General features: G+C 39.4%; 87 protein-coding genes and 2 tRNA genes (1 of these 89 running past the window's edge). 48 read left to right on the top strand and 41 right to left on the bottom strand.

What is annotated here, in order from left to right:
• From ACTHN6_RS14130 to ACTHN6_RS14145, 4 genes are all read left to right on the top strand, one after another.
• On the top strand, positions 1–915 hold a 915-nt coding region (locus ACTHN6_RS14130), incomplete at its 5' end, for a toprim domain-containing protein (protein WP_440436417.1).
• A gap of 111 nt (positions 916–1,026) precedes the next feature.
• On the top strand, positions 1,027–1,407 hold the full coding sequence (locus tag ACTHN6_RS14135) for a plasmid mobilization protein (protein WP_440436418.1): 381 nt from the start codon (positions 1,027–1,029) through the stop codon (positions 1,405–1,407).
• Positions 1,404–2,363 carry a relaxase/mobilization nuclease domain-containing protein gene (locus tag ACTHN6_RS14140; protein WP_440436419.1) on the top strand — a complete coding sequence of 320 codons (960 nt, stop codon included), beginning with the start codon at positions 1,404–1,406 and terminating at the stop codon, positions 2,361–2,363. The genes ACTHN6_RS14135 and ACTHN6_RS14140 overlap by 4 nt, the downstream gene beginning before the upstream one ends.
• A gap of 31 nt (positions 2,364–2,394) precedes the next feature.
• On the top strand, positions 2,395–2,763 hold the full coding sequence (locus ACTHN6_RS14145) for a hypothetical protein (protein ID WP_440436420.1): 369 nt from the start codon (positions 2,395–2,397) through the stop codon (positions 2,761–2,763).
• 227 nt (positions 2,764–2,990) lie between these two features.
• Here the strand turns inward: ACTHN6_RS14145 and ACTHN6_RS14150 are convergent, their stop codons facing one another.
• Positions 2,991–3,884, bottom strand: a complete 894-nt coding sequence (locus tag ACTHN6_RS14150; protein ID WP_440436421.1) for an AraC family transcriptional regulator — start codon at positions 3,882–3,884, stop codon at positions 2,991–2,993.
• A gap of 395 nt (positions 3,885–4,279) precedes the next feature.
• On the opposite strand from ACTHN6_RS14150, the gene ACTHN6_RS14155 reads away from it, so the two are divergent.
• The 9 genes from ACTHN6_RS14155 to ACTHN6_RS14195 all read left to right on the top strand — a co-directional run bounded on the left by ACTHN6_RS14155 (position 4,280) and on the right by ACTHN6_RS14195 (position 25,213).
• Positions 4,280–7,420, top strand: coding sequence for a SusC/RagA family TonB-linked outer membrane protein (locus tag ACTHN6_RS14155; RefSeq protein WP_440436422.1), 3,141 nt, complete (start codon positions 4,280–4,282; stop codon positions 7,418–7,420).
• Between the two features lie 9 nt (positions 7,421–7,429).
• A complete protein-coding gene (locus tag ACTHN6_RS14160; RefSeq protein ID WP_440436423.1) occupies positions 7,430–9,211 on the top strand; it encodes a RagB/SusD family nutrient uptake outer membrane protein in 1,782 nt (593 codons plus the stop codon).
• Between the two features lie 267 nt (positions 9,212–9,478).
• Complete coding sequence (locus ACTHN6_RS14165; protein ID WP_440436424.1) at positions 9,479–12,544, top strand: glycosyl hydrolase; 3,066 nt, start codon at positions 9,479–9,481, stop codon at positions 12,542–12,544.
• A gap of 64 nt (positions 12,545–12,608) precedes the next feature.
• Positions 12,609–13,424, top strand: coding sequence for a phytanoyl-CoA dioxygenase family protein (locus ACTHN6_RS14170; protein ID WP_440436425.1), 816 nt, complete (start codon positions 12,609–12,611; stop codon positions 13,422–13,424).
• Between the two features lie 25 nt (positions 13,425–13,449).
• Positions 13,450–15,975: a trehalase family glycosidase gene (locus tag ACTHN6_RS14175; RefSeq protein WP_440436426.1), complete on the top strand. Its 2,526-nt coding sequence runs from the start codon at positions 13,450–13,452 to the stop codon at positions 15,973–15,975.
• 14 nt (positions 15,976–15,989) lie between these two features.
• On the top strand, positions 15,990–16,826 hold the full coding sequence (locus ACTHN6_RS14180) for a sugar phosphate isomerase/epimerase family protein (protein WP_440436427.1): 837 nt from the start codon (positions 15,990–15,992) through the stop codon (positions 16,824–16,826).
• Between the two features lie 2 nt (positions 16,827–16,828).
• Complete coding sequence (locus tag ACTHN6_RS14185) at positions 16,829–19,273, top strand: family 78 glycoside hydrolase catalytic domain (protein ID WP_440436428.1); 2,445 nt, start codon at positions 16,829–16,831, stop codon at positions 19,271–19,273.
• Positions 19,274–19,378: 105 nt separating this feature from the next.
• Positions 19,379–22,573: a glycosyl hydrolase gene (locus tag ACTHN6_RS14190; protein ID WP_440436429.1), complete on the top strand. Its 3,195-nt coding sequence runs from the start codon at positions 19,379–19,381 to the stop codon at positions 22,571–22,573.
• Between the two features lie 195 nt (positions 22,574–22,768).
• Positions 22,769–25,213 carry an alpha-L-rhamnosidase C-terminal domain-containing protein gene (locus ACTHN6_RS14195; protein WP_440436430.1) on the top strand — a complete coding sequence of 815 codons (2,445 nt, stop codon included), beginning with the start codon at positions 22,769–22,771 and terminating at the stop codon, positions 25,211–25,213.
• A 428-nt stretch (positions 25,214–25,641) separates the two neighbouring features.
• On the opposite strand, the gene ACTHN6_RS14200 is transcribed toward ACTHN6_RS14195, so the two are convergent.
• Positions 25,642–25,716 (bottom strand) — tRNA-Val (locus ACTHN6_RS14200).
• A 256-nt stretch (positions 25,717–25,972) separates the two neighbouring features.
• On the opposite strand from ACTHN6_RS14200, the gene ACTHN6_RS14205 reads away from it, so the two are divergent.
• The 5 genes from ACTHN6_RS14205 to ACTHN6_RS14225 all read left to right on the top strand — a co-directional run bounded on the left by ACTHN6_RS14205 (position 25,973) and on the right by ACTHN6_RS14225 (position 31,396).
• On the top strand, positions 25,973–26,488 hold the full coding sequence (locus ACTHN6_RS14205) for a KdsC family phosphatase (RefSeq protein ID WP_440436431.1): 516 nt from the start codon (positions 25,973–25,975) through the stop codon (positions 26,486–26,488).
• A 36-nt stretch (positions 26,489–26,524) separates the two neighbouring features.
• On the top strand, positions 26,525–27,460 hold the full coding sequence (locus ACTHN6_RS14210; RefSeq protein WP_440436517.1) for a geranylgeranylglycerol-phosphate geranylgeranyltransferase: 936 nt from the start codon (positions 26,525–26,527) through the stop codon (positions 27,458–27,460).
• On the top strand, positions 27,453–28,037 hold the full coding sequence (locus tag ACTHN6_RS14215) for a Maf family nucleotide pyrophosphatase (protein WP_440436432.1): 585 nt from the start codon (positions 27,453–27,455) through the stop codon (positions 28,035–28,037). Before ACTHN6_RS14210 ends, ACTHN6_RS14215 begins: the two co-directional genes overlap by 8 nt.
• Before the next feature lie 63 nt (positions 28,038–28,100).
• Positions 28,101–29,372: a DUF2851 family protein gene (locus ACTHN6_RS14220; protein WP_440436433.1), complete on the top strand. Its 1,272-nt coding sequence runs from the start codon at positions 28,101–28,103 to the stop codon at positions 29,370–29,372.
• An 86-nt stretch (positions 29,373–29,458) separates the two neighbouring features.
• Positions 29,459–31,396 carry a lectin-like domain-containing protein gene (locus ACTHN6_RS14225; RefSeq protein ID WP_440436434.1) on the top strand — a complete coding sequence of 646 codons (1,938 nt, stop codon included), beginning with the start codon at positions 29,459–29,461 and terminating at the stop codon, positions 31,394–31,396.
• A gap of 85 nt (positions 31,397–31,481) precedes the next feature.
• Here the strand turns inward: ACTHN6_RS14225 and ACTHN6_RS14230 are convergent, their stop codons facing one another.
• A complete protein-coding gene (locus ACTHN6_RS14230; RefSeq protein ID WP_440436435.1) occupies positions 31,482–31,892 on the bottom strand; it encodes an OsmC family protein in 411 nt (136 codons plus the stop codon).
• Here ACTHN6_RS14230 and ACTHN6_RS14235 point away from each other — a divergent pair.
• Complete coding sequence (locus ACTHN6_RS14235) at positions 31,886–32,755, top strand: hypothetical protein (RefSeq protein WP_440436436.1); 870 nt, start codon at positions 31,886–31,888, stop codon at positions 32,753–32,755. The two genes, ACTHN6_RS14230 and ACTHN6_RS14235, sit on opposite strands and share 7 nt — an antisense overlap.
• 126 nt (positions 32,756–32,881) lie before the next feature.
• Here the strand turns inward: ACTHN6_RS14235 and ACTHN6_RS14240 are convergent, their stop codons facing one another.
• Entirely contained in the window at positions 32,882–33,331 is a 450-nt protein-coding gene (locus ACTHN6_RS14240; RefSeq protein ID WP_440436437.1) for a hypothetical protein, read from the bottom strand.
• 169 nt (positions 33,332–33,500) lie between these two features.
• Here ACTHN6_RS14240 and ACTHN6_RS14245 point away from each other — a divergent pair, with 169 nt between their 5' ends.
• From ACTHN6_RS14245 to ACTHN6_RS14260, 4 genes are all read left to right on the top strand, one after another.
• Positions 33,501–35,246 carry a discoidin domain-containing protein gene (locus ACTHN6_RS14245; protein WP_440436438.1) on the top strand — a complete coding sequence of 582 codons (1,746 nt, stop codon included), beginning with the start codon at positions 33,501–33,503 and terminating at the stop codon, positions 35,244–35,246.
• 66 nt (positions 35,247–35,312) lie between these two features.
• Positions 35,313–35,669: a DUF4870 domain-containing protein gene (locus ACTHN6_RS14250; RefSeq protein WP_440436439.1), complete on the top strand. Its 357-nt coding sequence runs from the start codon at positions 35,313–35,315 to the stop codon at positions 35,667–35,669.
• Positions 35,670–35,847: 178 nt separating this feature from the next.
• A complete protein-coding gene (locus ACTHN6_RS14255; RefSeq protein WP_440436440.1) occupies positions 35,848–37,380 on the top strand; it encodes a trypsin-like peptidase domain-containing protein in 1,533 nt (510 codons plus the stop codon).
• A gap of 121 nt (positions 37,381–37,501) precedes the next feature.
• Positions 37,502–38,146 (top strand): SDR family oxidoreductase, encoded by a 645-nt coding sequence (locus tag ACTHN6_RS14260; RefSeq protein WP_440436441.1) that lies wholly within the window; start codon positions 37,502–37,504, stop codon positions 38,144–38,146.
• A 16-nt stretch (positions 38,147–38,162) separates the two neighbouring features.
• Here ACTHN6_RS14260 and ACTHN6_RS14265 read toward each other — a convergent pair whose 3' ends face one another.
• The 3 genes from ACTHN6_RS14265 to ACTHN6_RS14275 all read right to left on the bottom strand — a co-directional run bounded on the left by ACTHN6_RS14265 (position 38,163) and on the right by ACTHN6_RS14275 (position 46,705).
• A complete protein-coding gene (locus ACTHN6_RS14265; protein WP_440436442.1) occupies positions 38,163–41,315 on the bottom strand; it encodes a VCBS repeat-containing protein in 3,153 nt (1,050 codons plus the stop codon).
• 291 nt (positions 41,316–41,606) lie between these two features.
• A complete protein-coding gene (locus ACTHN6_RS14270) occupies positions 41,607–43,409 on the bottom strand; it encodes a RagB/SusD family nutrient uptake outer membrane protein (protein ID WP_440436443.1) in 1,803 nt (600 codons plus the stop codon).
• 89 nt (positions 43,410–43,498) lie between these two features.
• Positions 43,499–46,705: a SusC/RagA family TonB-linked outer membrane protein gene (locus ACTHN6_RS14275; RefSeq protein WP_440436444.1), complete on the bottom strand. Its 3,207-nt coding sequence runs from the start codon at positions 46,703–46,705 to the stop codon at positions 43,499–43,501.
• Positions 46,706–47,066: 361 nt separating this feature from the next.
• On the opposite strand from ACTHN6_RS14275, the gene ACTHN6_RS14280 reads away from it, so the two are divergent.
• The 6 genes from ACTHN6_RS14280 to ACTHN6_RS14305 all read left to right on the top strand — a co-directional run bounded on the left by ACTHN6_RS14280 (position 47,067) and on the right by ACTHN6_RS14305 (position 52,389).
• Positions 47,067–47,978, top strand: a complete 912-nt coding sequence (locus ACTHN6_RS14280) for an FAD:protein FMN transferase (protein ID WP_440436445.1) — start codon at positions 47,067–47,069, stop codon at positions 47,976–47,978.
• Between the two features lie 208 nt (positions 47,979–48,186).
• A complete protein-coding gene (locus tag ACTHN6_RS14285; protein ID WP_440436446.1) occupies positions 48,187–49,134 on the top strand; it encodes a formylglycine-generating enzyme family protein in 948 nt (315 codons plus the stop codon).
• A 10-nt stretch (positions 49,135–49,144) separates the two neighbouring features.
• Positions 49,145–50,476, top strand: coding sequence for a Gfo/Idh/MocA family protein (locus ACTHN6_RS14290; protein WP_440436447.1), 1,332 nt, complete (start codon positions 49,145–49,147; stop codon positions 50,474–50,476).
• A gap of 61 nt (positions 50,477–50,537) precedes the next feature.
• Positions 50,538–51,083: a GNAT family N-acetyltransferase gene (locus ACTHN6_RS14295; protein ID WP_440436448.1), complete on the top strand. Its 546-nt coding sequence runs from the start codon at positions 50,538–50,540 to the stop codon at positions 51,081–51,083.
• Positions 51,084–51,214: 131 nt separating this feature from the next.
• A complete protein-coding gene (locus ACTHN6_RS14300; protein ID WP_440436449.1) occupies positions 51,215–52,126 on the top strand; it encodes a hydroxypyruvate isomerase family protein in 912 nt (303 codons plus the stop codon).
• A 174-nt stretch (positions 52,127–52,300) separates the two neighbouring features.
• Positions 52,301–52,389: transfer RNA gene (locus tag ACTHN6_RS14305), tRNA-Ser, on the top strand.
• A 238-nt stretch (positions 52,390–52,627) separates the two neighbouring features.
• Here ACTHN6_RS14305 and ACTHN6_RS14310 read toward each other — a convergent pair.
• From ACTHN6_RS14310 to ACTHN6_RS14320, 3 genes are all read right to left on the bottom strand, one after another.
• Positions 52,628–54,316 carry an ATP-binding protein gene (locus ACTHN6_RS14310; RefSeq protein WP_440436450.1) on the bottom strand — a complete coding sequence of 563 codons (1,689 nt, stop codon included), beginning with the start codon at positions 54,314–54,316 and terminating at the stop codon, positions 52,628–52,630.
• On the bottom strand, positions 54,316–55,419 hold the full coding sequence (locus ACTHN6_RS14315) for a sensor protein KdpD (protein ID WP_440436518.1): 1,104 nt from the start codon (positions 55,417–55,419) through the stop codon (positions 54,316–54,318). The genes ACTHN6_RS14310 and ACTHN6_RS14315 overlap by 1 nt, the downstream gene beginning before the upstream one ends.
• A 306-nt stretch (positions 55,420–55,725) precedes the next feature.
• Positions 55,726–56,295, bottom strand: a complete 570-nt coding sequence (locus ACTHN6_RS14320) for a K(+)-transporting ATPase subunit C (RefSeq protein WP_440436451.1) — start codon at positions 56,293–56,295, stop codon at positions 55,726–55,728.
• Positions 56,296–56,391: 96 nt separating this feature from the next.
• On the opposite strand from ACTHN6_RS14320, the gene ACTHN6_RS14325 reads away from it, so the two are divergent.
• Complete coding sequence (locus ACTHN6_RS14325; protein WP_440436452.1) at positions 56,392–56,763, top strand: four helix bundle protein; 372 nt, start codon at positions 56,392–56,394, stop codon at positions 56,761–56,763.
• 36 nt (positions 56,764–56,799) lie between these two features.
• Here ACTHN6_RS14325 and kdpB read toward each other — a convergent pair whose 3' ends face one another.
• A complete protein-coding gene (gene kdpB / locus ACTHN6_RS14330) occupies positions 56,800–58,854 on the bottom strand; it encodes a potassium-transporting ATPase subunit KdpB (RefSeq protein WP_440436453.1) in 2,055 nt (684 codons plus the stop codon).
• 74 nt (positions 58,855–58,928) lie between these two features.
• On the opposite strand from kdpB, the gene ACTHN6_RS14335 reads away from it, so the two are divergent.
• Positions 58,929–59,288 (top strand): four helix bundle protein, encoded by a 360-nt coding sequence (locus ACTHN6_RS14335; RefSeq protein WP_440436454.1) that lies wholly within the window; start codon positions 58,929–58,931, stop codon positions 59,286–59,288.
• Between the two features lie 32 nt (positions 59,289–59,320).
• On the opposite strand, the gene kdpA is transcribed toward ACTHN6_RS14335, so the two are convergent.
• The 4 genes from kdpA to ACTHN6_RS14355 form a co-directional block, all read right to left on the bottom strand.
• Entirely contained in the window at positions 59,321–61,039 is a 1,719-nt protein-coding gene (gene kdpA / locus ACTHN6_RS14340; protein ID WP_440436455.1) for a potassium-transporting ATPase subunit KdpA, read from the bottom strand.
• A gap of 72 nt (positions 61,040–61,111) precedes the next feature.
• On the bottom strand, positions 61,112–61,195 hold the full coding sequence (gene kdpF, locus ACTHN6_RS14345; RefSeq protein ID WP_440436519.1) for a K(+)-transporting ATPase subunit F: 84 nt from the start codon (positions 61,193–61,195) through the stop codon (positions 61,112–61,114).
• Between the two features lie 613 nt (positions 61,196–61,808).
• Positions 61,809–63,134, bottom strand: a complete 1,326-nt coding sequence (locus tag ACTHN6_RS14350) for a sigma-54-dependent transcriptional regulator (protein WP_440436456.1) — start codon at positions 63,132–63,134, stop codon at positions 61,809–61,811.
• 271 nt (positions 63,135–63,405) lie between these two features.
• Positions 63,406–64,431 (bottom strand): right-handed parallel beta-helix repeat-containing protein, encoded by a 1,026-nt coding sequence (locus ACTHN6_RS14355; protein ID WP_440436457.1) that lies wholly within the window; start codon positions 64,429–64,431, stop codon positions 63,406–63,408.
• Between the two features lie 961 nt (positions 64,432–65,392).
• Here ACTHN6_RS14355 and ACTHN6_RS14360 point away from each other — a divergent pair.
• Positions 65,393–65,788, top strand: a complete 396-nt coding sequence (locus ACTHN6_RS14360) for a YidH family protein (RefSeq protein ID WP_440436458.1) — start codon at positions 65,393–65,395, stop codon at positions 65,786–65,788.
• Between the two features lie 254 nt (positions 65,789–66,042).
• Here the strand turns inward: ACTHN6_RS14360 and ACTHN6_RS14365 are convergent, their stop codons facing one another.
• The 4 genes from ACTHN6_RS14365 to ACTHN6_RS14380 all read right to left on the bottom strand — a co-directional run bounded on the left by ACTHN6_RS14365 (position 66,043) and on the right by ACTHN6_RS14380 (position 70,386).
• Positions 66,043–67,416: a di-heme oxidoreductase family protein gene (locus tag ACTHN6_RS14365; protein ID WP_440436459.1), complete on the bottom strand. Its 1,374-nt coding sequence runs from the start codon at positions 67,414–67,416 to the stop codon at positions 66,043–66,045.
• A gap of 14 nt (positions 67,417–67,430) precedes the next feature.
• Complete coding sequence (locus ACTHN6_RS14370) at positions 67,431–68,513, bottom strand: imelysin family protein (RefSeq protein WP_440436460.1); 1,083 nt, start codon at positions 68,511–68,513, stop codon at positions 67,431–67,433.
• 82 nt (positions 68,514–68,595) lie between these two features.
• Complete coding sequence (locus tag ACTHN6_RS14375) at positions 68,596–69,033, bottom strand: ubiquinol-cytochrome c reductase iron-sulfur subunit (protein WP_440436461.1); 438 nt, start codon at positions 69,031–69,033, stop codon at positions 68,596–68,598.
• A gap of 90 nt (positions 69,034–69,123) precedes the next feature.
• On the bottom strand, positions 69,124–70,386 hold the full coding sequence (locus ACTHN6_RS14380) for a hypothetical protein (protein ID WP_440436462.1): 1,263 nt from the start codon (positions 70,384–70,386) through the stop codon (positions 69,124–69,126).
• 546 nt (positions 70,387–70,932) lie between these two features.
• On the opposite strand from ACTHN6_RS14380, the gene ACTHN6_RS14385 reads away from it, so the two are divergent.
• Positions 70,933–71,310 (top strand): DUF2809 domain-containing protein, encoded by a 378-nt coding sequence (locus tag ACTHN6_RS14385; protein WP_440436463.1) that lies wholly within the window; start codon positions 70,933–70,935, stop codon positions 71,308–71,310.
• A 188-nt stretch (positions 71,311–71,498) separates the two neighbouring features.
• Here the strand turns inward: ACTHN6_RS14385 and ACTHN6_RS14390 are convergent, their stop codons facing one another.
• The 12 genes from ACTHN6_RS14390 to ACTHN6_RS14445 form a co-directional block, all read right to left on the bottom strand.
• Entirely contained in the window at positions 71,499–71,729 is a 231-nt protein-coding gene (locus ACTHN6_RS14390; RefSeq protein ID WP_440436464.1) for a hypothetical protein, read from the bottom strand.
• Positions 71,730–71,834: 105 nt separating this feature from the next.
• Positions 71,835–72,968 (bottom strand): mandelate racemase/muconate lactonizing enzyme family protein, encoded by a 1,134-nt coding sequence (locus tag ACTHN6_RS14395; RefSeq protein ID WP_440436465.1) that lies wholly within the window; start codon positions 72,966–72,968, stop codon positions 71,835–71,837.
• Between the two features lie 151 nt (positions 72,969–73,119).
• Complete coding sequence (locus ACTHN6_RS14400) at positions 73,120–74,040, bottom strand: dihydrodipicolinate synthase family protein (RefSeq protein ID WP_440436466.1); 921 nt, start codon at positions 74,038–74,040, stop codon at positions 73,120–73,122.
• 17 nt (positions 74,041–74,057) lie between these two features.
• Positions 74,058–75,185 (bottom strand): sialidase family protein, encoded by a 1,128-nt coding sequence (locus ACTHN6_RS14405; RefSeq protein WP_440436467.1) that lies wholly within the window; start codon positions 75,183–75,185, stop codon positions 74,058–74,060.
• A 36-nt stretch (positions 75,186–75,221) separates the two neighbouring features.
• Entirely contained in the window at positions 75,222–76,004 is a 783-nt protein-coding gene (locus tag ACTHN6_RS14410) for a phytanoyl-CoA dioxygenase family protein (protein ID WP_440436468.1), read from the bottom strand.
• Positions 76,005–76,033: 29 nt separating this feature from the next.
• Positions 76,034–76,975 (bottom strand): D-2-hydroxyacid dehydrogenase, encoded by a 942-nt coding sequence (locus tag ACTHN6_RS14415; RefSeq protein ID WP_440436469.1) that lies wholly within the window; start codon positions 76,973–76,975, stop codon positions 76,034–76,036.
• A 12-nt stretch (positions 76,976–76,987) separates the two neighbouring features.
• Positions 76,988–78,106 (bottom strand): galactose oxidase, encoded by a 1,119-nt coding sequence (locus ACTHN6_RS14420; RefSeq protein ID WP_440436470.1) that lies wholly within the window; start codon positions 78,104–78,106, stop codon positions 76,988–76,990.
• Positions 78,107–78,115: 9 nt separating this feature from the next.
• Complete coding sequence (locus ACTHN6_RS14425) at positions 78,116–79,042, bottom strand: dihydrodipicolinate synthase family protein (protein ID WP_440436471.1); 927 nt, start codon at positions 79,040–79,042, stop codon at positions 78,116–78,118.
• 32 nt (positions 79,043–79,074) lie between these two features.
• Entirely contained in the window at positions 79,075–80,295 is a 1,221-nt protein-coding gene (locus ACTHN6_RS14430; RefSeq protein WP_440436472.1) for a sialidase family protein, read from the bottom strand.
• Between the two features lie 53 nt (positions 80,296–80,348).
• Complete coding sequence (locus ACTHN6_RS14435) at positions 80,349–81,821, bottom strand: RagB/SusD family nutrient uptake outer membrane protein (RefSeq protein ID WP_440436473.1); 1,473 nt, start codon at positions 81,819–81,821, stop codon at positions 80,349–80,351.
• Positions 81,822–81,864: 43 nt separating this feature from the next.
• The gene (locus tag ACTHN6_RS14440; protein WP_440436474.1) at positions 81,865–85,224 is read right to left on the bottom strand and encodes a SusC/RagA family TonB-linked outer membrane protein; all 3,360 of its coding nucleotides are present in this window, start codon (positions 85,222–85,224) and stop codon (positions 81,865–81,867) included.
• Between the two features lie 202 nt (positions 85,225–85,426).
• The gene (locus ACTHN6_RS14445; protein ID WP_440436475.1) at positions 85,427–86,125 is read right to left on the bottom strand and encodes a FadR/GntR family transcriptional regulator; all 699 of its coding nucleotides are present in this window, start codon (positions 86,123–86,125) and stop codon (positions 85,427–85,429) included.
• A 218-nt stretch (positions 86,126–86,343) separates the two neighbouring features.
• On the opposite strand from ACTHN6_RS14445, the gene ACTHN6_RS14450 reads away from it, so the two are divergent.
• From ACTHN6_RS14450 to ACTHN6_RS14475, 6 genes are all read left to right on the top strand, one after another.
• Positions 86,344–87,897: a sulfatase family protein gene (locus ACTHN6_RS14450; protein ID WP_440436476.1), complete on the top strand. Its 1,554-nt coding sequence runs from the start codon at positions 86,344–86,346 to the stop codon at positions 87,895–87,897.
• Positions 87,898–87,931: 34 nt separating this feature from the next.
• Entirely contained in the window at positions 87,932–89,332 is a 1,401-nt protein-coding gene (locus ACTHN6_RS14455) for a sialate O-acetylesterase (protein ID WP_440436477.1), read from the top strand.
• A gap of 41 nt (positions 89,333–89,373) precedes the next feature.
• Positions 89,374–90,624: an MFS transporter gene (locus ACTHN6_RS14460; protein WP_440436478.1), complete on the top strand. Its 1,251-nt coding sequence runs from the start codon at positions 89,374–89,376 to the stop codon at positions 90,622–90,624.
• A gap of 337 nt (positions 90,625–90,961) precedes the next feature.
• A complete protein-coding gene (locus ACTHN6_RS14465) occupies positions 90,962–91,324 on the top strand; it encodes a BlaI/MecI/CopY family transcriptional regulator (protein WP_440436479.1) in 363 nt (120 codons plus the stop codon).
• A 459-nt stretch (positions 91,325–91,783) separates the two neighbouring features.
• On the top strand, positions 91,784–92,647 hold the full coding sequence (locus tag ACTHN6_RS14470; protein ID WP_440436520.1) for a M56 family metallopeptidase: 864 nt from the start codon (positions 91,784–91,786) through the stop codon (positions 92,645–92,647).
• 243 nt (positions 92,648–92,890) lie between these two features.
• On the top strand, positions 92,891–93,058 hold the full coding sequence (locus ACTHN6_RS14475) for a hypothetical protein (protein WP_440436480.1): 168 nt from the start codon (positions 92,891–92,893) through the stop codon (positions 93,056–93,058).
• Here the strand turns inward: ACTHN6_RS14475 and ACTHN6_RS14480 are convergent.
• The 10 genes from ACTHN6_RS14480 to ACTHN6_RS14525 form a co-directional block, all read right to left on the bottom strand.
• Positions 93,048–93,749 (bottom strand): VIT1/CCC1 transporter family protein, encoded by a 702-nt coding sequence (locus ACTHN6_RS14480; RefSeq protein WP_440436481.1) that lies wholly within the window; start codon positions 93,747–93,749, stop codon positions 93,048–93,050. The genes ACTHN6_RS14475 and ACTHN6_RS14480 overlap by 11 nt on opposite strands.
• Positions 93,750–93,880: 131 nt before the next feature.
• A complete protein-coding gene (locus tag ACTHN6_RS14485) occupies positions 93,881–94,165 on the bottom strand; it encodes a hypothetical protein (RefSeq protein ID WP_440436482.1) in 285 nt (94 codons plus the stop codon).
• Positions 94,166–94,512: 347 nt separating this feature from the next.
• Positions 94,513–95,184 (bottom strand): SGNH/GDSL hydrolase family protein, encoded by a 672-nt coding sequence (locus ACTHN6_RS14490; RefSeq protein WP_440436483.1) that lies wholly within the window; start codon positions 95,182–95,184, stop codon positions 94,513–94,515.
• A gap of 107 nt (positions 95,185–95,291) precedes the next feature.
• Positions 95,292–96,866, bottom strand: a complete 1,575-nt coding sequence (locus ACTHN6_RS14495; protein WP_440436484.1) for an FAD-dependent oxidoreductase — start codon at positions 96,864–96,866, stop codon at positions 95,292–95,294.
• A gap of 107 nt (positions 96,867–96,973) precedes the next feature.
• Positions 96,974–98,443, bottom strand: a complete 1,470-nt coding sequence (locus ACTHN6_RS14500; RefSeq protein WP_440436485.1) for a RagB/SusD family nutrient uptake outer membrane protein — start codon at positions 98,441–98,443, stop codon at positions 96,974–96,976.
• 28 nt (positions 98,444–98,471) lie between these two features.
• Positions 98,472–101,591, bottom strand: coding sequence for a SusC/RagA family TonB-linked outer membrane protein (locus ACTHN6_RS14505; RefSeq protein WP_440436486.1), 3,120 nt, complete (start codon positions 101,589–101,591; stop codon positions 98,472–98,474).
• Between the two features lie 102 nt (positions 101,592–101,693).
• Positions 101,694–102,848 (bottom strand): FecR domain-containing protein, encoded by a 1,155-nt coding sequence (locus tag ACTHN6_RS14510; RefSeq protein WP_440436487.1) that lies wholly within the window; start codon positions 102,846–102,848, stop codon positions 101,694–101,696.
• A gap of 58 nt (positions 102,849–102,906) precedes the next feature.
• Positions 102,907–103,512, bottom strand: a complete 606-nt coding sequence (locus tag ACTHN6_RS14515; RefSeq protein WP_440436488.1) for an RNA polymerase sigma-70 factor — start codon at positions 103,510–103,512, stop codon at positions 102,907–102,909.
• 366 nt (positions 103,513–103,878) lie between these two features.
• Positions 103,879–104,385 carry a MaoC family dehydratase gene (locus ACTHN6_RS14520; RefSeq protein WP_440436489.1) on the bottom strand — a complete coding sequence of 169 codons (507 nt, stop codon included), beginning with the start codon at positions 104,383–104,385 and terminating at the stop codon, positions 103,879–103,881.
• Positions 104,386–104,535: 150 nt separating this feature from the next.
• Positions 104,536–104,784, bottom strand: coding sequence for a fasciclin domain-containing protein (locus ACTHN6_RS14525; RefSeq protein ID WP_440436521.1), 249 nt, complete (start codon positions 104,782–104,784; stop codon positions 104,536–104,538).
• Positions 104,785–105,286: 502 nt separating this feature from the next.
• Between ACTHN6_RS14525 and ACTHN6_RS14530 the strand changes: the two genes are divergently transcribed.
• From ACTHN6_RS14530 to sprA, 9 genes are all read left to right on the top strand, one after another.
• Positions 105,287–105,577 carry an RNA recognition motif domain-containing protein gene (locus tag ACTHN6_RS14530; RefSeq protein ID WP_440436490.1) on the top strand — a complete coding sequence of 97 codons (291 nt, stop codon included), beginning with the start codon at positions 105,287–105,289 and terminating at the stop codon, positions 105,575–105,577.
• A gap of 75 nt (positions 105,578–105,652) precedes the next feature.
• Positions 105,653–106,402: a fatty acid desaturase gene (locus ACTHN6_RS14535; protein WP_440436491.1), complete on the top strand. Its 750-nt coding sequence runs from the start codon at positions 105,653–105,655 to the stop codon at positions 106,400–106,402.
• Between the two features lie 3 nt (positions 106,403–106,405).
• On the top strand, positions 106,406–106,816 hold the full coding sequence (locus tag ACTHN6_RS14540; RefSeq protein ID WP_440436492.1) for a hypothetical protein: 411 nt from the start codon (positions 106,406–106,408) through the stop codon (positions 106,814–106,816).
• Between the two features lie 108 nt (positions 106,817–106,924).
• Positions 106,925–107,482 (top strand): YciE/YciF ferroxidase family protein, encoded by a 558-nt coding sequence (locus tag ACTHN6_RS14545; RefSeq protein WP_440436493.1) that lies wholly within the window; start codon positions 106,925–106,927, stop codon positions 107,480–107,482.
• A 382-nt stretch (positions 107,483–107,864) separates the two neighbouring features.
• Entirely contained in the window at positions 107,865–109,346 is a 1,482-nt protein-coding gene (locus tag ACTHN6_RS14550; RefSeq protein WP_440436494.1) for an alpha-amylase, read from the top strand.
• Positions 109,347–109,719: 373 nt separating this feature from the next.
• Positions 109,720–110,706, top strand: a complete 987-nt coding sequence (locus tag ACTHN6_RS14555; protein WP_440436495.1) for a manganese catalase family protein — start codon at positions 109,720–109,722, stop codon at positions 110,704–110,706.
• A gap of 30 nt (positions 110,707–110,736) precedes the next feature.
• Positions 110,737–111,423, top strand: a complete 687-nt coding sequence (locus tag ACTHN6_RS14560) for a DsbA family oxidoreductase (RefSeq protein WP_440436496.1) — start codon at positions 110,737–110,739, stop codon at positions 111,421–111,423.
• A gap of 178 nt (positions 111,424–111,601) precedes the next feature.
• Positions 111,602–112,183, top strand: coding sequence for a Holliday junction branch migration protein RuvA (gene ruvA, locus ACTHN6_RS14565; protein ID WP_440436497.1), 582 nt, complete (start codon positions 111,602–111,604; stop codon positions 112,181–112,183).
• Between the two features lie 38 nt (positions 112,184–112,221).
• On the top strand, positions 112,222–115,343 hold the 5' end (the start) of the coding sequence (sprA, locus tag ACTHN6_RS14570) for a T9SS outer membrane translocon Sov/SprA (protein WP_440436498.1). It continues 4,147 nt past the right edge of the window; the window shows 3,122 of its 7,269 coding nt (coding positions 1–3,122); the start codon lies at positions 112,222–112,224; its stop codon lies beyond the right edge, outside the window.

Consider the following 115,343-nt stretch of genomic DNA (forward strand, 5'->3'; position numbering starts at 1 on the left):
GTTGCAGATAATAAACTCCGACTGTTGACGAATAATGTCAAAGAAAGCGAAAAACCACTTTCTTTTCAACAGCAAAAAAAGCATCCTACAGAGGTTGTAAAAAGAAAAACAGATACGCTGTTTCACCTGCATGAAAACAGTATGATAAATGAAGGGCATGCAGCAGAAAGAGCTATTAAAATAATAGCCGCAAAGCAGCCCATTACACACCCTTTACTTTGCCGCTATTTAAAAGAAAGGGGCATCAATAAAAATGTTGCCGACAGGTATTGTCATGAAGTAAGTTTTAAGTTGAATAACAAAGAAAGGGAACATATATCCATCGGCTTTAAAAACAATGCCGGTGGATATGAATTAAGAAATGGATTTTTCAAACTCAGCAGCGCTCCAAAATATGTTACTTATATCAGCAATAGTGATGCGGAAAATGAGCATAATGATAAAGAACAAAGGGCAGAAATTTTGTCAATAGATTCAGGAATTATTCCACTAAAGATTAATGATCAAAACCTTGCTTCAAACGCAAAAAATCCGGAACCAATCTTTGAACAAAATCAAACTGCAAAACACACAAAATCCATTGCTGTTTTTGAAGGCTTTTTTGACTTCTTAAGCTGGCAAACTATTCATCAAAACCAGGATCACAAACTGACAGATTTTCTTATCCTCAACTCACTTTCATTTTTTGAAAGAAGCCTTTTGCTGATGGAAAAACATGAACATATCAAATTGTATTTAGATCATGATGCAGCAGGAAGAAAATGCACAGAACAGGCTTTGAAAAGATCTGCCAGGTATGAAGACAAGAGCAGGTTATACAAAAATTACAAAGACCTGAATGACTGGTTAAAGCATTTTGGAAAGCTGGAGAAGAAGCAAACATTAAGGCAATCCAAAGGACTGGGTTTGGAGTAAGTTTTTTCAGAAGCCAGCTATGTTTCGGTTAAACCGAAACGCTGGCTTTTTCATCCCGATATGCATCGGGATTCAAAAAGTTATTGAAGCAGACATGAAAATGAAGGGCAGATGTTGCAAACAAAAAATACAAAAAGGAATAAAGGCGGAAGGCCAAAAAAAGCCGTTAAGCAAAATTATTTTATCGGAATAAAATGTACGTTAATTGAAAAAACTTACCTCAAACGAAAAGCTAAGATGGCGGGTCTGAGCCTTTCTGAATTTATCCGTGAGGCGGCATTGAAAGGACAGACTGTCAGCCAGGTAAAGCTTATTCCGAAAGAAATTTTACAGTTCACTGCTACTTTAAATCATCTCGCCGCCAACATCAATCAACTAGCAAAAAAGAGTAATCAAAATTACTTTTTGGATGAAGCCGAAAAAGCCTCGCTTCGAACGCTTCCGGAAGAAGTAAAACAGCTCGCAACATCCATTAAAGATTATATGAAATGATCGGCAAAATAATTCTGGGAAGATCCTTCAAGGGCTGCATCAATTATTGTCTGCATGATAAGCTGAAAAAAGATGCTGAAGAGCAAATAATGAAGAACCGTGCCGAAGTGTTTTTGTATAATAAATGCTTTGGTGATGCCGGTGAATTAATCAAACAGTTTAATGAACTAAGGCAGCACAATCAGAAGCTTTCTAAACCGGTCATGCATATAACGCTAAGCCTGGCGCCAGGAGAAATAAAATCAGGCAATACTTTATCAGCAATTGCAGAAGACACAGCAAGGCATTTAGGGTTTGAAGAAAACATGTTTATTGCTGTATTGCATAAAGACACAAGCAATCATCAGCACCTGCACCTTGTTGTTAACCGGGTTGGTTTTGATGGCAAAACTTTAAGCGATAGCAACAACTATAAACGCATGGCAGATTGCTGCAGAAAACTGGAGTTAAAACATAAGTTACAACAGGTTTTAAGCCCAAGAAGATTTTTATCGCAGGAATTAAGAAATATACCACGCCACGATATCAGGAAAGAGCAACTGAAACAGAACATTATTACATGTCTGCAAACGTCAAAATCTTATTGCGAGTTTGAAAACAAAATGAAAGCTTTAAAATATGATGTTATTAAAGAAAGAGGTGTTGCATTTATGGACAAACAAAAGGTTTATACTAAAGGCAGTGAAGTGGGCTATTCGCTGATGAAAATTGAGAAATATTTAGCTCTTCAATTAATACAAAGAAATAAGCCTTTACAAAGCCTTAATCGCAAACAGACAGCACAAAGCAATGCAGAGGATAAGAATCAACAAATGCATTCTCGAAGAGAAAATTTTGAACAATCTGAACGTAGGATTTTGGAGCAGTTGCTAAAACCTGAGGAACAATCAGAGCAGGTAAATCCATTGCTGGTGAAAAGAAAAAAGAAACCCCGGCAACGAACACCACATCTATGAACAAATTACTTAATGAATAAAAATGAAGTGTATGGAAAGTGAACAGATTTTATCAGCAGTAACACAATTGCTGGAAGAGCAAAAGCAACAAATTGCACAATATGAAAACATCTATGCGGCCTTAATAAGGATTGATAAACAAGTAAACGAGTTGGGAAATTCTTTAACTATTATAAAAAGCTCTTCGCCGGATCCCGGAACAGAAAAATTGCAGGAAGACATAGATCAGATTAAAAAGCAGTTATCTGAAATGCCCCGGAATATAATACAGCAGAAACGATATTTGTTTTTTCCCGAATACAATGCCAAAGAATATTACAGTGCCATTCTCAAATGGGTATTCTATATGCTTATGGCAACGTATGCATATTGGTTGTTGAAGTTCTGGTTAAAAGGATAATGATCCGCAATAGCTCACCATATAACTTGAAGTGTACGGCTGTTATTTATTGATATTTATCAGTGTTGTAAAAGCGTTGTATATTGAAAAGGCGGGATTAAATAAGATAGAATATAGCAATACATGTGATAGGGTAGGTAACTGATAAATTCTTTGCTCTTACTAAGAAGTCAGCTTACTTTTTACCCCAAATCAAAACGAGTTATTTTTTGTGAAAACATTGCTCTCTATTTTCCTTTTATCTTATTCCGGTACTCACCCGGTGGCATCCCAACCCTGCCATTAAAAAATTTTACAAAATAACTAACTGAATCAAAGTTTAACTCGAATGCAATTTCTTTCACAGAAATATTGGAAATAGTTAATAGCTCTTTTGCTTTTTGGATTTTAATTTCCAAACGATATTGCTCGGGAGAAAAACCGGTATATTTTTTAAATATTTTTCTAAACCATGAATAGCTCCAGTTAAGTGATGCTGCAATAGCTTCAGTTGTCATATTGGTAGAAATACTTTCCTGCATCAGGGTTTTAGCCTTATTAATCTGTAACACAATATCTCCGTCTGTGAATAAATTGTTCTTTTCTGAATAATAGGAAATACCCAATAATAAGCTCACGATGCCTGCCAGCGCCTGCTGGTATGCTGTTTTTTGAACATTGGCTATCTCTATTCCCTGCTTGAACAATGAAACCAGTTGTTCGTTAAATCCTATATTCAGTATTGGGTTATCTCTTGAAAAAAATTTATTGTTTATTAAGCTATCCATATTTTGGCCGTTAAACCCAACCCAGTATTCCGTCCACCCTGCCTGCTTTTTGGGTAGGTAAGTATGCCATTCATTAGGAAACAACAATAACAAAGAGCCGCCTGCAATTTCCACAGGCTTACAATGTTTTGACTGAAACACGCCGCCACCTGTGGTTAAGTACAATAGAATATATTCCTGCAAAACCCTGCCTGTTGCTGGATTAAACCAGTAAGCCGACGGATGTATCTTCGGAGGATAACTTGTATTCGGTTCTATAATCTGTGATCCTATCGTTGTTATATAAAGCCCCCACAATTCATCAATAGCGTTAACGGTTAGATACTTTATGCTCTGATTTTCTTTAATATTCATAATAGTGCCAAAAAGTTATATAACAGTATCAAAAATTCACCTCTTGCTATATTCTATTATTCTAAAATTGCAACCGGAAGTTATGTCAAAAGTAATACGAAACGCTTGTTCATTCAATAAACAAATTAATTTATCGGGCCTTGATTTAAACATGTTTCTGCGGTTTTGACTATGACAAAGCTTGTTAAAATGTAAACATTGTTTAGTTAGTATCCTGTCAAAGAAGATCGCCTGTTAATCAGGATTTATTCAAAAAAACCTGGAATCAGACCTTTAAGGTTAAGGATGGGCATTGTTATGCGCTGACCGTTTTAGCAGGTCAAAAAATACTATTTGTAAAAATTTTTATACAAGTCAAATATCTATTCACTATAAAAGCACTAAATCGATTGCTTATGTTACAAAAAACAACTAACCGCCTGTCTATGGTGAAATGCCCTGCATTTTTACTGGCACTTTTATTTTTTAGTACCGGGTTATTTGCCCAAAAGAAAATTACGGTAAAAGGAATAGTAAGCTCAGATAGTGCTGTAGCCTTATCAAATGTTTCCGTTACAGTAAAGGGTTCAACCGGAGGAACTATGACGGATGAAAAGGGCGCCTTTCAAATCAATACTGTTGAAGGTGCTACTCTAATATTTTCATCAGTTGGTTACCAGGAAAAACAAATCGTTATTAAGAATGATAATCAGGACTTGAAAATAGTTCTTAGCACATCTGACGGAGCTTTAAACGATGTTGTTGTAGTGGGCTATGGTACCCGAAAGAAAGCTACATTAACCGGCGCAATAGTAACTGCAAAAGGCGATGAAATAGCAACATCACCTGCCGGCAATGTATCAAATTCATTAGCCGGAAGATTGCCAGGTCTGGTTGTTATAACCCGTACCGGCGAGCCAGGCAATGATGGCTCAACACTTAGAATAAGAGGTGTAAATACGCTTGGTGATAACTCTCCGCTTGTAGTTGTTGATGGCATTGCTGGTCGTAATTTGGAGAGAATAGATCCGGCTACAATAGAATCGGTTACCGTGTTAAAAGATGCTTCTGCAGCAATATATGGCGCACAGGCTGCCAACGGCGTTATCCTTGTTACCACCAAACGCGGCACAACTGGTAAGCCAACGGTTCAGCTATCTTTAAACCAGGGCTGGAACACGCCAACTGTTCTGCCTGAAATGGTAGATGCACCAACTTATGCAACTATACAAAATGAAATTTCCAAGGCTTATCATCCAAACGATCCTTTACCTTATTCAGATGAAGACATTCAGAAATATAAAGATGGTTCTGATCCATGGGGTCACCCAAATACCGATTGGTTTAAAGAAGCAATTAAAAAGAATGCTCCGCAGCGCTATGGAAGCTTAACAGTTTCGGGAGGTTCAGAAACAATAAAATATTTTATTGCTTTAGGCTCAAACTACCAGGATGGTATGTATAAAGATGGAGCGGTAAATTATTATCAAACTAATTTTCAAAGCAATATTGATGCAAAGATCTCCAACGATATTCAACTGAGCTTTAATGTTACCGGCCGCCAGGAAACAAGGAACTATCCCGGCGGCGGGCCAAATGGCGGAAGCGCTGATCAGGCACAAAATATATTTTGGGCTTTAAACCGGGCTTTCCCTATCTGGCCTGCAAAATGGCCGAATGGTTTGCCCGGGCCTGCTATTGAATATGGAGCTAATCCTGTAGTGCTGGTTACCGACGCCACAGGATATACAAAACAAAAGGATTATACTTTACAGAGTAATGTAAGGCTTGTTGTAAATATACCCTGGGTTAAAGGCCTATCATTTACCGGCAATGCAGCATTTGATAAACTAATTATCAACTACAAACAATTTAGAAAACCCTGGTACCTGTACACCTGGGATAAAGTTTCTTTAGATGCTGATGGCCAACCACTTCTTTTAGCTGCTAAGAGCGGAAATACTGATCCAAGCTTGCGCCAAAGCCAGAACGATAATCAGAATGTTACACTAAACGCGCTTATCAATTACGACCGCGTTTTTAATAAGCATGATATAAAGCTGCTTGTTGGTGCAGAAAATATTGCCGGCGATTATTCAACTTTCTGGGCTTACAGAAGATATTACTCAAGCGATCTTCTCGACGAGCTGGATCTTGGTGGCAATGCGCAAAAAGATAATGGCGGTTCTTCAAGCAAAGCCCGCAGGCTGGATTATTTTGGAAGAGCGAGCTATGTTTATAATGCTACCTACATGGTGGATTTTGTATGGCGATATGACGGATCTTACATTTTCGATCCTAATGGTAAACAATTTGGTTTTTTTCCCGGCGTATCATTAGGGTATAGAATATCAAATGAGAATTTCTGGAAAAACAATATCTCTTTTATCAATGAATTTAAGATAAGAGGTTCATGGGGTCAAACAGGCAATGACAGGATTGCACCATATCAATATCTTACAACATATGGCTATAACGGAAGTTATATATTTAATCAAAGTATTTCCGAACAAACACTTGGTGCTTTACGCATTCCCAATGAAGGTGTTACCTGGGAAAAAGCCAACCAGTCAAACATCGGCTTTGATGCCACTTTGCTAAACAACAAGCTGAACATGAGCGCCGATTATTTTTATAATCTCCGCACCAATATTCTTGCATATAGAAATGCTTCGGTGCCAGCTTCTGCCGGGTTAAGTTTACCACAGGAAAACATTGGTGAGGTTGTAAATAAAGGCTTTGAAGTACAGGTTGGTTATAATAGCAGTATCGGCAGTGATTTTAAATACCAGTTGTCGGCTAATTTGGCGTATGCAAATAACCATATAAAGTTTTGGGATGAAACGCCTGGCGTACCGGACTATCAAAGATCAACCGGTAAGCAAATGAATGCGCAAATGTACTACCAGGCAATGGGAGTATTTGTTGATCAGAAAGCGGTTGATGATTATCCCCACATGGATGGAGCACGCCCCGGCGACATAAGATTTAAAGATGTAAACGGTGATGGTAAAATAGATGGTTTAGATTTGGTGAGGAGCGATAAGACTTCTATACCAACATTAACCGGCGGCTTTAGTATCCAGGCTCAATACAAAGACTGGTATGTAAGTATATTATTCCAGGGTGCCGCAGGCGCTGAAAGAGCCTATACCACTTTTTCGGGCGGCCCCGGCGTTGGCAACTTCATGTATAACCTCGTTAAAGACCGGTGGACGCCGGAACATCCAAGTTCAGAAAACCCTAGGGCATGGGAACGTGGCGGCGCATACTGGATGACAGACGGACTGCCAAACAACACTTATTTTGTTAGAAGCAGTGATTATTTAAGATTGAAGACTTTTGAACTCGGTTATTATCTTCCTTCTAAACTGCTTCATAAAATAGGCATGCAATCACTAAGAGTATATGCAAGCGGCCTCAACTTTTTAACCTTCACCAAGATGAAAGATTTTGATCCGGAATCTCCGGATACAGCTCCTGGTTCTATTTGGGTAAACAGTGAAGTTTATCCACTCAATAAAACTATCAATCTTGGATTATCAATAACATTCTAAATAATTTATATGAACCGTAGCAATATAATTATTCAAAAGTTTTTTATCGCCTATATCATAATCCTGTTATGCTCCTGTAACAAAGGTGTGCTTGATACAAAGCCATCAACACAATTCTCTGAAACAGATGTTTGGACCGATCCAAATCTTGTTCAGCTCAATATCAATAATATTTACAATCAAAACCCCTGGAGTTTTATGCTCACTTCGCTAAGTGTGGATGAAGCACGTTGCTACGATGGTGGCAACGATTACAATATGAGCAACATGCTTATGACGCCAGATAATGCCGGCTGGGGTGACTGGAATGGCAAATACCGGGCAATCAGGGACTGCAATATTTTCCTGGAAAACATTGATAAACTTCCGGACGATCCCACCTTAATAGATGGCGTGACTTTAAAAAACAGGTTGAAGGGGGAAGCAACTTTTTTCAGGGCATGGTATTATGATATGCTTATTAATTATTTTGGCGGCGTTCCGTTAATCACGCATTCATATAAACTTACAGACAGCTTTTCTATATCCAGAAACACTTATGCTGAATGCGTTGATTTCATTTCTAAAGAATGCGATACTGCGGCGGCATTATTACCGCTGCAAAATACGGGAAACAATGATGGAAGGGTAACCAAAGGCGCAGCATTGGCACTTAAATCAAGAGTGTTATTATACGCAGCAAGTGATTTGCATAACACCACAAAGTTTTCCGGCTTCTCAAACCCTGAATTACTTGTTTATACTGATGGTGAAAGAACCAAACGCTGGCAGGCTGCTAAAGACGCGGCTAAAGCTGTAATGGACCTTGGTGTTTATAGTTTGTATAAGCCAGCGCCTGCATCTCAGGAAGAAGCAACCCAGAATTATGAAGACCTTTTTACTTCAACTCAAAGTTCTGAAGACATATTTGTGCGTTACTTTAATGCAGCGCAAAATAAAGGCGCTGATTACTGGGTAGTATTTCCCAATGGATTTGGCGGTATTGAAACAAATGGAGCGCCCAGCGAATTGGTTGATGCCTATGAAATGAATGACGGAACTTCATTTTCAAGAACAAATCCCGCGCAAAATTTAGAACCGTATAAAAACAGGGATCCCCGTTTCTATGCATCGATATTATATGAAGGCGCAGTATTCAGGCCGCGACCTGCAAACCTGGTGGGTATTGACCCTGTGGGTGTTTTGCAGGTTGGCACCTGGGAGAAATGGGATGCAGCTGTGAACAAAATTTCGTACGCATATGGATTGGACAGCAGAAACAGCGCAGTGTACGGCGGTGGTTATAACAATACCGGCACTTGCATGCTAAAGTTTATTGATCGAAAAACCGATATGTATGTAAATCATGCGGCTGATTTAACCTGGCGATACATCCGCTATACTGAAATCATCCTGAATTACGCAGAAGCATGTATTGGACTGGGGCAGGACGATGAAGCCCGCATGTACATTAACATGATACGTAAAAGGGCTGGAATGCCTGATGTCACTGAATCTGGTGATGCATTGCTGAAGCGTTATCAAAATGAAAGACGGGTTGAAATGGTATATGAAAACCAGCGGTTTTTTGATGTGCGCAGGTGGATGATTGGGCCGGACGCTTATCATCCGATGCATGGGGTTGATGTAGTTTATAAACTAAATCCGGATCATACAACCAATACAATTCCAACTGTTACGCCGGTAGAAATTACAACCGGCAAATGGGATGACAAAGCTTACTTTATGCCAATAGCCAGAGATGAAATGAATAAGAATTCTCAATTGGTACAAAACCCGGGTTACAACTAATAAACTTTATGTTCTTAAATAAGGCAACGTTTAAAACAAAGTGCCTGTGTTAAAATTGTCTCATAAGCATGGTTTACAACCGGGGAGAGCTTTAGCAGCAGCTCCCCCGGGAACCATGTTCATCCTGGTATAAAAACCTGCTGCAGAAGAAATTGAATCTCCAATAAGTGTTCACTTCAAGCAAGGCGCTTAAACTATTTTATATTTTATCACAGAAAATAAACACATAACAAAGTGTACTTAAATAGAAAAATGAAATTTTTGGTTATGGCTGTCTTTTTTGTTTGTAACATAAATGCAGCAGGGCAGGCAGAATGGCAAAAAAAATATAAAGGCGAAAAAGAAATTGAAGAGATGTTTACCGAACCTCCAATGTTTTATGCACCACATGCTTTTTGGTTTTGGAATGATACAATAAAAGATGAAAATCTTACAGCGTCCATGGCAGAAGAGATGATAAAACAAAGGCTTAACCCCGGCTATGCACATCCAAGAAGCTCTATGGACAGATTAAATCCAAAATACCCTTCGCTGCCCTATGAACAATATCTTAAAAAACCTTGGTTCAATAGTTTTGGTAATGCATTAAAAAAAGCAAAAGACAATGGTTTTACGCTGGGCTATTGTGATGAATATGATTGGCCAAGCGGGCAAGCTGCAGGGCTTGTTTTAAAACAACATCCTGAGCTGGAAGCAAAATATCTCGACTTTAAAAGATTAGAAGTGAAAGCAAATTCAACTGTTGAATATGATTCGGTTGATTTTGCTGTAGCAGCAAAGTTGATCAACCAAAAAATTGATGCTTCATCTTTGCTATTAATTGGCGAAGGGAAAAACATTAAATGGACTGTTCCCGCCGGTAATTGGATTGTTTATACTTACACTAAAAAACATCATCCCGGCATTGATGGCGGAAAAGTGAATTACCTCAATCCTGAATTGATGAAAGTATTTATACCTATCGTTCATGAACAATATGCAAAGCATTTTGGTAATGATATGGGCAAAAGCATTCCGGGCGTATTTGTTGACAATGAAGGAGACTATGGCTGGCAAATGGCATGGTCTGAATATTTAGCAGGGCGTTACAAAGAAATGAAAGGCCGCGATATAAGATTATGGCTGCCGCTTCTGTCAGAAAAAGATAATGCAGGCTTATATGTAAAAGCCCGTTGCGATTGGTTTGAAGTGATTTCTGATGTATATAATACTTGCTATTTTGTACCAATTGTTGAGTGGCTTAAAAAGCACAACATGTATTATATCTCCAATCTTTGGGAAGAGTCATTATTGTTACAGGCGCAGGCTATGGGCGATTTTATGAAAATTACCAGAACTGCAACTATGCCGGGAACAGATTGCCTGCTAATGAAATCGCAGGATGTGCATGATTTTAAAGAAGTGCAAACTGTAGCCGAGTTGGAAGGCCGTCCATTCATGAGCGAGATAATGGGTGTAGCAGGCTGGGAACAAACGCCTGCCATGATAAAAATGACTGTAAATTCAATTACTTCTTACGGCGTCAATCATATAGTGCCGCATGGAATTAATGTAAATCGTAAGCTTGAAACAAATCCCTATCCTGCAGACTGGTTTACAGAAAATCCTTATTGGCCCTACCTGCATTACTGGACAGATTTTTCAAGGCGAGCATCATTCGTAACACGCCAGACAAAATTGGTTGCAGATGTTTTATTAATCAACCCGCAGGAAAGCATTTGGGCAAATGCCGATCGCATGTTTTCAGAAGAAGCCAGCATCAATGAGATTAATACTGTCTGGGATAAACAATCATTTCAGATAGACCAGGTTTATTCGGATGCCATGCGTCAAATGAATGAAAACAATATTGATTTTTTAATTGGAGACAAGCATTATTTAATGATGGGGCAATCTCAGCTAATAAACAATCATTCATGTTTTACTATAAAAGATCATCATTTCTTAGCGATGGTATTGCCACCCGTTACCATTATTTCACATGGTGCATTAGATAAAATACTGGAGTTTGCAAAACAGGATGGCGTAGTAATTATTCTCGGAGAAACTCCCAAAGGCTCACCGGAAAACGGAGCAAATGATAAGGCCGTTATTCAAAAAATAATTGAACTGAAAAAACAGCGCAACGTAGTTGACATAAGTACTGAGAAAAACAACTTGCCAAAAATGGTTGCTGTATTAAATCAAAAACTAAAGCCACAAATGCTTTTTGAAAATTCAGGAAGACTTTACACATCTCATAGAAAAATTGGAGCTGCTGATTTTTACTGGCTGGCTAATAATTCTGACAGCATCCGCAGTTTTTCTGCATGGTTTAAAGATGGCAGCGGCGCAGCAGAAATATGGAATTGTGAAACAGGTAATGTTATCCCTGTTGTTTCGGTAAAAGATAAAGAATATAACAAGGTAACACTATCGCTGCAGCCTTATGAAGCTTATTGGGTGGTGTTTAATCCGTATGAAAAAAGGCAAATTGAAACACCTTCTGACAAGAAACCCAATAAAGAAATTGTACTCAATCAACGATGGACGATAAGTTATCCAGGTGTTGATACAATATACAGAACATCTGCAAAGGCTTTCTTTTCTGACGATAAAATAATACAGGAAGAAAAAATGAAAATCGGTTTAAATGATACAGCATGGAAGTTTAATTCTTTTATAACAGCATCATTACAAAAGACAATTTGGCCGCTAAAAACAGCTGAAGCTAGCACAGAAGACACAAGCAGCTATATTTACTGGAGGGTTGTTGTGCCTGTAGGTGCTAACAGAATAATTTTTCCTGAAAATATGCTGGGCACACCTATTTGGATGGATGGAAACAAAAGTATTGTTACTGCAAATCAAATAGACTTGGTCAGTGATGTACATTTATTATCATTTGCATTCAAAACTGGTGATAAAAAAATTCCTTCTTCACCTTTAAAATTTATCATCACTAACAAAACACAACAGCCATTGCAAAATTGGTATAACTATGGCTTGGAACAGTATACGGGCTATGTTGATTATGAAACTACGATTACTAAAAATAACAAAGAAAGCCAGGTGCTGCTTGATCTTGGAAAGGTGAAATTCATGGCAGAAGTTTTTGTGAATGGCAAGTCAGTTGGTGCTCGTTTATGGCCATCTTTCACATTCAATCTAACTAAAGAATTGAAAAAAGGCGATAATAAGATAAGGATACGTGTTGGCAATCTTATGGTAAATGAAATGTGGATGAAAGATGATATGGATGAGTTGCGTACATGGGGATGGGTAGGTACTCCTGATTTCGAGAAGTATAATGCCGGGTTAACCGGCCCGGTAAAACTGTTAATTACAGAATGAACTTAATATATAAATTCAAGGCAAGTCAATTTCAATAATTACTTTTTAAATTAAATATGGACGTATGAAGTCAACACTCACACAGGAACAAATACAATCGTACCGGGAAAATGGTTTTTTGCTTGTGGAAGATTTTCTTAACCAGGAAGAGCTTGCTTTTTGGCGCAAGGCCGTAATGAATGCTGTTGAGCAACGCAATGGCCGTAAGTTCGCCTTTGGAGAGGCAAAGGTTGGAGAAGATGATGGCATCAATAAAGACAGCGATTATTATGGAAAAGTATTTGACCAGATGCTGAACCTGTGGCAAACAAATGAAGATGTAAAAAAGATTATGGCTGATGAGCGGATAGGAAAAATGGTTGCAGATTTAACCGGTTGGGAAGGTACCAGAATATGGCACGACCAGGCTTTGATTAAACGGCCCTGGGCTAACCCAACTTCATGGCATTTAGATACACCTTTCTGGTCATTTAGTGATAGAAGAGCTTTATCAATCTGGGTAGCTTTAAATGACGCAACACTGGAAAATGGTTGTCTTTATTTTATACCAGGTTCACATAAAACGACCACTTTCGAAAACCCGGGCATTGGAAAAAATATGGATGCAATTTTTGACACTTATCCAATGTTTTTGAAAAGCGAATCGGTGCCGGTGCCAATGAAAGCAGGAAGCTGTTCTTTCCATAACGGGTTAACAATTCATGGAGCCGGCGCCAATATGACCAATGGCTTTAGAAGAGCCATGACTTGTGCATACATGCCCGATGGAGCAGTGTTCAATGGCATTAAAAATATTCTCACTGATGAACAGGTTTCTAAATTAGAAATAGGCCAACTGTTGAATGATGATGCACAAAACCCGCTCATTTATAAAGCGTAAAAACACATAAATCTCTTAGTTGATTATGAAAAAATTTGTTTGGTTAGTCTTTATACTTGTGTGTCCCGGATTGATAGCGTGTACCAATAACTTATTTGCACAGTCAATTAATATAAAAAATGATAAGAGTGAAAAGAAAATAATCTTCAGTAATGAAAAATTAAAAGCAGTTTTAAATTATGATCGGGAAATAAATTTTTCATCATTTATTGTAAATGGTGAAGAAGTAATTGCGGGCGATTCCGGCATTTATTCAATGCTGCAAACGAAAGATAATTTATTTTCTACTTTAAGTTTGATAAAAGCCCCGCAGGTTGAGGTAAAGGACAACATCATTCAGATAAAGAATATTATTTATGGGAATAGTGATACGAATATTGAAGAAAGCTGGAATATCATTATCACAAAAGACAGCATCAATTTAAATATCACCAGGTATTGCCCTCAAGCCATGATTGCAGAAAAAACCGGTTTCCCTGTTTTCAATTTTAAGAGCATCAATACCTGGGATGGCGCCTACCAGGATTATGGTGGCCTTGCCTGGTTCTATCTTTTTAATAAAAAGCTCGATACCTACGGCGTGCACAGTAAATCGTCAAGGTTCTGGAAAGCCAAAACCGGGAATGGGCTTACTATTAAAGCTGAAGCAAAAGATAATTATGTGGCAACCGATTACACGCGGACTGCATCTGATAAACTGGCTTTCAGCATTGACGTTGCACCCACCAAATTTATTCCGCGGTTCGATTCAGGAACAAACAGAAGAAGGTTTATCCGTGATACTACCGCATGGGTCTGGTCGCCATTCACCATTAGGAAAGGAATAACAACTCAAAATATCATCCTCTCTTATTTCAATTTTGAAAAGGAGTTTGGCCGGGGAAAATTAGTTGGGATCAATCAGAGTCAGGTAAGTAGTGTATTAAATACCATTGCAAGAATTGGTGTAATTGATAAGCAGCATTTTGGCGGCAATAGCTGGCATACGCCTTATGGCCCTATATGTTTGCACGAACAATACATTGCACAAATGGGCCTTGCTATAAATGATCCAACATATTTGGATGGTTATCGTGATTGCCTTGATTTTTATCGCGATTATGCTATAAAACCGGATGGCCGTGTGTGGCCAAGATGGGCTTATACCAATGAAGATGCCATGCCGCAACAATTTAACGCGCAGGGTTTTTATGAAGCGCAGTGGGGCTATCTTATGGATTCAAACCCTGATTACGTAACAAACGTTTCAGAATTATATGATCAAAACGGAGATTTGGATTGGGTGAGAACGCATCAATCATCTTGTGAAAAAGCGTTGGACTGGATATTAAAAAGAGACAACAATAATAACGGCCTTATTGAAATGATGACAGACAGCACCGCGCAAAAAAGAGGCAGCGACTGGATTGATATTATTTGGGCAGCGTATGAAAATGCTTTTGTAAATGCCAAACTATATCATGCATTAATGCTATGGGCCAATATTGAAAAGCAATTGGGCAATGCTGCAAAAGAAAATTACTACAAAGCATTTGCTGAAAAATTAAAAACGAGTTTTAATAAGACAACAAATGAAGGTGGCTTTTGGGATGAAGCAAACAAATGTTATATACACTGGCGTGATAAAGATGGTTCACTGCACGGCCGCAACATGGTTGTGCCTGTAAATTTTATGGCAATCGGATATGGTATTTGCGATGAGGAAACGAGAAAGAAATTAATTCTTGATGGTATAGAAACACAAATGCAGAAAGAAAAATTATTTTTCTGGCCTTTGTGTTTGTATTCTTATGCGCCGGGTGAAGGCAATGACTGGCAGTTCCCGTTTCCCAATTATGAAAATGGCGATATCTTTTTATCCTGGGGTGCGCTGGGCGTTAAAGCTTATGCATCTTACAAACCTGAACTGGCAGTAAAATATGTAAAGAATGTTTTAAACCAATATGCAAAAGACGGCCTTGCCTTTCAGCGATATGGCCGGCAAAAACAGGATGGCCGCGGCGATGATATTTTATCAGGCAATGGTTTAACGATTGTTGGCTTATACCAGGCTGTTTACGGGGTTAACCCGTTATATAACCGTTTTTATTTAAACCCGCATTTAACGCCCGAATTAAACGGAACACAATTAAAATATAAGTATCAAAACAAACAATTGGTTATTGATTTAAGTATGAATAATTATGTTGTTTCAGATGGGCGGTTTTCCATTGCAGCAACAAAGGATTTTGGTTTTAATAGTTCAAAAGATACTTTATGTTTCTTTAAAGGTGATGATGAAAATGTTTCTTTGAAAGCGGTAGTTGCTACAAACAATCTTTCAATCAATATCAAAAACTGGAGCGCTCATACATGTGAATGGGCACAAGCAACTACAACATCCGCTTCAATCATAAAATATAATATTGCTCATCTTAATATCAATAAAAACTACTCAATCCTAATAAATAATAAGTTGCTTAAAAAAGTGAAACCAAATAATAACGGCAGCATCATGTTTGAATGCCCGGTTTCTGGTAAAACGAGCGAAATAACGATTACTAATGAATAGCGATATTATTAAGAATGGATATAAAAATTCTTTGTACACAATGGGGCTATAAACATTTGCCTGCAGATGAGTTTTTAGAAAAGGTGAAGAGCGCAGGTTATGATGGCGTTGATACCTGGATGCCTGAAAATAAAACCGAACGGAAAAATTTTATACAGTTAATTGAACAACTTGATTTAAGTATTGTAAGCCATCAGCACCAGGCAACCGGTAATAACATACAGGCATTTTGTAAAAGTTTTGAATATTATTTAAACGTTGCTTTGGAATGTGAACCATTATTAATTAACTCACATTCGGGAAGGGACTTTTTTACAATCGATGAGCAACTTGCCGTGATTGATGTGGCAGAAAATTTTTCAGCAAAAAATAACATTACCGTAGCGCATGAAACGCACCGCGGAAGAATTGGTTTTTGTCCCGGCAATGCGGCTCAGTTATTTAAACTGCGGCCATCAATGAAAATAACCGCCGATTTATCGCACTGGGTTTGTGTTACAGAAAGCTATCTTGAAAATTTCGAAAAAATAGTTGATGAAGCCATTAACCGCACCATGCATGTGCATGCAAGGGTTGGTTTTATTGAAGGCCCGCAAGTGCCAGACCCAAGATTACCGCAGTGGCAGGAAGCATTAAATCATTTTAAAAAATGGTGGCAAAATATCATTGAAAATAAAAAAGCAAACAACGAAGCTTTAATAACATTCACACCGGAGTTTGGGCCGCCGCCTTATATGTGGACAGGCCTTGCTGATAACGAACCATTAGCCAATCAATGGGATATTAATCTGCATATAAAAGAATTGATTAAAACAATTTTTGAAGAAGGTGCAGCTAATAAAGTAATATAAATATGACGAATAATGAAAGCCTGGTGAAATTATTTTGTATCGCAGCTGTGATAGCAGGAATTATACTTACGCTAAATCTTAACGCCCAAACTTCGCAATATAATTATGCCTGGGGAAAACAATCGCATATATCTGAACCCTCATCAACATTAGATGGCGTGCAACCACTTGCCAATTGGATTTGGGATTCGGGAGAAGCGAATCCGAAAAATTACTATTTGTTAGTTCGAAAAACATTCAGGTTAGATACACTGCCTCAAAAGGCAGATACCTATATTTCTGCTTCTGCTTATGCAGATGTGTATATCAATGGAAAATTACTGGAACGCTGCCCGATGAATTGCGACCCGCAATTTCAGTGTTACGACAAATTCAACATTTTAAATTACCTGAAAAAAGGAGAAAATTGTATAACGGCTATTGTGCAAAATTTTGGTGTTGGGTTGCATTCCCAGATGAATGCAAGAGGTGGATTCTTCTTTCAGGCAAAAGTTCAATATTCCAAAAAAAAGTCTGTTGATGTATTAAGTGATGCCAGTTGGAAAGTTACGCATGCCAAAGCCTGGAATACGCAGTCTGATTTTAGAGAACCAAATGCACACCTTATTGGTTTTATTGAAGATTTTGATGCCCGGCGCTGGCCTGAAGGCTGGCATAATATTTCTTTTAATGATGCATCATGGCAAAATGCAACGGTTATAGGTAAACCGCCCGTTGCACCATGGAATAATATTGTAGTAACGGAACGGCCGCAACTTCTTCGTCAAATTGTAAAACCTGTTCGCACCTGGGAAAACGATAGCTTAATAGTTTATGATTTTGGAAAAGAAATTGTTGGTTACCCGCAATTCACTATTAATGCCTCACAGGAAGGAATAGAATTTGAAACAGGAACCGGTGAACGGTTAGATAGCAATGGAATTCCTATAATCCGCGCCAGCGGTGATCACTCTAATAAATACACAACCAAATATGGAGTTCAAAGCTGGCAACCATTTACATGGATGGGCTTCCGGTATTTTTCTATTGAAAAAAAATCTGGTATAGAAATACAAAATATAAGCGCAGAATTCTCTTATTATAATTATGAGATGGATGGTTCTTTTGAATGTTCTGATACTTTATTAAATAAGTTATGGAATATTGGCAGGTATACCATGCAGCTTAATTCAATTGATACATACCAGGATCCCTGGCGTGAGCACACTCAATACATTGCCGGCGATTCCCGCTATATGCAGGTATATGGATATTATGCTTTTGGTAAAAGTTCAGGATTATTATCGGCCTACAACATTTTATCCGGAGCTGAATCGCAACGCTGGCGCAGCGATGGAGCCGTAAGAAGCCGTTACCCCACTGATTATTTTATGCAACCCGGCAGCTCCACTTACCTGGCCGATTACCAGTTGGAGTGGGTATTGATGATGCATGAGTATTTTATGTATTTCGGAAAGGATAAATTGATTGAAGGCTTATATCCAAACTTAAAAAAAGCAATGGATTATTATCAGCCCTTTATTGATAAAAAAACCGGCTTACTGGCTAACCTTCCGGGATGGATTGTGCTCGACTGGCCGGATACTTATTACATAGAAAAGAAAAATATTGTAACCGCGCTGAACTGTTTATACTATGGGGCATTAAACGCAGCAGCAGCAATTGCGGCAGATTTTAATAATGATACTTCACAGGCTGCTAAATGGAAAAAGCAGGCAGCAACGTTGAAGGAAAATATTAATAAAGTGCTTTGGTGTGAAAATGCATTGGCTTACTTGGATAGTTATGAAGGCACTAAGATTGGGCAGCAAACACAGGTTTATGCATTAACTTATGGACTGGCCGACAGCAGTAAAAAAACTTCAATAAGCAGATTAATTATGGATAGCGGTAAGGCAAGTGAAGAATCTTTTGCTTACTGGACTTTAAAATCAATATTTAATGAAGGATACGGACAGTGGGCACTTAATTACATGCGAAAAAACTGGGGTGCTCAAACCCGCCTTTCATCATTTAATGGAGCATGGCATGAAGGATGGAATTTACCATGGGGCTCAACTTCGCACGCCTGGTCTTCAGGACCAACTGCACTGCTTTCCCAAAAAGTACTTGGAGTAGAACCTGCAGGATATGGCTGGAAAACATTTTCTGTAAACCCTTTTATAGGCGATTTAATGTGGGCCAAAGGAAATGTAGCAAGCGCTGCCGGTAACATTTCAGTATTCTGGCAACGAACTGGAGATAATCATTTCATTTTAAAATTAGGCGTACCCAAAGGAACGAGCGCAAATGTTTATTTGCCTGCAACGCAAAATCAATCAATCAAAATAAATGGGAAAACCGTTGCAGATATGCGCGGTGTTAAAATATATGTGCAGGAAGGCAAACGAAGTGTGTTAACTGTTAACGAAGGTGACTATGAGTTTGAATGCAATATTAACGATTGAAAAGATGCAACTATTTGATATAGCTACAGGGAGGTATTAATCTAATAAAATCAGTTAATAAATATTGAATAAACAAGTTTAGGCTTGACCTTTTAAATAGTGAATATGTTTAGAAAGATGAACAGGATATTACTAAGTTTTTGTTTAGTATTGACTGTATCAGTTTGTAAAGTTTCAGCACAGCAAAATTCAATGGAAACGAGCGGAAGAATTTTTACTAATATTCCCGATTCAATTCAAACAAGCGTTTACTGGTATTGGTTATCTGACAATATTTCAAAAGAAGGAATTATAAAAGATTTGCACGCCATGAAGCAGGCTGGCATTAACCGTGCTTTCATCGGCAACATTGCAATGAACCCATCTGAAACGCCTTATGGCAATGTAAAGATTTTTACGCCGGAATGGTGGGATGCATTGCATACTGCCTTAAAAACAGCCGGTGATTTAAATATTGAGATCGGCATCTTTAATGGCCCGGGCTGGTCGCAATCCGGCGGGCCCTGGGTTAAGCCCGAACAAGCTATGCGCTATCTCGCCTTCTCTGACACCTTAGTGAAAGGCGGCACGCATGTTCACCTTCAACTACGTCAGCCAAAAGATACTTTCCAGGATAAGTTTGTTATTGCTTATCCGTACATAGCAAGCGATTCCATTACGCCATCAAAGCAATATTATTCGGCCAATAATAAGATAATGGTTGAACAGGATTCTGTTATTTATTTTTCATCTGCCAGTAAAACAACAGTAAGGAGTTTAATGTTGTATCCCGATGACCACGACATCTTTACAAAAGCTGTCCTTTATTATAAAAACAACGAAGGCAATTATGTATTGTTGAAGTCTTTTGAAGTAAACCGCACCAACAGCCAGTTAAATGTTGGTTTCGATCCTTATGCCGCCGTTACCCAAAGTTTTGAACAAACCAATAGCGATAGTTTTAAGCTGGTATTTACCAACACTTCAAAAAATGCGGCTTTCAAGCGTATTGTTTTGTCAGGTGTGCCGGTTGTTGAAAATTATAAAGAAAAAACACTGGCAAAAATGTGGCAAACACCGCACCCTTTGTGGGATGCTTATTTGTGGCCACAACAAGCCGCTGTAAATGATACATCGCTCATAATTCATCAAAATAAAGTAATTGATATTAGTGATAAAGTGCAACCCGGCAGAATGCTTGACTGGGATGCGCCTGCCGGTGAATGGATTATTTCCCGTGTGGGGATGACACCCACCAACGTTACCAATACACCCGCTTCGCCCGAAGGCACCGGCCTTGAAGTGGATAAGATGAGCAAAGCGCATGTGGCCGCACACTTCGATGCCTATATAGGTGAAATTTTAAAGCGCATTCCACCTGAAGATCGCAAAACCTTTAAGGTTGTGGTGCAAGACAGTTATGAAACCGGCGGTGAAAACTGGACGGATAGTTTCAGGCAGGATTTTATACAACAATATGGTTACGATCCATTGCCTTATTTGCCGGTAATGGAAGGCAAAGTGGTGGGCAGTGAAGATATAGCTGACAGGTTTTTGTGGGATGTAAGAAGATTGGTGGCTGATAAAGTTGCATATGATTATGTTGGTGGCCTGCGCGACGCAAGCCATAAACAAGGCTTAACCACATGGCTTGAAAACTACGGGCATTGGGGTTATCCCGGTGAATTTTTGCAATATGGCGGCCAGAGTGATGAAGTGGGCGGCGAATTTTGGACGGAAGGATATTTAGGCAACATAGAAAACAAAGCGGCTTCTTCATCGGCACACATTTATGGCAAAACAAAAGTTTCGGCTGAATCGTTTACTGCAGGCGGGCAAACGTATGCACGTTACCCCGCATTGCTTAAACAACGTGGCGACCGCTTTTTCTGCGATGGCATCAATAATACTTTGTTGCATGTTTATTTCCTGGAACCAAACGATACAATGCCTGGTGTTAACACAGGTTTTGGTACGGAGTTTAATCGCCACAATACATGGTTTTCTCAAATGCACCCATTCACACAATATCTTAAAAGGTGCAACATGATGTTGCAGCAGGGAAAATATGTGGCCGACGTTGCCTATTTTATTGGTGAAGACGCACCAAAGATGACCGGCGTACAAAACCCGCCATTGCCAAAAGGTTATTCGTTTGATTATATAAATGCCGAAGTAATTATGAAACGGCTTTCCGTGAAAAACGGGAGGTTTGTGTTACCTGATGGAATGAGTTATGCATTACTTGTATTGCCTGAGCTAAATAACATGCGGCCGGAATTATTGAAAAAAATTCAACAGCTGGTAAATGATGGTGGAACGATATTAGGGCCACGGCCGGAACATTCGCCAAGCCTTCAAAATTATCCTTTCGCAGATGATAGTGTGAAAATGCTGGCGCAAACTTTATGGGGCCCGGCAACGCAGGATGGCAAATGTAACAGGACGTATGGAAAGGGAAAAGTGATAGATGGATATTCAATACAACAGGTGCTTGCTGATATGCAAATACAGCCCGATATGCAAACAGGTGCAAACGATTCAGTGTTGTTTATTCATCGCCATGAAGCAGGCGCAGACATATATTTTCTATCAAACCAGTCATCAAAAAAAGTTTCGGTAAACCCTGTGTTCCGCGTTACCGGCAAGCAGCCTGAGCTATGGAACCCATTAGATGGAACACAACGTGATTTATCAAATTATACCAATGATAATGGTACCACAGAAGTGCCTTTGCAATTAGATGTTGCAGGCAGTGCATTTATTGTTTTTCGTAAACCGTCAATAACGGCCACTGCGAAAAAGACTAACTATAACGAAGCAGATACGGTTTTCTCCATGCCACTTACAAACCAATGGAAAATACAGTTTGATACAGCATTCCGGGGACCTGCAAAAGCTGTTGTTTCAAACACTTTATTTGACTGGGGCAAAAGCGCAGATTCTTCGGTAAAATATTATTCAGGAAAAGCTGTCTATATAACAAATTTTAACTGGAAAGACGGTGATGTTCAGCATGAAAAAATATTGCTTGACCTTGGCAATGTTACAGCAACAGCAGCAATTAAAGTTAACAACAAAGATGTTGGTGGTGTTTGGGTTGCGCCTTATTCTATTGATATAACCAGCGCATTAAAAAAAGGAAACAATACACTTGAAATTACGGTGGCAAATACTTGGGTAAACAGGTTGATCGGCGATCAGCGGTTGCCGGTTGAAAAACGTAAAACATGGCTTAGCTATAATCCTTACAAGCCCGATAGTGAATTGCAACCTTCGGGTTTATTAGGGCCGGTGAAAATTATTGGCATTAAATATTAGCCCTTGGGAATTACAGGCTGTTTCGGTTGATTAATTTATTTTCTGTAACCGGCTTTGGTAATGCTGTTCATCGTTCTTTGTGTCACTCCCTTCTGCTATGGTTTTTCATGGCAGCGATGGTTGCATAATAAAATTTTCACTGCTAATTCAACAGCTTTTAATTATTACCAATCATGATTAAAATAATTAAAACAGGTGCAAATTACTATTAAGCTATTTATAACACGGAGCTTTTGCCTTTGGCTTTTTCTAATCCCTTTTGTTTTAAAAGCACAGGTTAAAGAGCCATATAAAAAACTGCATGGTGGCAGCTTTTCATCACAAAAAAATCCTGCTTCTCCGGATCCGTTGGTTAATTATCAATGGCTAAATACAGATGCTGCGCAAGCGCTTCAATATTTTGTAGCGAAACCTATAACAGCGCAAACTTTTCCATCTTCAGCAGCGTCGGTTATAAACAATGAATGGCTTATTCGTTCGGATGTAGATATAATGTTTGACTTTGGTGTTGAACATGCAGCCTGGCCTGAATTTGACAGTAAAGAGTTATCAGGCGATGTTGAAATGAGTATTAGTGAATACAATGAACCAGCTATTGTAAACGAAGGAGCGCAACATCCCGCAAAAACATTAAAACCTGTGCGATATGGCAATACCTTCAGATTAGAATTAAATGATGAATTATATGAAGGTGTGCGCTTTGTGTGGCTTCATTTTAAAAATGTAAAAAAGCCTTTTCATGTAAACAATATAAGATTGATTTGCCAGGTAAAACCGGCAAACTATGCTGGCTATTTTCACACAAATGATTCAATGCTTAACCGCCTTTGGTACACAGGTGCTTATACGGTACGGTTAAATTTCATGAAAGATTATATTGGCGCTATTCTAATGGAAAGAAGTGATCGCCATTCCTGGACGGGTGATGCTTACCCCGCACAAGCTGCTTCTCTGGTTGCCTTTGGGAATTATGACCTGGTAAAGAAAAACCTGGCGTACACGGCAAAGTTAGATAATAGTATCCCGGCGTATGCATTGTATTGGGTGCTTAGTCTTGCAGATTATTTTAATTACACCGCAGACACGGCATTTTTAAAACAATATTTAAATAATGCTGAAGAAAAGCTTACCACTGCTAAACAGTATTTTGATTCGCTACCAAACCTTGCTTTTTTAGGTTGGGATGAAAGGCTTGGGGCGGGTTTTGAAAACCCAAATCTCCCTGAAGGCAGGCTTGTTTACCGATGTCTGTGTATGCAGGCATGGCAAAGTTTTGCCGCAATGGCAATAGCGGCCGGTTATACCGGAATTGCAAAAAGATATACCAGTCTTGCAAAAGAAAAAATGCAATGGCTGATTAAGAATAACAGTCAGCCTTTTGGCTTACACTCCGTTGCTAAAGCTGTTAATGCAGGCCTATTGTCTGATTCTATAGTTGCACAAGCTGCAGGAAGTTTTTTTTCAAACAGGTTACAAAGACTATCCTATTCACCCTTTAATCAATTTTTTATACTACAGGCTATGGCTAAAGCGGGTTACATGAATGAAGCCTTAACAACTGTAAAAGATTGCTGGGGCGGGCAGATTGAAAATGGCGGCACCACTTTTTTTGAAGTGTATCGCCCTTCCTGGAATAACATATTACAATCAAACGATGCACCGCCCAATAACCAATGTGGTTATACAAGCCTGGCACATCCATGGAGTGCGGGTGTTACAATGTGGCTTACTGAAAATATTCTTGGTGTTCATGCCATAGCACCGGGTTTTAAAGAATTTGAAATAAAGCCATTTCTCAATCAAAATATACATACAGTAAGTGGTTCGGTTCCAACGCCGCATGGAATAATAAGTGTTTCTTTTGATATGAATTCAGGGAAATGTACCCTCCAAGTTCCCCGTGGCACTAAAGCTTCTGTTTCAATTCCGGTAACAGGATTGAAGGTGATCAGTGTATTGATCAATGGCCAAACAGTGCAGTTAAAAGCAGGCAAAATTACCAATGAACAAAATTATATTTCGCTGCCTATGTTACAGGCCGGAAAATATACTATCAAAATAAACTTTACCGGCACGTTGATAAAACCTGAAGAAGAAAACACTATTAGCTACCCGGTACATACCTATAGCATAGACAGCTTAACAGCAGGTAATTGGAAAAACTACTATGGTAAAGACGGTTATATGTTATTAGGATTAACCGGGGCTGATAAAAAAAAATTACCATTATATATTGACAGCGTTGTCTTGAATAAAAATGTAATAGAAATATGGGATACCGTGTCTGTAAATACAAATGCATTGGAACCAGTGAGTGGGCGAAACAGGCTGGCTGCAGCTTTTGTAACTCAAAGCCCGAGAGCCTGCTATCAAACTATGACTGTTGATGTAAACGTCCATACAAATAAATATTACCGGCTCTCTCTGTATTTTTTAGATTGGGATGATAAAAGCAGAAGGTCTGCGGTTGAGATTTTTGATTTGAATACATTAGAATTATTGTCGCCGGTGATACTTATAAAAAATTATAAAGGTGGAAAATATTTGTCTGTGCAATGCACTGGTCCCGTGCGTATCCGCATTAATGATGTACGTGGCAAAAATGCAGCGATGAGCGGTTTGTTCTTCGATTCTTTTTAAGCGGGAAATATTTCTATTATCTATTGCGTGATTGACAGAAAGGACTTGATTGTAGAATGGGCAATATGTTAGACAAATTATTTCTGCCTGGATTACCAGGTTAACGAGAACTAACTCGGTAAATCCTTTTTTAATTAAAGCTTTACTTTTTATATACTTAACTTTATTTGAATTAGTTCTTTTACATTTCAACCAACATCAATTTTACAGGTGTTTGCAAACCGTTTGCAAATTTGTTTGCAAATGAGTCAAAAATAGAGGCATGAGAAACAAACATAACGAAATTAAATGTAAGGCTTTACTTCCAAAGCAGTACTCGAAAGAGCAAAAAATTAATGATAATTAATTGAATTTTAGTTAATTATTCAGGCTGTTTCAATAACACCAAATAAAAAAGGCCCACATAATTTGTGAACCTTTTTCTTAAGTGGGAGTTGACGGGATCGAACCGCCGACCCTCTGCTTGTAAGGCAGATGCTCTAAACCAGCTGAGCTAAACTCCCTTTATTTCCCCTAAAGGGCTGCAAAGATAGGGGCTGTTTTTTTCCACCCAAATTTTTTAATAAAAAAATCCCGTCGGGGAACCGACGGGATTTGTTATGAGCAAGCAACCGATTGACTTTTAAAACGTCAAAAGCAGACGCAAAATATAAAGATTTTACAATCCGAACAAATGTTAGTTTGACTTTTTTTTATTTTTCTTTCACCCGCTTTCTTTTATAAAAGTTTACCGGCATAGTTTTGAACAAATTTTTTTAAATGCTAAGCATCTTTAAAAGTATTAATGCATTTGTATTTGATGTTGACGGCGTTTTAACCGACGGCACTTTATTAGTTTTGGAAAATGGCCTTATGGCAAGAAGAATGCATGTGAAAGATGGTTATGCGCTGCAACTCGCCGTGAAGAAAAATTATAACATATTTATAATTTCAGGCGGAAAATCGCCGCAGGTAAATAACAGGCTTTCAAACCTTGGCATATCAGATGTGTATATGAATGTAGAAAACAAACTGGAAAAATTAAAAGAGCTGGAAGCTGCTTTCAACCTAAAAAAAGAAGAAATCCTGTACATGGGCGATGATATTCCGGATATAGATGTAATGCAATACTGTGGCCTTGCCTGCTGTCCTGCCGATGCAGTGGCCGAAGTGAAAACTATCTCAAAATATGTTTCTTCATTTAAAGGCGGCGAAGGTTGTGTGCGCGATGTGATTGAAAAAGTAATGAAACTGCAGGGTAAATGGCGGCCCGACACGCATATACAGTCTGCTTAAATACTTTTAATTTATTTTGCAGCCAAAGTATTCATCCTGAAAAAAGTAATAGCATTTTTTCGCCTGGTAAGATGGCCTAATTTAATCTTCATAGCCATTACACAATTACTGTTTATGTATTGTGTAATGCAGCCCTTGCTGGCTGCTGCCGGCCGCAGGCCAAGCCTTAACCCGTTGCATTTCTTTTTATTAATATTATCGTCTGTTTTAATAGCTGCTGCCGGTTATATTATCAATGATTATTTTGATTTAAATATTGACAGCATTAATAAACCCGAAAGGCTCATTATTCAAAAAATAATCAAGCGCCGTTCAGCCATTGCCTGGCACCTGGCTTTAAGTTTTGTTGGTGTTGCTATTGGTTTTTACCTCGACTTCAGCACACATGTAACCCTGCTCGGCCTTTCTAACCTGGTATGTGTTTTACTATTGTTCGTTTATTCCATCTCGCTTAAAAAGAAACTGCTTTCCGGCAATATCATTATCTCTGTTTTAACTGCATGGACGGTGCTCGTGGTAACCTGGTGCGAAGCCCGTTTTTTCTTTTTTAATCCCGGCGATACAAACCTTCATAAAATAATACGCGTTACTTTTTTATATACCGGTTTTGCTTTTATTATATCGCTTATACGCGAAGCTGTTAAAGACATGGAAGATGTGGAAGGCGACAGGCGTTACGGTTGTAAAACCATGCCTATAGTTTGGGGCTTTAATGCCTCTAAAATTTACCTGGCCGTGTGGTTTATGGTGCTGGTACTGGCATTAATTGTGGTAATGATTTATATGCTGCAATTGCGCTGGTGGTTTGCCATTGCTTATTCTTTTATACTTATTATACTGCCGCTGATAAACATATTTCAAAAATTATTTAAAGCATCCACGGCGCAGGATTTTCATAAGCTCAGCACCATGGTTAAGCTTGTAATGTTTACCGGCATTCTTTCCATGATATTCTTTAAAATTTATGCCTGATAATAAACTGAAAATTATTCTCGCTTCGCAATCGCCCCGCAGAAAACAATTGCTTGAATGGGCTGAAATAAATTTTGATGTTATAACGAGCGATGCAGATGAAAGTTTTTCAACCAATATGCCTGTCGAAGAAATTCCTGTTTTTATTGCACGTAATAAGGCCAAAGCCGTTCAGCAAAAATCAAACAACGACGCTATAATACTGGCAGCCGATACCATAGTGGTTTTAGGCAACAAGGTGATTAACAAACCGGCCAGCCGCGATGAAGCTATTAAAATGCTGCAATCACTTTCCGGCAATGAGCATCGCGTAATTACAGGTGTTGTATTATTAAGTGGAGATAAAGAATTAAGTTTTGCAGATGTTACGCATGTTCTGTTCCACGAACTTACAGAAGAACAGATAATATTTTACGTTGATAAATACAAGCCTTACGATAAAGCCGGCGCCTATGCTATACAGGAATGGATTGGTGTTACCGGTATAAAATCTATCAATGGCGATTTTTATAATGTGATGGGCCTGCCCGTAAGCCGTGTATTGCAGCAGCTGAAACATTTTACAACCGCTTTATAATACATAAATCGTTTTTGCTTTTGCCCAATGATTATGTAACTTGTTCATGCAATTGTAAACCCCATGAACGAAAGATTGCTGCAATTCATCTGGCAATTCAGGTATTTTAACCAATCCGCCCTGCAAACTTCAGACGGAAAGAATTTGCAAATAATACACCCTGGCAATCTGAACCGGAATGCAGGCCCTGATTTTTCGGAAGCTAAAATAAAAATTGATACTACACTCTGGGTTGGCAATATAGAACTGCATGTTTGTGCATCGCATTGGCATCAGCATAATCATTCATCAGACAAAAATTACAGTAACATCATTCTGCATGTTGTATGGTTGAATGACGAAGTAATTTTTGATGCCCGCAATCAGCCGCTTGCCACATTAGAACTTCAATCACTTGTTCCCAAAATTACGCTTCAACGTTTTGAATATTTGATGCACAGCTCCGATGAAATTGCCTGTGCATTTTCTTTACCCGCTTTAAGTGAAATAGCCTGGCTTGGATGGAAGGAAAGATTAATAACCGAAAGGCTGCAACAAAAATCAAATACAGTAAAACAATGGCTGAACGAGAATAATAATAATTGGGAAGAAGTTTTCTGGATAAGTTTATGCCGCAGCTTTGGCATGAAAGTGAATGCTGATGTGTTTGAACAAATCGCTAAATCTTTACCGGTAATTTTATTGGCAAAACACAAAAATCAAATTCACCAGTTGGAAGCATTACTGCTCGGGCAGGCGGGTTTGCTAAATGGCGATTTTGAAGATGCATATCCGGCCTTGCTGCAAAAGGAATACGGTTTTCTTGCAAAGAAATACAAGCTGCAGCCAGTAAATAAAATGCCCGCATTCCTGCGAATGCGGCCTTCAAATTTTCCAACATTAAGGTTAGCGCAACTGGCAATGCTCATCCATCAATCCAGCCATTTATTTTCCAAAATAAAATCAGCTAAAAAACTTGGTGAGATTTTTCAGTGGTTTGATGTTACGGCAAACGATTTCTGGCACTATCATTATACTTTAAAAGATGAAGCTGTTTATATTAAAAGATCTGTTGGCAGAGCTTTTATTCATCATATCATTATCAACACTATTGTACCCGTAATGTTTGCTTATGCTATCAACAAAAATGATAATGTTTGGAAAGAAAAATCACTTAACTGGATAATGGAATTAGAGCCTGAACAAAATTCGATCACAAGGCAATGGAAAAGTTACGGCGTTACCAATCAAAATGCTTTGCACAGCCAGGCCTTGCTTCATTTAAAAAATACTTATTGTATAAAAAAGAAATGCCTTGATTGCGCTGTTGGTGTTAAATTGCTGCGCGGGGAATAGTATTCATCTTCCGCATCACCATTTAAAAGTTAAATGCGATTAAAGCAATATCGTCTTGCAAATAAATTGCAGCGCGGTACACGGCTATGATGAAGAAAAAAATCCCGCTTGCTTTTTTATTACTTATTTTAAGGCTGGCAGCTATTGCTCAAAATCCGTATGTGCTCAATGGTTCTGCAAAACAGGATAATTGTCATTGTTATACTTTAACCACAGAAACACCAACACAATCCGGCTCAATATGGAATAAAAATAAAATTGACCTCACCCAACCATTTGATTATTTCTTTAATGTTTACCTGGGTTGCATAGATGCAAATGGCGCCGATGGCATTGCGTTTGTTTTACAGCCTGTAAGCACAAGCCTTGGTTCCAGGGGTGAAGGACTTGGTTTCCAAAATATCACACCTTCTATTGGCGTTACAATTGATACCTGGCAGAACGCTAATCAAAGCGATCCATCTTACGATCATATTGCCATACAGGCAAACGGAGATGTTGATCACACTACATCAAACAACCTCGCCGGCCCTGTACAGGCCCTTGCCGGCAATGCTAATATTGAAGATTGCCAGTGGCATGTGCTTGAAATAAACTGGAAACCATCTGTTGATTCTATGTTTATTAAAATGGATGGTGTTTTGCGTTTAGCATTGGAAAAAGATTTGGTTGCAACTATTTTTAATAACGACCCGATGGTTTACTGGGGCTTTACTTCTGCAACAGGCGGTTCGGTTAACCTGCAAAGGATGTGCACTTCGCTTGATGCAAAATTTAATCTTACTTCTTATACCAATACCTGCGTAGGCACACCGCTTACTTTTGCTGATAGTTCAGTATCGTTTGGCAACATTGCGGGCTGGCGTTGGAATTTTGGAGATGGCACAACCTCTACTTCTCAAAGCCCTCCATCGCATACTTATGCAAACCCCGGCAAATACACGGTTACTTTAAATATTACGGGCGGAGATGGTTGCACATCAGACACTACCAAACAGGAAATAACGGTAGGCAGTTATCCCGTTGCAGGTTTTAATACAGCGCCTTCACCAATATGTGATAACAATAATGTTATATTCACCGATGCAACCAGCCTGGATGTTGGCACTAAAAGTTACTGGTATTGGAATTTTGGAAACGGCGCTACTTCATCTTTACCAGATCCTTTACCGGTTAATTATGCAGCCGGCCAATATACCGTGCAGTTGTATGTGAAAACGAAAGAAGGCTGCGCTTCTGATACGGCAACAAAAACTTTTACAGTATTAAAAGCGCCGGAAATAGATTTTGAAAAAGAAGACGCTTGTAAAAATACACCTGTGAATTTTACATCCGAAAACTTAACACCATCTACTCCTATCAATAGCTGGTACTGGGATTTTAATGATAACAATTTTTCATCGGCGCCATCTGTACAACATAAGTTTGCCGATACCGGTACTTATAATGTATCGCTTATAGCGCAGGCTGCTAACGGATGCATTACAGATACGATCACAAAACCTGTGATCATTTACGGAACGGATGCTTATGCAGGAAGGGATTCAACTATTTTACAGGGTTATCCTTATCAATTGCAGGCAAGTGGCGGCATTAATTATAGCTGGTCGCCGCCAACAGGACTTGACAATCCAAACATAGCCAACCCCATTGCTATGCTGGATAATGATATTACGTATATTCTTACGGCTTCAACAGATGTGGGCTGCGCCACAACAGACACTTTGCGCCTGCGTGTGGTTAAAGGCCCGGAAATTTATGTGCCCACAGCTTTTACACCAAATGGGGATGGAAGAAATGATCTTTTTAATATAATACCGGCAGGCATAACTGAAATCATGTTTTTCAAAATTCTAAACCGCTGGGGCCAGGTTATCTATTCATCAAAAAATACATCCCGCGGATGGGATGGAACACGGAACGGAACACCTCAACCTTCCGGCACCTATGTGTGGATGGTTGAAGGCAAGACAAGCACCGGATCAGTTTTAAAAAAACAAGGAACGCTCGTTTTAATACGTTAGATATTTTTCAGAAGTGATTCAAATAATATCGCACAGAGAATACCGGGCTAACAGAGATACTTCTCTATACAAAAACTTTGGTAGTTTAATTCTTCCATCCAAAGTTTACATTCATTTCAATATCTGGATGAATGCTTTTAGCAACGGGGCAGGTGAGCGCCGCACGTTCCAGAATTGTTTTTTCTTTATCATCTAATGTAAGTGATGCAGGAAAATCAAAATGTACATCAATGCCGCCCACACGCCTTGGTTCGGACTTCATATTTTTTTGAATGCTTACTTCCGTTCCTTCCAGTGAAATATTCATATCCCTTGCCTTAATACCCATGATGGTAAGCATGCAGCTACCCAGAGAAGTAGCAAGTAAATCGGTGGGTGAAAATCTTTCGCCTTTACCCTGGTTATCGGTTGGCGCATCTGTTTCAATTATAGTATTACTTTGCAGGTGTTTTGCTTCTGTTCTTAACGAGCCTTTATAAATTATTTCAGATGTCATTACACAATATTTATTATAAATTTACGATTATCAATTTACACATGTACCGCAAGATAATTTTGTTTTTACTCTGCTTTATTGTTACAGGACAAATTTTTGCGCAGCAGCAAGAAAAAAAAGCAGAAAGCGAAAAAGATATTAAAAGACAGGAACGCAGGCAGCACATTGCAGACCTTATTAAACGCGAAGAAGAAGGTGCATTAATTTATAATAAGCAATCTCTTTTTGGCTTTAAATTAAATACGGATGGATGGACTGCCATATACGAACACGGCAAATACAAAACCATTAATACAACCAATACCTGGTTTGTTGAAATAGGTGAACGCAAAAGCCACAAGGAAGAAAGAATAACACCTTCCGATCCCTATACCGGTTACCCGGTTGGCAATTCTTTTATTTATGGTAAGCGCAATGTTTTTTATAATGTAAATATTGGTATTGGGCAGCAAAGGCTTATTGGCGGCAAAGGCACCAAAAATGGCGTGGCCGTTTCTGCTATTTATGGCGGTGGTTTTTCTGCAGGGTTATTAAAACCTTACTACGTAACTGTGTATGATCCCAATACCGGTGAAACACAGGATGTAAAATACCAGGGGCCTTCCGATACAGTATTTCTCAACTATCCTATTTCCGGTGCAGGGTTAACCAAGGGCTTTGGTGAAATGAAATTTGTGCCAGGCCTTGTGGCACATGCAGGCCTGCGTTTTGATTATGGCCGGTATAATGAATTATTATCTGCGCTTGAAATTGGTGTAAGTGCAGAATTCTATACCAAAGACATGCCTATTATGGTTGATGCCGAGCCAAAGAAATTTTTCTACAATGCCTATATAGCCATTGAATTCGGATTCCGAAAATAATTATGTAGCCTTAAGTAATCGTGAATTGTCAGTAGTGAGTTGTGAGTGATAAAGCAAGAGCCCTGTATTTACTGACAACTCATCAATCACTATATCAACTTCAATTACAGTTAATACAACGGCAGCTTATTTCTTTATCTTCTTCCTGTACACAAACTCAATCAGGGTTGAAATTTTTCCAAACGGTGTATCGTCTGGCGAAAAAATGGTAGAAAGCACCTGCGCAGCTATTGAAGTGGCGCTTTCCCAAAACTTGCCATGCAGGCCCGAAAAATACGTTTGCAGGTTTTTGACAGTAGTAAGCAAATCAGGCGTTTCAATATCCTGCGAAAGCTTAAATCCATCACTTACTTTATTTAAGCCTTCAGCTAATTTCTCCTTTGATATATTAGGAAATTTTTTCTGAATAAGCTCAAATAATTCTTCCGGAGTTGCTTCTAAATTCTGACTTATTACATTTATTATACCTGAGCCATCAAGCAAAGCATCCTGTACAGTAGGTTCTAATTTTTTCCATGCTTTTTCTGCAGCATTAAACAGGTCGGTAAAAATGTGAAGGAAATCAAAGAATGCCATAGTAGGTGTTTTAATTGTTAGCAATAAGATGGTATTTGGACGGTGAATCCTTATTAAAAGTAAACATAAAAAAGTTTATTTTGATATTTTAAATTCACCGGCTTGAGCAGATGGGTTGTGCCCTGAAGAATTTGGCCGCTGCGGTTATACTATTAATAAATTGTTTGTTATGCTGAACAGAATATTTGTTTTACTGGTTCTTACTTTGCTCACCTCTTCATTGCAGGCACAGCAAAAAACGTATTGCAACCCTATCAATATAGATTATGGTTTTACGCCTATTCCAAATTTCTCGGAACAGGGAAGACATAGGGCAACCGCCGATCCGGTTATTGTTTTATATAAGGACAAATATTTTTTATTCTCTACCAATCAATGGGGTTATTGGTGGAGCAGTGATATGCTGAACTGGAAATTCATCCCGCGCAAATTTTTAAAACCCGATACCAATGTATATGATGAATTATGCGCTCCGGCTGTTGCCGTATTGCACGACACCATGATCGTCATCGGCTCTACCTATACACAGGCTTTTACGTTATGGATGAGCACTAACCCAACGGTTGACGACTGGAAGCCACTCGTTGATTCATTCAAAGTGGGCGCATGGGACCCGGCATTTTTAGCAGATGATGATGGCAGGCTGTATATCTATTTCGGTTCAAGCAATACTTATCCAACCTATGGACAGGAAATTAACAGGAAAACATTTCAACCCATTGGCGAACGCAAAGCTTTATTGCATTTGAATGATAGTATTCATGGCTGGGAACGTTTTGGTGAATATCATGACAACACTTTCCTCAAGCCATTTATTGAAGGTTCGTGGATGACAAAATACCATAATAAATATTATTTGCAATATGGCGCGCCGGGTACAGAATTCAGCGGTTATGGAGATGGGGTATACGTGGGTAATAAGCCGCTTGGACCTTTCACTTACCAATCGCATAATCCTTTTTCATTTAAGCCGGGTGGCTTTGCAACAGGTGCAGGCCATGGCGCAACCTACCAGGATGCGTATGGCAACTGGTGGCATGTAAGCACGATGATTGTGAACGTAAAAAACAATTTTGAACGCCGCATTGGTATATGGCCTGCCGGTTTTGATAAGGATGATGTAATGTACTGTAATACCGCTTTTGGCGATTATCCAACTTATTTGCCATCACATAAAGATGAAGATCATATTAAAGGAAATTTTACCGGCTGGATGCTGTTGAACTATAATAAACCGGTAACTGTTTCATCCACCTTTGGAAATTATGAAGCCAACAATGCAGTGGATGAAAATATTAAAACCTATTGGTGCGCTACAACAGCCGGTAAAGGCGAATGGATTCAGTCTGACCTGGGAAACATTGACACTGTAAAAGCTATCCAGATAAATTATGCCGACCAGGATGCAGATATACTCGGCAAAAGCACAACCATCTATCATCAATATAAATTATATGCATCATTAGATGGAAAAACATGGAATGTTTTGATTGATAAAAGCAACAACAAAACCGATGTGCCGCATGAATATATTGAACTTCCTGTACCGGCATTAGCCCGTTATATCAAGCTTGAAAACATTCATACAGCCGATGGCAAATTTGCCATCAGCGGGCTGCGTGTATTTGGAAACGGCAGCGGCGCAAAACCTGATACGGTTAAACATTTTATAGTGTTGCGCGGCGACAGCGAACGAAGGAATAGCTGGCTTAAATGGCAGTTAAGCAATGATGCTTACTCATATAATATTTACACAGGTATTGCGCCGGATAAATTATATACCAGCATTATGGTGTATAATACAAATGAATATTATTTTTCTGCCATGGAAAGGGATAAACCTTATTATTTTCAGATAGAAGCGGTTAATGAAAACGGGGTGAGTGCAAGAACGCAGGTAATTAAAGTGGAATGATGTTGCCATACATAACAATTTAAATTTCGTTTAAAGGCAATTTATTTATCTTTAAGAAAACCTTTTATGCAAGAAGATTTATTAGGCACTGATGAATTACCTGTAATTCCGCCAACCAGCGATGAAAAGACGATGGCGTTACTGGCGCATATCTTAACGTTTGTTTTTCCTATACTTGGGCCGTTGATAATATACCTTATCAAAAAAAATGAATCGTCATTCGTTGCCTATCATGCAAAAGAATCGCTCAATTTCCAGATAACATTATTTATCATCTGCTTCATACTCTTCATTACAGTAATCGGAATATTATTACTATGGATCGTTGGCTTAATCGGCGCAGTGCTGGTTATTGTGGCTACCATTCGTGCCAGTGAGGGCAAATTGTACAGATATCCTTTTTGTATAAGGCTCATAAAGTAAGATAACCGGATGTTGCGGCTATAAGCGACAAAAAATCATACTACGACAACCTTCGTCAAATCTTTGTTAAATGGATTTCCGTTGTGAGCTGACTTTTAAACAGGTTTGTTATTTTGCTATCAGAAAGGCATATTTATTGAGAGCTTTTACAATGCATTAATTTAAAACTTTACTGAAAATGAAATTAAAGAACGTTTTCCTGGTAATTGCAATCAGCATTGCTACTTCCTTATTAAGCATCTGGGGTTATGGCAAATGGATAAGCAGCAACGCTGTTACAATACAGAACGATGGAAAAATACCTGTAAACTATGCAGGCTTTTTTGATAAAAATACACCTACGGGCATTCCCGATTTTACGGATGCAGCCACTTCTGCCACCCCTGCAGTAGTTCATATAAAAACCAAGATTAAAGGCAAAACCGTTTCTTCAAGAAGCAGGAGCCCCTTTGGCGATATGTTTGGCGATGACGATCCGTTCTTCCAGTTTTTTGGCGGGCCAAGATCTTATTCCATACCCGATCAGCAGGCAAGCGGCAGTGGTGTTATTATGACGAAAGATGGTTATATTATTACCAACAACCACGTGGTAAACGGGGCCAGCGAAATTAACGTAACCCTCAGTAACCGCAAGTCTTACAAGGCAACTATAATAGGTACCGACCCCAATACAGACCTTGCTGTAATTAAAGTTGACGCTGACAATTTGCCCTTTATGTTAATGGGCAACAGCGATGATGTGAAACTTGGTCAATGGGTAATGGCAGTTGGCTACCCGCTTAACCTTGATGTAACCGTTACAGCGGGCATCATAAGTGCAAAAGCAAGAAGCATCGGTATTAATAAGAGCGATCGTGCTATTGAATCTTTTATACAAACAGACGCTGCTGTAAACCCAGGTAACAGCGGCGGCGCTTTGATTAATACAACCGGTGAATTAATAGGTATTAACTCTGCCATTGCCTCCCCTACCGGTTCGTATGCAGGTTATTCTTATGCAATACCTGTAAACATTGTAAAAAAGGCAGTGAACGACCTTATTAAATATGGCGCAGTTCAAAGGGCTTATATTGGTATAAATTATATACCCGACAATGCCTCAGATGAACAGAAAAAAGCAATGGGCGTTAAAGAAGGTTCCGGCATTTATATTACCGGCGTGGCTACAGACGGCGCAGCTAAATCTGCAGGCGTTCAAAAAGGTGATTTTATTACAAAGCTGAACAATGTTAATGTAAATTCAGGGTCTGAACTGCAGGAACAAATAGCCCGCTACAAACCCGGCGACAAAATTAACCTCACCTATACAAGAGGTGGAAAAGAGAATACTGTTTCACTTACTTTAAAAAATAAATCGGGTAACTACGAAGTTGTAAAAAATAATGCATCTTCAGCTTTTGATGCCCTTGGCGGCACACTGGTAAACGTGGATAAAGAAACAGCCAAAAAGAATGATATTTCCGGCGGTGTCCAGGTGCAGAAGTTAGGCAGTGGTTTATTAAAGAACACGCGCATACAGGAAGGATTTATTATTACAAGCGTTGATGGCCAGGACGTGAATTCTGTTGATGATCTTAAAAGCATATTAAGCAATTCCAGCGGAACCGTAAGACTTGAAGGTATTTATCCCGGTTATGACGGAACTTATGGTTATCCATTAACGCTTGGTGGTTCTGATAATGGCAATAATGATAATGAAAGCAATCCTTAATTGCATAAGTTTATATCGAATAAAAAGCCGCTTAACAGCGGTTTTTTTATTGTTATTAATGGATAAAAAATATCTTAGGGGCTGGGCAGTTTGTTGCTAAAGATTAATCTGCTTATTTTATATGGATTTGAATTTAAAAGATAAAACCATTATTGTTTCAGGAATAGCTGGAAGATTGGATGAACATTTAATAAATATGCTGGCGGCGGAAGGAGCAGTTCCCGTAATTATTGATGATGAAGCTGGTGATTTAACAATAAATGAAATCCCTATTTCAACCGGTGGTAAATACCTGCAGATTGCCACAACACTTTCCAATCCTGAAACCAGCAAGGCTGCTATTGAAAAGATACTTGAATATACCGGAGGCATTTATGGATTGGTAAATTACGCATGTAATGATGATGCCGCTGCTTCTGAAGTAGACAGGTATGAACAATTTATGGCTTCGCTTCATAACAATTTTATATCTCCTTTCCTGCTTGTGCAGCATGCATTGCCCGCGTTAAAAATTTCGAGAGGCGCTATTGTAAATATCATTTCAAATGCTGCAAAAAACAAAGATGGGAATTACGTTCATGTAGCAGTTAACGACGGCATAAAGGCATTAACGCGTGAATGGGCTGTGGAACTATTAAAATACAATATTCGCGTGAATGCTGTGCTGGCCGGCGATAGACAAAATGAAGAAGCTGACAATACAGTAGCTTTTTTATTATCTGAAAAATCAAGCCATACAACGGGGCAGATTATCAATTGCAGTTAACTATTCAAAACTTTTGTTATGGCATGCTGTAAGCTTTCACCGCACTTCCATTAATGCCAAATATCAAAGTATTATTGATAATGACAGCACTGCGCACATCACCCCGAATATCAAAGCCAGAAACATATTGCGGCACATACTCAAAATTTCCTTTACCATCATTGTGAAGCAATGCACCATAATTGGCGTCGAATTTTCCAAACCGCAGCCTTGCATGATTTATATTGCCGCAAAGCAAAATATCTTCATTACCGTCTTTATCATAATCAAAGGCTGTAATAGTAAATACCGGCGAATACTGCGCCTGCAAAGGCAGTTCTTTTTCCTTGAATTTTCCATCAGCACTGCCTTCAAATAATACGGTTTTTAAATAATTCAGTTTTAAATGACCGGCATTCCTGAGTTCACTTTTTGTAAAAAGATCACCGATGGTTGCATCGGCGTAGCTTTTATAATCGGCGAATTTTTTTTGCATATCAGGAACCTGGGCTATCAACTCATTTCTCGACATATAAGGATAACTTTTCCCTTGTACATAAAAGGAAAGTATCGGGTCGATGGTGCCATTGCCGTCAAAATCTTTATAATAAAGTTCAGCCGGTTCATCATCGCTTGCTTTGAGCTGGCTGTTTAAACCCTGGTTGGCGATAATAATATCCTGTTTGCCATCTTTATTAAAATCACCTACCAACAATTTATTCCATAAACCGCTGTACTCCTTATCAAAATAATCTGTTGTTTTATTTACAAGCTTCCCGTTATCATTTATCAATACAGTTACGGGCATCCATTCCCCAACAACAATAAGATCATTTTTTTTATCATTATTGAGATCTGTCCATGCAGCATCTGTTATCATCCCGGCTTTTTGAAGTGCAGGTGCAAGCGTAGCCGTCTCATCTTTAAAATGCCCCTTGCCGTCATTTATCAGCAGGTAACTTTGTGGTGTTTCAGGATAATTACCGGGAATAACCCTTCCGCCTGCAAAAATATCAGGATGACCATCGCCATTCATGTCGGCTACACGTACACAACTTTTACTAACACGCATTTCTGGCAGGGCGCCATCGGCTTTTATAAAATTGCCTTTTCCATCATTCATATACAACCTGTCCAGCAACAAAATATCATCTGAAGTAAAATTATTATAACCGCCACTTGCCACATACAAATCATTAAAACCATCACGGTTGGCATCAAAAAAAACAGCATCCGCGTCAGTGCTTTGTTTATCTGCATCAAAAGCAGGCGGCGGCGTTTTATTGAAGATTCCGTTTTTTTGCTGAAGGAATATTGCGCCTGGCAGCCCGTTTCCGCCACCAACATAAACATCTTCAAGGCCATCATTATTTATATCAGCTTTTGCCATACAGGGGCCGGCAAAAGAAAGCGGGTTAGTAAGCAGGGGCTGGCGTTTAAAATCATTAATATCAGGGGTTGCATCGGTATAATTAATGGGAGATTTTATTTCAGTAAATAAAGCTTTCGCGGGTGTTTCAGGATGATAGATATCTTTTGCATCTTTTTCATTTACTATTAGTGTTTGATTGGATTTGACACTTGCCAGCACCTGTTGCTTACCGCTTTGCCACACTATGCGCAATGAATCAACAATATTATCTTCTCCCAAACCAAAGTGCAAAAGCGTTGAAACGCTTGACTGGTATCCACGTGATGGTTGTTGCTCTATATATTGCTTTTTGCCTTTGCACCAGGCTGTAAGCTTTGCACCAATACCCGCAGTATTTTTACTCTCCCCGTTGAGTTTTACAGTGAGATAATGATTGTTTGAATGATTGCTTCCGGTATTATTGTAAATAAAGGCAGGCAGGTTTATATTATTTACAATAAGATCAAGGTCGCCATCATTATCAAGATCAGCATACGCCGCACCGGTGCTGTTAGATGGCATGTTTATGCCCCATGCTTTGCTAACATTTGAAAAAATCAGCCCGTTATTTTTAAAGAGATAATTCTCAATGTTGGATGCAGGCATTTTTTCGATCATGTTCAAAAGATCTTCCCTGTTTAATCTTGTATTGGACTGCTCCACCTGGTTGAGATAGGTGATAAAATCAAGGTCTGTATAATCACGCAGATAACCGTTTGTAACAAACAAATCTTTCCATCCGTCGTTATCAAAGTCTGCAAACAGCGGCGTCCAGCTCCAGTCGGTATTAGATATGCCTGCAATTTGTCCTGCTTCACTAAAAGTATTGTTGCCATTATTTACCTGCAACATATTGCGCATATACTGGTAATAAAAACCGGATTGCAAAAGCACTTCAAACTTTTCATAGTTATCCGGCATGAACAAAGTTTTTTGCCGGTGATTTTCCTCCGGCAGCATATCAAGCGTGATAATATCGGGCAGGCAATCATTATTAACATCTGCAACATCATTACCCATAGAGAAATTAGAAATATGCCCCATGAAGTTTTGAATTTCGTTGCTGAATGTTCCGTTTTTATTGTTGATATATAAGAAATCGGGAACGCCATAATCGTTGGAAATATACATGTCGGGCCATCCATCGCTGTTAATATCAGCAATGCCGGCGCCCAGGCCATAACTTAATGCGCTGCTGTTAAGTTTCGCTGCAAGCGTGGCATCCTTAAAATGATTATTATCATTTTTATACAGTTTCAATCCTATGGCATCATTTGGCTGGCTAAACAACAAAGCTGTTTGTTGAGGGTCTAATACAGGCAGGTTTTTAGGATTATGATGCAACAATAACATATCCAGATCACCGTCGCGATCATAATCAAAAAAGAAGGCCTGCGTACTAAAGCCAGTATCAGCCAGGCCATACTTGGCGGCTTGCTCTTTAAATGATGGAATTCCGGATGCATCGTTACCCTGGTTTATAAAAAGCTCGTCTTGCCTTTTTTCTGCCCGCAATTTTCCTGAATGACATACATATATATCAAGTCTTCCATCACCATTTATGTCAGCCATGCACACTCCTGTTTTCCATGGCCCGGGCCTGCCTGCAACAGCAGCAGTTGCCGTAATATCCTGGAATTGCATGTTGCCTTTATTTAAATACAACCTGTTATCAACCACATTGCCTGAAAAATAAATATCATCCAAACCATCATTATTTACATCACCAACCGCTACGCCACCACCATTGTAATAATATTCATACATGAGCACGTTCATGTTCAGTGTTTCCTGAATTTCATTGCTAAAGCTGACGTTAGTTTTCCCGGATGGAAGTAAGGTGAACAACATGTTTCCATTGTCTATGCTGCCTCCATCTGAGGCATGATTTTTCTTGGGTGTACATCCAGCAATAAAAGCTACAAAAAATAATACAGGGAAAAGCAGCGGAAATGGTTTTATTAAATATTGCATGCAATAACTTAGAATGGAAAAGATAGTAAACTAAAAAATCTATACCGGCATTATGCCGGTATAGATTCAAAACTAAAAATGTTATTCGATAAGGAATTATTCGTAACCGGGATTCTGGACAAGTTGTGAGTTTTTGTTTACCTCATCTCTGCTAAAGGGCCTAAAGTACATTTTCTCAAGCCATTGCCGGTTTTCGTGAGCAACATCAGTAACCGGTGAATAGGTATAATCATAAACAGTTTCATCATGATGATAAGGAGATGCCATACTTTTACCCGGCTTAAACTTGCCAACCACATTAATGAATGTTAGTTTTCTACCGAGTGTTTGTGGTGCAATCATCCACCTGCGGGCATCGTGATACCGTTGTTCTTCGTATGCCATTTCTATCCTTCTTTCTTGCCGGTATTTATCTCGCAAAGCCGCTTGGGAAGTTTCAGTAATGGCTGGCATGCCCGCTCTAAACCTGATTCTGTTAAGCCACATGATAGCGTCTGACAAATCATTTAATTCAATTGAAGCTTCTATATAATTAAAAACCGCTTCAGTATATCTCAGGAATGGCCAGGGTATATTTTGCCTTCCGTTATTATCCACAATCGCTGGATCAGGATCTATAAACTTGCGTACATAATACCCTGTTCGTGAGCCGTTCCAGTCTTCAATAGAACTGCTCCTGGTATCCAGGCCTTTAAATATAATCTGGTTTCCATTGGAAATAAGATCATACTGACCGGTTTGTACCTGGCTGGCAGGGTCTACATCGCCGGAAATCAAATTGCGGGGTTTCCAGTTGGCACCATCATATAAAATAGAAGCATAAAAACGGGGGTCTCTGTTTTTGTATGGAGCAGCTTTTAAGGCAGGATCAGACCATGTGAAATCAGACCCGTCATCCATTTCGTAATCATCAACTAATAATCCTATAGGCGTATTCCCAGCCCAACAGTGATATCCATTGGGGCCATTATACAGGCCTTGCTGTCTGCCGCCCTCATCTTTATCTGCCGTAAAATATCGTCCAAATATTATTTCTTCTCCAGCGGTGGCATCGGCAACATTGCTTTTGCCTCCCATGGATAAGGCTATGTAGTTTTGGGTGCCTTCCTCTGCGGATACCGGTGCTGCAAGATTGAGCTTGTAGCCAATACCCATATCTACCACTGCTTTAGCAGCGGCTTGTGCAGCCTGCCAGCGTGCCGTTCTGTCGCCAGATGTATATCCTAAAAATTCAGGGTTTGGATAGGAGGCTAAAAGATCTGATTTTGCTTTTGCAGTTGGCATATCATGCAAATCGCTGGCAGCATAAAGTAATACACGGGATTTTAAGGCCAGGGCTGCCAAAGAAGAGGCGCGGCCTTCCTGCGCTGAAAATCCATCAAGCAACATAGCAGCACTATCACAATCACTTACAATTTGGTTCACACATTCTTCAAATGTATTTCTGCCAATATTAAAATCATCAGTGAGCATATATGACTTTAATATTAATGGCACACTTCCATAATAACGAACCAGCTGGTGATAATAATAAGCTCTTAAAAAGTGCGCTTCTCCATTTAATTTCCTTTTTAAAGTGGTATCGGAGAATGAGCCATCAGCGTTCATGTTTTCTAATGCAAAATTACATGACCTTATGCCGATGTACATATCGTCCCAATCATAAGTGGTACCGTTATTCATACCTAAGTTAGAAGGGCTTAAGCTACCTTCATTTATGGTATTAATACCACGGCCTGTATGGGTAAATACAGCTTCATCGGATAGAGAGGCAAGCATTTCTTCACTAAAACCGCCCATAGCCAATTTGGAATAGCAACCTAATACAAATGCTTCAGCAAGGGCTCCATCCTGCCAGGTAAGATCACTATTGATCCTATCAAGAGGATCTACGTTCATAAAATCTTTTTTACAGGAAGCTATTATTGTCGATATTAAAATAAGAAACAGAGGTATTTTATATAGTGATTTTTTCATTATAATTGATTTTAAAAGGTTACTCTAATTCCACCGCTTATGATTCTTGATTGAGGATAATACTGTCCGTTCTGAGTAGTAGCTTCCGGATCCCAGATTTTTATCTTATCAAAGGTGACAAGATTTAATCCACTTGCATATATTCTAAAATTGCTAATACCGTATCTTTTAAGCATGTTATCAGACAAGGAATAACCAATTTCAACATTCTTAATTCTCAAATAATCATTTGGACGCAGAAAATAATCATTGTTCCAGGCAGAACCACCGCTGTAGTATCTGTTTTGCCTGTTGGTTAACCGGGGATTTTTACTGCTGGGATCAGGAATTGTCCAACGATGATCATACGACCATTCCAGGAAATTTCCTATATCACCAGATTCTGTTCTTCCAATATACTGTAGTGCACCAATCGTTCCCTGAAACAGTATAGTACAATCAAAATTTTTGTACTGGAGATTTATATTAAACCCTCCTGTGAACATGGGAATATTTGTTTTTTGCTGCCGAACCTGGTCATCTGCGTTAATTTTCCCGTCACCATTATAATCTTTTATTTTTAAATCACCAGGCAACAGGTTACCCGTTATAGCACTGTAATCAATAGTGTTTTTATCAATTTCATCCTGGCTTGCAAACACACCATCATTCAGGTAGATAAGAAAAGAGTTATATGGATTTCCGGTGGAATGCTGGTAAACGGGAGCGCCGGGTGTTTCATTCCACTCAAGTATTTTATTTTTCGCATAGCTGCCGTTTACGCTAACAGAATAGTTGAAATCGTTTATACGGTCACTATAGGTAATTTTAAATTCACCACCCCTATTCACCATTTTTCCGAAATTAACCGGAGGCAACTTATCTGTGATACCTGAACTTTGCGGGATTGATCCGCCTAAATAGGTAAGTATTCGGGACCGTTTATTATAAAAGAAATCGAATTCAAAACTCAACCTGTTTTGAAGCATAGATGCGTCGAGGCCAATATCATAATTGTTGGCTAACTCCCATGTAAAATCTTTATTGGGTACAACATTTTCCATTAATGATTTCACAACCTGTTGATCAACTATGTATGTACCATAAGACATAGTTGACAGATATTGGTATTCAGCCAAGGCCGTCCCGCCCGGATAGTATGGTTCAGCGCCCATTTGTCCCCAAGAAGCCCTCAATTTAAGGTTGGAGAAGAAATTCACATCTTGAAAGAATTTTTCTTTGGTAATTACCCATCCGGCAGACAGCCCGGGAAAGAAACCAAAGCGGCTTTGTTCAGGAAAAAGATAAGAACCATCTTCCCGCCATAAAAATTCTGCTATGTATTTTTCTTGATAGTTATAACCAACGCGCCCAAAATAGCTTAAGCGTGCTCTTTTATATAACCCGGTATTTCCTATGGTTTGGGCAATGTTGCCACCGGCAAAAAGTTGATCGATAGTGGGGGAGATAAAATACCTTCTAAAAGCATTAAACCCTTCGCCGTTTACAGTTTCTCTCTGAACACCCGCCAGCGCAGTAAGGGCGTGGCCTTCGCCGAAGGTATGAGCATATTCTATTGTGCCTACCAGGTTAACAGAAAGTTCCTGTGATGCGTCCTGTGATAATCTTGGATCGGTAAATGTGGAACGAACTGAACCGGTTAAATAAGGTGTTTTACCATCATCTTCATAGGTTGAACCATCCCAGTAATAAAGCGTCCAGGGTTTTTGCCACGACTTATCCGTTCTGGAAAGTTTATCAACGGCAGCTGTACCGGTAACTTTCAACCCTTCCACGCCGGGAATCTGTATTTCTACTTTTCCATTGGTTTGAAAATAATCGCGATAATCATGTATATAGCCTGTAGCATCTGTTGCAATCACAACGGGGTTCTGTCCATTCTCAATATCCGGCCCGGGTCGTCCATCAGGCCAAACGGCAATTTCTGTTGGCTTGCCACGCATAGTCATCCTAAATATATCTCCGGCACCGCCACCATTTGGAAAAGACCGTCTTTCTTCACGGCCTAAAATACCAATAGTTGTAGTAATAAATTTATTTATACGGGCATCTACATTCAATCTTATATCATATTGTTTATAGCCTGTGGCAGAGTTTTTATAATAACCATCCTGGTCTGTATACCCGAGTGAAGCCAGGTATTTGATATTTTCACTACCGCCGCTTATCTGAACATTCGTTTTGGTTTGAGGCGCCCAGGTTTTTAATAAGGCTTTGTACCAATCCGTATTGGGATAATGCAGCGGATCAGATCCATTTTTAAATTTTTCAATTTCTTCGGTTGTATATACAGCAGCAATTTCTGCACCGCTGTTAGTGGTATAAACACCGGTGGTCTGGAATGCATCATATGCAGCCTGCCATTCTGCAGCAGGAACATTATCATATATAGTAAGTTCATTGCGAATAGTAGCATATTCCGGTGCGGTAGCCGTTTCTGGTGTACGGGTAGGTTGGCCTAGCCCATAATTAAAATCAACTGACACAGTAGGTTTACCTGATTTTCCCCTTTTGGTGGTTATCAAAATAACACCGTTAGCTGCCCTGGAACCATAAATAGCTGCAGCTGCGTCTTTTAAAACAGAAACACTTTCTATATCCTGCGGATTAATTCTATCCAAACCACCTGCCCTGCCAGGTATCCCGTCAATTACAATCAACGCGTCACTATTACCATAAGAATTTACACCCCTCACACGAATGGCGGAACCGTCATATCCAGGCTCACCACTTGCCTGCACAGTTGTAATGCCGGGTAAACGGCCGGCAAGCGTATTTGATAAGTTAGCTGTAGGAGATTTTGAAAGTTCATTTCCCTTTACTTCTACCACAGCGCCTGTAACGGTCGCCTTTTTTTGTGTACCATAACCTACCACCACTACATCACTTAACGAGCCAGCCTCAGCAGTTTTTAAGCTAACATTAATGGTAGATTGATTGCCAACCTTAACTTCATAAGTTTCGTAACCTAATGCTGAAAAAGTTAATACGGCATTACTATCGGGTACGCGTATGGAATAATTTCCGTTTTCATCCGATGTAACACCAGTGGAGGTACCTTTTACCAATATAGAAATATTAGGTACCGGCTCAGCTTTTTCGTTCACAACCTTACCGCTTACAGATAAGTCTTGTGCATGCAATTTTGTTGTGATCAAAATTAAAAAACAGGAAAAAACCAGAGCCGCTCTTGTTTTTCGAAGAATTAAATGTTTCATGTGGCGTGTTGACTTTTTTGTTGGTTTTATATAGCAATACAGTATCATTGGATAGCAGGTCAGCTACCAGAAAAGCGTTAATTTTTTTTCTTACTTGTTTTTGAAAAGCGGTTTTAAACTTTTCGGATTAAGATTCTTATGCTCATGCGCTCCTGCAATAGGCCAATCATTCAGAATTTCGGGTCAAATATAAAAGATGTGTTAAAAGAAACAAAAAAAATTAAATGTTATTTTCACTTTTATTTTATAAAATGGTATTTGCGGCCTAATTATGCTTAGAAGTTATTGTATTATAATCATATATGTTTTTTTTTCTGTTCGGCTTAATGCTCAGCAAAAATTTATATTTGAGCAGCCCAAAATGGGTTCCCCTTTCACTATTACAATTTTTACAAACGATTCTGTAAAAGCTGCCGCAGTTGTTGCAAAGGCATTTCTGCTTGCTGATACATTAAATAACATATTAAGCGATTATATTGACAGCAGTGAAATAAACTGCTTAAGCAACACTGCCGGAAAAAATAATTACGTGCCGGTATCTCAGCCATTATTCCATATAATTCAACAGGCACAGGAAGCAGCGGGGTTAAGCAAAGGCGCTTATGATATTACTATCGGCCCTGTAGTTAAACTCTGGCGGCAGGCAAGAAAGTCCAAAACATTTCCAAACAAGGATTCTTTACAATCAGCTTTGCAAAAAGTGGGTTACAGGTATATTCATTTAGATACTGCAAAGCATGCTGTTTACCTGGAGAAAAAAGGTATGCTGTTAGATGTTGGCGGATTGGGGAAAGGATTTGTGGCCCAGGCAGCCCTGGATTTGATTACACAAAATGGTTTTACCAGCGCTATGGTAAATGCAGGCGGTAACATTGTAATGACTCAGGCGCCTGCTGATCAGAAAGGCTGGTTTATTGGCATTAACCAGCCGGAAGAAAAGAATGATATTTTGCCGCAAATGCTGGCATTGCAAAACATGGCCGTTTCCACATCGGGCGATATTTACCAATACGTAGAACTCAACGGAAAAAAGTATTCGCATATAGTAGATCCCAAAACAGGCATTGGCGTAACACATCAAAGAAATGTAACGGTGATTGCGCCGGATGGCACAACGGCTGACTGGCTTTCTACAGCGTGCAGTGTTTTATCAGTTAAACAAAGCATGCGCTTGATTAAAAAATGTAAAGGCGCCGCCATATTAATTACAGAAAATAAAAACGGGAAAATAAAAAAGAAAAGTTCCGTTCTTTTTAAAACTTATTATTTTTGAAACAATAGTCGGTCTGACGTTTCTTATTAGCTAAAAATTTCTGTAAAAAAATAGAACTGTTTGGGTTATTTGATTAAGATTGATCCTGAATAACGGTCAGACGCTTCAGGAAACCGCTTAAATATTTTTTTACGATTTGAAAGCGTCAGACCGATAGTTAACGATGATATTTTTTTATTAACTCAACCAACTTATTAAAGTCCCATAGATGATTGCTGATTGCTTAATTTTTTTTCTTGGCCTGGCATTACAGCCCGTTAATGATACCTCTTTTGTGCCTTACGAACAAACCATTCCCGGAACCAATGTTTCATTTAAAATGATGCCGGTTACAGGTGGCAGTTTTGTTATGGGAAGTAAAGCCGGTGAAAAAGGCCGCAATACAGATGAAGGCCCCGCAACAAAAGTTACGGTGGATCCTTTCTGGATGGAAGAGCATGAAGTAACCTACGATGAATATATTTTATTTGCCGATGAGCAGGCAGATAAAGCGCCAAAGCCCGATGGCATTACCCGTCCCAGCCCGCCTTATATTGATTTCACTTTGGGCATGGGCAAAGCAGGCGGCTTTCCTGCCAACAGTATGAGCCAGTATGCCGCACTGATGTATTGCAAATGGCTGTATAAAAAAACAGGTGTTTTTTATCGCCTGCCCACCGAAGCCGAATGGGAATATGCGGCACGTGCGGGAAGTGAAACAGCTTATTTTTTTGGGAATGATGACAAGCAGTTAGGCGATTATGCGTGGTATGCCGGTAACAGCGAAAACAAATACCATAAAGTAATGGGCAAAAAGCCCAATGCTTTCGGTTTATATGATATGCTGGGCAATGTAGCCGAGTGGACAATGGATCAGTATAAAGAAAACTATTTTGAAGCAATAAAGTCTGATGTTGATAACCCCTGGCTAAAACCAACGAGCAAACATCCAATCACTTTAAAGGGAGGAACATTTAAGTATGCTGCAGATAAACTTCGCCCGGCAGCCCGTTTAAAATCGGATTTAAAATGGAATGCCCGCGACCCTCAAATTCCGCGCAGCAAGTGGTGGAATGCCGATGCGCCGTTCATCGGGTTTCGTATTGTGCGGCCCGTTAAACAACCTTCTGCAGATGAGGTTAACCAATTCTTTACGCAACTTCTTTCATTAAAATAAATATTAAACAATGACTAACGATGTAAACCAAAAACAAACCGGCAGGAGGGAATTTCTGAAAACCACTTCTCTTGTAGCCGGCGGGTTAATGGCAGCTCCGCTCATATCAGGCGCCAATTATTTTTCAGGCGCTGATGATGTTATAAAAATTGCATTAATTGGTTGCGGCGGCCGAGGCACAGGCGCTGCCACACAAGCCCTGAGCACCAAACAAAATGTGCGGCTGGTAGCTATGGCCGATGCTTTTAAAGACAGGCTTGACAACAGTTATAATAATATTATTGAAGCACTGGAAGAAAAGAAAGACCGTGTGCAGGTAAAAGAAGAAAATAAGTTCATAGGTTTTGATGCCTATAAACATGCCATTGCTTTGGCCGATGTGGTAATTCTTGCAACACCGCCGGGCTTCAGGCCCATTCATTTTGAAGAAGCCATAAACCAAAACAAACATGTGTTTATGGAGAAACCAGTGGCAACCGACCCGGCAGGCATACAAAGGGTATTGGCAGCAGCAGAAAAAGCCAAAGCGCAGAAAAGAAATGTTGTCGTGGGCCTGCAACGCCGTTACCAAACTTCTTACCGCGAATTAATGAAGCGGGTGCAGGATGGGGCTATTGGCGATATAACATCTGCGCAGGCATGGTGGAATAACGATGGCGTTTGGGTGCATCCGCGCCAGGCCGGCTGGACCGAAATGGAATACCAGATGCGCAACTGGTATTATTTTGTGTGGCTTTGCGGCGATCATATTGCCGAACAGCATATTCATAATTTGGATGTAATAAACTGGGCCAAAAATGCTTATCCCGTTCGGGCGCAGGGCATGGGTGGCCGGGAAGTAAGGGTTGGAAAAGATTACGGCGAAATATTCGACCATCATTTTGTAGAATTTCATTATGCAGATGGCACTATATTAAACAGCCAGTGCCGCCATCAGAAAGGCACTATGAGCAAAGTGGATGAACTACTTATCGGCACAAAGGGAAAAGTATTTTGCGATGCCGCTAATATCTCAGACAACAAAGGCAAATTGATTTACCAGTTTGATAAAATGAAGGAAAACCAGCCTTACCAGAATGAACACGATGAATTGTTTGCGGCCATTGCCAAAGGCGATTATAAATTCTGGGATGCAGAACGTGGCGCAAAAAGCACGATGACTTCTATCCTCGGCCGTATGGCCACTTATTCCGGCCAGGTAGTTGAATGGGACCAGGCTATAAATTCAGGTATAAATATTATGCCTTCCACATTCTCTTTTGACACAGTGCCACCCGTTAAACCGGATGCAAATGGCATGTATGCCGCAGCCATACCGGGCGTAACAAGATATTTTGCATAAAATTCATGAGGCTGGCTCAGTATTTTTAAACTGCGCCAGTCTTTTAATGAGATAATCAGCCATGATTTATTTGCTTGATGGACAGGAAACTTCAAGGCTTGCCTTCAGGTTAATAAGTTTGGATGATTATGATGAATGGTTATCATTTTTTAAAGACCCGGAAACATCAAAGTATTGGAAGGCTGAAAAAGAAGATGCCGGAACCGAATGCCGGAAATGGTATAACAGGCAATTTGAACGGTATGCAAATAATGAAGGCGGCATGAATGCATTGGTTGAAAAAGCAACCAATAAACTTGCAGGCCACTGCGGTTTGCTGAAACAAAAAGTGGATGATATTGATGAACTTGAGATTGCGTATTCACTGCTCCCGGCGTTCTGGCATAAGGGTTATGCAACAGAAGCTGCATTACACTGCAGAAATTATGCTTTCAGAAATAATCTTTCACCTTCATTAATTTCAATTATCAGCCTTACCAATAAGCCGTCGGAGAATGTGGCGGTAAAAGTGGGGATGCGCATTGATAAAACAACATTGTATAAAAACAACGAAGTAAACATTTTCAGGATCTGGAAAGAAAAACCGGCCGGTATCATATCAGGCTAACTCCTCCCCTGCTGAAAAAAGTTTTGGAGCACAAGGGAGTGACACAAGGGACGATGCCATAACTTCATTAGCCGGCAACACAAATTATTTCAAAAAACAGCTTGCTGTTTTCATATTAAATCAATCAACAAATGCAACGCAGACATTTTATGCAGCAATCGGCACTTGCGGGAGCTGCCTTAATAACATCATCGGCAGTGAAAGCGCAATCAAAAACCGTGGCCGCCGATGCACCATTTCATTTAAATTATGGCATACATGATGGCATGTTTAAAAACAGCGCCGGCAACGATTTTATTGACCAGATAAAGTATGCCTACGACCTGGGCTTCAGATCTATTGAAGACAATGGCCTTACCAGCCGCCCGGAAAGCATGCAACAGAAAATTGGCGATACACTTGCCAAACTGGGAATGAAGATGGGTGTATTTGTGGTGGACAAAGGTGGCAATGGCGCCAATACATTGGCATCGGGCAAGCAGGAATACGTTGATATCTTTTTGAAAGGATGCCGCCAGGCGGTTGACGCCGCCAAACGCGTAAATGCCACCTGGGTTACCGTGGTGCCTGGTGATTTTGACAGGCATAAATCGGTTGACATGCAAACCGCTAACGTAATAGAGGCTTTGCGCAAAGGTGCAGAAATACTGGAACCTGCCGGCTTAATCATGGTGCTGGAATCGTTAAGTGATACGCCTGATTTGTTTTTGCGCGATATTGAACAAACCTATATGATTTGCAAGGCGGTGAACAGTCCTTCCTGCAAAATATTATACGATATGTATCACATTCAGCGTAACCGCGGCGACATTATTCGCCAGATAGATGATTGCTGGAGTGAGATTGCTTATTTCCAGATTGGTGATAATCCCGGCCGCAAAGAGCCCGGTACCGGCGAAATGAATTACAAAAATATTTTTAAGCATATTTATGATAAAGGCTATAAAGGGGTGATGGGCATGGAGCATGGCATTTCCAAACCAGGCAAAGAGGGTGAAGCGGCGCTGGTGAAGGCGTACAGAGATGCAGATGATTTTACATAGAGAGATGATTGGTTGATTAGTTGAAAGGCAGGAATTAGGAATTGGGGAATAAACCCGTGAATATGTGGACGAATAAAGCAAGTTGAAAGGTTGGTTAGTTAGAAGTTTTAAAAGCTTGTGAATTGAATTTGGTTATTTGTGTTTAACACTTATTTTTGCCGTCCTTTTAAAGGAGGTGAGGTGGATGAGTGGCTGAAATCAGTAGTTTGCTAAACTGCCGTACGGGTAACTCTGTACCGAGGGTTCGAATCCCTCCCTCACCGCTGGAAACAGAAGTCCAAACGAATCAAAAGCCTGTAAATCAATTGATTTACAGGCTTTTTTATTTTTCCTACTTTGTCAGAAAGCTCCAAAAAAAGGGACTAAAAAGGGACTCCTGACAAAATTTGAAAAACGGGGTACCTTTTTCTTTGTAAACGGATGATAATCAGTATCCGCTGGCAGTTTTGCCGGCGGCAAGCATAAAGCTTAAAAGGGTATATTCAGAAAAGTAACGGTAAATCACGCCTGTAGGCAGAAGCTAAAGGTTGATCCTTTACCCAACTCACTTTCCAGCCAAATTTTTCCCGCTTGTGCTTCGATAAACTCTTTGGAAATGGCAAGTCCTAACCCGGTTCCTCTTTCATCACTGCCAGGTACTTTAAAATAGCGATCGAATAATTTAGGCTGAAATTCCTGTGCAATACCTTTACCATAATCTTTCACCGAAAAAACAATACTATCCGCTCTTTTATAAACAGCTATTTCTATTGAACTGTTTTCTGATGAGTATTTAATTGCGTTAGTTAGAAAATTATTAAGTACCCATATTGTTTTATCCTCATCAACTTTTATTAAAGGCAGGTTGTCTTCGACATAATCCCGAATGCTGATGTTCTTTTCTTTTGCATGGGTTTCAACAGCTTTTATTGCGCTTTCAATAATCTTTTTTGGATGAACTTCTTTTAAGCTTAATTGAATTCTTCCCGCTTCAACCTGCCCCATATTTAACAATTCGCTCAGAATTTTTAGCATACGCAGGTTATCCTCTTTGAGATTTTTAATCAGCTCTTTTTGTTCGTTTGATAACCTTCCCGTGCGCTCATCTCCCAGCAATTTCAAACTAAAATCCGATGCCGCTAAAGGTGTTTTTAATTCATGGGAAACAGTGGCGATGAAGTTGGTTTTTGCTTCATCAAGTTCTTTAAACGAGGTGATATTTTTTGCAACAATCACTTTGCTTTGCATTTCATTTTGCGCTACATCGATAACTTCTTTTATAAAATAGTTTTCCCGGTTTTGAATAACTATTTTAAACGGTGCTGATGAATTGTTTTCCATCAAGAATTTAAAAAGATCATTTCTTTCAGCCACATCAGTTGCTTTTTTACCGACAATATCTTCATTACGCATATTAAGTAACTGCAAAGCCTGCTCATTCGCAAATAAGACCACACTATTTTTATCTAACCCTATGCTCGCATCTCTTAAACTGTTAATTACGCTTTCTGCGCGGCTTTTTTCAAACATCAGTTTATTCAGGTTGCTGTTCTCAAAATATTGTAACCGCGCCGCCATTTCATTAAAGGCATCTGCCAGTTTTCCAAACTCATCTTTATTATCAAGGTGAATGCGGTGCGCATAATTTTTATTGGAAATTTCTTTAATTGATTCCGTAAACCGAAGAATAGGTTTTGTAACTATGGATGGAAAATTGAGCAGGAAAGAAAATGCAATTAAAAATACCAAACCACTTAATAAAGAAATAATCGTAAAAGCTTTATCAGCAGATTTTTGCGCCGTGTTGTTTTTATATTGAATGGCCTGCATATTTAGCTGTAATATTTGCTGCAGCTGCATTTCAGCTATATTAAGTTGCTGTTTTACAGTGTCGCCGTTTTTTATTTTATTAAAGGTAGCGCGTAATGAATCGGTTACTTTTTTTTCACCGGGTTCGGTTACATTGTTTTCCTGTTTTTCCAGGTTCAGCTCAAAACTATCTCTGGATTGTGTAAGGCCAGCCTCAATGCTGTTAAGGGCTTTTTGCATATTATGGCAATACGAAAGACTTTCATAATTATCCTGCAATACACGCTTGGCATCATTTTTTAACCGCCCGAGGTAATAAATGCTAAAGACGCCTGTTAACAGCAGTAGCAGGAACAAAAAAGCAGTTCCGTACCATATCTTCTTTTTAACTGTAATTGCCATCAGGATAAAATAACAATGTCAATATTATTTTTTGAAAGTGTTTTAAGCAACTGATTAAATATACCTGTTCTTAATATTACCTGCAGCAGATTTAAATGCGGTTTGCCCAGGCAGATGGTGGTAATATTATTTTCTATCGCAGTTTCAATAATGGTTGCAGCAATATTATTCTCTTTTTTTTGAATGATTTCGGCGCCGAGCTCTGTAGCATTTTTAAAGTTATTGATTAAATGCCTTTGCGCTGCCAGTTGTATTTTATCTGCAGATTCTTTTGATGTTTGCACATATAAAACAAACCATTTACTGTTGTAATAGGAGGCCAGCCTGGCAGTTTTACGAATAATGCGTTGCGCAATTTTATGATTGGAAGAAATGCAGGCTAAAAAACGTTCGTGCCGGAAAGGTGTTTGTTTAGCCGTTATTTGATAATCTACCTTGCGTTCAACCTGGCCGGCCACTTCCTTTAAGGCCAGTTCCCTTAACTGTAATATTTTTTCGGGTTGAAAAAAGTTGGTTAACGCCTGTTGAATTTTTGTATGATCATAAATTTTACCTTCTTTTAAACGGGCTATTAATTCATCTGCAGGCAAATCTATATTCACCACTTCATCTGCAAGCTGTAATATTTTATCGGGCACACGTTCCTGTACATCAACACCTGTTATTTGCTTTACTTCGTTATTGATGCTTTCAATATGCTGGATATTGATGGCAGTAATCACATTAATGCCGGCATCAATAATATCCAGCACATCCTGCCAGCGTTTTTCATTTTTACTGCCGGGAATATTGGAGTGCGCAAGCTCGTCAACGATCACAACATCGGGATGCAATAACAAAATTGCATTTACATCCAGTTCGTCTAATCTTTTTCCTTTATAAAAAACTTCTCTACGTGGAATAACAGATAAACCTTCAAGCAAATCCTGCGTTTCTTTTCTTCCATGCGTTTCAACCAAACCAATTTTTACATTTACGTTGTTGCGTTGCAATGCATGAGCCTCCTGCAAAATGCGATAGGTTTTACCAACACCAGCACTCATGCCAATGTAAATTTTCAGGTTGCCTTTTTTAGTATGTGATGCAATGTTTTCGATGATGATCTTTTTTTAATTGTCTAAACCGGGATTTATCTGATTTTAGGATTCACCTGATTAATTATACTATTCAACTTGTTTCAATCTTTTATCAAATTCAAGAGATGTCTCGTTACCTCGACATGACGTTCAGAGAGTTTCAATTAATATAAACATTTCGAATATCAATGTCATTTCTACGACAGGAGAATGCGAAGCTTCATTGAGACAATTAAAAATCAAAATGACCGAAATAAATCTCCGAATTCATGTTGTATTAAATACTAAAGTCTCTGCATTAAGTTAAATCCTGCAGATTTCAAATCAAATAAATCATGGTTCAGATAATTTATCCAACGCAATATTTAATTTCAACACATTCACTTTTAATGGGCCAAACAAACCAAGCAACGGGCCATCTGTATGTTCGTCAACCAAAGTGTTGAGTTTACTTTCATCAATATGTCTTATTGATGCGATGCGCTTAATTTGAATTTTTGCGGCAGCAGGCGATAAGTCAGGATCCTGGCCGCTGCCGGAGGCTGTAACTAATTCTGCCGGAATATCTTTTTTGTTTACGCCCGGATTGTGTACTAAGAAGGTATCGATTCTATCCTGCACAGTTTTTAAATAATCAGGATTTGAAGGACCTTTATTTGAACCGCCTGATCCTGCTGCATTATAATCAACTGCAGAGGGACGTGTATTGAAATATTTATCAGCTGTAAATTTTTGCCCGACAGCTGCATAACCTACTACTTTACCATTTACTTTAACGGTTTCACCATCGCCGCCGCCAGGTGTAAGCCTGCCAATGCCGGAAACCAATAAAGGATATAGCACCGAGCATAATACCAGTAATACAACTGTGAGTTTTATTGAAGGAAGAATATATTGTTTCATAATTGTGAGATGTTAGATGTAAGAAGTAAAATGTTTTTTGAGAGATGTGAGAAGTAAGATGTTAAATGAAATTCTATCTTTAGTAAAATATTTTTCATGCCTGATAAACCACATAAAAAACTTGATGCATGGAAACTTAGTTTTGAATTTGTGAAAGAAATATATTTTGTTACCGAGGTATTTCCTTCATCTGAAAAATTTGGATTGACTTCACAACTGCGAAGAGCTTCTGTTTCTATTCCAACAAATATTGCAGAAGGCGCAGGAAGAAAATCTAAGAAAGAATTTATAAATTTTCTTAGCATAGCATTAGGTTCAATTAGTGAAGTTGACACACTATTGTTGTTATCTAGAGATTTAAAACTTATACAACCAGAATTAACAGATGAATTATTAATAAAACTTGATGTCATTGGAAAATTAATTTTTGGATTAATGAAAAGCCTTGGATATAAAAGCGAAGCTTGAATTAATAACATCTCACTTCTTACTTTTCACATCTCACTATTTTATAAAAACCGTTATCAACATATCAAGCAGCTTGATGCCGATAAACGGAACTATTATGCCGCCTAAACCATATATGAATAAGTTTCTTCTTAACAATGCGCTGGCCCCAATAGGTTTATACGCAACACCGCGCAATGCAAGCGGTATAAGCATCGGAATGATGATGGCATTGAAGATAACCGCTGATAAAATGGCTGTTTGCGGACTTGTTAGATGCATAATGTTTAATGCATTTAACGAAGGAATTGATACAATGAATAAAGCCGGGATGATGGCGAAATATTTAGCCACATCATTAGCAATGGAGAAGGTTGTGATGGTACCTCTTGTTATTAAAAGTTGTTTTCCTATTTCAACCACTTCAATCAATTTTGTTGGGTCGTTATCCAAATCAACCATATTGCCTGCTTCCTTTGCAGCCTGTGTGCCGCTGTTCATGGCAACACCCACATCAGCTTGTGCAAGAGCTGGTGCGTCGTTGGTTCCATCGCCCATCATCGCTACCAGTTTACCACCTGTTTGCTCTTGTTTGATGTAGTTCATTTTGTCTTCAGGTTTTGCTTCAGCAATGAAGTCATCAACCCCGGCTTTTTCTGCAATGAATTTTGCCGTTAGCGGATTATCACCCGTAACCATCACTGTTTTTACACCCATTTTGCGTAAGCGTTCAAAACGTTCCTGTATGCCCGGTTTAATAATGTCCTGCAGTTCAATAACACCGGTTGCTTCATCATTAAAACTTAATACCAGCGGCGTTCCGCCATTGCCCGCTATTTCTTTTGTTTTATCAATAATGAATGGTGATATTTTATTACCGGCGCTTTCAACTTTATGTTTGATGGCATCGAATGCACCTTTGCGAATCTGTATACCCGGCATATCAATGCCGCTGCTTCTTGTTTCGGCTGTAAACTCAACAAAATGCGGTTTGCTCTTCTCCAGGTTAGGCTTTGCAAAACCCTGTGTTTGGGCCAGCTCAATAATTGACTTTCCTTCAGGTGCTTCATCTGCCAGTGATGCCAGCACACAGGCTTCTATGAATTTCTTTTCATCCTGGTTTTTTTCAACCCAAAAATTGGTTGCTTTACGGTTACCGATGGTTATGGTTCCTGTTTTATCTAACAATAATGTATCAATATCACCGGCTGTTTCAACTGCTTTACCACTTTTTGTAATCACGTTGGCCCGCAATGCCCTGTCCATACCGGCAATGCCAATGGCACTTAACAGGCCGCCAATAGTTGTTGGAATTAAACAAACAAATAAAGCAATATAAGCGGCAATACTGATGCTGGTGTTGGCATAATCTGCAAATGGTTTTAAGGTTACGCAAACAATAATGAAGATGATGGTAAAACTTGCCAGCAAGATGGTTAATGCAATTTCGTTGGGAGTTTTTTGTCGTGATGCACCTTCCACCAATGCAATCATTTTATCTAAAAAACTTTCACCAGGTTCTGTTGTAACACGCACTTTAATTCTGTCGCTTAACACTTTGGTACCGCCTGTTACTGAAGATTTATCACCACCGGATTCACGAATTACAGGTGCGCTTTCACCGGTGATGGCGCTTTCATCTATCGTTGCAATGCCTTCGATGATTTCACCATCCATGGGTATTGTATCGCCGGCTTCGCAAAAAAATACATCTCCTTTTTTAAGCGCTGATGATGACACGATTTTTATTTCGCCAACAAATGTTTCGCCTACGCTTAAAACTTTTTTCGCCGGTGTATCCTGTCTTGTTTTGCGTAAACTATCGGCTTGTGCTTTGCCTCTTGCTTCGGCGATCGCTTCTGCAAAGTTGGCAAACAAAACGGTGAAAAATAATATTGCTGTAACGGTTATGTTGTATGCTAAGCTGCCTTGCGATGTTTCGCCCATAGCGATCCATACACAAACACCAGCCATAATCAGTGTGCCTATTTCAACCGTAAACATTACAGGGTTTTTTACCATGTAACGCGGTGATAATTTTATAAACGATTCTTTAAAAGCGCCTCTTAATTGAGTAGCATCTAATAATTTATTTGATTGCTTGTCTGACATTTTAATTGATTTTTTGGTGAGCTGTAAGCAGTGAGCAGTAAACTGTTTTTCTATCTTTAGAATAAAACTTGTTTATGAAACCACACAAAAACCTTGAAGCCTGGAAACAAAGCTTTAATCTTGTTAAAGAAGTATATCGAATTACTAATTCATTTCCTTTAGAAGAAAAATTTGGATTAGTGTCACAACTCAGGAGAGCTGCAGTATCTGTTCCAACAAATATTGCAGAAGGTGCAGCAAGAAGGTCGAAAAAAGAGTTTATCCAATTCTTGTATATAGCAGAAGGCTCATTAAGTGAAATTGATACATTACTTGAATTATCAATTGCACTCAATTTTATTATCATTGATTTATCTACTTCTTTATTTAATACTTTGGAAAACATTTCAAAACTTATAATTGGTTTAATTAAAAAACTTAATTCGCAGCAATAAACCGTTTACCGTTTACTACTAACCGTTTACTTTTAATGATGCATGCTGAAGTATTCGGCTATCGGGCCCAGCGCTAACGGTGGAAAATAGGATAACGCAGTAACGATAACGATAACTGCAATCGTCATTATACCAAACGTTACACTGTCTGTTCTTAATGTACCGGCTGTTTCGGGAATATATTTTTTACCGGCCAGTGAGCCTGCAATAGCAAGCGGACCAATAATAGGAAGAAATCTTGCCAGCAATAAAACAATGCCTGTTGTAACGTTCCACCAAATATTATTATCACCCAACCCTTCAAAGCCACTGCCATTGTTAGCGTTTGCCGAGGTATATTCATATAGCATTTCGCTGAAGCCATGATAGCCGGGATTGTTTAACCATGCTGAAGGCTGAACCGCCCAATTTGCATTGGCATGATGTACTACCATGTACGCCGCAAAAGCAGTTCCCGCTTTAATTAAGAAAGCTGAAAGCAATGTGACCAATGCTGCAATCTTTATTTCTTTGGCCTCTACTTTATGGCCTAAAAATTCGGGCGTTCGCCCAACCATTAAACCAGAAATAAATACAGCAATGATGATAAAAATGAAATAGTTTAAAAGGCCAACACCCACGCCGCCATATAGTGCGTTAATCATCATGTCCAGCAGTACAACGCCACCGCTCAAGGGCATCAAACTATCGTGCATACCATTTACAGAACCATTAGAGGTGGATGTGGTGGCAACACTCCAGTATGCTGTAGCAGCAGCGCCTATCCGCACTTCTTTGCCTTCCATGGCACCGGTTGCCTGCGCTATGCCGAGCCTCGTAATTTCAGGGTTGCCCTGCGTTTCAAAGTAAACGTTGTTGATAACGAAAAGCAGGTAGAAGCATGTCATTACACCAAAGATTAGCCAGGCCAGTTTTTGCCTGTTGATATAATAACCCATTGCAAAAATTAATGCGATGGATATTATGGTGATGCTCCAGGCTTCAACTATATTAGTAAAGTAATTCGGATTTTCAAAAGGTACCGACGAGTTAGCGCCAAAGTATCCGCCTCCATTGGTGCCAAGCTGTTTAATGGCTATTATACCTGCAGCAGGACCCCTTGATACATGTTGTGTATCGCCCTGCAAGGTTACGATGGTGTCTTTGCCTTTATAGCTTGTTGGTGTGCCATTGAATGCCAAGATAACGGCCACTATAAGCGACAGTGGTAGTAATATTCTTGTAATTGATTTGAGAAATATGCTCCAGAAATTACCGAGGTTACCGGTAGTTTTTTCTTTAAATGCATTGAACAGGGCCACCAAACATGCAATGCCTGTTGCAGCGCTTACAAATTGTAAAAAACAAATAACAAATGTTTGGGTTAAGTAGGTGAGTCCCGTTTCTCCTGAATAGTGCTGGAGGTTGCAGTTTACAACAAAGCTAATAATAGTATTAAAAGCAAGATCGGGGGTTTGGCCTGGATTACCGTCAGGGTTTAATGGTAATTTATCCTGGAACACCAACATAAAAAATCCATACACAAACCATACAAGATTAATGGTGAGCATGGCTTTGAGAAATTCTTTCCAGTTCATGCCTTTGGTTGGATCGATACCACAAACGCGAAAAATAAAACGTTCGATTGGATGCATAAAATCCATCAGCGTTCTTTCTCCGCTGAAAACATTTGCAATGTATTTTCCCAGTGGAATGGCTAATAAAACGGTTAGTAAAAATGTGATGATTACACCTAATATTTCAGAGTTCATTATTATAAATTTTTGTAAGCAGTAAGTAGTAGGCAGTGAGCAGTTTACCGTTTACTGCTCACTATTCACTTGCTAAAATTTTTCCGGTTTTATTAATACATATAACAGGTAAATAAAAACCGCGATGGAAATGATTAATAGAATATTGTTTACCATGGTTTAGATTTTATCAAAAAATTGAATTGATTTATAACAAAGCCAGAATAAAATGAGGCCGCCGATGAAACATTCAAGTAATAGCATAATTTTTATTTTATTGATGTATAATAATTTTGATAAGATTGCTGCCTACTGCAATACCTAAAATGAAACCATCTACAATGGTTGCAGGATGTATTCGGTTTTTAAACAAATTCCATTTCATATACTTAATCAAAATGTAGTTTATGCATGATAAACGCTATCAGTGTTAATAATATCGCAACACCTACTACGATCAGAAAATCTTTTAAACGTGGTTCATACGGTTTCATGCTTGTGGTAGTGCCAAAGAAGTGCCTGTTTACAAGTAAATTTTTTAACAGGCCTGAAGCATGTGCTGCATAAGGGTTTCAGGTTTTTAATTGTCAAAAGCCTGTATATACCAAAACAGAAAACCCTTTCATTTTGAAAGGGTATATTTTCAAAATGAAAGGGTGAAGTCCAATCCCGAATCCCTTTGGGCAGGCCTGCCTAAATGGAAGAACTTATAAACACATAGTAATTTGAAGTTGCTGGCTAAAATTGCAGTTTATTCTTTTCCTCCATAAAGGAAGAAGTTAGGCGGGTGCTATAGTTGATATTCTTCCAACTTTCTATATAAGGTTGTTAGTCCGATTCCTAAATATTCCGCAGCTCTTGTTTTGTTGCCTTTTGTATACTGTAATACTTTTTGAATATGTTTTTTTTCAACACTCATCAAGCTCAGGCTTTTTAAAGAAGGCGCATTGTCTTGTATTTGGATTTCGTAAGGCAAGTGCTCTGGCAGGATGGAATCATCTGCTAAAATAACAGCCCGCTGCATCACATTCCTCAACTCCCGGATATTTCCTTTCCATGAATAATTCTTTAAGAGATTTAAAGCTTCTTTACTTAATTGAATATTGCCTTTGTTTTCTTCGTGTGCATAGATATTGATAAAATGATTTGCCAATGCGGGGATATCATCAACCCGTTGTCTTAACGCTGGCAGATGAATGGAAAAAACATTTAAACGATAAAACAAATCTTCCCTGAAGGTTGCTTCTTCAATAGATTTTTTTAGTTCCTTATTTGTGGCAGCAATAACGCGAACATTTACTTTTGATGCCTTCGTATCGCCTAGTTTTATAAACTCGCCGCTTTCCAAAACACGTAACAGTTTTGCCTGCAAATCAATATTCATGTCACCAATTTCATCTAAAAATAAAGTACCTCCGTCTGCTGCTTCAATTAGGCCTTTCTTTTCTTTAACAGCGCCGGTAAACGCCCCCTGTAAATGACCAAACAATTCACTTTCCAGCAACTCTTTTGAAAAAGTACTGCAATTAATGGCAACAAATGCTTTGACGCTTCTTTTACTGCTGTTATGTATTGCATTTGCAAAAATTTCTTTACCTGTTCCTGTTTCTCCTGTAAGTAAAACAGTAGCATCGGTTGCTGATATTTTTTTGGCAAGAGCTATAGCCTGGTGTATTGATTCACTTTTACCTATAATTCTTTCGAAGCCGCCCGTATGATCTTTAATCTTTACAGATGTTTTTTTATTGAGAATAGCTTTATTGACAGCCTGATGTAACAATGGAATAATTTTATCATTATCATCCCCTTTTAATAAATAATCAAAAGCGCCGTTTTTCATTGCCCTGATACCATCCGGTATATTTCCATAAGCTGTTAATAAAATCACTTCATAAGATGGGTATTTTGTTTTCACCTCTTTAATAAAATCAACGCCACTGCCATCGGGAAGTTTTACATCACATACTATCACATCAAATTCCTGCCTTTGTAAAACTTTAGCAGCAAATTTTAAATTGCCAGCCTGAAAAACGGTAAAGCCTTCAAGGCTTATTATCCGTGACAGCAGGCTGCGAAGCTTTTCCTCATCATCTATCAGTAAGATATTTCCATTCATAATTGCAAAGATGATATATTACAAATGAAGGTAGATACCAACATCTGGAAATCTTCTGATATGCTTTTAGTTGTGAAAGAATCATACCTCCTGGCGGGAAAATAATACCGCAACATTATAATAGGGCCGCGGCTATTATCCGAAAATAGGAGCATAGCTCCGCTAAACAATACCTTATAGGAGAATAAAGCAGTAGCCGGTACAACCCTCTAACCCGGGAAAGCTTGCAACTTCGCCATATCTATCATAAAGTTTACTGCTTTTATTATCATCAATTAAAATCTTTCATAAAAATTCCTGCCTTAAGCTCTTTACCCGTTGAAATTGATGACGGATTTAAATAGTTCTTCGGAATACCTTCCGCGGTTATTTCATTCAATATCACCTTTCCGGTTTTTTGAATATTATTTTCTGTGGGTTTATTTAAGGTATCGGGTTCAATTATGTCACCATTAAATCCTAAATAATATTTATTATCAGCAAAAACCGAATTACTAAAAATATAGTTCTGCCGTGTACCTTTATAGCCAACGATAGCATAATTGCTGTTGGCTATAATGTTATTCCGAAATATGAAAGGAAGCCCGGCATCTTCCCCATAACCAAACCAAAATGCAGCTTCATAAGCGCCATAGATAATGGAATGAGTCAGTGAAAAATCTTTCACGTTTAAAAAACTTAATACTGCATTTTTGCAATTATAAAATATACAGTGATCGATATGAATACCTTCCCCTTGTGCAAAAATGGCCCCCTGTATGGCAGCGGAATTTTTTTCGCCTATAAAATAGCATTGCGAAATCTCCAGGTTTTTTAATGCTTTATCTTTTCTTTCAATTGCATAGAAATATTCTGATGACGGATTAGGATTACCTAAGAATTTAATTCCCTTTATACTTACGTTATTTCTTTCAATCTCTATAGCAATGCTGGCGTGCTGCAGTTTTCCGGCCCTGTTGCTGTCTGCAGTTACTTGTATTACCGGCATTTTTACGGGTAACCAGTTCGTGTCGTCAGGCATTATTAATGCTTCGATTGAGTAATTATTTACAAGCCCGGAACCTTCAATCAATAACGGGCGGGTAAGCGTATATAATCCCGGCGCTAATTTTATCACAACGTCCTTCTTATCCTGAAACTTATTTGCCCTGTTAACGGCATCTTCAATACTTAACAACGGTTCTTCCCTAGTTCCCCTGGCAGAGGGTTTACCACTGTTTACATCCACAAATAATATTTGTGCAGATAAGTGTTTACCCGAACAAAAAACTGCTATTATCATAAACAGATACTTCATCTATTCTTATTTAAATATTGTTTGCATCTTTTAAAACTTACTTCATCTTTTACGTATAACCTAATGAGCCTGGCGCAGGCGAATCCTATGTTTAAGCCTGCAAATTGATGAAGGAATAAATCCTGTGTTGTACAAGGTTTTTAAATGCGGTCTTAAAATATTTTTAAATATAAAATCACAATGCAAATGCCAAGACATAAATGCATGTTTTTAAATGATTTAGAAATGAATATTCAGGTAAACTGTCCGATACTGAACATTTTTTGCACGCACCTGAACATGTTGGAGATGTATTATGTGGTTGCTCATCTTATTAATTCAATGGCATAACAAGAAGGAGATTCGGGAAAGAAGAATTTGGTACATTAGCTTTGATAGCATGGATTTTCTGCTGCAATTACTGATTTTGGAAAACTTAATTCAACAAAGATGCCATTACCGCTGTGACATAAAGTCCCGCTGACAATCGCCATTGCATGATGAAATTGCAAAGAATTGTAGCTATGCAACTAACTTTCATTAATGCCAGCCATTAGGGCACATATCCATAATGCAAGGGAAGATCAGCAGCACCGGAACGCCTCATGTATGTAAAATCAACCCGAAAATTGCGGAGGGGATTACAATAAAGCTCTAAAAAAAATCTTTACTAAACCGGAACGATATTGAAATACCGATATCCATTCCACCACCAGCGCCATTTACAGAATTTATTCCTTTCAATGATTTAGCTTTCTTTGACAGGCTTTGTTATTCAATTTTACCGGAATATAAAGGTGCGTTTGCTGGAGGTTCGATGGTTATTTCCTGGATACCTGGAAGAAAAATAATGAAGCCTTCAATGACAGCTTATACGGCCTGATGATTATTTTGAATATCCAGCCGGTGTTTTTTTTGGGTTTCGTTACAATCTTATTTGTAGGTGGTAGCAAAAGTTTGCAACTTTAATCAAAAAGTCTTGATGGATACAAGCGAAAACAGGAATCAAAAGGCTGCCGGGCCTGCTGATTATCTTGCCAATGAACGGACGTTTTTAGCCTGGATACGAACCAGCATAGCACTGATGGGTTTTGGATTTGTCATTGTGAAGTTTGCGCTTTTTATACGGCAAATCACAGCCGCTCTTGGAGAAAAGGTTCCAGTACCAGCAAAAGGTTATTCTGCCGTGATTGGAGTAACAATGGTTGCTTTAGGCGCCCTCATGGCAACATTTGCTTATATCCGCTACCGGAATATAGAAAAGCAACTTAATAGTAACGCTTATTTTCCATCCCGCTGGCTCTCTGTTTTGGTAACGCTGGGCATAGTGATTGGTGCCATTCTGCTGATTTTTTACCTCTTACCTAATATCAGGTAGTGAAATGCTTAACAACAAAGGGGCGTACCGTAACTATCCCTTCATCACTTTATTTACAAGATCCTTCATTTTTTGCAGGCCCGTAATAGCAATATGTAATGCATCCTGTTTCTACTAGGTTCAATTGATTTTTATAAAAAGAGCAGCTAATAGCTGCTACGTATTTTATTATTAAAGCAGAAACCATTTATAGTACAGATGGTTGAAGTACTGGATTGTGATGCAATAACCGTACAAAAAAATTCCGGATTAAATCAAAGACTATTCAAAAACTTAATCAGCTTAGCCCTTTCTGCAGCTGATAAATTCATGAACTGTTCTTTTGCTTTTTCAGCTTCGCCGCCATGCCATAAAATAGCTTCTTCAATGCTGCGGGCACGGCCATCATGCAGGTAATAAGGTGTTCCGTTTGTTTTGGGAAAAAGGCCAATTCCCCATAAAGGCATGGTGCGCCATTCGCTGCCGCTGGCATCAAAATCGGGGCGGCCATCGGCTAAACCAGGCCCCATATCGTGCAGTAACAAATCAGTATAAGGATGAATACGCTGGTTGGATAATTGCGGTACGGCAAAATCAATCCCTGTTTGCACGGTTGGTATATGGCATTTGGCGCAACTGATAAGCGTAAACAATCTTGCGCCCTGCACATTACTGCTGTCATTCACATCGCGGCGGGCGGGCACTGCCAGTGTTTTAATATAGAATGTAACAGCATTCAATGTACTGTCGGGCAACTCTATTCTGGTTTTTGTTTGTGTGTATTGAGATTGCCCTTTACTGCTTTCATCGGGGAGTAAATAACTGGTTACGCCCATATCCTGCTGATAAGCCACAGCAACCTGTCTTTGAATAGTGGTGGTATTGGCTTTTAAACCAAACCGCCCCAATTGCTTTTTATTTACAGCGGTATCAAAAATGTAATTGGGTTTCCCGCTTATGCCGTCGCCATCTTTATCGCTTTCATCAGCAAAAGACAAAATGGTGCTTTCGAGAATGTTTTCCAGTAAGCCTGCGCCAAAAACCGGCGGCGCTAATCTTGGTGATAAATAATAAACCGCAGGTAAAGGATAATAAGGGTTTTGTAATGTGTATGCTGGCACACGCAATGTTACAAAGTTCCCATCGGCATAATTAACTATGCTGTCTTTATAACTAATATCAATATGTGCTTCGGGCTGCACGCCAAGTAAGGCTTTATCCTGCACCTGGAAACCATAACCCTGAGCGCTCAGCGGCGCACCATGTTCATCCAAACCGGGAATGCTTATCCTGAACAACAGCGATGAATTCTGAAAGCCTGCTGTGGGCGTTCCTTTGCCATCGTTATGATGACAGGAAATACAGGAAACATTATTGAAAATAGGGCCCTTGCCGCCGAATAGGGTTGAATCTGCAACGAAGGTTTGTTCAAAGTTTTGATCGCCCAAACCGTGCACGATAAGGTCTCTTCCGTTTAAGCCATCAATTTCGTGTGTAAAAGCCTGCGATGAAACATCGAATACCGTTGCGGCACCACCGCTTAGCCTGTCATCATAACCTGAAGCAGGAAAGGTATCTGCCCTGTTGCACATAACAAAGGCTGATACGATACCCATCAGCAGCAACAAGGTTTTCAAACTCTTTATCACAATGTTTTACTTAATTAGTTTTTGATGTTTGCCAGCAGGAATGGCTGTAACTCTTCTTCCAATACATCCCTTACTTCGCCAATAGCGTCCATTAAACCCTGCAACTGTACCCTTTGTTCAAAAATGGCTAATTCAAAAGAACCATTAACAGTGCTGAATGCATTGATGGCGTTTTCAAATTTTTGTTTTATCTGGTTATCCAGGTTTTTGTTCATAGACGAGACAATATTTGTTAAACCAATTCCCTGTGTTTTATATTTTCCGAGATAAACATTGTAAGCGCCCTGAATATTATTTTTGAAATCCACCATTGAATTTTCAGAATAAGGAGATTCAACTTTATTTGAATCATTTTGAATAAACGGCACAAAAATTTTACCCTCATCCTCATCAGAATGCCCTACTTCATTACAAATACCAATCATTCCGTCATTCAGTGCAGTAAAGAATTCATAGTAAGTGGAGAATGCTGAACTTCCGTTACCGGCAGAAGTTACTTTATCGGTGTAGCCGCCTGTCCATTCTGCATGCAAAGCACCGCAAAGGTCTTCCACATCTGCAGAAAGGCTGGTTAAGTATTTAATTTCCCTGCCGGTAAATTCTGCGGCAGCTTTATTACTGTTTACACCCCACAACATATATTCTATGGGATGAAAGCCACGCAAAGTATAATCGAGTGATTGAATATCTGCAAGGTCAAGCGGGTGGTTGGCTTCATCAGCAAGTAACACGTTCATTTCTGAATAATCGGTTGGCCAGGTATCCATTTTAGGATCGTACTCATTGTCTTCAACGGGTCCAAACAAAAAGCCTTCTGATGTTTCCCAAATTACACGTAAATCCTTCCATGCCTGTTTACAGGTGGTGAGGTTGGCATCGCTTTTATCGGCAACAAATGCATTTACGGCTGTGTTTAAAGCAGTGGCTGATGTAGCCAGGTCTGCATAAGTGGCCAGCGCTACATTTGTTCCGAAATTACCGGCAACTGCGGCTTCTGTTTCGCCGAGGTTATCAGTTGGTGCGCTATTGTTATCATCTTTACTGCAACCTGCAAAAACCAACGCTGCTAAAGCGATAACTGCTAACTTATTTTTCATATGCTATTTTTTATTTTTTTATTTCCACATGTAATTCGCCAATAGTCATTTCCGGTTGGCATAACGCATCTTATAGCGCATTTCATGGTTTAAAATTGTTTATGTGAATGTTTAAAGTGTTATTGGAAATCGTTGTATCAAAATGTTGTAATGGTTGTTCTGCCGGGCCTTTTCTTACGTTGCCCTGTTTGTCGAAATCACTGCCATGCAGGCTGCAGTGATAGCCTTTACCCGTTGGCGTTAACTGGTTATCCTGGTGCGTGCATTGTAATAATAATGCCGTGTAAGAATTATCTGTATTTTTTTGAACCGCCACATCAAAATACCAGCCGTTGGGGCGAACGATCTGTAATGCATTCTTATCAAATAAATTCAACGGTATATTGAGGGCACCATTCGTAATAGCTGCTTTATATACTGATGAAACCGGCGAACAGCTTTCCAGTTGCAGCCAGGAATAACCTGCTGCGCCCAGCAGGCATATTTTACAGGATGATGATAAAAATTTTCTTCGTTGCATAATTTATCTGAACCGGATTTTATAAGATTACCTGAGTAAGGGCATTAATATTTTTTTTCCATCTTTAATCAACCCGAATCTTTGTTCTGACTAAAATGAATACCCTATCCCAACATTTAAAAACTGGTTACTGCGGCTATACGGCAAAGCGTTTGGCGGCGGATTAATTACCAGTGCCGGGTTTTGCGGCCCTGTATGCTGCAGGCGCACATCAGCTTTTATAACAACATTTGGAATGGGCAAATAACTAAAACCGGCAATGATCTGCGTTTGCTTTTCTGTGCCATCGTAAATGGCTTTTGGCGGCGAAGGCAGGTTTGAATTAAGATCGAATATTTCGCCGCGAACGAATGTGATGAACTGTGCTGTTTTTTGCTTTTTGTATAACCAGTCGTAACCTGCTTCTGCATAAGCGCCATACATGCCGCTGGCAACGTTTTTTGCATAAGCCGTATTCACTTTATCAGCATCGGGATAGGCAACATAAACGCCTAAAATTTTTCCGCTGAAACCATTTCTTGCATACTGAATATCTGCTTCACCTAAATAGAGTGGTGTGCCGAATGCTCCATTATCCAAATCAAGGCTATCGGCGCCACGCTTACTTAAACCTACAGTTCCGCCCATATAACCGGAAACCTGGAATTTAAAATCTGAAATATTGTATTGCACAGCAGCCGTTAAACCGAGGTTATTGGCAAAAGCATTGCTGCCAAGGCCACGGCCATCCCTGAAGCCTGAGCCATGCTGAAAATTGGCGCTGTTCAAACCATTCATTATGCCGATGTCATACGTAATCGGAATATTATTGAGTGTGCCGTAAAATGCCACGCCAATCTCACGCCATGTTGCGGGAATAATTAATTGTTCAACCAATGGCCTTTCAACACCATTAAAATTTACCGGTAGGTGATTTTCGTTTAAAATGCCCATGCGTGGCAAAAACAAACCTGCTACCAAATAGTTTCTTGAATTAAAATTAAATTTCAAAAAGGCTTGCTCCATAGAAATATCGCCGCCTATAGAGTTGTTGCTTTCATCGCTGTTGCTGCCGGCAACAACGGCGTTTTCTAATTCCATTTCTGTAAAAAGGGAAATTTTATCGTTGAAACGATGGCCGACAAACAATACAATTCTTTCTAATGAAACATTGGATTGCCGCTGATAAAAATTTCTTTGATAAAATGCATCGCCATAGCCGGAAATAACAGTTTTGTTTTTGCCTGTTCCGTAATTCAGCGAGTCTTCATTCGTTAGTACAAGGTTTTGTGCATTGGTTCTGAATTGTGCATTTGATGGTAAAGTGAATAACAGTAATGTAAAAGTTGCAGCAGTAACAATACTCGGTTTCATGGGTCGCAAATGTAATTGCTCACTCAAAACTACATTTACGAGTCTGGGAAGGCGATTTACGAATTTGGTAGCTTTCTGTTATAATGAAGCTGTGTTTTATTAAAGTTGTCCGGATGTATGCACTTTAACGATTACGAATTCAAAACCTTTTCGGAATTTTATCCAAATTAGATTCTAATTTCTTCAGAATTCAGTTTTTATTTTCAGAATGAAAATATTGATAATCCAAGACGAAAAAGAACCTGCCAAAAGCATCGCCGGATATGATGCAACGGCTAAACCAGGACTGTATGAATATGACTGTATAAAGGCGCTAATATCAAAGGGTAAATGTATGAAGCCGGAGTAAACGGCAAGGACTTACTATTTGACTTGCAGGGGGAATTTATAAGAGAAGAAGAGGATTAATATGAATAACTAAATCTTCTTAACCCCCCGAAGAATATATTCTTCGGGGTCTATTTATTGTGTCTATCATAAAGGCATAAAAACACAATTAATTAAATTCACAGCCTCAATCCGGAAACAATAATATAAGCGCAGGCCATGCTAAGATTTCAACGCGGGTATTTTATTTTCTTTGTCATATTATTTTTAATTGAAGTTGTTATTGCATTATTTGCCCATGACAATTTTATAAGACCCTTTTTCGGGGATTTTTTGGTTGTTATATTGATCTACTGTTTTATTAAATCATTTCTCAATACACCCCTGGTAATGACAGCCGTTGCCGTGCTGCTGTTTTCATACCTCATCGAAGTGCTTCAATATTTTAATATTATAAAAATGCTCGGGCTTCAAAATTCCAATCTTGTCAGGGTCGTGATTGGGACTTCATTTGAATGGACGGATTTAATAGCTTATACGTTAGGCATTGGGCTGGTTATATTGCTCGACAAAAACAAACAGCCGGTATCCGAATAATAGATACATGAATTTTAATGGTGCCAACCAGTTATGCATCTTCATCATCATAACATTAAGCATAAACATCTGCCGCGAGGACACAGATAATAAAAATTATCCGTGTTCGCAGCAGAAAAAGAGACAAAAACCAACTGTGCCAACAGATCATTCAAATATCATAACCAATCGTATTGCAGATAATTCATTCAACGCTTTTGTGCACCAACATTCCAGAATATAAATGTGCCGCGGTTATTGGAAGTGAGTAGGTCGATAGCGCCATCGTTATTCAAATCAATCGCCGTAACCTGAGAACCCACACCGGAACGGTTATGTATTAATTCAGGCACAAATTCAGCGCCGCCCGGGGCATTTTTATTGCGAACAGTGCTGTACCAGTACAATACCGGCGGCCCGTATGCATCGGGATCAAACATATTATCGAGATGTGTAAAAAAGCGCTTGCTTCTCCACTTTCAAGTGAAACGACATTCAATCTTTAGAGCGTTTTGCAAGGAGTTTTACTTACTGCAGGATAGACTTTAATTTTTAAACCCATCATCCTGTATCACTTCAACTGTATGATCATCTATCCAGTCCCAGTCAATTTCTACACCCAGCCCGGGGCCCGTCGGGCAATGCTGGCAACCATCTTCTTTAATTTCCAAAGGATTATTTTTTAATCCAAAACGAAACATGGGATGATGTGATTCTAGAAATCTTGTTAAGCGTGTGGCACAGCCAACATGCAGGTTCGCCACATCAAGCAAAGGTGCAGCAGCCGTATGAATCTCGAATTCAAACCCCATCATTTCGCACATGCCCAACGCTTTCATTACACCCGTAATACCACTTTTATGATGCACATCACCGCGAACAATATCAATGGCGCCTTCGGTCATATAATGCGGTAATTCAAACAGGCCTACTGTTTCAGCGGCAAGCACGGGTGTGCGTATAGCCTGTGATAGCTTTTTTAGTTGAAGAATATGTGCATCCGGAAAAGGTTCTTCGAACCATTCATACTTTAATTCATCCAGTTCATAACCAATCTTCAATGCATCTTCAAAACTTAATACAGCAGAAGAATCAAGCATTAAAGGAAAATTATCACCGGCCGCTTCTCTTGCTTTCTGAAGCTTTGGAATATCGATTTTTGAGCCGCCGGACAATTGAAGTTTTACACCTTGAAATCCTTGATGTATTTTAAGTTTCACCTGCTCTTCCACCGCTTCAATCGTGTCAACAGTTTGTGGAGGACAGCTTGAATAAACCGGGACTTTGTTACGATACTTACCCAACATAACTGCAATAGACAATCCGGCATATTTCCCTTTTATATCCCATAAGGCTACGTCAAGGTTACCCCATATTGCTTCTCTGAAATTGTACAAATGTCTTTGCATTTTCCTGAACTCCTGCCATATAGCTTCATGCAGCAAAGGGTCTTTACCAAACAGCAAGTGATAATAAATGTCATGCACGGCGTGCGCCGAAGCGGGGCCTTGTCCCAGGGGGCAATAATCCATTGTATAACCTTCAATGCCTTCATCAGTATAAATAGTTGTGAGCGGAAAATCAAAATGCGGCGTATAGTTTAACGGCACTTTTCCGGGTGCATACCAAAGCGTTGATGACTGTCGTACAATTCTTGTTTTAATACCTGTAATGCGCATGTAAATTCTTTATTGTTTAAATAGGTGTTTTTTTGTTGGAAATTTATCAAGATCAGCTTCTTTAAAATGCACATATAAAATGCGTTCCCAGCGATGGGGAATAAAACAATGTCATTCGCCATTGTCTGTAAACACATCAATGCATAACCACTTAAAAGAATTCAGGCAAAATACTTTTTACTTTTTTGGCAACTTGTTTTACTTCGCTTTCTGCAATCCATTTATATGGCCAGCGTAATCTTGTGCCGATAGCAGACCAGCCGCCGGCTGCTGCCAATAATTTATCCAACGCCGGATTTGAATAGCCTGCTTCTTTAAAAGACATAATGCATTCATCAAAAAACTGAAGGATTCTTTTTTCAATTTGCAGTGCCGCTTCAATATTTGTTTGCATTAATTGCCACCACCATTGCGCACCTTCCGGGCTTAAGCACGCAACGTTTGAATAAGCGCCTGATGCAATTTTTTGTTTAATACCGGTCGCCAAAAAATGCCCTGGAATAAATACTGATAATTTTGCTTTGCTCCACTCCATCGCTTTATACCAGCTTTCATCGCCACCTGCTACTTTTATTCCAATCAGCCTGGGAATAGCTTCGCTTAATATTTTCAATTCATGAGGCGATAAAATATTCTTAGCATGTGGGGGATTATATAGCACCAATGGAGTGTTGCCGGCATAATCAGCCATCTTTTTTAAAAAATCGATTTGTTCCGGTATAGTCGCAGTTACCCAATCCGGCAACATGATTTGAAATGCATCAGGTTTAAATGCTGTTGCTCTTTTCAGTCTTTCCAGTGAAATAAGAGGACTTGGGTGGCTGGCACCAATCTGAAAAGGCATACCAGTGTGACTGCATTTTTCGGATAAGCGTTCATTGATTTTGTCAAATTCGTCTTCTGTCTGATTATGCAATTCGCCGGCTGTACCATTAGAATAAATCCCATCTATTTTAGCCTCAATAAGATAGTCAATTTCCTCGGCCAGCCTTACATAATCAATGGAGTTATCTTTATTGATGGGCAATAACAAAGTGCCCCAGTTGCCTTTTAAAGTAGTAGCTGTAAGCAAAAGATGCTGTTATATTTTTATTGAAGACTGTCTAACGGAATTTCTTCAAATACAATTCCTTCATAAGGCTTTTGAAGTCCTGCTTCATATAAGCAGCCAAGGTTTCCGTTTGGCAATACCACGAGGTTTGAATAAGCCGAAGGACCTGCATACAATACTTTTTGTTTCGCCCACGTTTTGCCGTTATCATAACTGAGTTTAATTGTCATGTTTACTCTTGCCGTTTGACTTGCCGGGTTGGAAAATGCAACAAATGCTGGCCTGTTCGGGAAAATATAAGTAATTAAACTGCCCTGGCAAACCGGTTCAATCAAAGCGGTATCGCTATGCTGATCGTACCATTTCTTACCACCGTTTTTACTCAAAGCAACCTGGCGCATCTTCTCGTTACCCGGATGCCGCATGTTCAGCATTAAATTTCCGTTAGGTAACTCTGCAACAGTAGATTCATTTACCTGTCCAAAGGGTGCCGGTTTGCCAAGTTTCCAGGTATTACCGCCATCATCGGAATAGATGGCATGCGATTGATTTTTTTTCTCACCATCAACATTATCACAGGCAACAATCAGCCTTCCTTTATATTTTCCTTTTTTTATTTGAATACCATTGCCGGGGCCGGTTGCATACCACCTCCAGTTATCTTTCTTTACATCCTTTGTTATTTCTTTCGCTGTTGACCATGTGACACCATCATCGTCTGATGACAATACATACACCCTTCTGGTGTCTTTACTTGTTCCTTCAATAATTTGTTTTTCATGATCTGTTCCAAGGTTCCATGTTGTCAGTAAAATAATCCTTCCTGTTTTTTGATCAACAACAGGCGCAGGATTACCGCAGGTGTTTTCAGCGTCATTCCAAACGGTAATCATATCACTCCATGTTTTACCGCCATCCATTGAACGCTTAACAACAAGATCAATATCACCGGCATCACCACAATTATTTTTTCTGGCTTCAGCAAATGCCAGCACAGTACCTTTTGTTGTGGTAATTATTGCAGGAATTCGAAAACATGCATAACCATTATCCCCGCTTTTATACAAATGATTTAAATCCTGCGCATTTAATTGCACTGAACTAATTAATGCTATTGCCGATAAGATTAATATCCTGTAAACAACATGTTTTAATTGAGCTTGCATATTCGTTAAAATTTGTTAGTATTATTAAGTGAAGAACTATAAATCAGCTTCAAAAACTTTTACTTCCTCAAACTGTGTATTACCTTTTACCAATCGCCCAAGACGTGGTTTACGGTCATTATACACTTCAACAGCATCTGCATCTGCATAACGCAGAAACAAAATTCTTCTGTCACGCTCTTCCGAATAATTACCATCTGATTTGTGCAACATCCAACAACTAAAGATCAATGCATCACCTGCTTTCATTTCCATGGGCACAGCAAGATTGTCATCCGCTTCAACAATAATCTCAGATTTTTTTTGCTTCTCCTCTTCTGTTTGCTTTACACGAACCTGCCCACCTTTATGGCTGCCGGGAATCAGCCATAAACAACCGTTTCCTCTGTCAGTATCATCCAATGCAGTTAATGTGGTTAATGCATTATAAGGTTCAAGTTCACCATAACCATTATCCTGGTGCCAGCCAAAAGGTTTTGTATTACCTTTCATTTTAAATGTTAACTGCGAGGTGGCACCTTTAATATTCGGGCCAATTAACTGGCTGGCAATTTCAACCAACGGGCCTTCAAAATAATAATCGCGGACTGTTTTTGCCTTATGATGAATATTTACCAGTAAAGAATTTTGCAACCATGATTTGTTAGGATCAAAAGCCAGTTTTTCGGTGTCCCATGCAGCCATGCATTCTTTACGCATTTGTTGAAGCCCTTGCTCCTTAAGTATATTTTTTATAATGAGATACCCCTGTTCATTGAACTGCTGCAGTTCTTCCATTGACAGTTGACTGTAATTAAAATATGCATGATGCGCTTTCATAATCTTTATAAAATATTTAAACCCCTTTGTTAGTACCCCTTTTCTAATTGTATAATATTTTTTAAAGGCTTACCGGTTTTAAACCGTTTTAAATTTTCGAGAAACAATTCAGCTATCCCTTCATACTCTGTTATGTTACCACCACCAGAATGCTGGCTTAAAATTGTATTGGGGCAATCCCACAAATAGTGATCGGCAGGTATGGGTTCCTGCGCAGTTACATCCAGTACAGCGCCGCCGATTTTTTTATTGTTTAATGCATCTATCAGCGCTTGTTCATCCGCTAATAAATTGCCACGCCCAACATTGCAGAAGATGGAATCGCTCTTCATCTTGCCGATCATATCAGCCGTGAACAAGCCTTTCGTTTCATTAGTGCCGGGCAAACAACCAATAATGATATCTGCATTGGGAATTTCATCAACCAATTCAGCCGGTGAATGGATTGAAGCTTCTTCTGCGGTTCTCGCATAGAATGAAACAGTGCAATCAAAACCGCTTAAAATTTTTGCAATGCGTTTAGCAATAGCACCTGCACCCAGTATAATCACTTTCTTTTCACGCAACAACCTTAACTCATTGCGTGCCGTGTAACCCACCCATTTTTTTTCTGATTTCAGCAGCGTAAACGTATCCATGCCCCGGTATAAAGCGAGTATGCCCGCTACAACGGTTTCCGCACAGGGCTGGGAATAATAATCTTTCATGTTGGTTACAACCGCCGGAATTTTTATGCCTTTATAATATTCAAACCCCGCTGAATATAACTGCACCCATTTAAGATTAACAGCCTGCTGCAACCATTCAACAGGCTTTGGGTTACCTAATAAAATATCAGCTCTCAGTAATGCTTTTAATTGTTGCTCCTCACCTGCTATTTCATCTTTAAACTCCAATATATCATCTGTAACAGATGACCTAAGCATAGCTTTTTGCTTTTCATAAAACGGTGTATCAATGTATATTTTCATGCAATTGTATGATCAATTTTGTTTATCAATTGTTACTGTCAGCACTTTACTGGTTCGTACTGCCGGCCTTACTTCGCCACCTGCAATGATTATCTTATTATTCCAGATCGTGAGCGGCGTTGTTACCGGCGCATATAAACTCTTCAATGGAAATCTATCTGCATCAGGCTTTATATCAACAGCAACTTTTCCTGCTATAGACCATGTATTTGTTTCAATATTATAAGCAAGAATATTATTAGTAAAACCTGGATGCTGATCTTTTAGTTCATTGTTGCGTTCTGCATTGGCGCCATCATCGCCGCTAAATAAATACAGCATATTGCCTTCACCAAATGCAGGCCCGGGCGCTGCAGCCAGAGTATATGGCAAATCTGCAATTTGCCTCCAGCCTGTTGCAGCATTATATATCAAACAACTCTTTAAATATTTTCTGCGTAATGCAGTATCGCCTTGTATATTTTGTAATTCAACACCGCCAAAAACATAGAAGTTATTATTTAATGTTCCTGCGGTTGACAGCATCCTTGAAGCGCCGGGAAATGAGGGTAATACCGACCAGCCTTTTGCTGTGTCTTTCAAATCAAGGCTAAAAAAATGATTGGTGGTTTTTCCACCTGGTGTTTCAATGCCGCCTGCAATAAAAACCTTATCGTTGATAATTGCACCACAGGCATTAATTAACGGCACAGGCATGTTTGGCAAAGAAGTGATATTTACTTTCCCTTTGTTATAGCTGATTGCAATACACGCATTAAAATTTTGTTCAGCATCGCCACCACCAAAACAAAGAAGGCTGTTGTTATAGGTTAATGCAACACCGTAACCGGAAGCTTTTGGCAAATGCCCTGCAACTTTCCATTCTCCTGTTGGTTTATCCAAAACATAAATTGTATCGTACCACTTTTTTTTACCACCACTCCATGGTCTTGTATCGTCTGGAAAATTTGTTCCACCGGCAACAATAAGCGCATTGTTGCTTACACCCACATAAGCACCTGCAAGCCCACCCCGGCTTGGAAAGTCCTGTAAACGCCCCCAGGTGAACGCCACCTTCGATAATATATCCTGTGCATTATTTCTCATGGGAATGAAACATAAGATGATAACTATTTTTTTTATTAGATGCATGTGCTTACGCTATTCATTAACTGTTGCATTTACAGGAACACGTTCAAAAAATGATAATGTTTTTAACTCATTATAAAGTGATTGATAATCCCCTTCGGATAATGTTTTCAGTGGAAGTCTTGCGGGCCCGAGATCCCAACCCAGCATTTTCATCATGGCTTTTTGCGCCGGTATTGGAGGATATTTTACAAAAGCTCTGATTACATTAACCATAAACAAATGGTTTTCCTGTGCTTCTTTTATTTTGCCTTCGTCAAACAACTGAATGGTTTTTAAATATACCGGCGCTGCAAATGTATAAGTGCTGCCAATGGCTGCTCTTGCACCAACTGACAATGCAGGCAACAACAATTCATCCAAACCATACATCATGTCATAATTTTTATTTTGATAGTTGATGCACGATTGAAACTCCTGTATGGTTGATGCGGTATATTTTATGCCCGCAAGATTTGGTATGACAGGCTGTGCTTCTTGCAAAAAAGCAATCATGTCCATACCCAAACCGGTTAAGTGCGGAATGTGATAATAATAGAATGGCAATGATGGTGCAGCACCAGCAATTTCAGCCATAGATTCAGCCAGGTTTTTCACACCCGTTGGTTTAAAATAAAAACCAGCTACAGATGAAAAAGCATCCGCGCCACAATTAACTGCATGCGCCGCTAAAGTTTTTGCCTCTGCGATGCTGCTATGGCCAACATGTACAATCATCAATAACCTTTTTTTAGCAGCTTTGATAAATGCTTCTGCCACCTGCATTCTTTCTTCCGTGGTCATATTTGGCCCCTCCCCATTGCTGCCGCAAACAAAAATGCCTTTCAATCCATCGTTAATCAATTTTTCTGTGAGTACAGGTATCATATCAAAATTTACAGAGCCATCCGCGTTGAATGGTGTAAACGCTGCTGCTATTAATCCTTCAGTTTTACGCATATATTTTTTGGTTTCCAAATGTGGGGTTTTGATTATTTATTTTTTATTGAATCTTTTCTGTCTGTAAGCCATTCAACATTAAACCGGTGAATGATGATACGGTAAATCCAGTCTTTATCTCCGCCGTTGCGCACTTCGTACAGGCAATAAATCATTCCATTTTTATCAACTGCAAGGTCTGAATAGCCTGAGCCTTTGCTGAAAAGTGTTTTATGTACCGGCCATGTTTTGCCTTCATCATAACTTAATCTTGCCGTAATATTTTCACGTGGCTTATTTACCTTACGTGTATTATTGGTTTCGCGGGGATCGTTCCGGCTGTCGGGATTTACAAAAATAATACGGCTCCTATCAGCATTCCTTCCTGTAACCCGAATTAAACTCGCCATACAAACAGGTTCAAACAAATCATTATCAAATGCGGGCTTTGACCAGTCAGAAATTCCATCGGCACTATAACTAATAAGCCTCCGGTTTAATGAAGATTCATTGCGCATGTTAATCATAATACGCCCATCTGTTAATTGCACAACAACAGATTCGTTGGGATTCACAATTGTATCGCCGCTGGCAGCTACGTCTCCGTTATTGCTGATGATGGCGCCGCGTTTCCATGTTTTACCATGATCATCACTATAAATAGTTGCCACACAACTTGGCCTGTGATCACCACCGGGTTTGCTTTTATCAGGAATACACAACCATACCGGAACAAGCAAACGGCCGCTTGTCATTTGTATAGCATGCCCGGGCCCGGGCGCTAATACATGCCAGGGATATTCTTGTTTAAACGCATCAAATGCGTAGGTAATATCAACAGGCTTACTCCATGTTTTTCCTTCATCTTTTGATTTCATGTAATAAGCATTTGCATAATTTACCTGGAACAATAAATGCACGGTACCATTCTTATCAGCTATGGGCACAATATTGCTTGTTGGTTTGCCGGGTGTATGTGGAATAAGTATTGTAAGCGGCGTCCATGTTTTACCGTTGTCATCGCTTCTGCGCATAACGAGGTCTATATCATCCCAGTCTTTTCCTTTGCCATATCTTCCTTCGGCAAAAGCTAAAACAGTTCCTTTCTGTGTAATGAGCAATGCCGGCACATGAAACATGGTATAACCATCTTTTGCGGGCTCAAACAATTGTGTAGTATCTGAAAATGCTGTTTGCGCATTGGTTTCGCAGAACAGGCTGCAGGCCATTGCAAACAATAACAGGCCCTTATATTTTTTTAATATACGTATCATGATATACGTCTTAAAAAATTAGCGTATAATTTGAGTTGATGATTTGAAACAACTTAATAACCTTCCGTTTGCGTTAACTGATCATTGTTCCCAAGCACGGTGGTATTCAATGGCCAGAAAAGCGGTGTAGTCTTGCCTTTTAGGTTTGGAACATAATTATAAACATCTATAGTACCACCGTAATGAAAACGTACAAGATCATACCATCTTTTATTTTCAAAATACAGTTCGCGGCCACGTTCATCGAGTATCTCTTTCTCCACATTTTGCTTATCCTTTACACCTGCATAATCGCCTATACCTGCACGTTGCCTTACTTTATTAAGATAAGCAACAGCGTTATCCATATCAACCAATCCTGCATAAGCTTCTGCTTTCATTAAATAAATATCAGCCAGCCTGTACATAATCAAATCATTATCCGGCACACGCCCGTCAGCATAAATATTGCCACGGTATTTGGTTATCCATGAAACTTTCGGGCCATCGGCCTGCATTTCTGTAACCCATGTCCATGGAATGCGTTTATCTTCAGGATGTGCGCTGAATAAGGCTTTTGATTCGTCACTTATCTGGTAGGCGCCCTGGCCTGTGGCCGAACTTTGGGTATATGGTATGCTATCTATGTTCAAAGCTCCTTCTACAATATTTATAAATGGAAAGGCATTTACCACATAATTATTTCCGGTTTCATCTCTGTTATAATAAGCAGCAAGGATATCTTCATCGTTTGATGAAGCCTTTACACCCGTAACATTTGCAAAGTCTGCATTCAACGATACGCCTGTTTTTTCCACTTCATTAATTGCAGCAATGGCATCATTAAAATCCTGGCTGCCTCCGCCTGATACTTTTGCACTCCAAAGTTTTACATCTGCCTTAAGCGCCTGTGTCGAACCATAGGCAAAACGATATTTTGAAGGATAACTATAAATATCATTGGAAGCAACAGATTTGAATAACAGGATGGCAGAATCAAGATCGCTGTTTATTTGCTTGATAACATCAGCAGCGGGAGACCTTGGCAGCAAGGGCACATTTTCATCCACTACCGGCTGCAGCATTAATGGTGCATCTCCAATTATTCTTGTTAAATGGAAATAAAAAAAACCTCTCAGCGCATAAGCTTCTGCGGTTATTAAAGGTTTATGATCAGGATTTAGTGTAAACTGGAAATCCCCTATTTTGCTCAACAACAAATTGCAATGCCCGATAGCCCGGTACCAGTCATTGTAATTAATAGCCCCTGAGCTTTCAGAGAGATTTTGAGACCATGCAACTGAAAATCTTGAGTTGGATGCGGAAATTAATTCTTCGCCTCGTTCCATGCCATACGCTACATTATTCTGAAAAGTGCGCATGAATGTATATATGCCCACTACATACGGTTCAAAATCACCCTCACTTTTAAAATAAGTTGCTTCTGTAATACTTGATCTTGGTGTTACATCAAGAAGCTTCTTACAGCCGGAAAGAATGCCTACAGCAAATGACACTGTAAGTGTATATATAAAAACTTTTTTCATTGTTGATAATAGTTTGACGTTATTTAAAACTGGCGTGATATATTTAGAATCTCAGTGTTGCACCTAAAGTGTATTGCCTCGGCCTTGGATAACCAATTGCATCAAAACCTGTATAAGTTTCAGGATTAATACCGCCATACCTGGTTATATATGCTACATTATATACACTTGCAAATACATTTAAACCCGTAGATTTTATCTTTTTCATGATATTGACGGGCAGGTTATATGAAATAGTTATTTCGCGCAAGGCAATAAAATCTCCTTTATCAATCATGGCTGAAACATCTGAGCCATAAGAGTTGTTAACCCCCATTGTAGCATTCCGCAGATAATTACGCTGGCCAAAATCATAGTCAGCAAAAGAAAATCTTGCATAATGCTTGTTTACATCTCCTTCTTTTTGCCATATATCATTTCCCAGTGCCTGTTCAGGTGCGCCCTCATTAAAAGCACGGCCCTGGCCCAGCGATCTTGCCAATGCGCCATTTTCAATAAGATGGCCCATTGCATAATCCATATTCACCCTGAGCGAAAGCCTCTTATAAGTAAAGCTGTTTTGAATACCGCCGGTTATATTGGGTGTGCGGTAACCCATAAATACCTGGTCTTTTGTATCAATAACACCATCGCCATTCACATCATCAAAAATAAAATCACCGGCATGTTTACCTGTCGTTATACCTAGTGGCGAAGCCAGGTTGTCAACATGTGTTTCATTCCATGCTGCAGCTTCGGCTTCTGTAGAAAATACACCTAACACCTTATATGCATAAATTGCAAATGGTCTTTCTCCTTCAGCAACACCGCCGGCTTCGATTTCTGATTTTGATTTTGGATCGTAAATAATATCACCTCCCTGGCGGTTTTTATCACGGCCGTTATCAGGCAGCTCCAATACTTTTTGCTGGTTAAGTGCAAAAGCAAAATTGAAATTCCATGTAAAGTCTCTTAATTTAACAGGTGTTACGCCAAGCTCAATTTCCCATCCTTTATTTTGTAAAACACCGTTGTTATAAACAATAGAAGAAAAAGGCGCTTCTGAAGGTAATGGCTTTGAAGCGAGCCTGTTTTTGGTAAGTTTGTTATAATAATCAACAGTAAGCGTTATCCTGTTTTTAAACAAGCCCATATCAACAGCAAGGTCTGTTGTTTGCGTAGTTTCCCATATGAGATTCGGGTTAGAAAGATTAGCCCTTAACACACCTGCTTCCTGTGCATATTGCGTGGTTGAGTAACCGCCATAAGTGTCAGTAAGGCTAAGGTCATTCAACCCTGCGGCACCCCAGCTTCCTCTTAGTTTTAAAAAGTTGATAGCGTTTATCTTCCAGAAATTTTCTTCATGAATATTCCATCCGGCAGAGAAAGAAGGAAAGACTGCATACTTGTTTTCAGGCGCGAAGTTGGAAAACCCGTCATCGCGTATGGAAGCAGACAAAAGATATTTTCCTTTATAATCATAGTTGGCCTGGCCGAAGAAGCTGGCAGAACGGGTTTCACTTAAGCCCGTACCAAAATCTGTTACGTTGGGAACAACTACACCATTAATTACAGTAGTAGGCGGCTCATCAATTGTTTCTATATAATCGTTGGTTGCTCTTTGAGAACCTATGGTTACTGTATTGCCTGTGTTCTGTGTAAAGTTGAAACCACCCAGCACTGTAATATTATGCATATTATTTAAATGAAGATCATACTGCAGAATCTGGTCAATCATCACCTGCCTTGTATTGTTGGTACGTTCATTTTTTTGCCTTTGTGTTGAAGGTTGTATTTCATTCTGTGGCGTTTGCAAACGCTGAAAGCGGTAGGTATAATCCTGTAAGAGGTAAGAAAATGCAGGCTTATAATGAAGACCTTTTATAAGTGTGATATCTGCATCAACCCTTGAAACAAAACGTTCTGTTTTCACATGGGTCTTATCATAGTATAATGTATGAAGCCTGTTACGGGCAGAATACAATTCTCCCAAAGCAGGCAGGCCATCATCTTTATAAATTCTTATCAATGGCGTAAGGCGCGTGCCACGGGTAAGTTCATTCTGAAAAGCTTCCACATAGTTAGGGCGGATATTCTGGTAATTTACCATAGCATTCAGCCTGAAATTGTCAGACACTTTAAACCCGAAATTTCCGAGCACATCAATGCGTTTATATTCCGTACCGATAAAAACACCCTTCTGATCAGTATTGCCAACAGAAAGATTATAATTCGCATTTTCACCACCGCCATTTATGGCAACATTATCTACGTTTGAAATACCGGTGTTCCAGATAAGGTCCTGGTAGTGGTTATCCTTAAAAATTAAAGTAGAGCCAGGGTTGATAGGATCATCTATGGTTTGCCAGCCATTCGCCAGTAAATTATTTACATAATCCTGACCTTCTACCGCAACAAGGTTGTCATATAATGCTGTTGTATAAACATAACGCCCGTATTCACCCGGCTGCGTAAATTCTTTTGTACCTGCAGAGAAGCCGCCGTTGTATAAAAGATTGCTCTTATTTAACAGGTCATAGGTATTCTGTACTGTTGTTCTTGCCAGTTTGAGGTATTGTTCAGCATTCAGGTATTTATAATCACGCGCCTGTGTTTCCCATGTGGTGCGATGGTTTAATGAAATATTCATTTTGCTGTTAAACTTTCCACCCTTTGTCTTTATTACTATAACACCATTCGCACCGCGGGCTCCGTAAACAGCAGTTGATGCAGCATCCTTCATCACCTGAATGGATTCAATATTATCGGGATTAATATCATCCATCGATCTGAACACACCGTCCACAACTACAAGCGGATCTGTATTATCGGATGAACCAACAGAATTTCCGCCGCTATTCCCATTGCCCGAACCATACACATTCAGCTTGGTACCGCCTCTTATAATTATATTGCTCACACCGGCGCCGGGTTGCCCGCTGTTTACCGGAATAGAAATGCCTGGCATCTTACCCTGCATCGCCTGTATAGGATTAGGGCTGGGTTGATTCTCCAGTTCATCACTTGTTATTTTAGAAATTGCCGCCGTTGTTTTCGCCTGCGATTGTTGTATATATCCAACTATAACAACATCGTTGAGATTCTTGTTAGCTGCGGACAGCCTCACGCTAATAGATGATTGGGTACCGGCCACCACCTCTTTATCCTCGAAGCCAACGCTCGAAAAAACCAGCACAGATGCTGCCGAAGGCACCGAAATAGAAAATGATCCGCCGGTACCGGTTACGGTTCCCGCAGAAGAATTTTTGACCCGCACACTTACATTTTCTATTCCATTGCCGCTGCTGTCTGTTACGGTGCCTTTAACGGTTATGTTTTGGGAAAACACATTTGTTTGAAGGAACAGGAAGACGGCAACTAAAAAAAACAATTGCAGCTTTGGAGGATTATACCTTCTTTTCATAAGCAATAACATCGTTTACCAGATTAAATAATTATAAAAATAAATTGTCCTTTTGTAGTTATGTACTACATAACAAAAATAGACAGTTCATCCAAACTTCCAAAAAATTTTTGCCGGTGGAAAAAGATATATGCTGTATTTATTAATTAAAAACAGCCAAACACTTGCCTGGCAATGATTACAGCAGGCGTTGGATTCTACATTATTTCTTTCTTATCTTTTTAAAGTGGTGCTCCAGGTGTTTTGCCATGGCTTTTCTGAACTCTTCTTTACTGCCGTTTCGCAAAATATTTACAAGGTCAAGATGGGAAACACTGCCCACAATAGGAACTTTTTCCAACGAAACAAGATAACCAAAAACGGGCAGCAGCATATCCTGAAAACGTTGCAGGGTAGGGTTATTGGTCATGCTGTAAAGTTTGCCATGAAAGTCAATTTCATTTTTTATTCTGAATGCATGCTGGCCTGTAGTTGGCTTTTGCTTTTTGGCGATAGCCTCCAGTTCATCAATATCTTCCTTCTTTTTGCGTATAAACAAAAGATCAGCAAGGCCCATCTCTAAAACAAGCCGCAGTTCAAATATATCCTGCAAAGTATTTTCATCAATAAACAATGGATCAAGCACGCGTTCAAACGATCCCATTATATCAGGGCTTGTTAATACCATTCCCCGTTTTCTCTTTGTTTCAATCATGCCAAGCATGCGCAACCGGCTTAGCGCCTCCCTTACCACGTTTCTGCTAACACCTAACGATTCGGCCATCTCGGTTTCCTTTGGCAAAGCATCTCCGGGCCTGAACGATTTATTCTTTAAATATTCCCGCAGGCGTATTTCTACTATATCGGCCATTGTTTTGTGGGCTATTTTCTCAAGATCTTTTGTTGATGCTTTAACTGGCATAAAAATTAATAAAGGGTGTTTATTTTCAAATGTAATACAACAAAGAAATTTAATATGGCAATGTGCTGCAATTATTTGAATAAAGCTTTATCACTTATAATATGCATAAACATTTCCGGATAATATCCAAATAAAACAAAAAAAACATTATGTAGTACAAAATGACATAAATTTTCTATTTTGCAACTATTCGACGACGAAAATTGCTAAAGAAAATTATGAACTTGCCTGAAATGTTTATTACCATAACCAAAAAGCCACTATACCTGACAGTATTTATATTTACTATGCAGTTTGTTGCAACTGCACAAAATGAAAAGCTGAATATACTTTTAATAACGTCAGAAGATAACGGCCCCGATCTCGGGTGTTATGGTGCCAAAGATTTACAAACGCCTTTTTTAAATAAGCTGGCGCAACAGGGTGTGAAATTTCAGAATGCTTTTGTTACCTATGCATTGTGCAGCCCCTCAAGATCAACTTTATTTACAGGATTATATCCACATCAAAATGGCCAGGTTGGCTTGGCAACGCATCACTTTCGCATGTATGATGGCATTAAAACATTACCGGTTTATTTAAAAGAAGCAGGTTACAGAACAGGCTGTATTGGCAAAATACATGTGAACCCGGAATCTGCGCTGCCATTCGATTTCAGGCCGGCGAAGCCCACACAATTACAGGGTTCCAATTTCGCAAGAAAGAATCTCAGTTTGTATGCATCGCTGGCAGATAGTTTTATGAATGCGTCTGGCGAACCGTTCTTTCTTATGGTGAATTATCCCGATGCCCATACAAATTGGAAGCGGCAGGTTGATGGCATGCCGGCAAAACCTTTGGACAGTAACGATATATCTTCGCCACCATCTTTTGTTGGGTCCAACAGCAATCGCTTAAAACAAATGACTGCGGATTATTACAACAGTATTGAACGTGTTGATCAGTTAATTGGTGATTTACTCGATAAACTAAAATCACAAGGTAAAGACAAGAATACACTGGTTATATATTTAGGTGATCATGGTGCTGAGTTTTCAAGGGGAAAATTTACATTATATGAAGCAGGCCTGCGTGTTCCACTGATTATTAACTGGCCCGGTGTAAGCAAACAAAGCACCGTTAATGAAATGACCTCAACCATTGATCTTGTACCCACGATGCTGGATGCGGCGCATATTTCTATTCCAAAAGATTTACCGGGCAAGTCATTAAAATCAATATTAAGTGGTCAAAAAAATGAACATCCAACAAAATATATTTTTGGTGAACTGGGTTGCCCTTTTCCTTTTGCATATTATCCCGGCAACAGTGTACGCAACGAACGGTACAAACTGATTCATAACCTGCTTTATGAAAGAGAAAATCCGGGCGTAAAAATTTATACAGGCCATACAATTGATGGTTTTGAAGCAGGCACAACCCAGGAAGAAATTGATGCATCGGACGCGCTGGTTAAGAAAGCCTATGTAACATGGAAGCATCCCACAGAATATGAATTATATGATCTTGCTAAAGACCCCAATGAATTCAATAATCTTTCTGATAATCCAAAATATATGTCAGTAAAAAATGAATTGATTACCGTTTTAAATAATTGGGAAAAACAGACGGCAGACCCTTTTGCTGATAAAACGATGCTTGCAAAATTTACTGCAGAAGTGGACGAAGTTGAAAAAACGCATCCAGATATGGATGATGCAAAAGATAAAAACCTTAAATGGAAGTATGTTGATTATTTCGCTGATTATATTAAAAAACACAAATCAAATTAAGTTCAATACAATCATTTTTAACCTATATCGCAGTATGAAAAAAATCATTATCTCCTGCCTTACCTGTTTAGTATGTTATAATGCATTGGCCAATGTAGAATTACCATCCATATTTGGAGATAATATGGTGCTTCAACAAAAATCAAAGGTTGCAATATGGGGTAAAGCAAATACCAACAAAACGATAAAGATTCTTACATCTTGGGATATGCACACTTATACTACAACATCAAACGACACCGGTTATTGGAAAATTTTTATTCAAACACCTGCAGCAGGCGGACCATATACTATTGCTTTTAACGATGGCAAAACAACAGAGCTGCATAATATTTTAATTGGTGAAGTTTGGGTTTGTTCCGGCCAGTCGAATATGGAAATGCCGATGAAAGGTTATGGCAACCAGCCTGTGTTTAATTCAAATGACATACTCGTTGAAGCCAACAATTCATCTTTACGTTTGTTTCATGTGCAGCGGGCTGTATCAAACATACCCCAAAACAATTGTGTGGGAAGCTGGGAAGTTTCATCTCCTGAAACAGCTTCAACATTCAGTGCGGTTGGCTATCAGTTTGCCAAAAGATTACAGGCCATTTTAAAGGTACCTGTTGGTATTATTGAATCCAATTGGGGTGGAACACCCATTGAAGCATGGATGAATAAAGAAAGCCTCTCTCCTTTCACCAATGTAAAAGTTCCACAGCCAAACGACACGGCTAAAGCTGACCGGCTTAAACCAACCTGTTTATTTAATGGCATGATTAACCCCATTGCAGGTTATGCTATCAAAGGTTTTTTATGGTACCAGGGCGAAACAAACGTGCCGCATCCCACAGGTTACGATGACTTAATGAAATCAATGGTGGAAGGATGGCGAAAGCTTTGGCAACAGGATAGTCTTTCATTTTATTATGTGCAAATAGCGCCCTGGAATTATGGCGCAAAAAAAGATTCGGTTCCTTATTTAAGAGAAGCCCAGCAAAAGGCAGCATCAAAAATCTCGTTCAGTGGTATGGCTGTAAGCATTGATAAGGGAAATGAATTCACTATACATCCGCCGGATAAAACAACTATCAGTAACCGCCTGCTGTATTGGGCTTTGGGCAACACCTATCATATAAAAGGAATTGCATACCACAGTCCGTATTATGAGAAAATAAAAACTCAAAACGATACTATTGCCGTAAGTTTTACCAACACACCAAATGGTTTTATGTCGGATCATAAAGATATTGTTGGCTTTGAGATAGCAGGTAGCGATCATATCTTTCATCCTGCAACTGCCAAAATTGTTAAAAATACTATTGAAGTGCATAGTACAAATGTGCATCAGCCTGTTGCTGTAAGATATTGCTTTACTGATTTCATTGAAGGGAATTTATATAATACAGAAGGCCTGCCTGTAGCGCCTTTCAGAACCGACGACTGGAAGTAATATTTACGGCTTATACTTTTCATGAATTAATAAATGCTTGCATGACATCAAATAAAAAATACCCCTGGGTACTTGTAGGTTTATTATGGATAGTAGGTCTATTAAATTATCTCGACAGGCAAATGCTGGCTACCATGCGGCCTGCCATGCAATCATCTATTACCGAACTACAATCAGCAGAAAACTTCGGTTACCTGATGGGTATATTTCTCTGGATATATGGATTTATGAGCCCCGTGGCAGGATTGATTGCAGATAAGTTTAGCAAGAAGTGGGTGATAACCGGCAGCCTGTTTGTTTGGTCGGCTGTTACGTTTGCAATGGGGTATGCTAAATCTTATCATGAATTATATTGGCTGCGTGCTACAATGGGTATTAGCGAAGCATTATATCTTCCAACGGCGCTTGCTTTAATAACTGAATTTCACCAGGGCAAAACAAGATCGCTTGCCGTTGGTATTCATATGACGGGCTTATATGTTGGAACAGCACTCGGTGGATTTGGCGCCACGATTGCAGCGGCGCATTCATGGCAAATTACATTTCATGTTTTTGGAATCGTTGGTATCATTTATTCATTGATACTGATATTGTTTTTAAAAAATAAACAGCATGCAGAAGATTATATCATAACATTTAAAAAAACTATAATAAAATCATCAGGCCCCTTTGCTGCATTAAGAACGTTATTCACTAATGTTTCCTTCTGGATCATTCTTATTTATTTTGCCATACCTAGTTTGCCAAGCTGGGCCACCAAAAACTGGCTGCCAACATTACTTGCTCAAAACTTAAACATTTCTATGGCCCAGGCCGGACCTATTGCAACCATTACAATTGCCGTATCGCAATTTATTGGTGTTATAGGTGGTGGCGCATTGTCTGACTGGTGGGTGAGAAAAAATATAAGAGGACGAACATTTACCAGCGGCATTGGTTTAATACTCACTATACCTGCCCTGTTATTGTTGGGTTTTGGGAATTCCCTGGTTGGTTTTATTGCCGCCGGCTTTTGTTTTGGTGTTGGCTTTGGAATGTTTGATGGTAATAATATGCCGATACTTTGTCAGTTCATTTCATCAAAACACAGGGCTACAGCTTATGGATTGATGAATATGACAGGTGTTTTCTTCGGTGCTTTTATTACGGATGTTTTAGGAAAAACATCCGATGCAGGTAAACTCGGAAATGGCTTTGCATGGTTAGCTGTAATTGTTGCGATAGCAGTTGCTTTGTTGTTTACATTTCTGCGGCCTAAAAAAGAAGATTACGATTTTGAAAGCGGTGATTAAGACAACTGTTTTAATACCCATTCTCCGGCTTAGCAGGTAACTACTATGCTGTTTTACTTAAACAACACCTATCAATCCAGGAAAAAATAAAATCTAAATCAATGCATTGCAAAGGGAAAATTATTAGCAATTATCTTAAACCAGCGTTGGGATATGTAAACTGCTTAAAGCCTTCCTGATTTTGTTTTACAAACATAAGTGTAGCCAGATCATCATTATATCGGGTAATGGCGGAAGAGGTGTAAGCGGTACCTCCTGTTGAATTGTACATTAAAAGAAAAGAAAATTTTTATGAACTATAAAAATAGTTCTACATTTGAACTATAAATATAGTTTAATGAAATCTCTCACAAAAGCAGAAGAACAAATAATGAAGGTTTTGTGGAAACTGGGAAGTGGGTTATTGATGGAAATTGTAAATAACATGCCTAATCCCAAACCACATAAAAACACAGTTGCCACCATTCTTAAAACCATGGTAGATAAAGAATTTGTAAAAACAGAAAATGTAGGAAGATTTTTCAGGTATCACCCTGCCATTTCAAAAAAGGATTACTCAAAAAGAACTTTGACAAATGTTGCAAAAGGATATTTTGAAGGCTCTTTTCCTAATGTTATTTCCTTTTTGGTAGATGAAAAAAAAATATCCGTAAAAGAGCTGGAACTTCTATTACAGCAAATAAAGAAAAATAAAAAATAGTGTATGGATACATTCATTTCTTATATCGTCAAATCTTTTATTGCGAGTGCTATTTTATATTCATACTATCAGTTGGTACTGCGCAATAAAAGATTCCATTCTTATAACAGGTTTTATTTATTGACATCTATAGTAATAAGTTTGGCTTTGCCCCTTGCAAACTTCAGGTGGTTTCAAATTAAAGAATCGTCAAATACCACCGCGAATAGAATTTTAAACGTTATCAGTTCATCAGAAATAAGGCAACAAGCATTTCATTTTCAAATTAGCTGGCTGCTGTTTGGTTGTTCGGTTTTTATAAGCATTTCCCTGCTTATTCTTTTGCTTTCAAAAATAATATGGATATATAAGATTAAGCAAAAAGATAAGAGCATCAGGATGCGGGGTTTTTGGTTAATTGAAACTGATGTTATACAGGCTCCTTTTTCCTTTCTTAATAATTTATTCTGGAAACGTGGAATGCCGGTAACTGATACATACGGCGAAAAGATTTTCAAACATGAACTGGTTCATATTATGCAACGGCATACATGGGACAAATTGTTTGCGCAAATAACCGTTTGCATATTTTGGTTTAATCCATTTTTTTGGCTTTTTCAAAAGGAATTAACCATTATACATGAGTTTATTGCTGATTCAGCATCTGTTGAAAACGGAGATACCGAATCATTTGCAATGATGTTATTGCAATCTTATAACGCAGGGAGATATATTACTCCCTATCATTCATTTTTTAATTCACCAATAAAACGCAGGCTAATTATGATTACAACATCTAAAAATCCCAGATACTCATATTTGAGACGGGTACTTGCTTTACCAATAATGTTATTGGTAGTTGTACTTTTTTCATTTTCAATCGTAAAAGCTCAAACCGATCCGAAATTAACCCCCGGTCCTGTGAATGTTCAAAAAGTGGAAATCAATAAAAAGAATGATTCACTTGCCGGCGTTAAGATTAATTACATTAAAGATGATGGTACATCTGCAGTTCTTAATGTAACTGCAAAATATTCAAATTCAGAAATAAATCATGATCACCTCAAAAACGATAATGAAACCCAGGCTTTTGTTTATGATAATGAAAGTGGAGAGCGAAGAAATGTTAGCCCTGAAGAAGTACGTAACATGATTACACAAATAATACAAAACCCGCCTGCTGAAATGATATACTTTGTAGATGGTTCTGAAAGGTCAGGAGAAAGCATCAAAAAAATGGATCCAAGAATGATTAAGACCATAAATATTTTTAACCAGGAGGAAGCCATTAAAAGATATGGCGGGAAAGCAAAAAATGGTGTAGTTGTGTTTACAACAAAATAATCTCTTAAGATTTAATCTTATGCCACTAAAAGTCAGAAATAATATTTCTGACTTTTGTGCACACTTCCTTCTATAAAAAATTATAAAGAGTTGAAAGATTATTATGAACGAAAGAAGCAGGAAGGTAAACATGCTATGAGCATATTAAATGCAAGAAAATAAAATTGTACTGAGAGTTTCTGCTGTTGTGGAAAATGAAAGCCTTATGTTGATCTATGCAAAAACTACCTAAAAATTTATTATGTGCAGTTTCTTATCGATACAGGCCTGCTTGGCAAAACAACCATAGCCGTTGATGGCAGCAAGTTTAAAGCGGTTAACAGCAAGCAGAATAATTACAATCAAAAAAAGATTGATAAGCACAGTGACCAATGTTGGGCGAAGTTTTATCTTGACCGGGTTATAGATTAACCCCGAAAAGATAACCTACCAAAGCAGATAGCAGCATTGCAATTGTTCCCCAGATTACTATTCTCAAAATAGCTTTCTTTACAACAGAACCTCCAGTTTTTGCCGAAATTGCTCCTAAAATAACTAACGACAGAATTGTAAATCCGTATAGGAAATACTCCATATTCTTTACAGGCGAGAAAAGTGTGACTAAAAGTGGTAAAACGCCGCCGGCGGTGAAGGCTGCTCCTGATGCTATTGCAGCTTGAATTGGATTTGCTTTGCTAATTTCATTAATTCCCAACTCATCTCTGATATGGGTGCCCAATGCGTCTGCTTCCGTAAGCTCCTTTGCAACCTGGAGTGCAGTCTCCTTTTTTAAACCCCGCCTTTCGTAAATCTGAGCCAAAATGTTTAATTCGACTTCCGGCATCGCTTGCAATTCCTTTTCTTCTCTTTGTATGTCCGCCGTTTCAGTGTCAGTTTGCGAACTAACTGATACATATTCACCGGCTGCCATTGATAATGCACCGGCAACGAGTCCGGCAACAGTGGCTAATAATATTGGTTCTCTTGCTGAGCTTGCGGTTGCCACACCAATGGCGAGACTTGAAATAGAAATAATACCATCGTTTGCACCCAGAACTGCAGCTCGTAGCCAATTACTTCTGTGAATAAAGTGACTATCTAAGTAATTGTCGATTGTAATCATTTTGTAAAGCAATGTCTGATAAAAAATTACGCCTTACGAGCATAGGCTTTATGCAGGTTGGATAGAAGAAATCCGTCCATAACCGCTGCTGATTGAAAATATTTGATGAAGTTATGTACAAAAGCTGATAATTATTCGTCGGCTGGAACCGGGATTTGTAAAATTGAAATGGTGGTTGCTTTTTCATGTGCCGATAAATGCAAGGCTTCATTGGCCGCATAAGAAAAGGGCCCATATTGGGCCATTTTTTTAGCCAGCGGGTACGACAACAAAAATCGGGATGGACAATAATAAATAACCTGATTTCGTCTTGTCATCCGGACTTTGAAAAGGCTGATTGGTGCTGTAAACACCAAACTTCCCTCTCCGAAGTCGTAATAATTTTGCCCATATTTCATCGCCCCGTGAAGGTCCATCTTGTAAGCAACTGCTTGTTCAAAACAAATATCTCAAACCATCCATTCGGGAGATTTCTCCTGCCGTCGAAATGACGTTCGAAATGGTTTATGTTTTACAGCCATCTTAAATTGGTAATCCGGATTAGTCAGCGGCCGTCATTTCGAAGGAGCATTGCAGCATGATTGTCTTTTCAACGAATCAGCTATGCGACTGAGAAATACCCGGAAATGCACAGGTTTGTCTAAGCCAAAAGCGCTATGCAATTGGTTAATGATTCGATCTTTAAAAGATGGTGCTTGTTCTGGAATGAATGATTACTATCGAGGTTACTTAAAACGTTTTTTCTTAGTTCGAAATCATAGGCTTAAAGAATCTTACTAATAGCGGCCTTTATTAGTGGCTGCATAATTTTGTAACCATCTATAGTAGGATGAACTCCATCATAAGTATATGCTGCCTTCAGCCCCTTTTCCGTATCTACCATTTGCGAATAAAAATCAACATATTCCAGATGGCGGGAATGCGCATACGCAGATATCCATTTGTTCAATGCAATAACACTGTCAGCAGGTTGTAATGTGGGCTTCCATTTAAAATGATTCGCAGGTAATACAGAGCATAAAATCATTTTAATCTTATTTGCTTTTGCCAGCTCGGCCATTGACATAATATTTCCCTCAATCATTTCAAGTGTTGAAGGACCTGTGTTACCTGCGATATCGTTAATTCCGCAAAGCAAAACGACAATTTTGGGTTTTAATTCAATAACATCTTGCCTAAACCGCAATAACATTTGCGGAGTCGTTTGGCCACTTATCCCACGGTTGATATATTTGTTATCGGCAAAAAAACCGGGAGACATTTGGGCCCATGCCTCGGTGATTGAATTTCCCATATATACCACTTTTACAGTACTATCTTTTAACCTTTGATTGGCCGCCTGATAACGGCTTAAGTTAGGCCAATCCTGCGCCTTTGCTACGTTGTCACCAACAAACAGGAGTATAGTAACAGACAAGACGATTTTTATATTCATTGTTAACTTCATTTTTATTGATTATCACCTTTTCACCAGGATGCTTTTGAATGCAGCCATGGCAAAGAGTTGAATTAATGATTTTAAAAGTTTAAGATTACCGATTATCAGGGCTTATCGTTTGATATCCAATTTTTTTCATCCCGATTAAACAAAACGCCATCTTTTCTTAAAATCTTTTGCAAGCTGTCTGTATTTACTATTTGTACAGGCTCTCTGTTTTTAGCTGCCATAACTGCGGCAACGCCAGCCGCCTGACCAAGTTGCATCCAGGTAACCTCAACTCTGACTGAGCAAAATCCGACATGAGAAGCTGAAACACAAACAGGTACCAACAGGTTTGTACATTCATTTTGCTTAGGAGTTATAATGCGATATGTAAGTTCGTAAGGTTTATCAACTTTAACCCAAATCCGTCCCTCATTAATGTATTGTGTTTGGGATATTGCAACTTTTTGTACGTGATGACAATCCACAAAATGCGAACCTAAAGCAATTGCATCAGGCTTTTTAGGGTTCTCAAATATGTCTTTTTGCGTTTGCACATAGCTTCCAATCATACGTCTCGCCTCGCGGACATATAGATAATAAGGAAAATTATGATTATCCTTAAACTCATCAGGAGCAAGACCATAGCGATTAACTTCGTCGTGTAAAGTTCTGGGTACTGACTGATCATGTTGTAGAAAATAAAGTAAGCCCAATGTCCAGTCCTTATGATCCTGAAATATTTGCTGCCGCTTTTTATAGTCCGCATCAGGATAATCGGTATTACCCCCAAAAAGCCCTAATGAGATGACCGCGTTTTGTTTGTTGTTAGTTTCATACTTTCCGGGAGGATAGTTCCAGGAGTACATGTCAATTATATCTGCAAGTTTTGTATCAGGCTTTTCCGCAAGCAGGCGTTTTAGCGTAATGAAACGACTGGCATCGTAATGCAATGGGAATGGAAACGGCACTCTATCGGAGTTCGTAGACATCATCAACCGAAAATTATAATTGATAATCCTCTTACTAGCTTCTCCGTTGGTTAAATTTTTCGCCTCAACAAATCCCGGAAGCAAATGTCCACTATCATCATATGGCGATACATCTATGGGCTTATCCAACAGGCGAATGCCGGCAAGCGATTCATTATACTGCGTTTTGCTTTCCCGTCCATAGGTATATGATACACCTGCCCGTGCCATTAAATCGCCCTCATAAGTTGCGTCGATAAAAACATTGCCGCTTATGGTTTTCCCATTGGTTAGCGTTATACTTGTGATGGCGTTATGTGTTTTATTTACGCTGTTAACAAAGGCCTCGTAGATAACAGACACATTTTGTTCAGCCAGCAGGTCAACAAATACTTTTTCAACAACATGCGATTCAAAGTAAAAGGCGGGTTTATTTATTCCATACGCTTTGCCAATCCGGGAATAGATTTCCAGCGGAATTCCAGAGATAGTTTCCTCAATCAAATGTTCGGTTTCCGCAGTTCCGATTCCACTTGTGTTCATGCCACCCACATGCCGGGTCTGCTCAATCAAAATAACTTTAGCACCATGCCTGGCCGCCGCCACGGCTGCCGAGATTCCAGCAGGCGTTCCACCATAAATTACGACAGTGGGTTTAACGGCAGCGTTTGGCCCAAAGGCATAGAGCATTATTATTGTAGCAATTATATATATCTTCTTCATTTCTTTAATTTTAGCTTATCAGCCAACCTGTATTTCAACATCCAGTCTGGTTTCGGGAACTGATAAAGAAAGGGTCTATAGCACCCTTTCTTTTGCTCTTTATAGCCTTAGTAACCTGGGTTTTGTGTAAGTGCAGGATTTACATCTCTCTGATGCTGTGGAATAGGATAAAGCAGGTTTGTTTGCGAAACCGGCATCCCTGCCGCTTGAAGCGTACTGATGTATTTGCCGGTGCGCAATAAATCCCAGCGGCGATGGCCTTCATAGCATAGCTCCCAACCCCGTTCCTGTAAAACAGCATCCCTGAACTGAGACTGGGATAAACCAGCCAGATTTTGCGGATTAGCGGAAGAATTACCATTTCTGGCCCGGGTTCTCACTTGATTGATAGCATCATAAGCATCAGCGGTTGGGCCGTTAAGTTCATTTTCTGCTTCCGCATACATAAGCAGTACATCTGCGTAACGTATGATCATAAAATTATTGCGTGCGCCGAATTCCGCGCAAGGAGACGGGTCCCAGTATTTATCAATGCAAGGGCCATTACGTGCGAAAACTAATTGGTTATTCGATGGATTCACCTTTTGAGTGATAATTGTAACTTGCTTACGATAGTCACCGGGAAGGTAGGAATTTACATACAACGTGTCTGCATTGAACACTCCGCCGCCCTGATTGATAGGGTATGAAAAATAGATTGAAAAATTTTCCGCCATCGAGCTACCGTAAGTAGTTTTAACACAACTGTATTGCGCTGAAAAAATATGTTCCTGGCCATTCTTGTTCTCGGGTGGAAAAACATCTTTATAATCTGGAAAAAGGCTATAGGTTTTTGAGTCGATCACCTGCCTGGCATAAAGCGCGGCATTCGTATAGTCCTTATGGGTAAGATAAACCTTTGCTAAAATCGATTTAACGGCACCACTTGTTGCCCGTCCTACGGTTCCGGAAGATGTATACTTTGCCGGAAGGTTTGCAGCATCTGCATCTTTCAGATCATTAATAATTTGAGTGTAAACTTCGTCAGCTGGCGTGCGTTCTATATTGACATTTACAACATCCGAAGTAGGTGTAAGAACCAATGGTACATCACCGAAGGCTTGCACCAGGTCAAAATAAGTAAGTGCCCGCAAAAACCTGGCTTCTCCAAGAATTTGAGCTTTTGCTGTAGCATCCATAGTAATGCCTGGAATGTTTTGGAGTACACGGTTTGCCCTGTCAATTAACAAATAGCAATTTGTATAAAAGGCATCAAAAATAGGATTGGCAGCCGAGTAAGTATTCTCTTTGAAATCCAAAACAGTGGCACCAACAGTAGCTTCGACATTGAGTTCCTCCGAATTTAGATCAGCCATGTTGATCATGGTCATACCATAAATTGTTCGCAGCCTGTCATACACAGCATTTATTGCAACCGTTGCATCATTTGCCGTTTTGAAAGAATTTTCCTCACCCAAAAAAGAATAGGGAACCTCGTTAAGATTTTTTTTACAACTCCCCAGAATGATTAAAATCATTGCAAAAAAACAGCACAGTAGTGTTTGCAGTTTAACTGGCGAAGTTTTATTGAGTTTCATATATTGAAGTTTCATATTGATCCAAAATTTAAAATGTTATAGACAAACCAAGCATATATATTCTTGCTGGCGGATAGTTGAAATTGTCGCGTCCGTAAGTAGTATTACTGTTAAAATCACCATTCACCTCCGGATCATAACCGGTGTATTTACTTAAAGTCAACAGATTTTGTGCACTGATGTAAATGCGGGCCCTCTTGATGACTTTTGTGAATGCCGGCAACTGGTAACCCAATGTGACATTTTTCAGGCGTACAAATGAACCGTCTTCAATTCCATAATCTGTTACCGCAGGCAGTACCCACTGGCGTATACTACCAGCCGTATTGCTTGGATTTGTAGCTGTCCAGTGATTAGCATAATAAGATTTGAGGTGATTGTATTGAGCGTCGATAAGCGTAGTGAAGGTGTTGTAAATCTTATTACCTTGAACACCCTGTAAGAAAAATGAAAAGTCAAATCCCTTATATGAAAAGTTGTTTGTCAGGCCGAAAATATATTTAGGAAGTCCGTTGCCCAATACCTGGCGATCGGTTGATTCATCATAAATCTTATCACCATTTACATCTTTCCAGCGATAAGCTCCAGGCAAACTACCAGCTTGTGCCAAAGCACCTGCATCTGCAATTTCCTGGGTTGATTGCCAAATGCCATCAAACACATTGCCGTAAAATGAACCTAATGGTTTACCTACCTGTATAATCGTTAATCCGGAAAAATAATGATCTACGCCATTGGCAAGCGCTGTAACCTTATTTTCATTGTATGAGACGTTACCGGTGGTAGCCCACCTGAACCCATTCGAACCTTTATCAATATTAACTGATGAAATCGCCAGTTCGAAACCTCTGTTTTGTACACTTCCTATGTTACGGAGAACACTGGTTGCTCCTGTGGTTGCAGGCAGGTCAACATATAACAATAAACCACTTGTCTTTTTCACATAATAATCACCTACGATATTTAATCTGTTTTTAAAGAACCCGGCATCAAATCCAATATCTAATTGAGCGGTTTTCTCCCATTTGAGATCTGGATTCTCTATACGCGATATCTGATTCATCAAGACCTCGGCATCGTTAAAAACTGTTCTTCCGATAGAGTATTGAGACAGGGAATTATATAAACCGATGGCATCGTTACCTGTTAAACCATAACTCACTCTAAATTTAAGATCACTGATTACGCGACTATTTCTCAGGAAATTTTCATCTGATACGCGCCAGGCAAATGCGCCTGAGGGGAAGAAACCATATTTGTTATTGGCACCAAAACGCGATGAACCGTCCTCCCGGGCACTTAGTGTTAGAAGGTACCGTCCTTTAAAGCGGTAATTGATCCTGGCCAGGTAAGAGTTCAGCCCCCATTTTTGCAATCCGCTGTTGGTAGTGATGAGTGTACTAGCGGCAGAAAGGTTATTTGCACCTAAAATAAAATTAGGGAAATTCTCCGCTTCCTGATAAGTTGTTTGCAGTCTGTTGCTTTGAAAGGTTATACCTGCAAGAACATCAAACGAATGATCCTCATTGATCCTTTTTGAATAGGTCAGTGTGTTTTCATTTAAGATATTGAGGTTTTCAGAGGTCCCGTTACTTCCATAGCCATTTCGGTCGCTACCTGCAAGTGTTTCTGGTGTAAAAAATACATTTCTGTAAGAATTTTGAATATCCGCACCAAAACTAATATGGGCTTTTAAGCCATCAATGATATTTACATCAGCAAACAGGGTGCCTAAAACCCGGTCCGTTGTAAGTTGGTTGGTAGAGGTTTTCTGCACAGCAACAGGGTTTGGTGCATTAGCAAAGCCTGTTCCCGGGCCCAGGTTAAGTAATTGATAGCTGCCATCCGCTGCGTATACAGGGCTAGCCGGAGAAATGACCAATGCCTCATAAATTGGCCCTGCAACCAAATTCTCAGAAACACCATTATTTTCAGTACGTGCTACTGTAAAACTAGTTCCAATCCTGATACGATCACTCAAGGTGGCGTCTATATTTAATCTTGACGAATAACGCTTAAAGTTGTTAGCAATTATGATCCCGTCCTGGTTCAAATAATTGCCGCTAACCATATATTTTATTTTATCAGAACCTCCATTGACCGATAACTGGTAATTCTGCATTGGGGCGGTTCGGAAAATTTGTTTTTGCCAGTCTGTGCCTTCGCCATAGGAAGATATGGGCTCAGGATAAGCACCCGCAGGGTTTCCAAAACGCATTGGATAGCCAAGGTTCGTTAGTTGCTCATTCTTTAAATTTAAATGATCCATGGCGTTACCTAGTTCTAACTGTTTTACTACCTGTTGCTGCCCAACGTAGGTTTCAAACTCAATATTTGGTTGTCCTAACTTTCCGCGTTTTGTAGTAACCAAGACAACACCGTTTGCACCCCTGGAACCGTAAATGGCGGTTGCCGAAGCATCTTTTAAAACCTCGATCGATTCTATATCACTAGGATTAATGGTTGATAAAGGGTTTGCATAATTGGCGCCACTTCCGCTTGCGCCGCTTGCTGCGGCCGGAGTAGAAATAGGAAACCCGTCAACTACGTACAGCGGGTCGTTACTTGCAGAGATGGAGTTTCCGCCCCTCACCCTTATTGTAATGCCTCCTCCGGGTGCATTAGAGGCCTGAGTGATCTGAACACCGGAAACTTTTCCTTGTAATGCCTGGTTGAACGAGTTGATAGGTTGTGACTTTATTTCATTTGAACCGATTGAGGAAACCGAACCTGTAAGGTCTTTTTTACGGACTGTTCCATAACCGATCACCACGATCTGGTCTAATGTATTGGATGTAGATTTTAATGAAACATCCAGGCTGAAAGTAGTACCGGCTTTTAAATTGTAACCCGATAATGTTGCATCCGCGTACCCAACGCTTTTAACGATGAAAGTGTAGGGGCCTCCTGCCGGAAGACGGGCTATAAAAAGGCCGGATGTGTCTGAAGTGGTACCTGATGCAAAATTGGTTTTGCTGTTATGGATAACCACAGAAGCGCCCACTACCGGCTGACCGTTTTCGTCATGTACTATTCCTTTAACATCGGTAAAGCCCTCCTGTGCATGAGAGAAAGGGCAAATGATCATTTGTGTGAAAAATAAAAAGGCTGTAATAAAAGCCCTGGCTAATGGTAGCTTACAAATCATACGGCTTTTGGTTTATGTTTTATATGGACAATACAATTTATGCTGCCTGGTTACAGGCAATTTTGCCGGTGCATTCTTCCGAATGCATTTTTAAAAATGGATTTATTTACTAATTATGAAAGCAGTGTCATTCTTAGTAACCGTTAGTTTATTTATAGTGCCTATACGGTTAAGTATAGTTTCCAGAGATTCTGCTTTATCATATTTACCGGTGAAATAGATCTTTGCTATATCCTTTTTGTTATACAATATTTTCACATTATACAAGGCCGACAGCGATATGAATACCTCTTCCAGCGACTGGTTATTGAACATATACCAGGAACCCTTTATATTATCCGGTATATCCGGCGAATCTTCAGCCGGCTCACTAACTTTATCGGATGACTGTGCAACCGGCTTCGTTCTGAAAGCTCTTACTGTAACGCCCGTTTTATAACTGTACAGAAGTTCCTGGCCGGGCAAGAGATATACCGCTTCTTTCATTTTCGGATCTGTCTTATCCGCAGGCTTAACAACAACTTTCCCTTCATGTAACCGCACACTTAACTGGTCATCATTTTTAAAAGCTGTTACTGTAAATTCAGTACCGATAGCTGTTGTAGTAATATCCCTGCTGGTAACCATAAAGGGAACAGGTCTTCCTTTCGCCACTTTAAAGAATGCCTTTCCTGTCAGGTCAATATCACGCTTTTGAGAAAAAGGCTCTGCATACGTTATTTCGCTCCTGTCAGCCAGGATAATCAAAGAGCTATCCGACATGTATATCTTTTTGTCTTTGCCGGAAGTATTTGATGCATGATGCATTATAAATACCCGGCTGGTATCGCTTTTGATTTGCTGTGCAACCTGCACCTCTTTTTTATTTGAGTAAAAGAACTTCCATCCCAACCCAGCTATCAGTACCACGGCTGCCGCAACGGCTGCTGCAACAGATAACCTGTATAATATTCCATGCCGTGGCTGTATTTGTAATACGGGATCAACATCATCATCTTTTATGTTGCTTTGTTCCGTTATGGTTTCAGCTGATGCAGCGCCAATCGTTTGTTGAAAATGCAGCCATTCTTTACTGATGTCAATATGTTTGGATGAATGATTTAACTGAGCCAGGTTCCATATAGCTTTAAGCTCGTCAAAATATTTCCTGTTAGGCGCAGCAGCAAGCCAGTTTTCTACATGAGCTTTCTCTTCATCATTTAAATCGCCTGTTAAATACCTTACGAGTAATTCATCGTATTGATTGCTGTTCTCCATTCATCTGTTATTTAAACGATTGACTGAAAGTTTACCCTTACAACCACAAAAATTTTTTTTATATACCCCATAAAATGAACAGGATTATGATGATGCATGTGGTTAAATAGCCCGATAACCGCTGTCTGAGTTTGGCAAGCGCCCGGCCCATTTGCGTTTCAACGGTTTTGGGTGAAATGTTCAGCCTGGCTGCAATTTCGCTGTACTTTAAACCTTCAAAACGGCTGAGCCCGAAAACCGTGCGCATTTGTTCCGGCATGTCTTCAATAGCTGAATTTACCTGTTGCAGCAACTCTTTAAAATCAATGCTTTCAAAGCTGTTTGCTGAGGCTATTTCTTCTTCCTTGCTTCCGGATAATTTTATATAGCCCGTCTTTACCTTGTTATGCCTTAAAATGTCCAGCGCTTTATTGGTAACCATTTTTTGCAGGTATGTTTTTACCGGCACTTCATTGTTAAGCGTGCTTCTTATTTCCCATAATTTAATAAAAGCTGTATGTACGGTTTCTTTGGCAAGGTCAAGGTCGAAATCAAATTTGAATTGGCAATACGAACAAAGCGGAACAAAATTTTCTTTGAAAAATGATTCAAATACTTTGTCGTCACCTCTTAAATCGTTTAGTGATATTTTTTCCTGGTTCTTATCTGCCGGGGGAAGGCTCATCTGCAATACAACACTTGGCTTTTAATATTTTCAATCGTTTAATACGGTTTAAATGCTATACTTCATTATCAGCTTTCCGGTAAAACACTTTAAAATGTGTATAAGCTGCATAGAAAATGAACTATAAAAAATATTTGTCATTTAGACCATAACTGTGGGACAAATATGAAATAAAAATTATTATTATAAAAGTTATAGGCAAGCATACGTAATTACAGGTTGAACGGAAGAGGGTATGATTTAAGTTTTGTTTTCAGTTTCAAAGGCATTTCTTTCTATTCAGATGCTGGCGCACCCCAAAACGTTTGCCTGCCTGTATTTCGTCGTGCTATTAGTAAAGAGGCTGGTGATGAAGATACCCTTAGTTTATTGATGACACCCGTTACCGGCTGATGGAATGGTTGATACCATGTCATTAATAAAATGGTACAGAAACAAAACATTTCCTGTGAATGCGGGTTTTAACTGGTCTTTAATTTCCAGTTGAATAAAAAGAGTTGCTTTAGTAATATTTCGCAGATTAATAATAGATCTTAGCGTAACCCTGCACCTCACTTCACTGTTTACCACCACCGCCTGTGCGAACTTTAACTGTTCGAGCCCGTAGTTTACTTCCATTAAAATATTTTGTACATCTACTATTTGTTTCCAAAAAAATGGAAGAAGGGAAAGTACAAGATACCCATGTGCAATTGTTGCTTTAAAAGGACTGCATTTTCTGGCTCTTTCAGGATCGGTGTGTATCCATTGATGATCAAGTGTAGCGTCAGCAAAATTATTAATCTGTTCCTGCGTAATTGTATGCCATGAAGAAACACCCAGTTCTTTATTTAAATAGGATTCAAATTCTTCATGACTTCTTATAATAACCATGGTGGGTAAATCAAATAGTTTTTAATAAATATAAAATCTAAATCCGTTTGTCCTCATTAATGTTATGCTCACAAGCGTCTGTTGTTACCGGCATCGATGCATTCAATAATTATCACTTCGCGAACAACAGTTTATCCCTGTAATCTGTAATCAAGATATAAAAATTCTATCTACCAGGTAAACAAACCCATTCGAGGCTTTTTCAACCGGTTCTTTTAGCAAAGCATTATTTATGCTAACACCATTATCAAATTTGTCGATTTGTAATATTTTACCATTGATTGTCCTGAATTTTCTTCGCATAAGAAGGTCTTCAATGCTGAGTTCACCTTCTAAGATATGATTATATAAGATGTTTAAAAGTTTGATTTTATTTTCAGCTTTTAGCCAGCTCTCCAGTTCAACTTCATGTAGCCAAAAGCAACTTCAGATGGTGCGAATATCGTATAAAAGAATCCCGGTCTGTTTAGTTTGCTCTCTACGCCTGTCGCCTTTACACACTTCATCAGGCTTTCTAAATATTTATTCGTCCTGATAATATCAAAAATGTTTTGCATGGTTCAGTTTAGTTGCAACCAAAATAATTGCTTTGCATGTAAGGTAGTTCTATTCTGGTCATTCAACTTATAATATTATTCAAGAAATCATTAAATTAAAAAGTTTAACATAAGAGCTTTCTTCTATTGATTATAGAAGATTTAAGAGTGTTGTTTACTTATAGAAGGTAAGAATAATAAACTTTATCGCTCTCGTTTCATTTAAAGGATTATCTTCGCTTCAATTGAGCTGTAAAAGCATAACTTAAGACGATCTTATTTTTTACTTGCCAAAGTAAATTTTATTCTTCTCTCACTTTTGTTTCTACTTCCTTCAAGTATTATTAATTAAAAAAATGTTTTTTATGAACATGTATGTTTCGAATTTAAGTTTTCACACAAGTGAAGAAGATCTTAAAGATTTATTTTCAAAGTATGGCAGTGTTGATTCTGCTAAAATTATTATGGACAGGGAAACCAATCGTTCACGTGGTTTTGCCTTTGTACAAATGCCTTCTGAAGAAGATGGTAATGCTGCATTAAATGGCCTGAATGGTAAAGAGATACAGGGTCGTGCACTTTCTGTTTCAGTAGCCAGGCAAAGAGAAGAAAGAAGTGGCGGAACAAATTCATTTTCCCGTAACCGTTTCTTTTAACCACCGGATTTATAAATAAACTAATTGCAGGCCTATAGAAATTACAGCCTGCAATTTTAATTTCAGTGATATACTATGTTGATTATTCTTCTGTTCTTTTTTACACATTGGTTCCTTTCGCTTTTTTTCCATTCTTTTTTCCTGCACCGCTATGCATCTCATAAAATGTACACCACATCTAAACCATGGGAAAAGTTTTTTTATTTCTCTACCTGGTTTGTACAAGGTTCTTCTTTTTTAGTGCCAAGCGCTTATGGTGTAATGCATCGTATGCACCATGCCTACAGCGATACTGAAAAAGATCCGCATTCACCCCATTTCTTTGAAGATATATGGCAGATGATGATTCATACGGCCAGTATTTTTCATGCTTTTACAACAGGCAAAAACAAGCCCGCCCCTGAATTTACAAAAGAATATCTGCCTTCATGGAGCAAGCTTGATAAGCTTGGCCATAGCATGATAACAAGAATATTATTTGGGTTGGCTTATACTGCAGTATATGTTTTGTTTGCGCCGAATGCATGGTGGTTTTTGCTATTGCCTATTCATTTTTTAATGGGGCCTATACAAGGCGCTATTGTTAACTGGTGTGGTCATAAATATGGATACAGTAATTATGATAACGGGGACCATTCAAAAAATACATCGCCATGGGGTATTTTGTTGATGGGTGAATTATTTCAAAACAATCATCATCATGCCAAAAACAATGCAAATTTTGCACGCCGCTGGTTTGAATTTGATGGCACCTATTTAATTATGCTTTTAATGCACAAACTTACCGTTATTAAGCTTGTGCCTGCCACAGTTAAAAACCAATAAGCCATGATAACATCTGCTGAGGTAAGGCCCGGAAATAAGGTATTGCATAGTGCCTCAGGTGCTGTGGCAACCGTTATTCATGTAGATAATAATATAATAGAACTGGATTGTTTTCCAGGCAGCATCCAATGCATAGCAAACGATATTTCAGGCATAGAACTTACAAGGGACATGTTGCGAAAGCTGCTTTTTTCAAACGACACAGAACCCAATAGATGGTCTGGCCACGGCATTAACCTTGAAAAAAAACCGGATGGCTTTTATTATGGTTTGCGGATTGAAAAAAACAGAACGAAAATTAAACACCTGCACCAGTTACAAAATTATGTACAGGACTTTTATGCCCTTTTCAGGGAAGCAGACCATTCCCTGAACACCAGCGCTCTGGCGGAGATAGAAGACCTTATCCATTAAAGACCCCCTCTTATCATCCTGGCTTTTTTACTGCTATTTTAGAAATTTGCACAGTATTAGATATATACACTGTATGCACATTAAAGTGCATCATAAAAAACTATTAATATGGCTAATACAACAAAACGTAAAGTTTCTAAAAGCGCAGGCGCCGCAGCTAACGATTCTATGCTAAAAAACTTTTTCCAGGATGAAATTAAAGACATTTACTGGGCAGAAAAAAACATTCTGAAAACCTTACCCAAAATGAAAAAGGCTGCCACATCACCTGAATTGCAGAACGCATTTGAGGAACATTATGCCCAAACGCAAACACATATTGAAAGGCTTGAAAAAGTATTTTCGTTGCTTGAAAAAAAACCACAGGCAAAAAAATGCGATGCCATGGCAGGTATTCTTGAGGAAGGAACGGGCATTATAGAAGAAACAGAAAAAGGCACGGCCACGCGTGATGTAGGGTTAATACTTGCTGCTCAAAAAGTGGAGCATTATGAAATATCCACTTATGGCGGCCTTGCCCAACTTGCGGAAACCCTTGGCCTGAACGAAATAAAAGAATTACTGGGAAGTACACTGGAAGAAGAAAAGCAAACAGATGAAAAGCTAAGCGTAATTGCAGAAAGCAGTGTAAATTATGAAGCCGCTGAAGAATCTGAAACTGCTTAATCATTCCTCAGTTAGAATATACATACAAAGCCCTGCATGCAGGGCTTTGTATGTATCAACTTGAAACTTGTGAATAAATCTATACCCTTGGTTAGGAAATGCAATTAACTTGTTCAGGTAAAGGGCAGCCCAATCAACTTAATTCAACCGCCATATAACCAGACACCCCTGCATCGCAACATACGCTAATTGAACTAGTCCAAAAACATTACGAGGTGCGACAGCAATAAATTAAATCAGGTATAACAAAAAACCATGCTGCAACAGAAAGTATCTGAACAACTTTATGTTGCCTTTTCAAAGGCTGATGCTGAATTTAATAAGGATTGAGCTATACAGTGCAACCTAAATACATCAAAATTTTACATCAAAAGAATAGACAATGAACGGAACAATGTTTCAATTTTTTGAATGGTATTATCCGGCAGATGGAAGCCTTTGGGAAAAAGTAAAAGCCGAAGCAAAAAAACTGGCAGGTTATGGTATAACTGCCATTTGGCTGCCGCCTGCCTTTAAAGGATCAAAAGGCGCAACGTCAGAAGGATATGATGTATATGATATTTACGACCTCGGAGAATTTAATCAGAAAGGAACCGTGAGAACCAAATACGGAACAAAGCAGCAATACATTAATGCGGTTAAAACTGCACACGATAATAGCCTGCAGGTATATGCAGACATTGTATTAAATCACATGAATGGCGCGGATGAAACAGAACATATAAAAGTAAAAAAAGTAAATCCCGAAAACAGGAACGAATATATTTCAGATGTAATGGAAATTGAAGCGCATACAAAATTTGTTTTTCCCGGAAGACAAAACAGGTATTCGGCATTTAAATGGGATTATCGTTGCTTTAGCGGTGTTGACCATGCAGATAATGTAAATGAAGAAGGCATATTTACCATCTTAAATGATTATGAAGGCTGGGAAGAGTTTGTTTCTGGTCAAAATGGTAATTATGACTTTTTAATGTTCTGTGATATTGAGTTCAGGAATGCTGCTGTAAGAGAAGAATTGAAACGATGGATAAAATGGTATTATGATACCATACCTTTTGACGGGCTGCGCCTTGATGCTGTAAAACACATGCCTGTCTATTTTTATAATGAATGGCTGGACTATGTGCGCAATGAAATAAGAGAAGACATGTTTGCAGTGGGCGAATGTTGGTCTGCAGATGTTTCTATGCTGCTCAAATATATTGAAGCTTCTGCCGGCCGCATGAGCCTGTTTGATTCGCCGCTGCAGGCAAATTTTCACCAGGCATCCGAAAGCGGCAACAATTATAATCTCTGTGAAATATTTAAAAATACTTTGATTGCACATCATCCTGATCTCGCTGTAACATTTGTTTCAAATCACGATACGCAACCCGGCCAGTCGCTTGAATCTGCGGTTGCAGCCTGGTTTAAGCCATTGGCGTATGCACTTATTCTTCTGCGCGAACAAGGCTATCCATGCATTTTTTATGCTGATATGTACGGTGCTGATTATACAGATAAAGATCACAATGAAAATACCTGCCATGTAGTAATTGAGAAACTGCCGGTGCTTGAACAGTTGCTGTTGCTGCGAAAGAACCAGGCTTATGGTTTACAGCGTGATTATTTTGACCATTTCAATTGCATTGGCTGGGTGAGAGAAGGAACGGATGAACAACAATATTCAGGTTGTGCAGTCATCATGTCAAACGGTGCTGAAAGCATCAAGAAAATGAAAATAGGCAAAAGGCATGCAAATAAAATTTTTATCGATGCATTGGGCAACATTAATGAAAATGTAGTGATCGACGAAAATGGCTTTGGCGATTTTCGCTGTATGGGCGGTTCTGTTTCTGTGTGGATTGAAGCGCAACAATGAGGAAAAATAACCGCGCTTCTTTTTTTGCTCAACTACATCTTTAATACTTTGCTTTAAGGAAGTGGTGTGCAAACAGAAGTTATCATTCAGGTGCGACTAAAAATACTGCCGCCCTTATTTGAAGGCACGGGCTTTGTTGTAAACATTGCACCATCATATTGATGCTGATTATAATTATTTACGATTCACATTTATCCATTGTTTATCATGTTTTGCAACAGTGATTTTAATAAATATGGGTTCACAGTTGAAGGCATGTGAATTTAAGTTCGGCCCTTAACCTATTATTAAGTTTATGTGCTTTATACATCAATTGTGTAAGAACAATTATATAAAGCCTGGAAGTTATTTTTTAATCTTAAAAAACATCACCATGTTTTACCATGTAAAAGAATTACAGTTCAATGCTAAGGTTTCTAAACCTGATCCCGCTTTTGCCACATTATTATTAGAGCAGTTTGGCGGGGCAAACGGCGAACTTGCCGCAGCCTTACGGTATTTTGGCCAGGCGTTTTGTGCTAAAAAACCCCATCCTGATAAATACGATTTATTGATGGACATAGCTACCGAAGAATTCAGTCACCTGGAAATCGTAGGCGCTACCATACAAATGCTGTTAACGGGCATAAACGGAGATCTTAAAGATGCTGCTGAAAATGCAGAGATCATGCAATTATTAGATGGCAAAGCGGCCAAAGAAGAAATGATACATAAAGCAATGGTATCGCCGCAATTTTTGATAGGCAGCGGTGGTTCGCCGGCTTATACCAATAGTGTAGGTGTGCCGTGGACAGCCGCTTATATAAATGGTGATGCGCAAGGCGATCTTACCTCAGACCTGCGTTCTGATATTGCTGCCGAAACACGGGCAAAAATGGTGTATGAATATTTATTACAATTTACCGATGATCCCTATGTGAAAGACACACTGTATTTTTTAATGACAAGGGAGGTGGCTCATTTCCAGATGTTTGAGGCTGCACTGGACACCATTAAACCAAACTTTCCGCCAGGCATTTTACAGGCAGATCCGCGCTATAGCAATTTATTTTTTAATATGTCCAGCGGGAACGACTACCAGGGCCCCTGGAATCAGGGCAACAGTACAAGGCTTAATGAACCTTTTCAATATATCGATGATCCTGTGGCGCATGTAATGAAAACAAACGGCCTTGTTAACCAGAAACCAAAGGGTGCTGAATACACGCCGGCACAAGTTGAAAAAATGAATAAAAAATTAGGAAAAGAACGCAGCACTGAAGTAAACAAGGCCACTGCGGTAAAAAACGGTGTAATTGCCTGGAACGATACAGACACAGATTTAAAAAATGATGCAAAGGGCGCTTCTGATAAAAAATGAGTTTACACATACTATTGATATTACATGCCAATGCAACAGTTTAACACCAGGGTCCTGCAACAGGCGGACACCCATATAATTTATTATACGGATCCGCTTTGTTGCTGGAGCTGGGCATTTGAAAAGGAATGGCAAAAACTACGCAGCGTTTTTGAACATGCAATCACATGGCAATATTGTATGGGTGGTTTATTACCTGCCTGGAATAATTATTATGATGCGGAAAATTCAATCAGCAAGCCTATCCAAATGGGCCCCATGTGGATGCATGCCGCACAGCTTACCGGTGTTGTAATTCGCCATGATTTATGGGCGAATGACCCGCCTGCTTCTTCCTATCCTTCCTGCATTGCTGTTAAGTGCGCTGCGCTGCAATCGCCGGCTGCAGAAGAACGGTATCTTACACTGCTGCGGGAAGCCTGTATGATAGATGGAAGAAACATTACGAAACCTGATGTATTGCTTGAGGTGGCACATACAATGGAGGATGATAAGGGGTTTGATTTCGATATAAAAAAATTTAAACAGCATTTGCTTGGCAATGAAGGCATGGAAGCTTTCAAAAAAGATTTGCAGCAGGTTAAATACCGCGGCATTAACCGCTTTCCCACCCTGCTGATAAATAACAATGCAGGTAATGCTAAACTAATAACCGGCTATCAAACATTTGAAACCATTGCGCAGGTATTGCAGGATATGGCCGGCGTTCATTACTGAAATATCAATTTTGTAATTGGTTAAAGCATACTGATACTACTTCGCTTCTCCGGGAAAAATTAAATTAGCAATAGTAGTAATGCTCTTTTTTTAAGAGCTTCAATGTAATAATATCTTTTAGCGTTCCCCAATAATTGCTCCCCCAATTAAATGAAAACCCTACTTTTGATGCCTTTGTATGATAGCATTTGTAAACGGAAATTTTGTAACCAAACTGCCCTCCCAGGTAATTGTTGATGTAAACGGTGTTGGCTACGATTTGCAGATAAGCCTGAACACCTATTCGGCTATTGCCAACAAGGAAAGCGGGAAGCTGTTCACTTACCTGCACATTACAGAGTCGGCGCATACATTATATGGCTTTAATGATGTGGAAGAGAAAGAGCTTTTTTTACAGCTCATAAGCATTTCCGGCGTGGGTGCTTCCACGGCAAGAATGATGCTGAGCGGGCTAAAGCCGGAGGAGATCATCAGGTCTATAGCAAACGGCAATACCAAACAACTGGAAAGCATTAAAGGCATTGGCAAAAAAACAGCCGAACGCATTGTATTGGAACTGAAAGATAAATTAAACCGCCTGCAAACCAATTTGCCCCAGTCTGCGTATTCATTTAATACGGTTGAGTCTGATGCCCTGAATGCACTTGTAGCTTTAGGAATTCAAAAAAATATTGCTGAAACAGCCATAAAAAAAGTACTTTCATCCGCCAATAACCTTTCAGTGGAAAACATTATTAAACTTGCACTAAAAAACTTATAGCTTATTGAGCAATTTTACCTAACCAGGCTACATAGAAATTGACAAAACTTCGCATTGCTGATAAACTCTTACTGATAACGCTTCTGGTGTTTTGCCTTTGCAGTACAGTTATTGCACAGGTTAAAGACACCACGGGTTATTCACTGCACGACAGCCTGCATTATCCTTTGCAGGACAGGCGCGGAGACAGGATTTCGTTGGATTATGCCAACCCATTCGATATAAGGGACACTTCTTTTATTAAACAAAATATTGAATACGACCCCATTACTAATCAATATTATGTAACAGAAAAAATTGGTGATATTATTTACCGCAAACCCACTTACCTCACTTTTGATGAAATGTACCGCCTGCAAAGCCGGAAGCAGGAGAATGATTATTTTAACCAGCGCGGCCAGGCATTGCTCGATCTTAACCGTAAAATTTCACGCCCAGCACCCCACGTTTATGACAGGCTTTTCGACAGGATGTTTGGCCTTGGCCCCAACGGGCTCAGGGTGGATATAAAACCGCAGGGCACCGTTGACCTTACCATGGGTTACCAGGGCCAGGTAATTAAAAACCCAACCCTGCCGGAAAATGCCCGCCGTAACGGTGGTTTGGATTTTGACATGAACACCAACCTGAACATTAATGCCAGCATCGGCGATAAACTTAAACTACCCATCAGCTATAATACCCTTGCCAATTTTGATTATGAAAACCAGTTAAAGCTCGATTATAAAGGCATGGATGATGAAATATTAAAATCGGTGGAGGCCGGTAATATTTCATTCCAAACCAAAAGCACTTTAATGACAAGCCCGCAGAGCCTTTTTGGTATAAAAACGCAGCTTCAGTTCGGTAAATTATTTATCACTGCTGCACTTGCCAGCCAGAAATCGCAGCAGCAATCACTGGCGCTGTCAGGCGGCGGTTTAAGCCAGACAATTAAGAAGAACCTGGATGATTACGATGAAAACCGGCATTTCCTGCTGGCGCAATATTTCAGGAAAAATTATAATAATGCCATGAGCAACCTGCCGGTGGTAAACAGCCAGGTGCAGGTTATGCGCATGGAAGTTTGGGTTACCAACCGCACTGGTGCCACCACCAATACAAGAAGTATTGTTGGCTTTGCCGATTTGGGCGAAAGCGAACCCGCCAACAGTAATATTCATACCATAACCAATGATGTTTTACCTCAAAATAATACCAACGACTTATATACAACGCTGCTGGAGAATGCCAATTTCAGGGACCCTTCGCTGGTAAACAGTTTATTGATAGCAAGAGGGTTGGCGCCGGTGAATGATTTTGAAAAAACATTTGCCCGCAAACTCGACTCCACAGAATATTACTATAACCCCCAGGTTGGCTTTCTTTCATTAAATGTGCAGTTGCAGCCTGATGAAGTGCTCGGCGTAGCTTATCAATATACTTACAATGGTAAAGTTTACCAGGTAGGAGAGTTTTCACAGGATGTTACGGTTGATTCAACACAGGGCGTGCAAAAAGTGCTTTTCCTGAAACTATTAAAAGCCACATCGCAGCGCGTGAACCTGCCTATCTGGCGACTGATGATGAAGAATGTTTATTCAATTGACGTGATGGGCATGCAGCAGGGCGATTGCAAGCTAAACGTTTTATACCAGGAGCCGAGCGGCGGCTTAAAAAGGTACCTGCCGGTAAGCGATCCTGCTGTAGCTGGCCAGCCGCTTATCCAGATTCTCCGTGCAGACCGGTTAAACAACCGCAACGACCCCCAGCCGGATGGCCTGTACGATTTTGTGGACGGCTTTACGGTTATTTCACAGCAGGGTAAAATTATCTTTCCTGTTTTGGAGCCCTTCGGGCGAGACCTGGCTGACCTGGCTTTCCAGGGCGTTGACCAGGATACCGTGAAGAAGTACGTTTACTTCCAGTTATATGATTCCATAAAAGCCATTGCGCAAACTTATGCTAACCTGAACCGGTACGAATTGCAGGGAACGGTTAAAGGCAGTTCCAATACCGATATCTATCTCGGTGCCTTTAACATCCCGAGAGGTTCGGTAACCGTAACCGCCGGTGGGCAGGTATTAACAGAAAACACGGATTATATTATCGACTATAACCTTGGCACATTAAAGGTCATTAACCAGGCGATCATTAATTCCGGGGTGCCGGTAAATGTTCAATTTGAAAACAATGCCACTTTTGGTACGCAACAGCGCAGTTTTATGGGTCTCCGGCTTGATTATGTGGCCAATAAGCACCTTTCTATTGGCGGTACTTTGGAGCGACTGGCGGAAAGGCCTTATTTCACCAAGGTAAATTATGGTGAAGACCCTATCCGTAACAGCATGTATGGCGTTGATTTCAGTTACCAGAATGAACTGCCGGGATTAACAAGATTAATCAATAAACTACCTTTCTATAACTCAGATGCCACGAGTTCAATCACTGCTTATGGTGAAGCTGCCGTATTAAAACCCGGCCATCCTTCACAAATTGGCAAAGGCAGTAGTGGGCTTATTTATATTGATGATTTTGAAGGCGCCACCAGCAGCGTTGACCTTCGTTATCCGTTTATTGCATGGACATTGGCTTCCACACCGAGCTCATTTCCCGAAAGCCAGTTGAGCAATAACCTGGATTATGGTAAGAACCGCGCCAAGCTCGCCTGGTATAATATTGAACCTATTTTGCAGGATAAATCCAGCCCTAATAATCCATTGCGCGGTAATTTGAAAGAATTAAGCGACCCGCGTGTAAGGCAGGTGTACACCAATGAATTATTTCCCAACCGCACAACCAATATTACTGATGTAATTGCTTCAACATTCGACCTGGCTTATTATCCAACCGATCGCGGCCCTTATAATTTTGCTGATGATAAAGCCAATGTTGATGCCAACGGCAAGCTGCTTAACCCGCGCCAGCGCTGGGGTGGTATTATGCGCAGCCTCGACCAGACCGATTTTGAAACCGGCAATATTGAATATATAGAATTCTGGGTACAGGACCCCTTTATTAAAGACCCTGCCAGCACCGGCGGTAAGCTATACATCAACCTCGGCAATATAAGCGAGGATGTTTTGAAAGACGGCAGGCGCTTTTATGAAAATGGCTTGCCTACACCGTCTATTCCTGCTATTGCAGATTATTCAACATGGGCCAGGACGCCGGTGAATCC

The sequence above is a fragment of the Parafilimonas sp. genome (assembly GCF_051953455.1).
GTDB lineage: Bacteria > Bacteroidota > Bacteroidia > Chitinophagales > Chitinophagaceae > Parafilimonas.

Bases quoted from the DNA above. Each gene is read 5' to 3' on its own strand.
- ACTHN6_RS14310 (WP_440436450.1), bottom strand. From the start codon at position 54,316: ATGGCAATTACAGTTAAAAAGAAGATATGGTACGGAACTGCTTTTTTG.
- ACTHN6_RS14155 (WP_440436422.1), top strand. From the start codon at position 4,280: ATGTTACAAAAAACAACTAACCGCCTGTCTATGGTGAAATGCCCTGCA.
- ACTHN6_RS14390 (WP_440436464.1), bottom strand. From the start codon at position 71,729: ATGTTTGATCCCGATGCATACGGGCCGCCGGTATTGTACTGGTACAGC.
- ACTHN6_RS14490 (WP_440436483.1), bottom strand. From the start codon at position 95,184: ATGAATATAAAAATCGTCTTGTCTGTTACTATACTCCTGTTTGTTGGT.
- ACTHN6_RS14440 (WP_440436474.1), bottom strand. From the start codon at position 85,224: ATGAAAAGAAGGTATAATCCTCCAAAGCTGCAATTGTTTTTTTTAGTT.
- ACTHN6_RS14560 (WP_440436496.1), top strand. From the start codon at position 110,737: ATGCAACAGTTTAACACCAGGGTCCTGCAACAGGCGGACACCCATATA.
- ACTHN6_RS14555 (WP_440436495.1), top strand. From the start codon at position 109,720: ATGTTTTACCATGTAAAAGAATTACAGTTCAATGCTAAGGTTTCTAAA.
- ACTHN6_RS14445 (WP_440436475.1), bottom strand. From the start codon at position 86,125: ATGCCAGTTAAAGCATCAACAAAAGATCTTGAGAAAATAGCCCACAAA.
- ACTHN6_RS14260 (WP_440436441.1), top strand. From the start codon at position 37,502: ATGGATTTGAATTTAAAAGATAAAACCATTATTGTTTCAGGAATAGCT.
- ACTHN6_RS14495 (WP_440436484.1), bottom strand. From the start codon at position 96,866: ATGAAGAAGATATATATAATTGCTACAATAATAATGCTCTATGCCTTT.
- ACTHN6_RS14370 (WP_440436460.1), bottom strand. From the start codon at position 68,513: ATGAAAAATAAGTTAGCAGTTATCGCTTTAGCAGCGTTGGTTTTTGCA.
- kdpA (WP_440436455.1), bottom strand. From the start codon at position 61,039: ATGAACTCTGAAATATTAGGTGTAATCATCACATTTTTACTAACCGTT.
- ACTHN6_RS14375 (WP_440436461.1), bottom strand. From the start codon at position 69,033: ATGCAACGAAGAAAATTTTTATCATCATCCTGTAAAATATGCCTGCTG.
- ACTHN6_RS14325 (WP_440436452.1), top strand. From the start codon at position 56,392: ATGCCTGATAAACCACATAAAAAACTTGATGCATGGAAACTTAGTTTT.
- ACTHN6_RS14175 (WP_440436426.1), top strand. From the start codon at position 13,450: ATGAAAAAATTTGTTTGGTTAGTCTTTATACTTGTGTGTCCCGGATTG.
- ACTHN6_RS14425 (WP_440436471.1), bottom strand. From the start codon at position 79,042: ATGCGTAAAACTGAAGGATTAATAGCAGCAGCGTTTACACCATTCAAC.
- ACTHN6_RS14535 (WP_440436491.1), top strand. From the start codon at position 105,653: ATGTTGATTATTCTTCTGTTCTTTTTTACACATTGGTTCCTTTCGCTT.
- ACTHN6_RS14455 (WP_440436477.1), top strand. From the start codon at position 87,932: ATGAAAAAAATCATTATCTCCTGCCTTACCTGTTTAGTATGTTATAAT.
- ACTHN6_RS14160 (WP_440436423.1), top strand. From the start codon at position 7,430: ATGAACCGTAGCAATATAATTATTCAAAAGTTTTTTATCGCCTATATC.
- kdpB (WP_440436453.1), bottom strand. From the start codon at position 58,854: ATGTCAGACAAGCAATCAAATAAATTATTAGATGCTACTCAATTAAGA.
- ACTHN6_RS14240 (WP_440436437.1), bottom strand. From the start codon at position 33,331: ATGGCATTCTTTGATTTCCTTCACATTTTTACCGACCTGTTTAATGCT.
- ACTHN6_RS14470 (WP_440436520.1), top strand. From the start codon at position 91,784: ATGCCGGTAACTGATACATACGGCGAAAAGATTTTCAAACATGAACTG.
- ACTHN6_RS14395 (WP_440436465.1), bottom strand. From the start codon at position 72,968: ATGCGCATTACAGGTATTAAAACAAGAATTGTACGACAGTCATCAACG.
- ACTHN6_RS14355 (WP_440436457.1), bottom strand. From the start codon at position 64,431: ATGAAGTATCTGTTTATGATAATAGCAGTTTTTTGTTCGGGTAAACAC.
- ACTHN6_RS14410 (WP_440436468.1), bottom strand. From the start codon at position 76,004: ATGAAAGCGCATCATGCATATTTTAATTACAGTCAACTGTCAATGGAA.
- ACTHN6_RS14505 (WP_440436486.1), bottom strand. From the start codon at position 101,591: ATGATTTGTAAGCTACCATTAGCCAGGGCTTTTATTACAGCCTTTTTA.
- ACTHN6_RS14280 (WP_440436445.1), top strand. From the start codon at position 47,067: ATGGGTTCCCCTTTCACTATTACAATTTTTACAAACGATTCTGTAAAA.
- ACTHN6_RS14350 (WP_440436456.1), bottom strand. From the start codon at position 63,134: ATGAATGGAAATATCTTACTGATAGATGATGAGGAAAAGCTTCGCAGC.
- ACTHN6_RS14265 (WP_440436442.1), bottom strand. From the start codon at position 41,315: ATGAACGTGCTCATGTATGAATATTATTACAATGGTGGTGGCGTAGCG.
- ACTHN6_RS14190 (WP_440436429.1), top strand. From the start codon at position 19,379: ATGTTTAGAAAGATGAACAGGATATTACTAAGTTTTTGTTTAGTATTG.
- ACTHN6_RS14290 (WP_440436447.1), top strand. From the start codon at position 49,145: ATGACTAACGATGTAAACCAAAAACAAACCGGCAGGAGGGAATTTCTG.
- ACTHN6_RS14510 (WP_440436487.1), bottom strand. From the start codon at position 102,848: ATGGAGAACAGCAATCAATACGATGAATTACTCGTAAGGTATTTAACA.
- kdpF (WP_440436519.1), bottom strand. From the start codon at position 61,195: ATGGTAAACAATATTCTATTAATCATTTCCATCGCGGTTTTTATTTAC.
- ACTHN6_RS14215 (WP_440436432.1), top strand. From the start codon at position 27,453: ATGCCTGATAATAAACTGAAAATTATTCTCGCTTCGCAATCGCCCCGC.
- ACTHN6_RS14360 (WP_440436458.1), top strand. From the start codon at position 65,393: ATGGATACAAGCGAAAACAGGAATCAAAAGGCTGCCGGGCCTGCTGAT.
- ACTHN6_RS14430 (WP_440436472.1), bottom strand. From the start codon at position 80,295: ATGATACGTATATTAAAAAAATATAAGGGCCTGTTATTGTTTGCAATG.
- ACTHN6_RS14460 (WP_440436478.1), top strand. From the start codon at position 89,374: ATGACATCAAATAAAAAATACCCCTGGGTACTTGTAGGTTTATTATGG.
- ACTHN6_RS14385 (WP_440436463.1), top strand. From the start codon at position 70,933: ATGCTAAGATTTCAACGCGGGTATTTTATTTTCTTTGTCATATTATTT.
- ACTHN6_RS14205 (WP_440436431.1), top strand. From the start codon at position 25,973: ATGCTAAGCATCTTTAAAAGTATTAATGCATTTGTATTTGATGTTGAC.
- ACTHN6_RS14300 (WP_440436449.1), top strand. From the start codon at position 51,215: ATGCAACGCAGACATTTTATGCAGCAATCGGCACTTGCGGGAGCTGCC.
- ACTHN6_RS14540 (WP_440436492.1), top strand. From the start codon at position 106,406: ATGATAACATCTGCTGAGGTAAGGCCCGGAAATAAGGTATTGCATAGT.
- ACTHN6_RS14165 (WP_440436424.1), top strand. From the start codon at position 9,479: ATGGCTGTCTTTTTTGTTTGTAACATAAATGCAGCAGGGCAGGCAGAA.
- ACTHN6_RS14420 (WP_440436470.1), bottom strand. From the start codon at position 78,106: ATGCATCTAATAAAAAAAATAGTTATCATCTTATGTTTCATTCCCATG.
- ACTHN6_RS14485 (WP_440436482.1), bottom strand. From the start codon at position 94,165: ATGGACCTTCACGGGGCGATGAAATATGGGCAAAATTATTACGACTTC.
- ruvA (WP_440436497.1), top strand. From the start codon at position 111,602: ATGATAGCATTTGTAAACGGAAATTTTGTAACCAAACTGCCCTCCCAG.
- ACTHN6_RS14465 (WP_440436479.1), top strand. From the start codon at position 90,962: ATGAAATCTCTCACAAAAGCAGAAGAACAAATAATGAAGGTTTTGTGG.
- ACTHN6_RS14145 (WP_440436420.1), top strand. From the start codon at position 2,395: ATGGAAAGTGAACAGATTTTATCAGCAGTAACACAATTGCTGGAAGAG.
- ACTHN6_RS14415 (WP_440436469.1), bottom strand. From the start codon at position 76,975: ATGAAAATATACATTGATACACCGTTTTATGAAAAGCAAAAAGCTATG.
- ACTHN6_RS14435 (WP_440436473.1), bottom strand. From the start codon at position 81,821: ATGAAAAAAGTTTTTATATATACACTTACAGTGTCATTTGCTGTAGGC.
- ACTHN6_RS14320 (WP_440436451.1), bottom strand. From the start codon at position 56,295: ATGAAACAATATATTCTTCCTTCAATAAAACTCACAGTTGTATTACTG.
- ACTHN6_RS14380 (WP_440436462.1), bottom strand. From the start codon at position 70,386: ATGAAACCGAGTATTGTTACTGCTGCAACTTTTACATTACTGTTATTC.
- ACTHN6_RS14135 (WP_440436418.1), top strand. From the start codon at position 1,027: ATGTTGCAAACAAAAAATACAAAAAGGAATAAAGGCGGAAGGCCAAAA.
- ACTHN6_RS14250 (WP_440436439.1), top strand. From the start codon at position 35,313: ATGCAAGAAGATTTATTAGGCACTGATGAATTACCTGTAATTCCGCCA.
- ACTHN6_RS14235 (WP_440436436.1), top strand. From the start codon at position 31,886: ATGTCATTACACAATATTTATTATAAATTTACGATTATCAATTTACAC.
- ACTHN6_RS14230 (WP_440436435.1), bottom strand. From the start codon at position 31,892: ATGACATCTGAAATAATTTATAAAGGCTCGTTAAGAACAGAAGCAAAA.
- ACTHN6_RS14530 (WP_440436490.1), top strand. From the start codon at position 105,287: ATGAACATGTATGTTTCGAATTTAAGTTTTCACACAAGTGAAGAAGAT.
- ACTHN6_RS14545 (WP_440436493.1), top strand. From the start codon at position 106,925: ATGGCTAATACAACAAAACGTAAAGTTTCTAAAAGCGCAGGCGCCGCA.
- ACTHN6_RS14335 (WP_440436454.1), top strand. From the start codon at position 58,929: ATGAAACCACACAAAAACCTTGAAGCCTGGAAACAAAGCTTTAATCTT.
- ACTHN6_RS14285 (WP_440436446.1), top strand. From the start codon at position 48,187: ATGATTGCTGATTGCTTAATTTTTTTTCTTGGCCTGGCATTACAGCCC.
- ACTHN6_RS14255 (WP_440436440.1), top strand. From the start codon at position 35,848: ATGAAATTAAAGAACGTTTTCCTGGTAATTGCAATCAGCATTGCTACT.
- ACTHN6_RS14185 (WP_440436428.1), top strand. From the start codon at position 16,829: ATGACGAATAATGAAAGCCTGGTGAAATTATTTTGTATCGCAGCTGTG.
- ACTHN6_RS14225 (WP_440436434.1), top strand. From the start codon at position 29,459: ATGATGAAGAAAAAAATCCCGCTTGCTTTTTTATTACTTATTTTAAGG.
- ACTHN6_RS14295 (WP_440436448.1), top strand. From the start codon at position 50,538: ATGATTTATTTGCTTGATGGACAGGAAACTTCAAGGCTTGCCTTCAGG.
- ACTHN6_RS14520 (WP_440436489.1), bottom strand. From the start codon at position 104,385: ATGGTTATTATAAGAAGTCATGAAGAATTTGAATCCTATTTAAATAAA.
- ACTHN6_RS14270 (WP_440436443.1), bottom strand. From the start codon at position 43,409: ATGAACGTAGATCCTCTTGATAGGATCAATAGTGATCTTACCTGGCAG.
- ACTHN6_RS14170 (WP_440436425.1), top strand. From the start codon at position 12,609: ATGAAGTCAACACTCACACAGGAACAAATACAATCGTACCGGGAAAAT.
- ACTHN6_RS14275 (WP_440436444.1), bottom strand. From the start codon at position 46,705: ATGAAACATTTAATTCTTCGAAAAACAAGAGCGGCTCTGGTTTTTTCC.
- ACTHN6_RS14450 (WP_440436476.1), top strand. From the start codon at position 86,344: ATGAACTTGCCTGAAATGTTTATTACCATAACCAAAAAGCCACTATAC.
- ACTHN6_RS14180 (WP_440436427.1), top strand. From the start codon at position 15,990: ATGGATATAAAAATTCTTTGTACACAATGGGGCTATAAACATTTGCCT.
- ACTHN6_RS14150 (WP_440436421.1), bottom strand. From the start codon at position 3,884: ATGAATATTAAAGAAAATCAGAGCATAAAGTATCTAACCGTTAACGCT.
- ACTHN6_RS14405 (WP_440436467.1), bottom strand. From the start codon at position 75,185: ATGCAAGCTCAATTAAAACATGTTGTTTACAGGATATTAATCTTATCG.
- ACTHN6_RS14220 (WP_440436433.1), top strand. From the start codon at position 28,101: ATGAACGAAAGATTGCTGCAATTCATCTGGCAATTCAGGTATTTTAAC.
- ACTHN6_RS14550 (WP_440436494.1), top strand. From the start codon at position 107,865: ATGAACGGAACAATGTTTCAATTTTTTGAATGGTATTATCCGGCAGAT.
- ACTHN6_RS14500 (WP_440436485.1), bottom strand. From the start codon at position 98,443: ATGAAACTCAATAAAACTTCGCCAGTTAAACTGCAAACACTACTGTGC.
- ACTHN6_RS14480 (WP_440436481.1), bottom strand. From the start codon at position 93,749: ATGATTACAATCGACAATTACTTAGATAGTCACTTTATTCACAGAAGT.
- ACTHN6_RS14245 (WP_440436438.1), top strand. From the start codon at position 33,501: ATGCTGAACAGAATATTTGTTTTACTGGTTCTTACTTTGCTCACCTCT.
- ACTHN6_RS14515 (WP_440436488.1), bottom strand. From the start codon at position 103,512: ATGAGCCTTCCCCCGGCAGATAAGAACCAGGAAAAAATATCACTAAAC.
- ACTHN6_RS14140 (WP_440436419.1), top strand. From the start codon at position 1,404: ATGATCGGCAAAATAATTCTGGGAAGATCCTTCAAGGGCTGCATCAAT.